The organism is Roseateles aquae (genome assembly GCF_032337115.1).
Lineage (GTDB): Bacteria > Pseudomonadota > Gammaproteobacteria > Burkholderiales > Burkholderiaceae_C > Roseateles_C > Roseateles_C aquae.
Genome location: NZ_JAVXZY010000004.1, coordinates 1 through 110,882 on the forward strand (window position 1 = coordinate 1; position 110,882 = coordinate 110,882).

Annotated in this window: 117 protein-coding genes and 2 tRNA genes (1 of these 119 running past the window's edge); 44 read left to right on the forward strand and 75 right to left on the reverse strand. The window is 64.8% G+C overall.

The genetic code is table 11. From position 1 onward, the window contains the following. Window positions 1–429: 429 nt before the first annotated feature. On the reverse strand, window positions 430–2,208 hold the full coding sequence (gene ptsP / locus RQP53_RS10960) for a phosphoenolpyruvate--protein phosphotransferase (protein ID WP_315650357.1): 1,779 nt from the start codon (window positions 2,206–2,208) through the stop codon (window positions 430–432). Between the two features lie 147 nt (window positions 2,209–2,355). Between ptsP and RQP53_RS10965 the strand changes: the two genes are divergently transcribed. Further along, window positions 2,356–3,213: a GNAT family N-acetyltransferase gene (locus RQP53_RS10965; RefSeq protein ID WP_315650358.1), complete on the forward strand. Its 858-nt coding sequence runs from the start codon at window positions 2,356–2,358 to the stop codon at window positions 3,211–3,213. A gap of 11 nt (window positions 3,214–3,224) precedes the next feature. On the opposite strand, the gene RQP53_RS10970 is transcribed toward RQP53_RS10965, so the two are convergent. Genes RQP53_RS10970 through RQP53_RS10980 form a run of 3 tightly spaced genes read right to left on the reverse strand, consistent with a single transcriptional unit; the run spans window position 3,225 to window position 4,464 of the window. Then, window positions 3,225–3,494 (reverse strand): HPr family phosphocarrier protein, encoded by a 270-nt coding sequence (locus RQP53_RS10970; RefSeq protein WP_315650359.1) that lies wholly within the window; start codon window positions 3,492–3,494, stop codon window positions 3,225–3,227. A 14-nt stretch (window positions 3,495–3,508) separates the two neighbouring features. Next, a complete protein-coding gene (locus RQP53_RS10975) occupies window positions 3,509–3,922 on the reverse strand; it encodes a PTS sugar transporter subunit IIA (RefSeq protein WP_315650360.1) in 414 nt (137 codons plus the stop codon). A 23-nt stretch (window positions 3,923–3,945) separates the two neighbouring features. Further along, window positions 3,946–4,464 carry a hypothetical protein gene (locus tag RQP53_RS10980; RefSeq protein WP_315650361.1) on the reverse strand — a complete coding sequence of 173 codons (519 nt, stop codon included), beginning with the start codon at window positions 4,462–4,464 and terminating at the stop codon, window positions 3,946–3,948. A gap of 53 nt (window positions 4,465–4,517) precedes the next feature. Between RQP53_RS10980 and RQP53_RS10985 the strand changes: the two genes are divergently transcribed. The 6 genes from RQP53_RS10985 to RQP53_RS11010 all read left to right on the forward strand — a co-directional run bounded on the left by RQP53_RS10985 (window position 4,518) and on the right by RQP53_RS11010 (window position 10,010). Further along, window positions 4,518–5,777: a CaiB/BaiF CoA transferase family protein gene (locus RQP53_RS10985; RefSeq protein WP_315650362.1), complete on the forward strand. Its 1,260-nt coding sequence runs from the start codon at window positions 4,518–4,520 to the stop codon at window positions 5,775–5,777. After that, window positions 5,774–6,478, forward strand: coding sequence for an alpha/beta fold hydrolase (locus RQP53_RS10990; RefSeq protein ID WP_315650363.1), 705 nt, complete (start codon window positions 5,774–5,776; stop codon window positions 6,476–6,478). Before RQP53_RS10985 ends, RQP53_RS10990 begins: the two co-directional genes overlap by 4 nt. Window positions 6,479–6,675: 197 nt before the next feature. Continuing rightward, complete coding sequence (locus RQP53_RS10995) at window positions 6,676–7,881, forward strand: sensor histidine kinase family protein (RefSeq protein ID WP_315650364.1); 1,206 nt, start codon at window positions 6,676–6,678, stop codon at window positions 7,879–7,881. Window positions 7,882–7,958: 77 nt separating this feature from the next. Beyond that, window positions 7,959–8,471, forward strand: a complete 513-nt coding sequence (locus tag RQP53_RS11000) for a TlpA disulfide reductase family protein (RefSeq protein ID WP_315650365.1) — start codon at window positions 7,959–7,961, stop codon at window positions 8,469–8,471. An 85-nt stretch (window positions 8,472–8,556) separates the two neighbouring features. Further along, entirely contained in the window at window positions 8,557–9,330 is a 774-nt protein-coding gene (locus RQP53_RS11005; RefSeq protein ID WP_315650366.1) for a substrate-binding periplasmic protein, read from the forward strand. A 167-nt stretch (window positions 9,331–9,497) separates the two neighbouring features. Next, the gene (locus tag RQP53_RS11010; protein WP_315650367.1) at window positions 9,498–10,010 is read left to right on the forward strand and encodes a DinB family protein; all 513 of its coding nucleotides are present in this window, start codon (window positions 9,498–9,500) and stop codon (window positions 10,008–10,010) included. Window positions 10,011–10,088: 78 nt separating this feature from the next. Here the strand turns inward: RQP53_RS11010 and lipA are convergent, their stop codons facing one another. Together lipA and lipB are read right to left on the reverse strand one after the other, a co-directional pair. Then, complete coding sequence (gene lipA, locus RQP53_RS11015; protein WP_315650368.1) at window positions 10,089–11,087, reverse strand: lipoyl synthase; 999 nt, start codon at window positions 11,085–11,087, stop codon at window positions 10,089–10,091. A gap of 13 nt (window positions 11,088–11,100) precedes the next feature. Further along, window positions 11,101–11,769 carry a lipoyl(octanoyl) transferase LipB gene (gene lipB / locus RQP53_RS11020; RefSeq protein WP_315650369.1) on the reverse strand — a complete coding sequence of 223 codons (669 nt, stop codon included), beginning with the start codon at window positions 11,767–11,769 and terminating at the stop codon, window positions 11,101–11,103. Window positions 11,770–11,924: 155 nt separating this feature from the next. Here lipB and RQP53_RS11025 point away from each other — a divergent pair, with 155 nt between their 5' ends. Further along, window positions 11,925–12,617 carry a tetratricopeptide repeat protein gene (locus RQP53_RS11025; protein WP_315650370.1) on the forward strand — a complete coding sequence of 231 codons (693 nt, stop codon included), beginning with the start codon at window positions 11,925–11,927 and terminating at the stop codon, window positions 12,615–12,617. A gap of 15 nt (window positions 12,618–12,632) precedes the next feature. Here the strand turns inward: RQP53_RS11025 and RQP53_RS11030 are convergent, their stop codons facing one another. From RQP53_RS11030 to fba, 8 genes are all read right to left on the reverse strand, one after another. Beyond that, on the reverse strand, window positions 12,633–12,917 hold the full coding sequence (locus RQP53_RS11030; RefSeq protein WP_315650371.1) for a DUF493 family protein: 285 nt from the start codon (window positions 12,915–12,917) through the stop codon (window positions 12,633–12,635). A gap of 33 nt (window positions 12,918–12,950) precedes the next feature. Further along, on the reverse strand, window positions 12,951–13,826 hold the full coding sequence (locus RQP53_RS11035) for a D-amino acid aminotransferase (protein WP_315650372.1): 876 nt from the start codon (window positions 13,824–13,826) through the stop codon (window positions 12,951–12,953). 49 nt (window positions 13,827–13,875) lie between these two features. Next, window positions 13,876–15,024 carry a D-alanyl-D-alanine carboxypeptidase family protein gene (locus RQP53_RS11040; RefSeq protein WP_315650373.1) on the reverse strand — a complete coding sequence of 383 codons (1,149 nt, stop codon included), beginning with the start codon at window positions 15,022–15,024 and terminating at the stop codon, window positions 13,876–13,878. A gap of 47 nt (window positions 15,025–15,071) precedes the next feature. Next, complete coding sequence (locus RQP53_RS11045) at window positions 15,072–15,701, reverse strand: alpha/beta hydrolase (RefSeq protein WP_315650374.1); 630 nt, start codon at window positions 15,699–15,701, stop codon at window positions 15,072–15,074. A 5-nt stretch (window positions 15,702–15,706) separates the two neighbouring features. Next, entirely contained in the window at window positions 15,707–16,033 is a 327-nt protein-coding gene (locus RQP53_RS11050) for a (2Fe-2S) ferredoxin domain-containing protein (RefSeq protein ID WP_315650375.1), read from the reverse strand. A 48-nt stretch (window positions 16,034–16,081) separates the two neighbouring features. Next, window positions 16,082–17,173, reverse strand: a complete 1,092-nt coding sequence (locus RQP53_RS11055) for a VanZ family protein (protein WP_315650376.1) — start codon at window positions 17,171–17,173, stop codon at window positions 16,082–16,084. A gap of 57 nt (window positions 17,174–17,230) precedes the next feature. Next, complete coding sequence (locus RQP53_RS11060) at window positions 17,231–17,659, reverse strand: CopD family protein (protein ID WP_315650377.1); 429 nt, start codon at window positions 17,657–17,659, stop codon at window positions 17,231–17,233. A gap of 143 nt (window positions 17,660–17,802) precedes the next feature. Further along, on the reverse strand, window positions 17,803–18,867 hold the full coding sequence (fba, locus tag RQP53_RS11065; RefSeq protein ID WP_315650378.1) for a class II fructose-bisphosphate aldolase: 1,065 nt from the start codon (window positions 18,865–18,867) through the stop codon (window positions 17,803–17,805). 340 nt (window positions 18,868–19,207) lie between these two features. Here fba and RQP53_RS11070 point away from each other — a divergent pair, with 340 nt between their 5' ends. After that, complete coding sequence (locus tag RQP53_RS11070; RefSeq protein ID WP_315650379.1) at window positions 19,208–20,227, forward strand: STAS-like domain-containing protein; 1,020 nt, start codon at window positions 19,208–19,210, stop codon at window positions 20,225–20,227. A 33-nt stretch (window positions 20,228–20,260) separates the two neighbouring features. Here the strand turns inward: RQP53_RS11070 and pyk are convergent, their stop codons facing one another. From pyk to def, 9 genes are all read right to left on the reverse strand, one after another. Next, complete coding sequence (gene pyk / locus RQP53_RS11075; protein WP_315650380.1) at window positions 20,261–21,691, reverse strand: pyruvate kinase; 1,431 nt, start codon at window positions 21,689–21,691, stop codon at window positions 20,261–20,263. A gap of 129 nt (window positions 21,692–21,820) precedes the next feature. Continuing rightward, window positions 21,821–24,133 carry an NADP-dependent malic enzyme gene (locus RQP53_RS11080; RefSeq protein ID WP_315650381.1) on the reverse strand — a complete coding sequence of 771 codons (2,313 nt, stop codon included), beginning with the start codon at window positions 24,131–24,133 and terminating at the stop codon, window positions 21,821–21,823. A 382-nt stretch (window positions 24,134–24,515) separates the two neighbouring features. Further along, window positions 24,516–25,709 carry a phosphoglycerate kinase gene (locus RQP53_RS11085; RefSeq protein ID WP_315650382.1) on the reverse strand — a complete coding sequence of 398 codons (1,194 nt, stop codon included), beginning with the start codon at window positions 25,707–25,709 and terminating at the stop codon, window positions 24,516–24,518. Window positions 25,710–25,815: 106 nt separating this feature from the next. Next, window positions 25,816–26,145: an AzlD domain-containing protein gene (locus tag RQP53_RS11090; protein ID WP_315650383.1), complete on the reverse strand. Its 330-nt coding sequence runs from the start codon at window positions 26,143–26,145 to the stop codon at window positions 25,816–25,818. Continuing rightward, window positions 26,142–26,879 carry an AzlC family ABC transporter permease gene (locus RQP53_RS11095; RefSeq protein ID WP_315650384.1) on the reverse strand — a complete coding sequence of 246 codons (738 nt, stop codon included), beginning with the start codon at window positions 26,877–26,879 and terminating at the stop codon, window positions 26,142–26,144. Before RQP53_RS11095 ends, RQP53_RS11090 begins: the two co-directional genes overlap by 4 nt. Window positions 26,880–26,973: 94 nt before the next feature. After that, entirely contained in the window at window positions 26,974–27,741 is a 768-nt protein-coding gene (locus tag RQP53_RS11100; RefSeq protein ID WP_315650385.1) for a head GIN domain-containing protein, read from the reverse strand. A gap of 149 nt (window positions 27,742–27,890) precedes the next feature. Further along, on the reverse strand, window positions 27,891–28,355 hold the full coding sequence (locus RQP53_RS24755; RefSeq protein WP_434064080.1) for a hypothetical protein: 465 nt from the start codon (window positions 28,353–28,355) through the stop codon (window positions 27,891–27,893). A gap of 37 nt (window positions 28,356–28,392) precedes the next feature. Next, on the reverse strand, window positions 28,393–29,346 hold the full coding sequence (gene fmt, locus RQP53_RS11110) for a methionyl-tRNA formyltransferase (protein WP_315650386.1): 954 nt from the start codon (window positions 29,344–29,346) through the stop codon (window positions 28,393–28,395). 5 nt (window positions 29,347–29,351) lie between these two features. Further along, window positions 29,352–29,867: a peptide deformylase gene (gene def, locus RQP53_RS11115; protein WP_315650387.1), complete on the reverse strand. Its 516-nt coding sequence runs from the start codon at window positions 29,865–29,867 to the stop codon at window positions 29,352–29,354. A 253-nt stretch (window positions 29,868–30,120) separates the two neighbouring features. Here def and RQP53_RS11120 point away from each other — a divergent pair, with 253 nt between their 5' ends. The 3 genes from RQP53_RS11120 (at window position 30,121) to RQP53_RS11130 (ending at window position 33,010) form a co-directional block, all read left to right on the forward strand. After that, window positions 30,121–31,317: a LysM peptidoglycan-binding domain-containing protein gene (locus RQP53_RS11120; RefSeq protein ID WP_315650388.1), complete on the forward strand. Its 1,197-nt coding sequence runs from the start codon at window positions 30,121–30,123 to the stop codon at window positions 31,315–31,317. A gap of 12 nt (window positions 31,318–31,329) precedes the next feature. Continuing rightward, complete coding sequence (gene dprA, locus RQP53_RS11125; RefSeq protein WP_315650389.1) at window positions 31,330–32,469, forward strand: DNA-processing protein DprA; 1,140 nt, start codon at window positions 31,330–31,332, stop codon at window positions 32,467–32,469. Window positions 32,470–32,557: 88 nt separating this feature from the next. Then, the gene (locus RQP53_RS11130) at window positions 32,558–33,010 is read left to right on the forward strand and encodes a Smg family protein (RefSeq protein ID WP_315650390.1); all 453 of its coding nucleotides are present in this window, start codon (window positions 32,558–32,560) and stop codon (window positions 33,008–33,010) included. Between the two features lie 160 nt (window positions 33,011–33,170). Here RQP53_RS11130 and RQP53_RS11135 read toward each other — a convergent pair whose 3' ends face one another. From RQP53_RS11135 to yajC, 4 genes are all read right to left on the reverse strand, one after another. Continuing rightward, window positions 33,171–35,642 carry a DUF1631 family protein gene (locus tag RQP53_RS11135; protein WP_315650391.1) on the reverse strand — a complete coding sequence of 824 codons (2,472 nt, stop codon included), beginning with the start codon at window positions 35,640–35,642 and terminating at the stop codon, window positions 33,171–33,173. A gap of 39 nt (window positions 35,643–35,681) precedes the next feature. Then, on the reverse strand, window positions 35,682–36,716 hold the full coding sequence (gene secF, locus RQP53_RS11140) for a protein translocase subunit SecF (protein WP_315650392.1): 1,035 nt from the start codon (window positions 36,714–36,716) through the stop codon (window positions 35,682–35,684). Window positions 36,717–36,734: 18 nt separating this feature from the next. Then, the gene (gene secD, locus RQP53_RS11145; protein WP_315650393.1) at window positions 36,735–38,639 is read right to left on the reverse strand and encodes a protein translocase subunit SecD; all 1,905 of its coding nucleotides are present in this window, start codon (window positions 38,637–38,639) and stop codon (window positions 36,735–36,737) included. A 140-nt stretch (window positions 38,640–38,779) separates the two neighbouring features. Beyond that, window positions 38,780–39,106 carry a preprotein translocase subunit YajC gene (gene yajC / locus RQP53_RS11150; protein ID WP_315650394.1) on the reverse strand — a complete coding sequence of 109 codons (327 nt, stop codon included), beginning with the start codon at window positions 39,104–39,106 and terminating at the stop codon, window positions 38,780–38,782. Between the two features lie 192 nt (window positions 39,107–39,298). Between yajC and RQP53_RS11155 the strand changes: the two genes are divergently transcribed. From RQP53_RS11155 to RQP53_RS11180, 6 genes are all read left to right on the forward strand, one after another. Then, window positions 39,299–40,219: a dihydrodipicolinate synthase family protein gene (locus tag RQP53_RS11155; protein WP_315650395.1), complete on the forward strand. Its 921-nt coding sequence runs from the start codon at window positions 39,299–39,301 to the stop codon at window positions 40,217–40,219. 127 nt (window positions 40,220–40,346) lie between these two features. Beyond that, a complete protein-coding gene (locus RQP53_RS11160) occupies window positions 40,347–40,994 on the forward strand; it encodes a GntR family transcriptional regulator (protein ID WP_434064083.1) in 648 nt (215 codons plus the stop codon). 9 nt (window positions 40,995–41,003) lie between these two features. Next, entirely contained in the window at window positions 41,004–41,951 is a 948-nt protein-coding gene (locus RQP53_RS11165; protein WP_315650396.1) for a proline racemase family protein, read from the forward strand. Then, complete coding sequence (locus RQP53_RS11170; RefSeq protein WP_315650397.1) at window positions 41,951–43,087, forward strand: NAD(P)/FAD-dependent oxidoreductase; 1,137 nt, start codon at window positions 41,951–41,953, stop codon at window positions 43,085–43,087. The genes RQP53_RS11165 and RQP53_RS11170 overlap by 1 nt, the downstream gene beginning before the upstream one ends. Further along, on the forward strand, window positions 43,084–43,341 hold the full coding sequence (locus RQP53_RS11175; protein ID WP_315650398.1) for a (2Fe-2S)-binding protein: 258 nt from the start codon (window positions 43,084–43,086) through the stop codon (window positions 43,339–43,341). Before RQP53_RS11170 ends, RQP53_RS11175 begins: the two co-directional genes overlap by 4 nt. Beyond that, window positions 43,338–44,615, forward strand: a complete 1,278-nt coding sequence (locus RQP53_RS11180) for an FAD-dependent oxidoreductase (protein WP_315650399.1) — start codon at window positions 43,338–43,340, stop codon at window positions 44,613–44,615. The genes RQP53_RS11175 and RQP53_RS11180 overlap by 4 nt, the downstream gene beginning before the upstream one ends. On the opposite strand, the gene RQP53_RS11185 is transcribed toward RQP53_RS11180, so the two are convergent. Further along, entirely contained in the window at window positions 44,607–45,608 is a 1,002-nt protein-coding gene (locus RQP53_RS11185; protein ID WP_315650400.1) for a DHHA1 domain-containing protein, read from the reverse strand. The genes RQP53_RS11180 and RQP53_RS11185 overlap by 9 nt on opposite strands. Window positions 45,609–45,912: 304 nt before the next feature. Between RQP53_RS11185 and RQP53_RS11190 the strand changes: the two genes are divergently transcribed. Next, window positions 45,913–46,674, forward strand: a complete 762-nt coding sequence (locus RQP53_RS11190) for a TSUP family transporter (protein WP_315650401.1) — start codon at window positions 45,913–45,915, stop codon at window positions 46,672–46,674. On the opposite strand, the gene RQP53_RS11195 is transcribed toward RQP53_RS11190, so the two are convergent. From RQP53_RS11195 to RQP53_RS11205, 3 genes are all read right to left on the reverse strand, one after another. Beyond that, on the reverse strand, window positions 46,644–47,378 hold the full coding sequence (locus tag RQP53_RS11195) for an ABC transporter ATP-binding protein (RefSeq protein ID WP_315650402.1): 735 nt from the start codon (window positions 47,376–47,378) through the stop codon (window positions 46,644–46,646). The two genes, RQP53_RS11190 and RQP53_RS11195, sit on opposite strands and share 31 nt — an antisense overlap. A gap of 1 nt (window position 47,379) precedes the next feature. Then, a complete protein-coding gene (locus tag RQP53_RS11200) occupies window positions 47,380–49,158 on the reverse strand; it encodes a branched-chain amino acid ABC transporter ATP-binding protein/permease (RefSeq protein WP_315650403.1) in 1,779 nt (592 codons plus the stop codon). Between the two features lie 98 nt (window positions 49,159–49,256). Further along, complete coding sequence (locus RQP53_RS11205; RefSeq protein ID WP_315650404.1) at window positions 49,257–50,282, reverse strand: branched-chain amino acid ABC transporter permease; 1,026 nt, start codon at window positions 50,280–50,282, stop codon at window positions 49,257–49,259. Between the two features lie 225 nt (window positions 50,283–50,507). On the opposite strand from RQP53_RS11205, the gene RQP53_RS11210 reads away from it, so the two are divergent. Then, window positions 50,508–51,266, forward strand: coding sequence for an enoyl-CoA hydratase/isomerase family protein (locus RQP53_RS11210; RefSeq protein WP_315650405.1), 759 nt, complete (start codon window positions 50,508–50,510; stop codon window positions 51,264–51,266). 176 nt (window positions 51,267–51,442) lie between these two features. Continuing rightward, window positions 51,443–51,682 carry a hypothetical protein gene (locus RQP53_RS11215; RefSeq protein ID WP_315650406.1) on the forward strand — a complete coding sequence of 80 codons (240 nt, stop codon included), beginning with the start codon at window positions 51,443–51,445 and terminating at the stop codon, window positions 51,680–51,682. A 117-nt stretch (window positions 51,683–51,799) separates the two neighbouring features. Here the strand turns inward: RQP53_RS11215 and RQP53_RS11220 are convergent, their stop codons facing one another. After that, on the reverse strand, window positions 51,800–52,360 hold the full coding sequence (locus RQP53_RS11220) for a thymidine kinase (protein WP_315650407.1): 561 nt from the start codon (window positions 52,358–52,360) through the stop codon (window positions 51,800–51,802). Between the two features lie 281 nt (window positions 52,361–52,641). On the opposite strand from RQP53_RS11220, the gene RQP53_RS11225 reads away from it, so the two are divergent. Then, window positions 52,642–52,854, forward strand: coding sequence for a hypothetical protein (locus RQP53_RS11225; protein ID WP_315650408.1), 213 nt, complete (start codon window positions 52,642–52,644; stop codon window positions 52,852–52,854). A 154-nt stretch (window positions 52,855–53,008) separates the two neighbouring features. On the opposite strand, the gene RQP53_RS11230 is transcribed toward RQP53_RS11225, so the two are convergent. From RQP53_RS11230 to RQP53_RS11240, 3 genes are all read right to left on the reverse strand, one after another. Beyond that, on the reverse strand, window positions 53,009–53,941 hold the full coding sequence (locus RQP53_RS11230; RefSeq protein WP_315650409.1) for a ProQ/FinO family protein: 933 nt from the start codon (window positions 53,939–53,941) through the stop codon (window positions 53,009–53,011). Between the two features lie 98 nt (window positions 53,942–54,039). After that, complete coding sequence (locus RQP53_RS11235; RefSeq protein WP_315650410.1) at window positions 54,040–55,485, reverse strand: SH3 domain-containing protein; 1,446 nt, start codon at window positions 55,483–55,485, stop codon at window positions 54,040–54,042. Further along, a complete protein-coding gene (locus RQP53_RS11240) occupies window positions 55,482–56,762 on the reverse strand; it encodes an SPFH domain-containing protein (RefSeq protein WP_315650411.1) in 1,281 nt (426 codons plus the stop codon). The genes RQP53_RS11235 and RQP53_RS11240 overlap by 4 nt, the downstream gene beginning before the upstream one ends. Window positions 56,763–56,926: 164 nt before the next feature. On the opposite strand from RQP53_RS11240, the gene RQP53_RS11245 reads away from it, so the two are divergent. From RQP53_RS11245 to RQP53_RS11330, 18 genes are all read left to right on the forward strand, one after another. Further along, window positions 56,927–57,640 (forward strand): response regulator transcription factor, encoded by a 714-nt coding sequence (locus RQP53_RS11245; protein ID WP_315650412.1) that lies wholly within the window; start codon window positions 56,927–56,929, stop codon window positions 57,638–57,640. Continuing rightward, window positions 57,637–59,769 carry a sensor histidine kinase gene (locus tag RQP53_RS11250; RefSeq protein ID WP_315650413.1) on the forward strand — a complete coding sequence of 711 codons (2,133 nt, stop codon included), beginning with the start codon at window positions 57,637–57,639 and terminating at the stop codon, window positions 59,767–59,769. The genes RQP53_RS11245 and RQP53_RS11250 overlap by 4 nt, the downstream gene beginning before the upstream one ends. Before the next feature lie 405 nt (window positions 59,770–60,174). Continuing rightward, complete coding sequence (locus RQP53_RS11255; protein ID WP_315650414.1) at window positions 60,175–60,381, forward strand: thiazolylpeptide-type bacteriocin; 207 nt, start codon at window positions 60,175–60,177, stop codon at window positions 60,379–60,381. Window positions 60,382–60,481: 100 nt separating this feature from the next. Then, window positions 60,482–61,264: an ABC transporter ATP-binding protein gene (locus RQP53_RS11260; RefSeq protein ID WP_315650415.1), complete on the forward strand. Its 783-nt coding sequence runs from the start codon at window positions 60,482–60,484 to the stop codon at window positions 61,262–61,264. Continuing rightward, window positions 61,264–62,016 (forward strand): ABC transporter permease, encoded by a 753-nt coding sequence (locus RQP53_RS11265; protein WP_315650416.1) that lies wholly within the window; start codon window positions 61,264–61,266, stop codon window positions 62,014–62,016. The genes RQP53_RS11260 and RQP53_RS11265 overlap by 1 nt, the downstream gene beginning before the upstream one ends. A 37-nt stretch (window positions 62,017–62,053) precedes the next feature. After that, window positions 62,054–65,911, forward strand: a complete 3,858-nt coding sequence (locus tag RQP53_RS11270) for a lantibiotic dehydratase (protein WP_315650417.1) — start codon at window positions 62,054–62,056, stop codon at window positions 65,909–65,911. After that, window positions 65,908–67,767 (forward strand): hypothetical protein, encoded by a 1,860-nt coding sequence (locus tag RQP53_RS11275; protein ID WP_315650418.1) that lies wholly within the window; start codon window positions 65,908–65,910, stop codon window positions 67,765–67,767. The genes RQP53_RS11270 and RQP53_RS11275 overlap by 4 nt, the downstream gene beginning before the upstream one ends. Continuing rightward, entirely contained in the window at window positions 67,764–69,767 is a 2,004-nt protein-coding gene (locus RQP53_RS11280; protein WP_315650419.1) for a TOMM precursor leader peptide-binding protein, read from the forward strand. The genes RQP53_RS11275 and RQP53_RS11280 overlap by 4 nt, the downstream gene beginning before the upstream one ends. A gap of 25 nt (window positions 69,768–69,792) precedes the next feature. Next, a complete protein-coding gene (locus RQP53_RS11285; RefSeq protein WP_315650420.1) occupies window positions 69,793–71,271 on the forward strand; it encodes a nitroreductase family protein in 1,479 nt (492 codons plus the stop codon). Next, complete coding sequence (locus RQP53_RS11290) at window positions 71,268–72,308, forward strand: thiopeptide-type bacteriocin biosynthesis protein (RefSeq protein ID WP_315650421.1); 1,041 nt, start codon at window positions 71,268–71,270, stop codon at window positions 72,306–72,308. The genes RQP53_RS11285 and RQP53_RS11290 overlap by 4 nt, the downstream gene beginning before the upstream one ends. Next, window positions 72,308–73,474, forward strand: a complete 1,167-nt coding sequence (locus tag RQP53_RS11295) for an ABC transporter permease (protein WP_315650422.1) — start codon at window positions 72,308–72,310, stop codon at window positions 73,472–73,474. The genes RQP53_RS11290 and RQP53_RS11295 overlap by 1 nt, the downstream gene beginning before the upstream one ends. Window positions 73,475–73,506: 32 nt before the next feature. Beyond that, entirely contained in the window at window positions 73,507–74,691 is a 1,185-nt protein-coding gene (locus RQP53_RS11300) for an ATP-grasp domain-containing protein (RefSeq protein ID WP_315650423.1), read from the forward strand. Window positions 74,692–74,698: 7 nt separating this feature from the next. Then, window positions 74,699–75,898, forward strand: a complete 1,200-nt coding sequence (locus RQP53_RS11305; RefSeq protein ID WP_315650424.1) for an ABC transporter permease — start codon at window positions 74,699–74,701, stop codon at window positions 75,896–75,898. Further along, the gene (locus RQP53_RS11310) at window positions 75,895–76,950 is read left to right on the forward strand and encodes an efflux RND transporter periplasmic adaptor subunit (protein ID WP_315650425.1); all 1,056 of its coding nucleotides are present in this window, start codon (window positions 75,895–75,897) and stop codon (window positions 76,948–76,950) included. Before RQP53_RS11305 ends, RQP53_RS11310 begins: the two co-directional genes overlap by 4 nt. 30 nt (window positions 76,951–76,980) lie before the next feature. Then, entirely contained in the window at window positions 76,981–77,700 is a 720-nt protein-coding gene (locus RQP53_RS11315) for an ABC transporter ATP-binding protein (protein WP_315650426.1), read from the forward strand. Then, the gene (moeB, locus tag RQP53_RS11320; RefSeq protein WP_315650427.1) at window positions 77,693–79,546 is read left to right on the forward strand and encodes a molybdopterin-synthase adenylyltransferase MoeB; all 1,854 of its coding nucleotides are present in this window, start codon (window positions 77,693–77,695) and stop codon (window positions 79,544–79,546) included. Before RQP53_RS11315 ends, moeB begins: the two co-directional genes overlap by 8 nt. 22 nt (window positions 79,547–79,568) lie before the next feature. Beyond that, window positions 79,569–80,837 carry a YcaO-like family protein gene (locus RQP53_RS11325; protein ID WP_315650428.1) on the forward strand — a complete coding sequence of 423 codons (1,269 nt, stop codon included), beginning with the start codon at window positions 79,569–79,571 and terminating at the stop codon, window positions 80,835–80,837. Then, window positions 80,834–82,171 carry a TfuA-like protein gene (locus RQP53_RS11330; RefSeq protein ID WP_315650429.1) on the forward strand — a complete coding sequence of 446 codons (1,338 nt, stop codon included), beginning with the start codon at window positions 80,834–80,836 and terminating at the stop codon, window positions 82,169–82,171. Before RQP53_RS11325 ends, RQP53_RS11330 begins: the two co-directional genes overlap by 4 nt. A gap of 8 nt (window positions 82,172–82,179) precedes the next feature. Here the strand turns inward: RQP53_RS11330 and RQP53_RS11335 are convergent, their stop codons facing one another. Then, window positions 82,180–82,578: a DUF2141 domain-containing protein gene (locus tag RQP53_RS11335; RefSeq protein WP_315650430.1), complete on the reverse strand. Its 399-nt coding sequence runs from the start codon at window positions 82,576–82,578 to the stop codon at window positions 82,180–82,182. A gap of 251 nt (window positions 82,579–82,829) precedes the next feature. On the opposite strand from RQP53_RS11335, the gene RQP53_RS11340 reads away from it, so the two are divergent. From RQP53_RS11340 to RQP53_RS11350, 3 genes are all read left to right on the forward strand, one after another. Beyond that, window positions 82,830–83,600, forward strand: a complete 771-nt coding sequence (locus RQP53_RS11340; RefSeq protein ID WP_315650431.1) for an acyl-homoserine-lactone synthase — start codon at window positions 82,830–82,832, stop codon at window positions 83,598–83,600. An 18-nt stretch (window positions 83,601–83,618) separates the two neighbouring features. Further along, complete coding sequence (locus RQP53_RS11345; RefSeq protein ID WP_315650432.1) at window positions 83,619–83,894, forward strand: MoaD/ThiS family protein; 276 nt, start codon at window positions 83,619–83,621, stop codon at window positions 83,892–83,894. Between the two features lie 449 nt (window positions 83,895–84,343). Next, entirely contained in the window at window positions 84,344–84,712 is a 369-nt protein-coding gene (locus RQP53_RS11350; protein WP_315650433.1) for a DUF4902 domain-containing protein, read from the forward strand. Between the two features lie 54 nt (window positions 84,713–84,766). Here RQP53_RS11350 and RQP53_RS11355 read toward each other — a convergent pair whose 3' ends face one another. The 38 genes from RQP53_RS11355 to rpsL form a co-directional block, all read right to left on the reverse strand. Next, complete coding sequence (locus RQP53_RS11355) at window positions 84,767–85,480, reverse strand: autoinducer binding domain-containing protein (RefSeq protein WP_315650434.1); 714 nt, start codon at window positions 85,478–85,480, stop codon at window positions 84,767–84,769. Between the two features lie 209 nt (window positions 85,481–85,689). Next, window positions 85,690–85,766: transfer RNA gene (locus RQP53_RS11360), tRNA-Met, on the reverse strand. A 105-nt stretch (window positions 85,767–85,871) separates the two neighbouring features. After that, window positions 85,872–85,948, reverse strand: a tRNA-Met gene (locus RQP53_RS11365). Window positions 85,949–85,986: 38 nt separating this feature from the next. Then, on the reverse strand, window positions 85,987–87,903 hold the full coding sequence (gene dsbD, locus RQP53_RS11370) for a protein-disulfide reductase DsbD (protein WP_315650435.1): 1,917 nt from the start codon (window positions 87,901–87,903) through the stop codon (window positions 85,987–85,989). 268 nt (window positions 87,904–88,171) lie between these two features. Continuing rightward, the gene (gene rplQ / locus RQP53_RS11375) at window positions 88,172–88,570 is read right to left on the reverse strand and encodes a 50S ribosomal protein L17 (protein ID WP_315650436.1); all 399 of its coding nucleotides are present in this window, start codon (window positions 88,568–88,570) and stop codon (window positions 88,172–88,174) included. 201 nt (window positions 88,571–88,771) lie between these two features. Then, window positions 88,772–89,761 (reverse strand): DNA-directed RNA polymerase subunit alpha, encoded by a 990-nt coding sequence (locus RQP53_RS11380; RefSeq protein WP_285235121.1) that lies wholly within the window; start codon window positions 89,759–89,761, stop codon window positions 88,772–88,774. 139 nt (window positions 89,762–89,900) lie between these two features. Beyond that, a complete protein-coding gene (gene rpsD / locus RQP53_RS11385) occupies window positions 89,901–90,524 on the reverse strand; it encodes a 30S ribosomal protein S4 (RefSeq protein ID WP_315650437.1) in 624 nt (207 codons plus the stop codon). A gap of 219 nt (window positions 90,525–90,743) precedes the next feature. After that, window positions 90,744–91,148 (reverse strand): 30S ribosomal protein S11, encoded by a 405-nt coding sequence (gene rpsK / locus RQP53_RS11390; protein WP_056194196.1) that lies wholly within the window; start codon window positions 91,146–91,148, stop codon window positions 90,744–90,746. Between the two features lie 29 nt (window positions 91,149–91,177). Continuing rightward, window positions 91,178–91,543, reverse strand: a complete 366-nt coding sequence (gene rpsM, locus RQP53_RS11395) for a 30S ribosomal protein S13 (protein WP_315650438.1) — start codon at window positions 91,541–91,543, stop codon at window positions 91,178–91,180. Between the two features lie 34 nt (window positions 91,544–91,577). Beyond that, window positions 91,578–91,691 carry a 50S ribosomal protein L36 gene (gene rpmJ, locus RQP53_RS11400; protein WP_035036301.1) on the reverse strand — a complete coding sequence of 38 codons (114 nt, stop codon included), beginning with the start codon at window positions 91,689–91,691 and terminating at the stop codon, window positions 91,578–91,580. Window positions 91,692–91,750: 59 nt separating this feature from the next. Next, entirely contained in the window at window positions 91,751–91,969 is a 219-nt protein-coding gene (infA, locus tag RQP53_RS11405; protein ID WP_009855680.1) for a translation initiation factor IF-1, read from the reverse strand. Window positions 91,970–92,018: 49 nt separating this feature from the next. After that, window positions 92,019–93,329 (reverse strand): preprotein translocase subunit SecY, encoded by a 1,311-nt coding sequence (gene secY / locus RQP53_RS11410; RefSeq protein ID WP_315650439.1) that lies wholly within the window; start codon window positions 93,327–93,329, stop codon window positions 92,019–92,021. A 20-nt stretch (window positions 93,330–93,349) separates the two neighbouring features. After that, window positions 93,350–93,781, reverse strand: coding sequence for a 50S ribosomal protein L15 (gene rplO, locus RQP53_RS11415; RefSeq protein WP_315650440.1), 432 nt, complete (start codon window positions 93,779–93,781; stop codon window positions 93,350–93,352). Window positions 93,782–93,808: 27 nt separating this feature from the next. Next, a complete protein-coding gene (gene rpmD / locus RQP53_RS11420; RefSeq protein ID WP_137945224.1) occupies window positions 93,809–93,991 on the reverse strand; it encodes a 50S ribosomal protein L30 in 183 nt (60 codons plus the stop codon). A gap of 22 nt (window positions 93,992–94,013) precedes the next feature. Then, the gene (gene rpsE / locus RQP53_RS11425; protein ID WP_315650441.1) at window positions 94,014–94,532 is read right to left on the reverse strand and encodes a 30S ribosomal protein S5; all 519 of its coding nucleotides are present in this window, start codon (window positions 94,530–94,532) and stop codon (window positions 94,014–94,016) included. Between the two features lie 18 nt (window positions 94,533–94,550). Next, the gene (rplR, locus tag RQP53_RS11430; RefSeq protein WP_315650442.1) at window positions 94,551–94,916 is read right to left on the reverse strand and encodes a 50S ribosomal protein L18; all 366 of its coding nucleotides are present in this window, start codon (window positions 94,914–94,916) and stop codon (window positions 94,551–94,553) included. Between the two features lie 11 nt (window positions 94,917–94,927). Beyond that, entirely contained in the window at window positions 94,928–95,461 is a 534-nt protein-coding gene (gene rplF, locus RQP53_RS11435; protein WP_315650443.1) for a 50S ribosomal protein L6, read from the reverse strand. Between the two features lie 19 nt (window positions 95,462–95,480). Next, window positions 95,481–95,876, reverse strand: a complete 396-nt coding sequence (gene rpsH, locus RQP53_RS11440) for a 30S ribosomal protein S8 (protein WP_315650444.1) — start codon at window positions 95,874–95,876, stop codon at window positions 95,481–95,483. A 23-nt stretch (window positions 95,877–95,899) separates the two neighbouring features. Then, on the reverse strand, window positions 95,900–96,205 hold the full coding sequence (rpsN, locus tag RQP53_RS11445) for a 30S ribosomal protein S14 (RefSeq protein WP_315650445.1): 306 nt from the start codon (window positions 96,203–96,205) through the stop codon (window positions 95,900–95,902). A gap of 8 nt (window positions 96,206–96,213) precedes the next feature. Continuing rightward, entirely contained in the window at window positions 96,214–96,753 is a 540-nt protein-coding gene (gene rplE, locus RQP53_RS11450) for a 50S ribosomal protein L5 (RefSeq protein WP_315650446.1), read from the reverse strand. 10 nt (window positions 96,754–96,763) lie between these two features. Then, window positions 96,764–97,081 (reverse strand): 50S ribosomal protein L24, encoded by a 318-nt coding sequence (gene rplX, locus RQP53_RS11455; protein WP_315650447.1) that lies wholly within the window; start codon window positions 97,079–97,081, stop codon window positions 96,764–96,766. Window positions 97,082–97,107: 26 nt separating this feature from the next. After that, on the reverse strand, window positions 97,108–97,476 hold the full coding sequence (gene rplN / locus RQP53_RS11460; RefSeq protein WP_088286487.1) for a 50S ribosomal protein L14: 369 nt from the start codon (window positions 97,474–97,476) through the stop codon (window positions 97,108–97,110). Window positions 97,477–97,816: 340 nt separating this feature from the next. Beyond that, entirely contained in the window at window positions 97,817–98,326 is a 510-nt protein-coding gene (locus tag RQP53_RS11465) for a peroxiredoxin (protein WP_315650448.1), read from the reverse strand. A gap of 171 nt (window positions 98,327–98,497) precedes the next feature. Next, window positions 98,498–98,767, reverse strand: a complete 270-nt coding sequence (gene rpsQ / locus RQP53_RS11470; RefSeq protein ID WP_315650449.1) for a 30S ribosomal protein S17 — start codon at window positions 98,765–98,767, stop codon at window positions 98,498–98,500. Next, the gene (gene rpmC, locus RQP53_RS11475) at window positions 98,767–98,964 is read right to left on the reverse strand and encodes a 50S ribosomal protein L29 (RefSeq protein ID WP_282824718.1); all 198 of its coding nucleotides are present in this window, start codon (window positions 98,962–98,964) and stop codon (window positions 98,767–98,769) included. The genes rpsQ and rpmC overlap by 1 nt, the downstream gene beginning before the upstream one ends. 12 nt (window positions 98,965–98,976) lie before the next feature. Then, complete coding sequence (rplP, locus tag RQP53_RS11480; protein ID WP_285235107.1) at window positions 98,977–99,393, reverse strand: 50S ribosomal protein L16; 417 nt, start codon at window positions 99,391–99,393, stop codon at window positions 98,977–98,979. Between the two features lie 2 nt (window positions 99,394–99,395). Then, a complete protein-coding gene (gene rpsC, locus RQP53_RS11485; RefSeq protein WP_315650450.1) occupies window positions 99,396–100,259 on the reverse strand; it encodes a 30S ribosomal protein S3 in 864 nt (287 codons plus the stop codon). A 16-nt stretch (window positions 100,260–100,275) separates the two neighbouring features. Continuing rightward, complete coding sequence (gene rplV / locus RQP53_RS11490) at window positions 100,276–100,605, reverse strand: 50S ribosomal protein L22 (protein WP_282824724.1); 330 nt, start codon at window positions 100,603–100,605, stop codon at window positions 100,276–100,278. Window positions 100,606–100,616: 11 nt separating this feature from the next. Continuing rightward, a complete protein-coding gene (gene rpsS / locus RQP53_RS11495; RefSeq protein WP_195795806.1) occupies window positions 100,617–100,895 on the reverse strand; it encodes a 30S ribosomal protein S19 in 279 nt (92 codons plus the stop codon). A 10-nt stretch (window positions 100,896–100,905) separates the two neighbouring features. Beyond that, window positions 100,906–101,730 carry a 50S ribosomal protein L2 gene (gene rplB / locus RQP53_RS11500; protein ID WP_315650451.1) on the reverse strand — a complete coding sequence of 275 codons (825 nt, stop codon included), beginning with the start codon at window positions 101,728–101,730 and terminating at the stop codon, window positions 100,906–100,908. Then, on the reverse strand, window positions 101,730–102,044 hold the full coding sequence (gene rplW, locus RQP53_RS11505; RefSeq protein ID WP_285235104.1) for a 50S ribosomal protein L23: 315 nt from the start codon (window positions 102,042–102,044) through the stop codon (window positions 101,730–101,732). The genes rplB and rplW overlap by 1 nt, the downstream gene beginning before the upstream one ends. After that, window positions 102,041–102,661 carry a 50S ribosomal protein L4 gene (gene rplD / locus RQP53_RS11510; protein WP_315650452.1) on the reverse strand — a complete coding sequence of 207 codons (621 nt, stop codon included), beginning with the start codon at window positions 102,659–102,661 and terminating at the stop codon, window positions 102,041–102,043. The genes rplW and rplD overlap by 4 nt, the downstream gene beginning before the upstream one ends. Then, entirely contained in the window at window positions 102,661–103,332 is a 672-nt protein-coding gene (gene rplC, locus RQP53_RS11515) for a 50S ribosomal protein L3 (RefSeq protein ID WP_315650453.1), read from the reverse strand. Before rplC ends, rplD begins: the two co-directional genes overlap by 1 nt. A 314-nt stretch (window positions 103,333–103,646) precedes the next feature. Next, window positions 103,647–103,958 carry a 30S ribosomal protein S10 gene (rpsJ, locus tag RQP53_RS11520; RefSeq protein ID WP_110401797.1) on the reverse strand — a complete coding sequence of 104 codons (312 nt, stop codon included), beginning with the start codon at window positions 103,956–103,958 and terminating at the stop codon, window positions 103,647–103,649. A 103-nt stretch (window positions 103,959–104,061) separates the two neighbouring features. After that, window positions 104,062–105,252 carry an elongation factor Tu gene (tuf, locus tag RQP53_RS11525; RefSeq protein WP_315650454.1) on the reverse strand — a complete coding sequence of 397 codons (1,191 nt, stop codon included), beginning with the start codon at window positions 105,250–105,252 and terminating at the stop codon, window positions 104,062–104,064. 239 nt (window positions 105,253–105,491) lie between these two features. Then, window positions 105,492–107,594, reverse strand: a complete 2,103-nt coding sequence (gene fusA, locus RQP53_RS11530) for an elongation factor G (RefSeq protein WP_315650455.1) — start codon at window positions 107,592–107,594, stop codon at window positions 105,492–105,494. 69 nt (window positions 107,595–107,663) lie between these two features. Next, window positions 107,664–108,134 carry a 30S ribosomal protein S7 gene (gene rpsG, locus RQP53_RS11535; RefSeq protein WP_315650456.1) on the reverse strand — a complete coding sequence of 157 codons (471 nt, stop codon included), beginning with the start codon at window positions 108,132–108,134 and terminating at the stop codon, window positions 107,664–107,666. A gap of 169 nt (window positions 108,135–108,303) precedes the next feature. Next, window positions 108,304–108,678 carry a 30S ribosomal protein S12 gene (gene rpsL / locus RQP53_RS11540; protein WP_315650457.1) on the reverse strand — a complete coding sequence of 125 codons (375 nt, stop codon included), beginning with the start codon at window positions 108,676–108,678 and terminating at the stop codon, window positions 108,304–108,306. Window positions 108,679–109,040: 362 nt separating this feature from the next. On the opposite strand from rpsL, the gene RQP53_RS11545 reads away from it, so the two are divergent. Continuing rightward, window positions 109,041–109,505, forward strand: a complete 465-nt coding sequence (locus tag RQP53_RS11545) for a PIN domain-containing protein (protein WP_315650458.1) — start codon at window positions 109,041–109,043, stop codon at window positions 109,503–109,505. Between the two features lie 104 nt (window positions 109,506–109,609). Here RQP53_RS11545 and rpoC read toward each other — a convergent pair whose 3' ends face one another. Then, window positions 109,610–110,882 carry the final stretch of a DNA-directed RNA polymerase subunit beta' gene (gene rpoC, locus RQP53_RS11550; protein ID WP_315650459.1) on the reverse strand. It continues 2,948 nt past the right edge of the window, so 1,273 of the gene's 4,221 nt are visible here — the last part of the coding sequence; its start codon lies beyond the right edge, outside the window; it ends in the stop codon at window positions 109,610–109,612.

Below are 110,882 nucleotides of genomic sequence, written 5' to 3' on the forward strand. Positions count from 1 at the left end.
TCGCCACCTGCCTTCGTCTTGCGTCGCTGACCGTTGTCAGCGCAGAAGCGGGATTATGACTTGATTTCTTCAATCTCGTCAAGCGTTTCGAACATTTTTTGTTTTCAACGCCATCCGCTTCATCGCTTCACCACCCTCACCAGATCAACCACATCGACTGTTGTCGGCCGTTGCGCTGTTTGTTTGTGTGAGCAGCGAAGCCCTCGACTATAGCAGGAGAATTTCGAGGCGCGCAAGAGTTCGCATGAAATTCATCAAGATGCCGCACTTCTGATTGGACGATGAGGCGCTTCAAGACGCGCACTGCGCGCCTGCGCCAGAGCGCTCTACGTACTTCTTTGCCCCTCAATGCACTTCCACGCGCAGCGCCTCCCGCCTGGGCAGCCAATCAGCCTCGAGGCCTGATGCGAGCGCAGTGGCTCGGTAGGCTCAGTGATGCGTACGCTGCGCGCTGACCAGCACCAGCTCTGCCGCCTTCTCCGGATCTTCGCTGGCCAGCACCGCCGGCAGCGCCATCGCCAGCCGGCTGCTGTCAGCGCGCAGGATGCGCTGCTTGACCGAAGGAATCTGCGACGGATGCATCGAGAAATTGCGCAGGCCCATGGCCAGGAGCAGATCGGTGAAGGCAGCATCGCCGGCCATCTCACCGCAGACGCTGACCGACTTGCCCGCCGCCCGCGCCTGGGCGATGGAGCTGGCGATCAGCTGCAGCACCGCCGGATGCCAGGGGTCGTAGAGATGCGCCACCGATTCGTCGGCGCGGTCGATCGCCAGCGTGTACTGGATCAGGTCGTTGGTCCCGATGGAGACAAAGTCCACATGCCTCAGCAGCAGCGGCAGCATCACCGCCGCCGCCGGGATTTCGATCATCACCCCCAGCTCGACCGGGGTGTAGGCCTGCCCAGCATCGGTCAGCTGCTGCTGCACCCGCTTGATGGCTTCCTGGATCTGTCGAATCTCGTTGAGGTGCGCGACCATGGGAATCAGCAGCCTCAGCTTGCCGAAGGCACTGGCGCGGTAGATGGCACGCAGTTGCTGGCGGAACATGCTGGGTTCGGCCAGGCTCCAGCGAATCGCTCGCAAGCCCATGGCCGGGTTGAGCACATGCTCATGACGCAACTCGCTGGCGCTGAGCCGGTCCAGGGGCTTGTCAGCGCCAACGTCAACAGTCCGGATGGTGACCGGCATGCCGCGCATCGCCTCCACGGCAGCCTTGTAGGCTTCGAACTGTTCCTCTTCACTGGGCAGCTCGCCGCCCCGGTTCATGAACAGGAATTCGCTGCGGAACAGGCCGACACCTGTGGCGCCCGCCTCGACGGCGGCCAGCGCATCGGCCGGCAGCTCGATATTGGCATGCAGCTCGACGCGCTCGCCATCCAGCGTCACCGCCGGCGTGTGGCGCAACCGTGCCAGCCGCGCCCGCTCCAGCTCGCTCTGACGCTGGCGGAAGCGGTATTCCTCCAGCACGATGGGCGAGGGATTGACGATCACCGCGCCAGCATCGCCATCGATGATGACCCAGTCGTCCTGACGAATCAGCCGCGAGGCCTCGCGGGTACCGACGACCGCGGGGATGTCCATGCTGCGCGCCACGATGGCGGTATGCGAGGTCTTGCCGCCGATATCGGTGATGAAGCCGTGGAACACGCTGCGCTTGAACTGCATCATGTCGGCCGGTGCGATATCGGCCGCCACCAGCAGCAGCGGGTCTTCGCCGGCGAAATCGCGTTGCACCACTGCCGCCGCGCCGCCGCCCTTGCGCCCTTGTTGCGCCGCCAGCGCACTCAGGATGCGCTCAACCACCTGCTCCAGATCGGCCTTGCGCTCGCGCAGATAGTCGTCTTCCATCTCGTCGAACTGGCGTGCCAGCACTTCGAGCTGGGCCGACAGCGCCCACTCGGCGTTGTAATGCCGCTCGACGATCCATTGCCGCGTCGCCCCCAACAGCGCCTCATCGTGCAGCAGCATCAGGTGCACATCCAACAAGGCCGCCAGCTCATGCGGGGCATCGCCGGGCAGATCCTGCTTCAAGGCTTCGAACTCGCGCGCCACCTCGTCACGGGCGCGCAAGGCGCGGCGAATCTCGGCATCAATGCCGGCCGGATCGATGAAGTAATGCTCGACGTCGACGCGACTGGACGCCACAAGCACGGCGCGGCCAATGGCGACGCCGCGTGAAACCGGAATGCCGAAGACCTGAAAGCTCATGGGCTGACTGTAGCAGCGTCACCACGGTGTTGGGCCGGTGCCGGCCAGTGGCGCCAACGCGCCGTCACGGCGGCGTCAAGAAGCTGTCACGCCAGCGTCACCCCGTGGGCCGAGCATCCGACCTGTCCAATCACGACGAGGCCACCGATGAGGGATCTTCCGCTGCCGACACTGCCGTTTTCGGAACTTCGTCCGCCCAAGGCGGAACGGAGGTCACTTCCACCAAGCGGCACCACACTGGACATGGCGGGTGCTGCGCGGGTTCGCCTGGACGTGGCCTGGGCGCGCACGGAAGAGGAAGTCCGCCAGGCTCAACGCCTGAGGTACCAAATCTTCGCCGAGGAGATGGGTGCCCGGCTGAGCGTGCCCGAGGGCGCGCCGGCCGGCCATGACGTCGATGGCTTCGATGCCTTCTGCGAGCATTTGCTGGTGCGCACCGTCGACGTGAACGGCCAGCCCGGTGAAGTTATCGGCACCTACCGCGTGCTGACGCCCACTGCCGCCGAACGTGCCGGCGGCCTCTACAGCGAGACTGAATTCGATCTCAGCGGCCTGAGCAGCCTGCGTTCGCGGATGGTTGAGCTGGGTCGCTCCTGCGTGCACCCCGACCACCGCTCCGGCGGCGCCATCATGGCGCTGTGGGGCGCCCTGGCCGAGTTCATGACGCGCAACCAGCTGGACACGATGATTGGCTGCGCCAGCGTCAGCATGGCCGATGGTGGCCACTATGCAGCCAGCCTGTGGAAGCAACTGGCCGAGACCCATCTGGCCAGCGAGGAATGGCGTGTCGAGCCGCGCCTGGCCCTGCCGGTCGATGAGCTGCGCCAGGATCTAGAGGTTGAGGCTCCGCCACTGATCAAGGGCTATCTGCGCTGCGGCGCCCGCATCCTCGGCCGCCCGGCCTGGGATCCGGACTTCAACACCGCCGATCTGCCGATGATGATGCGCATTGCCGATCTGCCGGCCCGCTATCGCCGCCACTTCCTCGGTGGCGCCGCCGAGTAAGACGCTGGCGCTTACTCGCCCTCGCCGAACTTGTCGTTGACCAGGGCGGTGATGGCGTCCTGAGCGGCCTGCTCGTCTTCGCCATCGGTTTCCAGTTCCACCTGCGAGCCAATGCCGGCCGCCAGCATCATCACGCCCATGATGCTCTTGGCATTGACGCGACGCGTGCCGCGGCTCAGGAACACCTCACATTTGAAAGAACCGGCCAGCTTGGTGAGCTTGGCGGAGGCGCGGGCATGCAAGCCCAGCTTGTTGCTGATGGTAAGGTTGGACTTGATCATGTCTGGGGAAAAGGTCAGAGAGGCGGGGGGATCTGGGAGTCGACCGGGTCGTTCAGCACCATGCCCTGCGAACCGCCCTGGCTGGCGCGCAAGACCAGCGCAGCCAACGGCTCTTGCGCGTAGCACAGCGAACGCCACAGCATCGGCACATTGACGCCGCTGAGCGTGCGCACATGGCCAGCGGCATCAAGCAGGCGCTGAGCGGCGTTGCTGGGCGTGGCGCCAAACACATCGGTAAGCACCAGCCAGTCTTGATGGCCGCCTTGGGCCAGCAACAGCCGCGCCGCCTGCTCGACCGCGTCGGCCGACATCTCCGGCGTCACGTCCAGCACCGACAGCTGCGGCGCGCAATTCGGAAACGTGTGCTCAGCCACCGCCTTGAGGGCAGTGGCCAGCGGCGCATGGGCAATGACGAGCAATCCGGGCATGGATGGATTATCGCGGCGTCGGCTCAGGGCGCCAGCTTGATGGCTGTGACAAAACTGGCCCATTGCGCCTCTTCGACACGCGGCCCCATCACCAGCAGTTGATACACCATGGTGCCGCGGTTGAACAGCGCCAGCTTCGCCGTCGAATTGCGCCCTTGCAAGCGTTGCACCGAGGCCTCGGCATTCGGCGTCATGCCGCTCAGCTGCAAGGGCTGGCGCTCCTTCACCTCGGCCTGCAGCTTGCCCGCCAGGCTGCTGCGCATGGCGGCCAAGGCCGGCGCCAGTTGGGCCGGATCGGCGACCTCCGCCCAGGACAGCGAATAACTCAGCCCCGCCGCCTCGCAGCGCGCCAACCCCATGCGTGGCGCCTGCAGTGCGCCTTGGGCACCGCCGTTGCGTGTTTCGACATCGGGCTTGCAGGGGAACAGCAGCGTCAAACCGGCGCCATCGGGGCTGACCTCACGCCAATCCAGCGCCGGGCTGCAGGCCGAAAGCAGCAGGCCGCCCAAGGCCCAGCCAAGCAGAACGCGAACAGTCTTCATGCCCGCATTATCCCGGGGCCTGAGGCGACACAGGCTGGCCCGACAATGCGGCGATGCAATCCCATCCCAGCTCTTCCGCCGGCGCGCTGCCGGCCCAGGCCCTGGCCGGCGTGCGCGTGCTTGATCTATCGCGCGTGCTGGCCGGACCCTGGTGCACCCAGACCCTGGCCGACCTCGGCGCCGAAGTGATCAAGATCGAGCGCCCCGGCGGCGGCGACGACACCCGCGCCTGGGGCCCGCCCTATCTGAAGACCGACGACGGCCGCGACAGCAGCGAGGCCGCCTACTTCCTCGGCGCCAACCGCAACAAGCGCTCGGTGGCGGTCGACATCGCCTGCGCCGAGGGTCAGGCCTTGATACGCAAGCTGGCCGCGCAGGCCGATGTGCTGGTCGAAAACTTCAAGGTCGGCGATCTGGCCCGCTATGGGCTCGATGCCGCCAGCCTGCAGCGCGAGCATCCGCGATTGGTCGTCTGCTCGATCACCGGGTTCGGCCAGACCGGTCCCTACAAGGACCGCGCCGGCTACGACTACGCGATCCAGGGCCTGGGCGGCCTGATGAGCGTGACCGGCGAACGCGACGATCTGCCCGGCGGTGGGCCGCAGAAAGTCGGCGTGGCGGTGGCCGATCTGTTCACCGGCCTCTACGCCACCATCGCCATCCTGGCCGCGCTGCGCCATGCCGAGGCCACCGGCCAGGGTCAGACCATAGACATGGCGCTGCTGGACACCCAGGTCGCCATGCTGGCCAATCTGGGCGCCAACTATCTGTGCACTGGCAAGGCACCGGGCCGCATGGGCAATGCCCACGCCAATATCGTGCCCTATCAGGTCTTCGAAGCTAGCGACGGGCACCTGATCCTGGCCGTCGGCAACGACAAGCAGTTCGCCAAGTTCTGTGAGATTGCCGGCCATCCGGAGTGGGCCAGCGACCCGCGCTTTGCCAACAACGCCAGCCGGGTTCGCCACCGCGAGGCGCTGGTGCCGATGCTGGCCGCCGTGGTGGCCACGCGCCCGCGCCAGACCTGGCTGGATGCACTGGAGGCCGTCAAGGTGCCCTGCGGCGCCATCAACAACCTGGCCGAGGTTTTTGCCGATCCGCAGGTCCAGGCCCGCGAGATGACGGTGGCGATGGACCATCCGCTGAGCGAGCAACTGCGTCTGGTGGCCAGCCCGATGAAGCTCTCGGCCACGCCGGTGCAGTACCGCCGCCCGCCACCGCTGCTGGGCGAGCACACCGCCCAGGTGCTGGCCGAGGCCGGACTCAGCGAGACCGAGATCGCGCGGCTGCGCAGCGTGGGGGTGATCGAATGAGCGACTTCGTTCTTGTTCATGGTGCCTGGCATGGCGCCTGGTGCTGGCGCCGCGTGTTGCCCACCTTGTGGGGCGCCGGCCACCGCGTGTTCACCATCAGCCTGAGCGGCGTGGGCGAACGGGCCCATCTGCTCTCGCCAGACATCCGGCTGCAAACGCATATCGACGATGTCGCCAGTGTCATCGAGGCGGAGGAGCTCGAACAGGCGGTGCTGGTGGGCCACAGCTATGCCGGCATGGTGATCACCGGGGTCGCCGACCGCATGCCGGCGCGCATTGGCCAGCTGGTCTATCTCGATGCGGTGGTGCCCGAGCCGGGTGAATCCTGGTCCAGCCGCCACAGTGCTGCCACCCAGGCCGAGCGCCGCGCGCTGATCGAACGCCATGGCTGCCTGCCGGCGCTGCCGCCCACCGCCTTCGGCTTGCAAGCTGAGGACGCCCGCTGGGTGGAGCGGCGCCAGACCGCTCACCCCGGCGGCGTCTACGACGATCCCTTGCATTTCGACCCGGCGCGCCTCGCCGCGCTGCCACGCAGCTTCATCGATTGCACCGATCCCGCCCTGCCGACCATCGCGGTGGCGCGCCAGCGGGTGCGCGAGCAGCCGGGATGGCAGGTGATGGAGATCGCCACCGGCCACGACGCGATGATCAGCGCGCCGGAGGCACTTTGTGACGCCCTGCTGAGCCTGGCGAAGCAATGATGATCGTCGGCCCGGCCCGTGCGGCAGTTCACGCTGCCGGCGCCGCCATCGGCCGGCCTGGCGTTTTCCCCCGAGGTGAGGGATGGACGCTGGGCGGGGCGGCGCTGACCATGGCAGCCGCCGTGGGCCAGACGCCGCGCCAAACAAAAACATGCCGCCCCCGTTGAGCGGCCGCCCCAGAATCTTTCGCCCACCCGATGTCCAAGCCTGCCGCACCAGAAGCCAAGAATGCCGCCACGGCCCATGCCGCTGCAGCGGTCTCGGGCCGTTTGCCCGGCCAGGAACCGGGCCAGGCGCAGTGGGCTGAGATCGTGCAGCAACTCGGCGCCGAAATCGCCGGCCCGCTGAGCACGGCGATGGAGCGAATTCACAACCTCGTCGTCACCGGCCAGATCGACCGCCAGAGCCTGCGCTCGTTGCGCGAAAGCGTGGCCCAGGCCCGCGAGGCCGGCATGCTTGGGCAGCAGCTGGCCCGGCTGGCCTCGGGGCGCTTGCGCCTGAGCAACGAACGCCTGCACCTGACCCAGATGCTGCGCGGCGTGCTCGCCCACCGCAGCCGCGAGACCCAGGCCCGCGGCATCCAGGTGCGCCAGGTGCTGCAGGCCGTCGAGGTGATGGGCGATGGTTCGCTGCTGTTCGCTCTGCTCAATGCCCTGATGGACTGGGCGCTGGCCAGCACCCATTCCTCGATCGATCTGCGCATCGACCTCAGCCCCTGGCCAACCAAGGCGCGACTGGTCTGCCGCTTTGCCCATCGCTCGCTGGACCTGATGGAAGACCCGCGCGAGATGGAGCCGCCGCCGGCGCTGAACTCGCTGGCCTGGCGCCTGGTCGAGCAGACGGCCTTGACCATGGGCGTGCTGCCGCTGCGCGAGGATGACAGCGGCATCACCGTGCTGACGCTGGAATTCCCCCACACCGTGGGCGACGAACCCGGTCAGGCCAGCGCGCCGAATGCGCCGCTGCCACCGGCACCGTCTGACCCTGAAGACGATGACGATGGCGAACACCTGCCCTCGCAGAACTCCAAGCCGCTGGCCGGCAGCCATGTGCTGATCGTGTCGCCGCGACGCGAGCTGCGCAGCCAGCTGCAGGATGCGGTGCGCCATATGGGCTTGATGATCGACGTCGTCAACACCATGGACGAAGCGGCGCAGTTCTGCCTGGAAGGCCTACCGCACGCCATCATCTTCGAGGCCGCCCAGCGCAACGAAGGCTTCGAGCATCTGCGCGCCGATCTGCTGCGCGAGGTGCCGGAATTCTGCTTCGTTGAGGTGCGCGACGACGAACACCTGACCCAGCTCTCAACCGCCACCGCCGATTCGATGGCCCGCATCTCGAGGCAGCATCTGCACGACGCCCTGCCCTCGGTGCTGCTGTTCGAGCTGTCACGCTCGCTCTGAGGCAGCGCCGGCAGCAGCGGCCGCGCAGCTTTGGCGCCGCTTTGCCATAATCGGCCCGCTGTCCTGAAAGCCCGATGATGAAACTCACCCGACTGCTTGCCCCTGTTGCGATCGCTGCCGTGCTGGCGGGCGGCGCCTGGCTGGCCTATGGCAGCCTCGCGCATCAGGAAAAAGCACCGGCGGTCAGCTATGTGCTGCTGGACGGCGTGAAGCACGACTCCAGCCAGTGGGCAGGCAAGGTGATGCTGGTGAACTTCTGGGCGACCAGCTGCACCACCTGCGTGGCCGAGATGCCGCAGATCATCGCGACGCACCAGAAGTTCAAGGGCCGCGGCTTTGACACCGTGGCCGTGGCCATGAGCTACGACCCTCCGGCCTATGTGGCCAATTTCGCCGAAAGCCGCAAGCTGCCCTTTGGCGTGGCCATCGACAACACCGGCGAGATTGCCAAGCAGTTTGGCCGTGTGCAGCTGACGCCGACGACCGTGGTGATCAACAAACGCGGCGAGATCGTCAAGCGCTATGTCGGCGCACCGGATTTCGCCGCCCTGCATCAGCTGCTCGATCAATTGCTGCAGGAAAGCGCCTGAGCGCAGCGCTGTGATGGTGCAGGCATCCTGCTGCCGCCACCGGCCCGCGCCTCGGCCGCACGGGGCCCTCGCAGGTCTGCTTGCCGTGCTGTCCTTGATGCTGCCCGGCACACTCGCCCTGGCTGCCGAGCCGGGCGCTGACAAGCATTCGCTGGTGCTGGCCGGCGAGGACGATTGGGCCCCGTACAGCGCGGCCGAAAAGCCCGGCGCCGACAGCCAGTCCAGGCCCACCGGTTTCAGCCCCGATCTGGTCCAGGCCGTGCTCGCGAGCCAGGGCATTGCGGTGCAGATCATCACCGTGCCCTTTTCTCGCTGCATGCTCTATGCAAAGACCGGGCAGGTGGTCGGCTGCTTCAACGCCACCATCACCGATGACAACCGCGCTGACTACCTCTGGCACCAACCGGCCATGTTCGAGGAAGAGTTGTCGATCTTCGCGCGCGCCGATGAAGCCGTGCCGCCACGCGAGCTGCGCCTGGCCGATCTGCGCGGCAAGCGGGTGGCCTACACCAATGGCTACACCTATCCCAGCGAGTTCATGCACGACGCCCGCATCCAGAAATTCAGCGCGCTGTCCGACGCCGCGCTGATCCGGATGCTGATCGGCAAGCGGGTCGACTACATCCTGCTCAACCGCACCCCGGGCTGGCTGCGCATTGATGGCACGCCGGAGTTCCAAGGCCGGCTCAAGCGGGTCGGCCTGATTTCGATGGACGGCTTCTGGGTGGCGTTCTCAAAGGAACACCCCGAGGGCGCCCGCCTCGCCCAGGCCTTCAGCCAGGGCCTGGCCCAGATGCGCCGCGACGGTAGCTACCAGCGCCTGCTGGACGATTTCCGCAAGCGGGTGCATTACCGCTGAGCGCCGTCGCTCACAAGCGCGGCAGATATGTCCCTAACAAGGCAACACCGCGCGTGGGTGGTTGCTGCGCAACAGCGCCAGCCATTCGGCTGATTCAAGAGAATCGCTCGGCTTACAGACCGTGCGCCCTTTTGGCGCGTGGTGCAGCCCTTGCAAGGATGAATGCCATGAACAGCACGCTGGTGACCCTATTCGAATACAAGGCCTGGGCGGACGCCGAGCTCCTTGCCGCACTCGCCAGCTTCGACGCAGCGAAGCAACCGGCGCAGTTTGCAGCGATGCTGCAGACGCTGGACCACGCCCATATCGTCGATCGGATCTTTCAGGGCCATCTGAGCGGGAACACGGCAACACCGTTTACCGCCCCCCAGTCGGCCCAGCAACCCGGCCTGGCGCCGCTGCGTGAGGACATTAACGCCTGCGACCACTGGTATCTGCAGTTCGTCCATGCACTGCCGGCCGACGAGCTTGCCCAGCCGCTGCAATTCAGCTTCACCGATGGCCAGCACGGCACGATGACGCGGGAGGAAATGCTGCTGCACGTCATCACCCACAGCGGCTATCACCGTGGCAGCATCGGCCAGATGCTGGAAGACTGCGGGAGTGAATCGCCGCCCGATTCGCTGACAAAGTTCCTGCACCAGCATCAACCCGAACGCCGGCTGCACCGGCCGCGCTGAGGCACGCTCAGCCCACGGCACAGGCCGCTCGCCCTTGAGCAGGGGCGCGACGCAGGTATCTATTCGCCGACTTCGCGCCTACTTCGCCGCGCTGGATGCTGCGAGCACCTCGTGAGCCTGCTGGTCGGCGTGGTAGCTGGAGCGCACCATGGCGCCGACGGCGGCATGGGTGAAGCCCATCTTGTAGGCCTCGGCTTCGAACATCTTGAAGGTGTCCGGGTGCACATAGCGGCGCACCGGCAGGTGGTGACCGGACGGGGCCAGGTATTGCCCGATGGTCAGCATGTCAATGTCGTGGGCACGCATATCGCGCATCACCTGCAGCACTTCTTCGTCGGTCTCGCCCAGGCCGACCATGATGCCGCTCTTGGTCGGCACGCCGGGCACCTCGGCCTTGAAGCGCTTCAGCAGGTTCAGGCTGAATTCGTAGTCGGAACCGGGGCGGGCTTCCTTGTACAGGCGCGGCGCGGTTTCCAGGTTGTGGTTCATCACATCGGGCGGCGCGGCCTTGAGGATGTCCAGCGCGCGGTCCATGCGGCCGCGGAAGTCAGGCACCAGCACCTCGATCTGGGTGCCCGGGCTCAGCTCGCGGACCTTGGTGATGCACTCGGCAAAGTGGCCGGCGCCGCCGTCGCGCAGGTCGTCGCGGTCAACGCTGGTGATGACCACGTACTTCAGCTTCAACGCGGCGATGGTCTGGGCCAGCTTGAGCGGCTCCTCGGTGTCCAGCGGGTCCGGACGGCCATGGCCGACGTCGCAGAAGGGGCAGCGGCGGGTGCACTTGTCGCCCATGATCATGAAGGTCGCCGTGCCCTTGCCGAAGCATTCACCGATATTCGGGCAGGAGGCCTCTTCACAGACGGTGTGCAGCTTCTGCTCGCGCAGGATCTGCTTGATCTCGTAGAAACGGGTGCTGGGCGAACCGGCCTTGACGCGGATCCAGTCCGGCTTCTTCAGCGTTTCTGCCGGCACGATCTTGATCGGGATACGGGCGGTCTTGGCCTGCGATTTCTGCTTGGCGGTGGCGTCATAGGCCTCGCCGGTCTTTGCTTCGTGCGTGATGTTCTCGGTTGCCATGACAGCCCCGTTATCAGCGCGTCAGCTGGGCGGCAAGCCGCTCGGCGAAGCGCTGGGCCACCGTGGGCCAGTCCGTGAAAACACCAAGTGTAGCGAGGTCGACCGTGGCCAGCCCTGCATAGCCGCAAGGGTTGATGCCGTAAAAGGGTTGCAAATCCATCGCCACGTTCAGCGCCACGCCGTGGTAGGTGCAGTGGCGGCTGACCTTGATGCCCAGTGCGGCGATCTTGCCCAGGCCGCGAAACGGATCACCGGGATCGGCCGGCCCTGTCAGCGCGGCATGGGCGCCGGAATCGTTCAGCCGCACATAGATGCCGGGCGCGCCGCTGACCCGATGGCCGGTCACGCCAAACTGCTCCAGCGTCTGAATCACTGCCGCTTCGAGCCGGAACACGTACTCGCGCACATAAATGCCCAGGCGCTGCAGATCGACCAGCGGATAGGCGACCACCTGGCCCGGCCCGTGGTAAGTGACCTGGCCGCCGCGGTTGGTCTGCACGATGGGAATGCCGGCCGGGTTCAGCACATGGTCGGCCTTGCCGGCCAGGCCCTGGGTGTAAACCGGTGCGAATTCGCACAGCCAGAGTTCGTCCGGCGTGTCCGGCCCACGGGCCTCGGTGAAGGCGCGCATGGCCTCCAGGGTGGCCGCATAGTCGACGCGGCCGAGCTGCTTCACAATCATCCGGCAATGGTAGCGCCCACGCCAAGCGCCCCGCCGAGCCAGGGTCATGCGCATGAGGCCAGCGCCGCGCTGTAAGGCCCGGGGGCGGCACGGCGACTCAAGATCCGCTACCCTTTACCACCCCGCCCCGGCACCCGACCAGAAAGCCAAACCCCATGCGCCAGACGACTGCCCTACGCCCTGCCGCCCTTGCCGTGCATGCGGCGCTGGCCGCCCTGCTTTGCAGCGCCCTGGCGCAGGCTGCCCCCGCATCCACAGCCAAGCCATTGGATATCGATGCCGCCATCACTGCCTATGCCGAAGGCCAGCCCGCACTGGCCGCGCAGGCCTTCGCCCGCCTGGCCCGCCAAGGCGATGCGCTGGCCCAGTACAACCTGGCGATGATGCATCTGCGCGGCGAGCTGCCACGCGCCAGTGTGCGCGAGGCCAAGCGGCTGCTGGAACGCGCCGCCGCCGGCAAGCTGATTCGCGCCGAACTGGCGCTGGCGCAGTTCCATGAACAGGGGCTGAGTGGGCGGGTGGACAGCGCCGCCGCCATGCGCTGGTACCGGTTGGCTGCCGAACATGGCAGCGCGGATGCGCAGCTGGCCTTGGGCACCGCCCACTATCTGGGCCGCGGTGCAGCGCTGGACATGAGCGAGGCAGCGCACTGGTACCGCGAGGCGGCCAAGGCCGGCGATGTCGGCGCGCAGTACCTGATTGCCTCGATGTACGAGAGCGGCCTGGGCGTCAGCCAGGACCTGCGCCTGGCGCGCTACTGGTACGACATTGCCGCCCGCAACGGCGACGAGGCCGCGCCGTTCAAGCGCCAGGAGCTGGATGCCAAGCTGACGCCGGCTGACACCTGAACGCTGCTCAGCAATTCAGAGCACGACCTTGACCATCGGGTGCGTGGTCAGCGTGCGATAAAGCTCGTCCAGCTGTTCGCGGCTGGTGGCCGTGACGGTGATGGTCAGGCCCAGGTATTTGCCGCCGCTGCTGGGCCGCTGTTCGACGCTGCTGGCGTCAAAGCCCGGGTCGAACTGCTGCGCCACCATCACAATGGCCTCGACAAAGCCCTCGACCTGCGCCCCCATCACCTTGATGGGAAAGCGCGAGGGGTATTCGATCAGCGATTCTTCGGGCGAAATCGGGCGGTTGATATTCATGGTCTTGGCAGGCTCGCGGCAAGGCGGCCGTTTTCAAATGGATTGCATCAGCTTGGCGCGCTGGTAAGCCTCGTACAGCCGGCCATAGACCGGGCCGGGCTTGCCATGCAGGGCACCGTGGCCGACCGGTTCGTGGTCCAGCGTCGTCACCGCCAGCACCTCCTTGAGCGCCGAGCTGAGGATGATTTCATCAGCGGCGAAGACTTCGGTCTCAGAGATCGGGCGCAGATTGTGCGCGATGCCGACCTCCTCGCAGAGTTCGGCCAGCAGGCTGACGCGCACGCCCTCCAGCACATGCTCGCTCATCGGCGGGCCCAGCAGCGCACCTTCCTTGACGATCCAGACGTTTGACGCCGAGGCCTCGGTCAGCCAGCCGTCGCGAAACAGAATCGTCTCGGCCGCGCCCTGGTCGGCCGAAACCTGGCGCGCCAGCACATTGCCCAACAGCGAGGTGCATTTGATATCGCCGCGTTGCCAGCGGAAATCGCGGGCGCTGATGCAGGCCACGCCGTGGTGGCGCTGCTCGGCGCTGAGCGGCTGCTGCGGCGAGCAGTAGCTGAACACCGTGGGCGCAATATCGGTGGGCATCACATGGTTGCGAGGCGCCACGCCGCGGGTGATCTGCAAATACCAGCCCTGGTCATCGGCACTGCCGCTGGCCACCAGCCGGCGCCCCAGCGCCAGCCACTGCTCACGCGTCAGCGGATTGGCGATGCGCAGCTTGGCCAGATTACGCTCCAGCCGCGCCATGTGTTCGTCAAAGCGGAACAGGCGCCGGCCATAGACGGGGATCAGTTCATAGACCCCGTCACCAAAGATGAAGCCGCGGTCCATTGGCGACACACGCGCTTCGGACAAAGGGCCGAACTCGCCGTTCAGGTAGCAGGTGACATCAGGCAATGCTGTCATGGCCGACTCCTCGGATGAGTTGCCAAGCTTACGCCTGACGAGGACGGAATTACTTGATCCAAAGCCGGATCGCGTCCCAGGCACGACCGAAAATGCCGGCCAGCGGCACCGCTTCCTGCACCACCAGCGGCACCTCGGCCACCGGCACACCGGCGGTCGTCGACACTTTCAGCGTGCCCACGCGCTGACCCTTGCCGAGCGGCGCCACCAGCGGATCGGTGCGCTCGACCTGGGTCTGCAGCTTCGCGCCTTCGCCGCGCGGCACGGCCACGTAGACCGGCCCCTCGGCACCCAGCTTGGCCTCGGGCACGGCGCCCTTCCACACCTTGACCGTCGAGACTGCCTGCCCGCCTTCGAACAGGCGCACGGCGTCAAACGTGCTGTAGCCCCAGTTCAGCAGCTTCTGGCTCTCGTTGGCACGGGCTTCCTTCGAGGCCGTGCCCATCACCACACTGAGCAGCCGGCGCTTGCCGTTGGGGAAGTCGCGCTGGGCGCTCGCAATCAGGCTATAGCCGGCGCCATCGGTGTAGCCGGCCGTCATGCCATCGACGCTGGGATCGCGCGCCAGCAGCAGATTGCGGCTCTGCTGGCGGATCTTGTTGTAGGTGTACTCGCGCTGGGCGTAGTAGGGATAGAACTCGGGGAAGTCCTTGATGATGCGCGTGGCGATCACCGAGAGATCACGCGCACTGCTCTTGTGGCCCGGCTCGGTCTGGCCGGTGACATTGCTGAACTGGGTATTCTTCAGACCCCAGGCCTGGGCCTGGCGGTTCATCATCGCGACGAACTGCTCGACCGTGCCCCCCACGCCCTCGGCCAGCGCCACCGCGGCGTCGTTGCCGGACTGAATGATCATGCCGCGCAGCAACTCATCGACCTTGGGGCGCATGGTCGTGTCGATGAACATCAGCGAGGGCTCGCCCTTGCGCTCGTCCCAAGCGCGCACCGAGATAGTCAACGGCTGATCGAGGCTCAGCCGCTTCTGCTTCAGCGCATCGAAGACGATATAGGCCGTCATCAGCTTGGTCAGCGAGGCCGGATCGCTGGGCGTATCGGCATCGCGCTCGGCCAGCACCTGGTTGGCGCTCAGGTCGACCAAAAGATAGCTGCGCGCCGCGATCTCGGGCGGCTGCGGTGCCTGGGCCAGGGCGGAGACGGTGCTGGCGGCGGCCAGCACAAAAGCGAACAAACGTTGCATGCGCAAATGGGATCTCGGAAGCTCGCAGGAAAAGACCTGTGCCGCGCTCAGGCCGGATGCCAGTGGCGCAGCACGATGTTCTTCAGCAGCGGCAGCTGCCCATGGAAGAAATGGCCGACGCCTGGGACGACGACCACCGGCAGCGCCTGCGGCCGCGCCCAGTCCAGTACCGAGGCCAGCGGCACGACATCATCGACCTCGCCGTGCACCACCAGCGTATCGGCCGGCACCGGCGCGGTATCAAAACGCGAGGTGGCCGGGCCGATCAGGGCCAGGCGCTCGGCACCCTCGCCCTCGGGCAGGCGGCGCGCTGCCTGCGAGGCCACATAGCCACCGAAGGAGAAACCGGCCAGCGTCAGCGGCAGGCCCGGCTCGCGCAGCGCGGCGGCCACGGCCAGCGCGTCGTCGATCTCGCCGCGGCCCTCGTCCCAGCCCCCTTCGGAGCGGCCGATGCCGCGGAAGTTGAAGCGCAGCGCCTTGTAGCCCAGCTGCACAAAGGCACGGGCCAGCGTCTGCACCACCTTGTTGTCCAAGGTGCCGCCCTGGGTCGGGTTGGGATGGCAGATCAGCGCGGTGCCGCGCAAGACCTGACCCTCGGCCAGCGTTGGCCTGTCGATGGCGCATTCCAGCGCGCCGGCAGGGCCAGCGATCAGCAGACGTTCGGTCTGTGCATTCACGATGTTCAGCGCCCCACCGAATCCGGCAGGACCAGTCGCTCGACGACCTGGCCGTTCTTCAGATGGCTGTCGACGATCTCGTCGATATCGCTGTTGTCGACAAAGCTGTACCAGACGGCGTCCGGATAGACCACGGCCACCGGGCCGCCGGCGCAGCGATCCAGGCAGCCCGCCTTGTTGACGCGCACGCCGCCAACGCCAGCCAGCCCGGCCGCCTTGACGCTGGCCTTGCAGTGATCGAACGCGGCCTGCGCACCGTGCTGGGCGCAGCAGTTCTCACCGTTGTCGCGCTGGTTGAGGCAGAAGAAGATGTGACGCTGGAAATAGCTCATGGCGGCGATTGTAGGCAAGGGCTGGGGATTTCCCCGATGGGGGCGGGCTCAATCCTTTTGTGCCACGCCCCAGAACAGCCAGGCCAGTGCCGCAAACGGCCACAGCCAGCCCAGCCACTGCGCCAGGCCGTAGAGATTGATGAAGCGGCCCTGCTCCCAGGCCTGCAGGCTTTGCGCCAGATAGGGGTCGCTGGGCGCCTGGCTGACCACGGCAATCAGCGCCGTCATCGCCACCAGGCCGAAGGCCGCATTGGCCCGCCGCGGCAACAGGCAGGCCAGCAAGGCAAGACCTGACCCCAGCCCCAAGCCGGGCAGCGTGGCCTCGGTGACCCAGGCCCAGGCATGCTGAGGGCCAAAGTTCAGCGCCGTCGACCAGGCCGTGCCGATCACGCCCAGCAGCAGCGCACCGAACACCAGCAGCACACGCCGCTTGCCCGGCCGCGCCACCGACAGGGCCAGCAGGCAGGGTGCCAGCAGGCCGAGCGCAATCGTCGTCGCCTCCAGGCCCAGGCTCAAGGGCAAGTCCTGGATCTCGGCGGCCTCGGGCAGCGCCCAGGGCGTGCCGTCCAGAACCGCGGCGCTGAGTTCGCGCAGTCTTGGCAGCAACTGCCCGAGCCCGAGCGGCACCGGCGCCGGAAACAGCAGACCCACCGGCCACAGCGCCAGCAGCGCGAGCGCCCCGGCCGATTGCGGCGCGAACCAGCGCTCACGCCAGCCATGCCAGCGCTGCAAACCGCCGATCTGATGCAGCAGCAGGCCAAGCAGGCAGCCCGCCCACGCCCCGGCACAATTGAGCAGCCAATCGGCCAGCGAAGGCACCCGCCCGGGCAGCATGTACTGCAGGCATTCCAACGCATAAGACAGCAGGGGCAGCCCGCCCAGGCCGAGCAGCAGTCCCCAGCGGCGCGGATGACCGCTGCGCACCACGGCCGCAAAACACAAGAGCCCGAGCGGCGCATAGCCCAGCGCATTGGCCCAGATGTCAAACGACAGCCAGTAGCGCGGCCAGGGCAGGCTGAACACGGCCTGCCAAGGCAGACTGGGCGGTAGCCGCCAGGGCCAGAAGGGATACAGGCTGGCGTAGACGACCAGCAGCGCATAGACCAGCGCCAGCCAGGTCGCCGAGCTGCGGCGCGACAACTCAGCGCTCCCGCTGGGCGAGACGCTGAATGATGAGGTCAGCAGCCGGCATGAGCTTCAAAACGGCTTGACGACCACCAGCACGACGATGGTCGCGAACAGCAGCACCGAGACCTCGTTGAAGATGCGGAACCAGCGATGGCTGCGCCGATTGGTCAGCAGTTCGAACTTGCGCAGCATAGCGCGGCACATATGGTGATAGCCGATCGCCGCGACCACCATGGCCAGCTTGGCGTGCAGCCAGCCATTGCCCGGCCCGCGGCCAACGCCGTAGTACAGCCACAGCACCAGACCCAGGGCGAGCGCCGGCAGCATCAAAAGGCTCATGAACTTGTAGAGCTTGTGCCCCATCAGCAGCAGACGCTCCCGCTCGGCATGGCTTTCCGCCGGCACCATGGCCAGATTGACGAAGATCCGCGGCATGTAGAACAGGCCGGCAAACCAGGCGGCGACGAAGACGATGTGAAAGGCTTTGATCCAGAGCATGGCGGCATTATGGAGGGCAGATGGGACGCGGCCTTGCGCTCGCGCAGACGAAAAAAAACCCACGGGCCTGGCGACCCGTGGGTTGGAACGCAGTCAATGCGCTTTCTCGTGGAGTAAACCTCTTCAAAAATCCTGTCGGCCGCCTATTGCACGACCTGATTCAGCTCGCCGCGGGCATAGGCGGCGGCGACATCAACCAGGCTGCGCGCCTTGATCTTGCCGGCCTGGCCTTCGCAGCCGAATTCCATATAGCGCTGCTTGCAGATCAGCTTGGCGGCTTCGCGGGCCGGCTTCAGCCATTCGCGGGCATCGAACTTGTCCGGGTTCTCGTGCAGGAACTTGCGCACGGCGCCAGTCATCGCCAGGCGGATATCGGTGTCGATATTGATCTTGCGCACGCCATGCTTGATGGCTTCTTGGATCTCCTCGACCGGCACGCCGAAGGTCTCCTTCATCTTGCCGCCGTACTGGTTGATGATGGCCAGCAGCTCTTGGGGCACGCTGGACGAGCCGTGCATGACCAGATGGGTGTTGGGGATGCGGGCGTGGATTTCCTTGACACGGCTGATCGCCAGGATGTCGCCGGTGGGCTTGCGCGAGAACTTGTAGGCGCCGTGGCTGGTGCCGATGGCAATGGCCAACGCGTCCAGCTGCGTGGCCTTGACAAAGGTGGCAGCCTCTTCCGGGTCGGTCAGCATCTGGCTGTGGTCCAGCTTGCCGACGGCGCCGATGCCGTCTTCTTCACCGGCGTCGCCGGTTTCCAGATTGCCCAGACAGCCCAGCTCACCTTCAACGGTGACGCCCACCTTGTGCGCCATCTCGACGACGCGACGGGTCACATCGACGTTGTAGTCGAACGAGGACGGCGTCTTGCCGTCATCCATCAGCGAACCGTCCATCATCACCGAGCCAAAGCCCAGGTCGATCGCGCCCTGGCAGACCTTGGGGCTGGTGCCATGATCCTGGTGCATGACCAGCGGGATGTGCGGATACATCTCGGCAGCAGCCTGGATCAGGTGCTTGATGAAGGGCTCACCGGCGTACTTGCGGGCACCAGCGCTGGCCTGCAGGATCACCGGAGCGCCGACCTCATCGGCCGCGGCCATGACGGCCTGCACCTGTTCCAGGTTGTTGACGTTGAAAGCCGGGATGCCGTAGCCGTGTTCGGCGGCATGGTCCAGCAACTGGCGCATCGAGACGAGAGCCATGAGAGTGATCTCCGAGGAAGTGAAAAATCCTGCTGACGCACACCGGCTGCGAGCCCTCGTCGGGACAAGCCGCCCCCAGCCCATGCTAGCGATGTAACCGCGCCGTAACTCAACAGATTCTAGCGGCGTGACGCGTCGCCGCGATGTCGTCCACACTTGCCGAATCGGCATAACCCCACGAACGAGGGCAGGCACGGCGTGGTCGGCACCGACCATTCGCCCCATGGGCAAGCTCGCTTGCACCCCTCGCGCGGCCCAATTAGGCTGTGGTTTATCCTGCAGCTGTGCGTTTTTGCCGTTTTTGGCGCGGGCCATACTGACGGTCCACCCGGGAGAACCCATGACCCGTCTTGCCATCGATCACCTGACGCTGTGGATCTCTGCCGCTGCTCGTGAACATTCCCTGGACCTGCCCGCCCATGTCGAGGAACGCACCGGCGCCAGCCACCGCTCGGTGCTGGCCGCCCTGCGCCGCCTGGTCGACGCGCAATGGCTGACGCGCAGCGGCAGCAGCCGCCGGCCCGTCTACGGCCCCGGGCTGCTGCGCCAGGTGGTGCGCTCCTACACGCTTTATGGGCTGCAGGAAGACCTGCCCTGGCAGCGAGACTTCGCGCCCAACTTCGAGCTGCCCAAGCATGTGGCCCGCATGGTCCAGCATGGCTTTACCGAGCTGGTCAACAACGCCGCCGATCACAGCGGCGGCAGCAGCGTCACCGTCTCGCTGCGCCAGACGCCCAGCCATGTGCAATTGCTGGTGTCTGACGATGGCTGCGGCGTCTTCAACAAGATCTGCGAGGCCTTCGACATTGCCGACGCCCAGCACGCCATGCTGGAACTCTCCAAGGGACGGCTGACCAGCCAGCCCGAGATGCACACCGGCCGCGGTCTGTTCTTCAGCTCGCAACTGGCCGACGTGTTCGACATCCATGCCAATGGCACGGCCTTCCAGCGCCGCGCCTGGGAGTCGACCGGCTGGCAGCGCGGCCGGCCGATGCCACGCCAGGGCAGCTCGATCTATATGTCGATCGCGTTGGACACCACGCGCACGCTGGATCAGGTGATGGAAGCCTGGAGCATTGACGGCAGCGGCATCGAATTCGACCAGACCACCATCAATCTGCGCCTGTTGGCCGGCCCCGGCCAGCCGCTGGATTCACGCGCCCAGGCACGCCGGGTCGCCGCCCGCCTGCCCACCTTCAAGCGCGCCGAGGTGAGCTTTGCCGGCGTCGAAGATGTCGGCCACGGCTTTGCCGACGAGCTGTTTCGCGTCTTTGCCCGCGCCCATCCCGAGGTCGAGCTGGTGCCCACGCACACCACACCGCGGATCGCCGCGCTGATCAAGAGCGCGCAGAACGGCTGAGCCCACCGGGCGCCGCGGTGAGCGCCCCTGGCTTCAGTCGACGCGGCAGACCTTCAGCATATTGGTGCCACCAGGGTAGCCCATCGGCTCGCCGCAGGTGATGGCATAGGTGTCGCCGGGCATCAGCACGCCCTTCTCGACCAGAATCTTCTCAGCCGCCTTCAGCGCCGTGTCACGATCGTCGAGCTTGGGCATCAAGAGCGGCGTGACGTTGCGATACAGCGCCATCTTGCGCTGCGACTGCGGCGTCGTGGTCAGCGCAAAGATCGGCACCTGGATGCGGTGGCGACTCATCCACAGAGCGGTCGAGCCCGATTCGGTCAGCGCCAGAATGGCCTTGCAACCCAGGTGGTAGGCGGTGAACAGCGCGCCCATGGCAATCGACTGGTCGATCCGCGCGAACTGGCGGCCGGCGAAATCGGTGTCGAGCGTGACGAACTCGGCGCGCTCGGCTTCCAGCGCGATGGCGGCCATCTGTTCGATGGTCTCGACCGGGTATTTGCCGGCGGCAGTTTCGGCGCTGAGCATCACGGCGTCGGTGCCGTCGAGCACGGCATTGGCCACGTCGGACACCTCGGCACGCGTCGGCACCGGGTTGACGATCATCGACTCCATCATCTGGGTCGCGGTGATCGCCACCTTGTCCAGCTCGCGGGCCAGCTTGATCATGCGTTTCTGCAGCGCCGGCACCGCCGCATTGCCGACTTCCACGGCCAGATCGCCGCGGGCGACCATGATGCCGTCGCTGGCCTTCAGGATCGCTTCCAGGTGCGGGATCGCCTCATAGCGCTCGATCTTGGCGATCATGCCGGGCTTGTGCCGCCACGGTTCGCCGGCCACATTGGCCAGCTGGCGGGCCATTTCCATGTCGGTGGCGTTCTTGGGGAAGCTCACCGCCAGGTATTCGCACTGGAAGGACATCGCCGTCTTGATGTCTTCCATGTCCTTGGCGGTCAACGCCGGCGCGGTCAGCCCGCCGCCCTGCTTGTTGATGCCCTTGTTATTGGACAGCTCGCCGCCCACCTTGACGATGGTGTGAACCTGCGAGCCGCGCACCGCCTCGACGGTCAGCACCAAGAGGCCGTCATTGAGCAGCAGCGTGTCGCCCGGTTTCACATCGCGCGGCAGCTCCTTGTAATCGAGGCTCGCGACTTCCTCGTTGCCGAGCTCGGTGCGGTCGGCATCAAGAATGAACTTGTTGCCATTGATCAGCTCGATCTTGCCGTTCTCGAACTTGCCGACGCGGATCTTCGGGCCTTGCAGGTCGGCCATGATGGCAACCTGCTTGCCGGCCGCGCTGGCCACCTCACGCACCAGGCGTGCCCGGTCGATATGGTCCTGCGCCTTGCCGTGGGAGAAGTTGAGCCGCACGACATCGACGCCGGCGCGAATCATGCGCTCAAGCACCTCCGGCGAGGACGATGCGGGACCCAGGGTGGCGACGATCTTGGTGGCTCGGGACATAGGCAGCTCGCTGAAATCCAGTTACAGGCAGACGATTATGAGCCTCATTTAGAGGCGCGCACCGGTTTCAGCGAGTTACCAAACTGCGCTGCGCGCTGTCGGGCTGCCACGCAGCCCAACAAGCATCGCTCAGCCCTTGGCCGCCAGCACATCGGCCACCGCCAGCGCGGTCATGTTGACGATGCGGCGCACCGTCGCCGACGGAGTCAGGATGTGCACCGGCGCCGCCGCGCCGAGCAGGATGGGGCCGACGGTGACACCCTGGCCGGCGGTGATCTTCAGCACATTGAAGAGGATGTTGGCGGCGTCCAGCGTCGGCAGCACCAGCAGATTGGCCGCGCCCTTCAGCGTGCTGCCGGGCAGGAAGCTCTCGCGCACCGATTCGCTCAGCGCCGCGTCGCCGTGCATCTCGCCATCGCATTCCACATCCGGCGCATGCTGGGTGAACAGCTCGCGGGCGCGGCGCATCTTGACGGCCGACGGCCGCTTGCTGGAGCCGAACATCGAGTGCGACAAGAAGGCCACCTTGGGCGGCAGGCCGAAGCGGCGCACCTCGTCCGCCGCCATCGCGGCAATCTCGGCCAGCTGCTCGGCATCGGGTGCGTCGTTGACGAAGGTGTCGGTGATGAACAGCGTGTGCTGCTCCAGCATCAGCGCGTTCATCGTCGCGAACTCGCGCGCGCCGGGCTTCAGGCCGATCAGGTCGGACACATGCTCCAGATGCGAATCGAAGCGGCCGACCATGCCGCAGATCATCGCGTCGGCATCGCCGAGCTTGATGGCCAGCGCGCCGATGGTGGTGGCCGAGCGGCGCACCGCCGCCTTGGCCATTTCCGGCGTCACGCCGCGGCGGCCCATCACCTGGTGGTAGGCCTCCCAGTACTGGCGGAAGCGGCTGTCGTTATCCGGGTCGATGATCTGCACATCCTCGCCGATGCGCAGGCGCAGGCCGGCACGCTTGATGCGCATCTCGATCACCTCGGGGCGGCCGATCAGCGTCGGGTGGCAGATGCCTTCATCAAGCGCGACCTGCACCGCACGCAGCACGCGCTCGTCCTCACCCTCGGCGTAGATCACGCGCGCCGGGTTGGCCTTGGCGGCCGAGAACACCGGGCGCATAAACATGCCGGTCTGGTAGACGAAGCGCTCCAGCGACTGCCGGTAGGCGGCCAGATCCTTGATCGGCCGCTCGGCCACGCCGGACTCCTCGGCCGCACGCGCCACCGCTGGCGCGATGCGCAGGATCAGCCGCGCGTCAAAGGGCTTAGGGATCAGGTAGTCCGGGCCGAAGGCCAACTCCTGGCCGGCGTAGGCGGCGGCCACCTCGTCGCTGGTCTCTGCCTTGGCCAGCGCGGCGATCTCGCGCACACAGGCCAGCTTCATCGCCTCGGTGATCTTGGTCGCGCCGCAATCGAGCGCGCCGCGGAAGATGTAGGGGAAACAGAGGACGTTGTTGACCTGGTTCGGGTAGTCCGAACGGCCGGTGGCGATGATGCAGTCCGGCCGCACTTCCTTGGCCAGCTCCGGGCGGATCTCGGGCTCGGGATTGGCCAGCGCCAGGATGATGGGGCTGGCCGCCATGGTCTTGACCATCTCAGCGCTGAGCACGCCGGCGGCCGAGCAGCCGAGGAAGACATCGGCGCCATCGACCACATCGGCCAGCGTGCGCGCGGCCGTCACCTGGCAGTAGCGCTGCTTGCTCTCGTCGAGCTTGCCCGCCTGCGCATCGGCGCGCTCGCTCTGGATCACGCCCTTGGAGTCGCAGACGAACACGTTCTCGCGCTTGACGCCCAGGCCCACCATCACGTCCAGGCAGGCAATCGCGGCGGCGCCGGCGCCGGAGACGGCCACCTTGACGCTGGCAATGTCCTTGCCGACCAGTTCCAAACCGTTCAAGAGCGCGGCACTGGAGATGATGGCCGTGCCATGCTGGTCGTCGTGGAAGACGGGGATGTTCATCCGCTCGCGCAGCTTCTTCTCGATGTAGAAGCACTCGGGCGCCTTGATGTCTTCCAGATTGACGCCGCCCAGCGTCGGCTCCATCGCCGCGATGATGTCGACCAGCTTGTCCGGGTCGCGCTCGGCCAGCTCGATGTCGAACACATCAATGCCGGCGAACTTCTTGAACAGGCAGCCCTTGCCCTCCATCACCGGCTTGCCGGCCAGCGGGCCGATGTCGCCCAGGCCCAGCACCGCCGTGCCGTTGGTGATCACGCCGACCAGATTGGCACGCGAGGTGTAGTCGGCCGCCAGCGCCGGGTCTTCCTCGATCGCCAGGCAGGCATAGGCGACGCCGGGCGAATAGGCCAGCGACAGATCGCGTTGATTGGACAGCGCCTTGGTCGGCGTGACGGCGATCTTGCCGCGTGTCGGGCTGCGGTGGTATTCCAGCGCCGCATCACGCAAGGCGGCTTCCGCCGGCGACAAAGGCTTGTTGGCCATCCAGGTCTCCTGAGTATTCGTTGGGTCGGCCAGCTTAAACCCGGGAACATGACGGTTTCATCACCGCCCGATGCCGACTGCTTTGCCCCTCATGCACAAATCGCAAATCGGTAGCCTGCGGCTTTCGCGCTCGGGCAAGCGTGCCTACGTCAAGGCACTCGGAACCGACCACAGAGACACAGAGACACAGAGACACGGAGAAATGCAAGCTGCAGCCAGCCTGACTCGACTTCCTCCGTGTCTCCGTGTCTTCGTGTCTCTGTTGTCTGTTCTCGGGCCAACAGCCCCCGCTACCCCCAAAACCACACACTTCCCCCCCGACCACCGGATCATGAAAAAGGCCCGGCAGTGCCGGGCCTTGCTGCGTGAGCGGGGAAGCGGATCAGCCGGCCGCGCGCTTGGCCAGGATCTCAAAGGCCGGCAGGGTCTTGCCTTCCAGGATTTCCAAGAAGGCACCGCCGCCGGTGGAGATGTAGCCCACATCCTTCTCGATGCCGTACTTGGCAATCGCCGCCAGGGTGTCGCCACCACCGGCAATGCTGAAGGCGCTGGAGGCGGCAATCGCGCGGGCGATGGTCTCGGTGCCATGGGCAAAGGCGTCGAACTCGAACACGCCGACCGGGCCGTTCCAGACGATGGTGCCGGCGGCCTTGAGCTGCTCGGCCAGCTGAGCGGCGGTCTGCGGGCCAATGTCCAGGATCAGGTCGTCGTCAGCCACCTCGCTGGCCGGCTTGACGGTGGCTTCGGCGTCAGCGGCAAAGCGCTTGGCCACCACCACATCGACCGGAATCGGCACGGCGGCGCCGCGCGCCTTCATCGCGTCGATCACGGCCTGAGCCTCGGCCACCAGATCCGGCTCGGCCAGCGACTTGCCGATCTTCAGGCCAGCCGCCAGCATGAAGGTGTTGGCAATGCCGCCGCCAACGATCAGGCCATCCACCTTTTCCGACAACGCCTTCAGGATGGTCAGCTTGGTCGACACCTTGGAACCGGCCACGATGGCAAACAAGGGGCGCTTGGGCGCACTCAGTGCCTTGCTGATCGCATCGATCTCCGCGGCCAGCAACGGGCCGGCGCAGGCGATCTTGGCGAATTGCGCGATGCCATAGGTCGTGCCCTCGGCGCGGTGCGCGGTGCCAAAAGCGTCGTTGACGTAGATGTCGCAGAGCGCGGCCATTTTCCTGGCCAGTTCTTCGTTGTTCTTCTTCTCGCCCTTGTTGACGCGGCAGTTTTCGAGCAGCACCAGCTGGCCCGGTGCGACGTCAACGCCGTCCACCCAGTTGGCCAGCAGCGGCACATCGCGGCCCATCAGTTCGCCCAGGCGCTTGGCGATCGGCGCCAGCGAGTCCTCGGGCTTGAACTCACCCTCGGTCGGGCGACCCAGGTGCGAGGTGACCATCACCGCCGCGCCAGCCTTCAGGGCCAGCTCGATCGCGGGAATGGACGCGCGGATGCGGGTGTCTTCGGTGATATTGCCGGCATCGTCCTGAGGGACGTTCAGATCGGCGCGAATGAAAACTCGTTGGCCGGCGACCTTGCCGGCGGCCACGAGGTCAGAAAAACGCAGGACGTTCATGGAGGCTCACAGTTTGGATTGGAATTCGGGGGCTGCCGCGGCAGCGCAAGCCCTCTAGCTTACCAAGCGCCTCGCGGTGACCCGCTTTTATCCGGGTACGGCCGCCTTACCAGCCCAGGCCGACGCGCAAGACCAGCATCACCGCCGTGCCGCTGACGATGGTGCCCAGGATGCCGCGCTTCCAGAAAAAGTAGGCGCTGCCGACAGCCACCGCGAAAAGACGCGCATCCTGCCAGCTATGAATCAGCGCCCCCTTGCTCATCACGATCTCGGGCGCGATCACCGCCGCCAGTGCCGCCAGCGGCGCATAGCGCAGGCCCTGCTTGGCCCAGTCCGGCATCGGCAACTCGCGCCGGGGCAGCAGAAAGAAGCTGCGCGTCAACACGGTGATCAACGCCAGGCCCGCAATGCCAAGCACCGTTTCCCAAGTGCTCATGCCGCCTCCTTGTTGCTGCGGCTGGCGTCCGGCAGGCGGTGATCCATCAACAGTCCCACAGCCACTGCCGCCGCGATCGCCACGACGATGTTCAGGCGCAGCGGCAGCGCATAGGCGGCCACGGCGGCGCAGGCGGCCACACCGGCCGAAATCCAGCTCTTGCGGTCGGACAGCAGCGAATAGGTCAGCCCCAGCAGCGCGAGCACGCCGGCAAAACCCAGCCCCCATTCGGTCGGCACGCGGTCGGCCAGAAAGATGCCAGCCACCGAAGGAATCTGCCAGGCCGCCCAGTTCAGACAGACCCCGCCCCAGTAATAGGGCAGCTGCTGTTCGCGCTCCTGCTCAGGCGCAGGAAAGCGGCGCATGAAGGCAACGTAGTTCAGGTCGGCGGCAAAGTAGCCAAAACGCAGCCGCTGCCACAGGGGCAGGTGGCCGATATAGAGCCGCCATTGCGCGCTGAAGATGACGAAACGGAGGTTGACGCAAAAGGCCGTGGCCCACAGCACCCACAGCGGGGCGCCGCTGGCAATCAGTGGCAACGCGGCCAGCTGCGAGCTGCCGGCAAAGACGATCAGGCTCATCAGCAGCGCCAGCCCCGCCGACAAGCCGCTCTTGACCATGGCCACGCCGGTGACCAGGCCCCAGGCTGAGATGCCCAGCGTGATGCCCAGCATTTCGCGGGCGCCACGGCGGAATTCAGGATGACGCCAGCGCGCCAGCACAAAGGACTGCATGGCCGGCATTGTCACCGCAGCGCTGGCGCCGCGCTGACGCGGCCCGGGCGGCGTGCGGCCTGCGCGCAGCCGGCCGCTTCATGTACCCAATGGCTCAGTTGTTGAGCTTGTGCACCCGGCCGCTGCCCGCAGTGGACATATGCAGCTCCGGATTGCCCAGATAGCTGACGTCGCCCGACCCGGCGATCGAAATGTCCAGCTTTTTGCTGGCCTGCACGACAACATCGCCGCTGCCGGCAATGCGCACCTTGGCATCGTCAACGACCAGGCCCTTGGCCTTGATATCGCCGCTGCCGGCCACCGAAACGTTCAGGTTCGCCGCATTGCCGCTGGCAACGATATCGCCGCTGCCGGAGACGCTGAAGCCGACGCGCTCGGCCTTCAGGTCGACAAAGTTGATGTCGCCGGAACCGGCGATGCTGGCCTTGAGCTCGCTGGTCTGCATCGCCTCGACCTTGGCCGAGCCCGAACCAGCAATCGACAGGCCGCGCAGCGCGCCCATATCGATGCTGATTTGCGGCGTCGTCGAGCTGCTGATGTAGTAGCCGCGCCGGGTAGCGATTTCCAGCGTGCGGCCCTTGGCGGATTCGACGACCTTGGTTTCCAGATAGGGCAGCACGTTCTTGTCGGCCTTGATCTCGAGCTTGCCATTGCCGCCTTGGCGTACGACCAGTTTGAAGTCGCCGGCCAGAGAAATGGCGTCGTAGCTGCCGGGCTCGCGCTGTTCGGTCGTCACCTCGCCATCGCCACGTATCCGTTCACCCGAACCCCAGTTGAAGGACCAGGCATTCGCCGTGCCGCTGGCCATAACGGCCGACATGGACAAGAGACTAACGGCAAACAGACGGCGGGATGTGTTCATGAGCGCGCTCCGTGTGGTGGGTTTGCAAGCGTGTTGCGGTGAGCGCATCTTGCGTCGCGGCCCGAAGCGGCTCCAGCCGGCTTCGACGAAATGCCGCACGGCGGGCATCAATTGCGCGCTGCCCGTGGCGAACGGACTTCGGCCAGCGTTCAGTGAGCCGCGGGCTTGGCGTCTTTGGAGCCTTCCTTGGCGCCGGACTTGTCGGCGGATTTGTCCACGGCCTTGTCGCCGGGCTTGCCTGGGCTCTTGCCAGTGCCCTTCTCCGCTGTCTTCTCGGCTGGTTTGGCGTCGCTGTGCTTGTCCTCGGCGGGCTCTTCGGGCTTGGCCGCGCCGGGCCTCGGCACCACCGGCGTGATGCCTTCGAGCTTGTTCTCGCGCATGTACTCGTCCATCTCCTTCCAGCCGGTGAAGACAGCCGCCTTCTGGGCCTTGGGATTGAGCGTGTAGCAGTCCTCGATGGCACGCGAGGCATGGCGGCAGGCGCTGCCCACGGCCTTGCCCTCGGCCTCCTTGGCCGCGGCGATTTTGGCCGGGTCGTCAATGCCCAGCTGCTCGCAGCCGCTGAGCAGGGCCAGTGGGCAGACGAGCAGGGACAGGCGCAGCAAATGCTTCATGTCTGCAGTATCGGCTGCCTGACGCCGTGCTTGAGGCTCAGCGCAGCCGCTCGCCGGCTTGCAGCGGCCGCGCTTGCAGGAAGGCACTCGCCGGCAGGCGCTTGCCGCCGGCGCGTTGCAGTTCCAGCAGGCGCAGCGCGCCGCTGCCGCAGGCAATCAGCGGGCCGCTGGCATCGACGCCCAGCACCGTGCCCGGCGCGGCGTCGCTTGTTGTCGGCACTGCCTCGGCGCGCCAGATCTTCAGCGTTTCCTCGCCCAGCTGGGCGGCGCCGCCAGGGAAGGGATCGAAAGCGCGCAGCCGGCGCGCGATCTGCTCGGCGCTTTGCGACCAATCGATCGCGCTCTCGGCCTTTTCGATCTTGTGGGCGTAGCAGACCCCTTCCTCAGGCTGCACCTGCGGATGGAAACCACCGCAGGCGGCCAGCTCCAGCGCCTCGACGATCAGCCGCCCGCCCAGCGTGGCGAGCTTGTCGTGCAGGCTGGCCGTGGTGTCGGTGGCGGCAATCGGCAGGCGCTCGATCAGCAACATGTCGCCGGTGTCCAGGCCCGCATCCATCTGCATGATGGTGATGCCGGTCTCTGCATCACCGGCCTCGATGGCGCGATGGATCGGTGCCGCGCCGCGCCAGCGTGGCAGCAGCGAGGCATGGATGTTCAGGCAGCCCAGGCGCGGCAGGTCCAGCACCCACTGCGGCAAGATCAGGCCGTAGGCGGCCACCACCATCACATCGGCGTGCGCCGCCAGCAAGGCTTCGCGAGCGGCCGCGGCCTCATCTGGGTACTTGCCGTCCAGGCGCAAACTGCGCGGCTGCGCCACCTGGATGCCGTGCTGCAGCGCCAGCTGCTTGACCGGCGAGGCCTGCAGTTTCATGCCGCGGCCGGCCGGGCGATCCGGCTGGCTCAGCACCAGCGGCACCTCGATGCCGGCCGCCAGCATTGCGGCCAGCGCCTCGGCGGCGAATTCCGGCGTGCCGGCAAATACGGCGCGCATGCCCATCAGCGGCGGCCCTGCTCGTCGCGGGTCTTCTTGATCATCTTGGTCTTGATGCGATCGCGCTTCAAGGGACTCAGGTATTCGACAAAGACCTTGCCCATCAGATGATCCATCTCGTGCTGCACGCAGACGGCCAGCAGCCCCTCGGCCTCGAATTCATGCGGCTGGCCGTCGCGACCCAGCGCGCGCACCTTGACCCATTTGTGGCGCTGCACCTTGTCGTAAATGGCCGGCACGGACAGGCAGCCCTCCTCGCCTTCGCTCAGCTCGGCGCTGGTTTCGATCAGCTCGGGGTTGATCAGCACGCGCGGCGTGTCGCGGTCTTCTGAGGTGTCGATGACGACGACGCGCTCATGCACATCGACCTGGGTCGCAGCCAGGCCAACGCCTTCGGCCGCGTACATGGTTTCCAGCATGTCGTCGACCAGGGTGCGGATACGCTCATCGACCTCGGCCACCGGCTTGGCCACGGTGTGCAGACGGGGGTCGGGGTAGCGCAGGATGTTCAGTTTCGCCATGGGATTCCAGTGCCGCGCTGTGGAATCGTTACAACGCGGCTTTGTAAGTGCATGCAAGAGCGACGAGGCGCCCGGCGGTTTCATTGCGACGCCCCCCGAATGGGGGCAGAATCGTCGCACGCCTTGCGGATTTTCGCCGATCTTGGCTCCTGCTTGTCTCGTGGTGCTTTTTGCGGCCCGGCAAGCCCCCTCGTTCGCCAACAAACACAGCGCCATGCAACCGTCTGTCACGGCAAGGCGCGGGAGAAACTTGATGAGTTCATGGCCGATGCGCAGCCCCAGCCTGCCCAAGCTGCTGTCCAGCAGCGTGATGGCCGCAAGTGCGCTGGCATGCCTGCTGCCAGGCCCGAGCAGTGCCAGCGGGGTCCCGCCGGTCAGCGCAGAACAACGTGAAACCGCCGAGCGCGTCGCCCAGGCCGGTGTGCCGCTGAGCGAGTTGGCCGCCGACGCGCCAGACAGCCACACCGTCAAGCCAGGCGACACGCTGTGGGCCATTTCCGGCCTGTTCCTGAAGAGCCCCTGGCGCTGGCCCGAGCTGTGGGGCATGAATCGCGAGCAGATCAACAACCCGCATCTGATCTATCCCGGCCAGGTGCTGGTGCTGGTGAAGAGCAACGGCCGCGCCAGCCTGCAACTGGCCCAGCAGGTCGGCAGCGCAGGTACCGCCGGCCTGCCCAGCTACAAGATGGGCCCCAAGGTGCGCGCCACCCGGGTCGACGATTCACCGATCTCGTCGATCCCGCAACACCTGATCGAGCCTTTCCTGAATGAGGCCGTGGTCTTCAATGCCGACGATCTGGCGCTGGCGCCGCGCATCGTGGCGGCACAGGACGGCCGCGTGCTGTTGACCCAGGGCGATCTGGCCTACGCACGCGGCGATTTCAGCCAGGCCACCGACTACCGCATCTTCCGCCGCGCCGTGCCGCTGCGCGATCCGTCGACCGGCCAGGTGCTGGGCTACGAGGCGCGCTATGTGGGCACCGCCAGTTTGAAGCGCCAGGGCGAGCAGCGCCAGCTGGCCGGCGGCAAGACCGAGACCGTGCCGGCGACGCTGACGATCAAGTCGGTCCATGAAGAGGTCAATGCCGGCGATCGCCTGTCGCCGGTGCTGCAGCGCGATTTCACCCGCTATGTGCCGCATGCGCCGGCCGGCGAGATGCGCGGCCAGATCGTCTCCGTCTATGGCGATGCCCTGACCGCCGGCCAGAACCAGGTGGTGGCACTGAACCGCGGCGCCGCCGACGGGCTGGAGCGTGGCCATGTGCTGGCGCTGTGGCAATCGGGCCGCACGATCAAGGACAGCACCGCAGCCAAGCCTGATATGTTGCAGCTGCCTGATGAACGCCATGGCACGCTGTTCGTTTTCCAGGTCTATCAGCGCGTGTCCTACGCGCTGATCGTCGCGGCACAGGCGCCGGTCCGCGCCGGCGACCGCTTCACCCAGCCCTGAGGCAGCTCGGCCATGGGCCAGGCCAGCGAAGCGGATGAGCTTTCGGCCTGGTTGCGGCTGGCCTTGAGCCCGGGGCTGAGCCGTGCGGCCGCACGCCGCCTGCTCGCCGGCCTGGGCTCTCCGCAGGCCGTGCTGGCCGCCGGCCCTGCGGCTTGGCGCCACTACCTGAACGACAAGCAGATCCAGGCCCTGGCCGCGCCGGAAGCGGACTGGCCGCAGCGCCGTGATGCAGCTCTCACCTGGCTGCAGGCCACCGAGCACAGCACTCCCAGGCAGCTGCTGACACTGGCCGATCTCGACTACCCACGCGGCCTGCTGGAGACCGCCGACCCACCACTGCTGCTCTTTGTGCAGGGCCGGCGCAAACTGCTGGCGGCCGACATGCTGGCCGTGGTCGGCAGCCGCAATCCCAGCCCGCAAGGCAGCGACAACGCCGAAGCCTTCGGTGAGGCCCTCAGTGCCAGCGGGCTTTGCGTGGTGTCAGGTCTTGCCCTGGGCATTGACGCGGCCGCCCACCGCGGCGCGCTGAAGGCCGCTGGCAGCACCATCGCCGTGCTGGGCACCGGCATCGACAGCATCTACCCGCGGCGCAACGCCGCGCTCGGGGCAGCCATTGCCGAGCGAGGCCTGCTGATCAGCGAATACGCGCCCGGCGCACCGGCGCTGCCGTCCAATTTTCCGGTGCGCAACCGCATCATTGCGGGCCTGGGCCGAGGCTGCCTGGTCGTCGAGGCGGCCCTGCAATCGGGATCGCTGATCACCGCCCGGCTCGCTGCAGAGGCCGGCCGCGAGGTGATGGCGATTCCGGGCTCCATCCATTCGCCGCTGAGCCATGGCTGCCATGCCCTGCTGCGCGAAGGCGCGACCCTGGTGGAGACAGTTCAGGATGTGCTGGATGCCATTGGCAGGCCGGCCCCTGTCGCGAGCAAGCCGGTGGCGAAGGCGCGTGCCGAGCCGGCACCGATAGGCACTGCCGATCCAATCAACAGTTTGCTGGACTGCATGGGCCATGATCCGGTCAGCCTCGATGCCCTGATCGCCCGCGGCGGCTGGCAGGTGGCTCAACTCAATGCGCTGCTGCTGGAGTTGGAATTGCAGCAGCGGGTGGCGCGGCTGCCGGGGGGCCTGTTTCAGCGTCGCGGCCAGGGCTGAAATGCCCTGGCAACTGCGCCGAGCAATGCCCTTGCCACCCCTTTGTTCCCGGATTTCGGGCTTTGGGGGCCTGGGTTATAGTGCCTGCATGTTCGACGTGCTGGTCTACCTTTACGAAACCTACTGGCGCCCGGACGCCTGTCCGGATCATGCCCAGCTGACTCGCAAATTGTCGGCCGTCGGCTTCGAGAACGACGAAATTCAGGAGGCCTTGTCCTGGCTTGATGGCCTGGCCGCCGCGGCGCAGTCCTACAAGGGCGAGCAGGGCCAGAAGAGTTTGCGCGTCTATTCGCGGGACGAACTCGAACACCTGGGTGAAGCCTCGGTCGGCTTCGTCAGCTTCCTGGAATCCGCCGGCGTACTGCCGCCGCCGATGCGCGAAATGGTCATCGACCGCGCCATGGCCATCCCCGGCGCCCCGATGGACCTGGAAGACCTGAAGATCATCGTGCTGATGGTGTTCTGGAGTCTCGGCGAAGAACCCGACGCGCTGATCCTCGACGAACTCTTCGTCGCCCCGGAAGACCGGCTGATCCACTGAGCGCAAGCGCTGGCGGCGCCGCAACGCCAGCCACACACTCCGAAGAAGGCGTGCTCCGCAGGAGCACCGCCGCCCACTCCAGCAGAATGCGAGGATCCGGCTCCGCCGGTCCTACGCATTGCCCCCTTGAGGGGGAGGCGCGCAGCGCCTCGGGGGTGGGCTAATTCAGCAGTCGCGAAGGATCCACATCCAGCTTGGCCAAGGCATTGCGCGTGGCCTTGACGGTGAGTGCCTCGTCCTGCGCCGGCAGCAACAGGCCGGCTTGCAGGAAGGCGGCCAAGCGGCTTTGCTGGAACAGCACGCCGCGGCCCTTGGACGAGACGAACAGCACCAGATGGTGGCGCAGGCCGCGCCAGGCCAGCTGCACCGGCTCGACCCGGCCGCGATAGTCCAGCATGTACCAGGAGCCGACCTGCAACTCCTTGGCCCAGGCCAGCATCGCCGGCGTCGGCGCCGAGCCGCCCTCGGCGACCACCTCCATGCCGTCGCTCTCGTGGCTGGAAAGATCTCGCACCAGCGCCTCGTTGAGCTCGCCGCTCTCCGAATCAGGCAGCATCGCTTCCAGCGTTTCGAGCTGGCCCATCAAATCATCAAGCCGCTCGCGCGGAATCACCGCCGCCTTGGCGGTGAAGGCCGCGGCCAGCGAGTTGTTCAGCGCGCGAATGTGCTCATCCTGCTTGGTCGACGACAGGCCGGCATGGCCCATGCCCTCGCGCAGCATCTTCAGCAAGGGCGGCAGCCGGCGAATCACCTCGGCGCGCTCCTCGCGCGACACCTTGGCACTGGCCGACCAGATCAGATCGGCGGCAGCCCGTTTCATCTGCTTGGTCTGATCCGACTGGGCGCCGCTGCGCACCGCGGTGACCGCCAGCACATCGGCCCAGATCTGGAACAGGAACTGGCGCACGCCGTCCTGCACCGGCACCTCGCTGAGCATCTTGCGCAGCTCGATGGTGTACTGGATGGCCAGGGTCTCGCGCTGTTCGATCTGCTGAGCCAGCGACACGCCCTTGCGGCTGGCGCTGTTTTCCTGCTCGAAGTAGTGGCTGAGGAATTTCTCGAATTCGGTCAGCACGGTCTGAAAGACACGCCGCCCGGTATCCGGATAGGCCTCGACCACCTGCACCACCCGCTTGATCTCACGCTCCAGCGCCTCGCTGACATCACCGCCCGAGGCCGAATTGAAGCCCATCACGCAGGCGCCCATGCGGTCGATCAGGCGGCGCGCCGGGTGGTCGTTGGTGGCGAAAAAATCGGGCTCGCTGACGGCCACGCGCAGCACCGGCATCTGCAGCCGGGCGAACCAGACGCGTATCGTTGCCGGGATGCGCTCCTCGGTCAGGATGGCCTGGAACAGCAGGGCCACGACCTCGATGGTGGCGCGCTCGGCCGGCGTGTCGGCGGCCTGCTTGAGCACCTGCTTGAAGGCCTGGTTGCGGGCCTTGACTTCCTCCAGTTGCTGCGGTGCCGGCGAGCCGGTGGAGTGCACCGCCTGCGCCTTCTTCGCCAGCGCTTCCTGCGCGTGGCTGATGGCGGCATGCAGCCGCGCTGACATCGTCACCGGCCCGGCGGCCTGGGCCTCATGTTCAGCCTCCTTGCGGGCGGCCAGTTCGCTGGTCTTGCCACTGAGCTGTGCCGGCGTGCGCTTGAGCTGCGGCGCCATCGAGGGCACCTGACGACCCAGCACGCGTTGCAGCTGGGCCAGCACCTGATCGGCCTGGCTGCGCACCGCGCTTTGCACCGAGGCCACCATGCCCGAGGCGGCACTGCCGCCGGCCTGCTGACCCTGGGCCAGCGCGCCAGGCGCCGAAGGCAGGTCCAGCGGCAAATCTATATCCATGGCGCCGGGCGCGGCAGGCGGCCCGCCGAGCGGCAGATCGATGTCCATCGGCTGCGCCTGCGAGCTGGGCGTCGGGCTGGCCGTCAAGGGCGCAGCCATGCTGAGGCCTGCACGCTGGGTCGTACCCGGATTGACCGGGGCGCGACGAATGAAGGGTCGCAGATCGATCTCGGGCATCACCTGCTGGGCAATCAGCCAGCGGTTGGTCTCGTGATAGGCGGCACCGAGCAGCTGGGCGAATTCGTCCTGCAGCGGGCCTTGCAGCATCTGCCATTCGCTCTGGCCCAGGCCCACGCCATACCAGGCTTCCAGCGCCAGCCGCGCCACCACATGGGAGCGCAGCAGATCCTGCTGCGGCAGATCGTCCTGGCGTTCCAGCATCTGCATGCGGGTACGCAGATCGGTGAACTCCCAGGTGGCACTGTCCAGCATGGCCAGCGACAAGCGGGAGCCCGAAATCTCACGTTCGATGGTGATGTCGTCGACCAGGGACAGGTCGGCGGTGCGGCCCAGTGGCATGGCCGCTGCGCGACTGTCGCCGACGCCATGGGCGGCCGCCTGCCGCAGGGCCTGGGCGAAGGCGGCGAACCACTGGCCGCCGTGGCGGTTCCAGACTTCGACGCCATCGCGGCGCGCCACCGCCACCGCGTACTCGGCCGGCATCAGCAGCAGCTGCGCGGCGGCCTCATTGAGCACGGCGGCCATGTGCGCGAGACCCCGCACCAGGGCCTCCGTATAGACGCGCCGCGCTTGCGATGCCAGGGCTGCGTTGCGGGCGTCAGGGGCAGTCATGTAGAGCGCTAGAACTCGGTGCTTTCAATGCAGAGGACTCTACACCACCGCTCCGGCGTTCGGATCGTCCGGATCTTCCTTGTTCAAGGGAACCTTGACCAGGTCTTCGCGCTTCACACCCAGCCACATGGCGATCGCCGCGGCCACGAAGACCGAGGAGTAGATACCGAACAAAATGCCGATGGTCAGCGCCACGGCAAAGTAGTGCAGCGTCTGGCCGCCAAAGATCAGCATCGACAGCACCATCAGCTGCGTGCAGCCGTGGGTGATGATGGTGCGGCTCATCGTCGACGTGATCGCGTGGTCGATCACCTCGTGGGTGTTCAGCTTGCGGTACTTGCGGAAGGCCTCGCGCACCCGGTCGAAGATCACCACTGATTCGTTCACCGAGTAGCCCAGCACGGCCAGCACGGCGGCCAGCACCGACAGCGAGAACTCCCACTGGAAGTAGGCGAAGAAGCCCAGGATGATGACGACGTCGTGCAGGTTGGCGATGATGCCGGCGACGGCAAACTTCCACTCGAAACGGAAGGCCAGGTAGACCATGATGCCGATCACCGTCACCAGCAGGGCCTTGGCCGCATCTTCGGCCAGCTCGGCACCGACCGAGGGGCCGACCACTTCGCTGCGCGACAGCGTCACCGGATTGGCACCGGCCGCAGTGGCGCAGACCTGCTTGCTGATCGCCTCGCCCTTCTCGCTGATCTGCTGCACCCGGGTCACCGTGCCGCTTTCGGCGCTGCACAGCTCGGTGAAGACGCGGTCAACGACCTCGGTCTGCTTCAGCGTCTTGTGCACCGGCAGGCGGATCATCACATCGCGCGAGCTGCCGAACTTGCTGACCTGGATCTCGCCAAAGCCCATCTTCTCGACGGTCTCGCGGGTCTTGACCAGGTCAGCGGCCTGCGCATAGGCAACTTCAACGACGGTGCCGCCGGTGAACTCGATCGAGTAATGCAGGCCCTTGGTGAACAGAAAGAACACCGCGGCGGCGAAGGTCAGGAAGGAGATCGCGTTGAAGATCAACGCGTGCTTCATGAACGGGATGTCCCGTTTGATGCGGAAGAGTTCCATATCGTTTTCCTAGCGGCCTCAGGCCTTCAGGTCGGAGGCAGGGGCGGCGGTCTCGGCGACGGCGCCAGCTTCAGCGGCAGGCTTCCAGATCTGCCCGACGGACAGTGCCTTGAGCTTCTTCTGACGGCCGTACCAGAGGTTGACCAGCGCCCGCGAGAACATCACCGACGAGAACATCGAGGTCAGGATGCCCAGGCAGTGGACGACGGCAAAGCCGCGCACCGGGCCGGAGCCAAAGGCCAACAGCGCCACACCGGCGATCAGCGTGGTGACGTTGGAGTCCAGAATCGTCGCGAAGGCGCGCTCATAGCCGGCATGGATGGCCGCCTGTGGCGAAGCGCCCGCACGCAGCTCTTCGCGCACCCGCTCGTTGATCAGCACATTCGAGTCGATGGCCATGCCCAGCACCAGCGCGATGGCGGCCATGCCGGGCAGCGACAGCGTCGCCTGCAGCATCGACAGCACCGCCACCAGCATCAGCAGATTGAAGGCCAGCGCCAGCGAGGAGAACACGCCGAACAGCATGTAGTAGACGCACATGAACACCGCGACGGCGGCAAAGCCCCACATCACGCTGTTGATGCCCTTGTCGATGTTTTCCTTGCCCAGGCTGGGGCCGATGGTGCGTTCCTCGATCACTTCCATCGGCGCAGCCAGCGAGCCGGCGCGCAGCAGCAGCGCGGTATCGGCCGCTTCCTGGGCCGACATCGAACCCGAGATCTGGAAGCGATTGCCCAGCTCGCCGCGAATCACCGGCGCCGTCACGACCTCGCCCTTGCCCTTTTCGAACAAGAGGATGGCCATGCGCTTGCCGACGTTCTCGCGCGAGACGTCCTTCATGATGCGAGCACCCTTGGCATCCACCGTCAGATGCACGGCGGGTTGTTGGTGATCATCAAAACCGGGCTGCGCGTCGTTCAGGTTGTCACCAGTGATGATGACCTGGCGCTTGACAATCAGCGGCACGCCTCCACGCTCGGTGAAGCGCTCGGTGCCGAAGGGCACGGCGGCGCTGCCGGCCAGCGCGGCCTGGGCCTCGGCGCTGTCGTCGACCATGCGCAGCTCCAGCGTCGCGGTGCGGCCGATGATGTCCTTGGCCTTGGCGGTGTCCTGCACGCCGGGCAGCTGCACGACGACACGATCCTGGCCCTGCTGCTGAATCACCGGCTCGAAGGTGCCGAGCTCGTTGATACGGTTGTGCAGCGTGGTGATGTTCTGCTTCAGCGCCGCATCCTGCACGGCGATCATCGCCTTGGGCTTGAGCGCGCCGCTGAGCTGCAGGTCTTCGCCGCTTTGCAGCGGGGTCCATTGCACATCGGGCAGCTGATCGCTCAGCAGGGCGGCGGCCTTGGTCCGGGTCTCGGCATCGCGGAAATTGACGACGACGTTGTTGCCATCGCGGCTGATGCCGGCGTGGCGGACGTTCTTGTCGCGCAGCATCGTACGCACATCGCCGGTCAGCGCCTCGGCCTTCTTGGTCAGCGCCGACTTCATGTCGACCTGCAGCAGGAAGTGAACGCCGCCGCGCAGGTCCAGGCCCAGATACATCGGGAAGGCATGTAGCGACTTCAGCCATTGCGGCGAGCGCGACACCAGGTTCAGCGCCACCACATAGGACGGATCGGCCGGATCGCTGTTGAGCGCCTTGCTGATCACGTCCTTGGCCTTGATCTGCACATCGGTATCGCTGAAGCGGGCGCGCACCGAAGTGCCTTCCAGTTCGACGAAATCGGCGTCCAGATTGGCCGCCTTCAACGCCTGCTGGATGCGCGGTACCAGGGTGTCGTCGACCTTGACGGTGACCTTGCCGCTGGCGACCTGCACGGCCGGGGCCTCGCCGAAAAAGGTCGGCAAGGTGTAGATCGTCCCGATCAGCAGCGCGATGATGAGGATCGCGTACTTCCACAAGGGATAACGGTTCATGAGGACATCCTCTGCGGCCGGCGGCAAGGCCGGCTCCTGGACTGAAAAAGCCTGGGCAGGCATGCCCGGCGCTTGCGCGCCGGACCAGGCCCGGAAAAGCCGAACGCCGGACGGTGCCGGCGCTCAAGCGGGGTCAGGTCTTACTTGATCGTGCCCTTGGGCAGCACCTGCACGATGGCTGCGCGCTGCACCTGGATCTCGACGCCATGGGCCACTTCCAGATGGGCGAAGCTCTCGCCCAGCTTGCTGACCTTGCCCAGCACGCCGCCGTTGGTGACGACCTCATCACCCTTGGCCAGCGCATCAATCATGGCCTTGTGTTCCTTCTGGCGCTTCATCTGCGGACGAATCATCACGAAGTAGAGCACCACGAACATCAGCACCAGCGGCAGCATGCTCAGCAGGCTGTTTTCGCCACCCGCGGCGGCCGGCGCGGCGGCTTGGGCAAAAGCGTTGGAAATAAACACGTCAATATCCCTTTGGAATGGCCCGGCGTCACGCAGGCTTGCGCAACACCCGGGCGGAAGAACCGCGGATTGTAAGCGGGGCCTCTGTTCATAGATGCCCGCGCTTGCCCGAACAGCCGGATGTGGGGTTGACATCCGGCCCTTCAATGCATATTCTGCAAATATATTAACAAACGAACTCCGCGAGATCCCATGACCGAGACCTCCCTGCCGCGCTGGACCGGCATCTTCCCCGCCGTCACCAGCAAGTTCACATCCAACGAAGACCTGGACATTGCCGCGATGGAGCGGCACTTTGAATTCCTGATCAGCCATGGTGTCGATGGCCTGGTGACCTGTGGCTCACTGGGCGAGGCCAGCACGCTGACGCTGGAAGAAAAGCTGGAAGTCGCCAAGACGGCGCTGCGCGTGGCCAATGGCCGCGTGCCGGTGCTGGCCAATGTGTCCGAGCTGAGCACCCGCGAGGCGCTGCGCTATGTGGACGGCTGCAACAGGCTGGGCGTGCAGGGCCTGATGCTGATGCCGGCGGTGGTCTATGCCGCCGACACCCGCGAGGCCATGGCCAATGTGCGCACCATCGCCAATGCGGCGCAGCTGCCGACCATGGTCTACAACAACCCGGTGTCCTACCGTGTCGACCTGAAGCCGGAAGACTTCCAGGAGCTGGCCGACTGCCGCTGGCTGGTCGCCATCAAGGAGTCGACCGACAACATCCGCCGCGTCACCGATCTGCGCAATGCGCTGGGCACGCGCTACCAGCTCTTCATCGGCGTCGACGATCTCAGCTTCGAAGCGCTGGCCTTGGGCTGCGACGGCCTGCTGGCCGGCCTGTGCACCGCCTTCCCGGCCGAAACGGTGGCGATCTACAAGCTGATGCAGGCCAAGCGCTACGACGAAGCGCTGAAGATCTACCAATGGTTCATGCCGCTGCTGCACCTCGATGTGTCGGCCAAGCTGGTGCAGAACATCAAGCTGGCAGAGACGATGGTCGGCGTCGGCAACGAATTCGTTCGCCGGCCGCGGATGCCGCTGGTCGGCGCCGAGCGCGAGCGGGTAGCCACCATCATCCAGCGCGGCATCGACAGCCGGCCGGACCTGAGCGGCCTGTTCTGAGCAGGATGGCGCAGCGGACCGGGTGAAAGCAGGGATGGGCTCAGGCGCGCACAGCTGCGATGATGTGCAGATGACAGCCAAGCACCACCTCAAGCTCGCCCCGGCCACCGATGCGCCGAATGCCGAACTGACCGACCCGGCTGACAAGCGCCGCGTGGCAGACATGGCCTATGACGCGATCGAATCGATGATCGCCACCCTGGTGCTCAAGCCGGGTGCTCCGATCGTTGAAGCCGAACTGATCGAGCGTACCGGCCTGGGCCGAACGCCGACCCGCGAGGCGCTGATGCGCCTGGTCGCCAACGGCCTGATCGTCCAGCTGCCGCGCCGCGGCCTGCTGGTGTCCGACATCCAGCTGGCCGAGCACCTCGATCTGCTCGAAGCCCGGCGCACGCTGGAACGCCTGATTGCTCAGACCTCGGCGCGACGCGCCACACCGCCGCAGCGCGAGGCCTTGCAGCATTGCGCCGCCGATATGGCCGCCGCCGCCAAGCGCGGCGACCTGCCCGGCTATATGCAGGCCGACCAGGCACTCGACCATGTCAACCACCAGGCCTGCCGCAATACTGCGGCGGTGGCCGCGGTGATTCCGATGGTGATCCAGTGCCGGCGCTTCTGGTATGCCTATCAACACCAGGGCGACATCGCCGAGGGTGCCCGCTGCCATGTGCTGCTGGCCGACGCCATCGCGCGCGGCCAGGCTGACGAGGCCGGCGCCGCCAGCGACCGCCTGATGGACTATCTGCGCCAGTTCGCGCAGCAGGTCATCGCCTGAACCCTTTTCATGACCACGCCGACACGCATCATCGATTCCCACACCGGCGGCGAGCCGACCCGCATCATCGTCAGAGGCGGCCCCGCGCTCGGCGACGGCTCCATGGCCGAGCGCCTGCAGCGGCTGCGCAGCGAGCACGACCACTGGCGCAGCGCCCTGGTCAACGAGCCGCGCGGTTCCGATGTGATGGTCGGCGCCCTGCTCTGCGAGCCCGAGCGGGCCGGCAGCGCGGCCGGCGTGATCTTCTTCAACAACGTCGGCTATCTGGGCATGTGTGGTCACGGCAGCATCGGCCTGGTGGCCACGCTGGCCTATCTGGGTCGCATCGGCGTCGGCACGCACCGCATCGAAACACCGGTCGGCGACATCAGCGCGCAGCTGCATGAGGACGGCCGGGTCAGCATCCACAATGTGCCGGCGTGGCGCCACCGTGCTCAGGTCGCCGTCACACTGGACGGCCGCACTTACCACGGCGATGTGGCCTGGGGCGGCAACTGGTTCTTCCTTTGCGCCGACCACGGCCTGACGCTGACGCTGGAACACGCCGAGGCGCTGACCGATTTTTCCTGGCGCCTGCGTCAGGCCCTGGCCGCCCAGGGCATCTGCGGCGCTGACGGTGGCGAAATCGACCATATCGAACTGACCGGCCCCGCCCTGCAGCCGGGCAACCATGGCCGCAACTTCGTGCTCTGCCCTGGCAAGGCCTACGACCGCTCGCCCTGCGGCACCGGCACCAGCGCCAAGGTCGCCTGCCTAGCGGCCGATGGCAAGCTCACGCCGGGCGAGCTCTGGCAGCAGGAAAGCGTGATCGGCAGCTGCTTCACGGCCAGCTACAGCGCCGGGACTGAGGGTCAGGTCTTGCCCACCATCACCGGCCGGGCCCATATCAATCTGGATGCCCAGCTGATTGTTGATGCCGATGACCCCTTCGCCTGGGGCATCACGTCCAAGCGCTGATGCTGCCGCGCTCCCGACAGGCTGACGTGCTGATCGTCGGCGCCGGCATCGTGGGCGCCGCCTGCGCACGCGAGTTCGCCGCACAAGGCCTCACGGTGACGGTGATCGAGCGCGGCGCCATCGGCGGCGGCGCCACCGCTGCGTCGATGGGCCATCTGCTGGTCGTCGATGCCGAGGGCAGTGCCGACGACACCGAATTCCAGCTCTCGCACCGCTCGATGCAGCTGTGGCAGGACTGGCTGGATCAGCAGCCCCAGCGCGCCGCCAGCGTCGAGCACCATCGCCTCGGCACACTGTGGTTGGCCGCTGACGAGGAGGAATTGCAGCTGGCCGCCCGCAAGGCTGCCTGGCTGCAAGGCCGCGGCCTGCAGGGCCGGCTGATTGACGCCGCCGAGCTGCAGCGCCTTGAGCCGCACTTGCGCCCCGGCCTCAGTGGTGCCCTGCATGTGCCAGCCGATGCCCGCGTCTACCCGCCCAAAGTGGCGGCCCAATGGCTGCAGGAGGCCGGTGCCACCGTGCTGCGCGGCGAGGTGACAGCGATCGAACCCCATGGCGGCCTGCGCCTGCGCGATGGGCGGCGGCTCTGGGGCGCAATGACGGTGCTCTGCGGCGGGCTGGACAGCCGCCGATTCGCCCCGCCCGGCGCGCTGCTGGCCAAGAAAGGCCACCTGGCCATCACCCAGCGCCACGCCGAGCTGGTGCGCCATCAACTGGTCGAGCTCGGCTATATCAAGAAGGCCCATCTGGTCGATGCCGACACGGTGTCCTTCAACGTTCAGCCCCGCCCCGGCGGGCAGCTGCTGATTGGCTCCTCGCGGCAAATCGGCAAGGAAGACATGGCCGTCGAGCTGCCGATGCTGGGCGAGATGCTGCGCTGCGCGACCGGCTATCTGCCGGTGCTGGAGCAGCTGAGCCTGTTGCGTTGCTGGACCGGCCTGCGCCCGGCCAGCGCCGATGGCCAGCCCTTGATTGGTGCCCATCCAGCGCTGCGCCACTGCTGGCTGGCCTGCGGGCACGAAGGCCTGGGAATCACCACCTCGCTGGCCAGTGCCGAGCTGCTGGCCGATCTGGCGCTGGGCCGCGAAGTGCGGCTCGATGCCGCGCCCTATTCACCCGCGCGATTTCAATCCCCATGAAGCTGGCCGCCCCGACGATAACGATGGAAATCAACGGCCAGCCCCAGACCGTCGCCGTGGGCTGCAGCGTCGCTGCGGCGCTGGCCCAGGCCGGCTTCTTGGCCACGCGCCGCTCAAGCAGCGGCACGCCGCGAGCCGCCTTCTGCGGCATGGGCCAATGCCAGGAATGCCGGGTGTGCATCGATGGGCTGCCGGACCGACTGGCCTGCATGACGCCGGTGGCTGAAGGCATGCGCGTGGAGTGCCAGCCATGAGCGCAGCGCTGCAGGCGCAGGCTCTGGTCGTCGGCGCCGGCCCGGCCGGCATCGCCGCGGTGCAGCGGTTGATCGCTGCCGGCCGTCGCACGATCTGGATCGACAACCAGGCCCGCCCCGGCGGCCAGATCTGGCGCGGCGGGCCGGAGCGTAAGGCGAGCGCCCAGGCACAAGCCTGGGCCGCCTCAGCCGCGCGCTGGCAGGACAGCCCCTTGCTGACCCGGCTGCACAGCCACGCGGTACTGGCAGCCGAAAGCCCCACCGCCTTGCTGTTGGAAGACATGCGCAGCGGCCAGCCCTGTCGCGTGGCTGGCGAGCAGCTCTTGTTGGCCTGCGGCGCACGCGAACGCCTGTTGCCCTTTCCGGGCTGGACCCTGCCTGGCGTCACCGGCGCCGGCGGGCTGCAGGCCTTGGTAAAGGGTGGCTGGCCAGTGGCCGGCCGAAGGGTCGTGCTGGCCGGCAGCGGCCCGCTGCTGCTGGCCTCGGCCGACACGCTGCGCGCCGCAGGTGCCGAAGTCGTGCTGATCGCCGAACAAGCCAACAAATCCAGCCTGGCACGCTTTGCCACGGCGCTGCCGGCCGGCAAGCTGGCGCAAGCCGCCAGCCTGCGCTGGCGACTGCGCCAGAGTCGCTATCAGGCGGGCCTGTGGCCGGTGCGCGCGCTGGGCGAACAGCGCCTGGAGGCGGTGGTGCTCAGCGATGGGCACAGCGAATCAACGATCACTTGCGACGCGCTGGGTGTCGGCTTCGGCCTGCTGCCCAATACCGAGCTGGCCGAGCTGCTGGGTTGCCGTATCGAAGCCGGCGCGATTGCCGTCGATGCCCAGCAGCGCACCTCGCTGCCCGGCGTTTTTGCCGCTGGTGAATGCTGCGGCATTGGCGGTGTCGACAAGGCCCTGCTCGAAGGCGAGCTGGCGGCCCGCGCGATGCTCGGCCAGCCACTGGACGATTTGCGGGCTCAGCAACGTCGCCAGCAGCGCTTTGCCCGCGCGCTGGCGCAGCACTTTGCCTTGCGGCCCGAGCTGCTGAAGCTGGCCGAGGCCAAGACCCTGGTCTGCCGCTGTGAGGATGTGAGCCTGGGCGAGCTCAAGGCCTGGCCCGATTGGCGCGAGGCCAAGCTGCAGACCCGCTGCGGCATGGGCGCCTGCCAGGGCCGCATTTGTGGGCCGATCACCGAGCAGCTGCTGGTCTGGCCCAGTCGTGGCCTGCGCGAGCCGCTGCAGCCCGCGCCGCTGCGCTGCCTGCTCGGCAGTACTGAGCAAGGCTCAGCGTAGGGCCGCGTAGGCGCTGTCGCTGACCTCAGCGCCCTGCGCCACATGGCGCGAGAAGGCATCGATGAAGGGTTCCAGCTGATCCAGCGGCAGCCTGTCGATACCAGCTGCGGCCACTCGCCCGCCACCACCCAGATAACGACTGCACAACGCCTCGGCATTGATGCCGGCGCTGGTGCGCAGGCTGACCAGGTAGTCGCCATCGCTGCGCCGCGTCACCACCGCGATGGCGCGAGCCTGGCCCTGGCTCATCAGCCGGTTGGCCAGGGAACCGCACAGCCGCCGCGCCCAGGTCTCACCGGGCAGCAGATAGAGCTCGGCGCCATGGCCACGCCACAGCGCCTGCAACTGGCCAAGCCGGCGCTCATCGTCGACAAAGCCCTGCTCCAGCTTTTGATAGATCTCGGCCCGGGCGACGAAATCGAAGGGGTTCTCGTAGCCGTGCAGCACCTGGTAGAGCCGCTCCGGCGGCACCAGCAGATCGCTGACCGCCTCGCCATAGGCGTTGTAGTTCAGCAGCTGGCCCAGCCGTGCCAGCGCGCTCGTCTGCGCCTCGTCCAGGCCCTGCTGCTGGGCCAGCTCGCGGCCCACGCGCTGCAGGTTGTCGCCAAAGGCCGCAGTGATGGCCCAGAGCCGGTAGCGGCCCTGCAGGCGCTGGTCGACCAGCAGGCTGGTGCACAGCTCCGGCGATTCATCGATCGTCAGGCGCAGTCGCGGATGGTGAAAGCGCTGGTGGGCGGCATGGTGGTCGATGTAGTCGACCTCGGCGCCGCCATGCAGCAGGCGGCGCAGCGGCTCGGCATTGCGGTCCAGGCTGATGTCCAGCACGGTGACCCGCGCCTCGGCCTGCGTCGGCACCCGCTGCAGCAGCGCGATATCACGCTTGACGCCGGTGACACGGTGCGCCTGGCGCGGCTCGGCCATACGCAGCTGGTGCAGCGCGCAAATGCCGTCGGCATCGCCATTGAACACATCGAAAGCGGAGATATCAGACATCGGCCACAAACTCATCGGATCACCCGTACGGTTGACAACCATAACGCAATGGCGCGGCACCGCCGCAGACCCGCCCCGGCTCGACGCCGGCCTTTGTAGTTTCGGCCAGCTTTCGAGAGACGCACACCCCCAAAGGTAGGAGACGGCGTAAATCTCTGCTGCCACTAGCGCGCTGATGGAGCGGCAGTGCCAGGCCATGATGCGACGACTCCGCCGCCGGCGTGGTATCAGTTGCCGCCAGGCGCCGCCACCGCGCGGCGGCTGTCCGACGATTGCAGCGCGAGCGCGTGATAGCGTCGCGCCCATGGCCTTTTTGCTGTTCTTTCTCTGTGTCGCGCTGTCAACCTGGATCCAGGGCCTGAGCGGCTTCGCCTTCAGCCTGGTGTTGCTGGGCCTGTCCAGCCTGCTGCAACTGGCGCCGGTGGCAGAGGTGGCCAATGCGGCAACCCTGCTCAGCCTGGTCAACGGCCTGCTGTACTTTCGCCTGCAGGGCTTTGAGCCCAACCGACCGGCCCTGCGCGCCGTGCTGCCGGCCGGCCTGCTGATGGTGCCGGTGGGCGTCTGGCTGCTCGGCTGGCTGGGCAGCGTGACCGTGCTGGCGCTGCGCGGCTTGCTGGGGGCGGCCATCATCGTCAGCGCCCTGCTCTTGCTGGCGGCACGTCCGGCAGCTTCGCAGCCTTCGCGTCTGAGTTGCTGGATGGCTGGCGCCGCGTCCGGCCTGATGGGGGGCCTGTTCTCCGCGGCCGGCCCGCCGCTGGTGTTCCTGTTCTACCGCCAGGCCCTGCCGGCTCGGCAGATCCAGCACACGCTGTTGACCCTGTTTGCCTGCAGCGCCGCGGCCCGCGCTGTGGTGGTGCTGCTAGGCGGCCAGTACAGCCTGCAGTCGCTCTGGCTGTTCGCCAGTGCGCTGCCCGCGGTCTACATCGTCAATCGTTTACAGCAGCGCTATGTGTTGCCGCTGCGCCGCGAACAACTGCAGCGCCTGGTTGCCGCGCTGCTGGTCGGCACCGGCGCCAGCCTGCTGTGGCCCTTGCTTCAGTCTTTTTTCTTGGCCGCGCCGAGATAGGTCTCGACGACACGGGCATCTCCGGCCAACTCGCCCGCCGGCCCCTGCAGTGCGATCTCGCCGGTTTCCAGCACATAGCCGTAATCTGCCACTTCCAGCGCCGCGCGAGCGTTCTGCTCGATCAGCAGGATGCTGACGCCGGTCTGGCGCAGTTGGGTGACGATGCGGAAGATCTCCTTGACGATCAAGGGCGCGAGGCCCAGGCTGGGCTCGTCCAGCATCAGCACCTTCGGCCTGGCCATCAGGGCGCGGCCCACGGCCAGCATCTGCCGCTCGCCGCCCGACAGGGTGCCGGCCTGCTGCGCGCGCCGCTCCTTCAGCCGCGGGAACAGCGTGTAGACCTGCTCCAGCCCATCACGCCAATCGCGCTGACCCAGCCGCATCGGCCGAAAGCCGCCCAGCACCAGGTTGTCTTCGACGCTCATCGTCGTGAACAGCTCGCGCCGCTCGGGCACCAGGGCCAGGCCGCGCATCACCCGCTCTTCCAGGCTCAGCCGGGAGATGTCTTCACCATCGAGCAAGACCTGACCCCGTGAAGGCAGCACGCCCATCAGCGCGTTCAGCGTCGTGCTCTTGCCGGCGCCGTTGGGGCCGATCACGGTCACCACCGCGCCTTGCGGCAATTCCAGACTCAGCCCGCTGAGCACCTCGGCACGGCCGTAGCCAGCATGCAGATCGCTCACTTGCAGAAGATTCGATGCCATATCAGTGCTCGGTACCCAGGTAGGCGGCGCGGACCTCGGGGCTGGCCTGCACCTGCTCCGGCGTGCCCTCGATCAGCTTGGTGCCGAACTCCATCACGACGATGCGGTCGGTCAGGCCCATCACGAATTCCATATCGTGCTCCACCAGCAGGATGGACAGCCCGCTGGCCTTGAGCTGGCGCAGCACCTCGGCCAGCGCTTGCTTTTCCTTGTGCCGCAGGCCGGCCGCGGGTTCGTCCAACAGCAGCAGCGCCGGATCGGTGCACAGCGCGCGGGCGATTTCCATCAGCCGCTGCGGCCCCAGCGCCAGATTGCCGGCCAGCTCGTGCATCTGCGCCTGCATGCCGATGCGCGTCAGCTGCGCCTCGGCCTCGGCGAACAGGCGCTTTTCCTCGTCGCGATCCAGCCGCAGCATGGCGCTGAGCGTGCCGCTGCGGCTGCGCAGATAGCCGCCGAGCGCGACGTTTTCCAGCACCGTCATGTCGGCAATCATCTTGACGTGCTGAAAGGTGCGCGACATGCCGCGCCGGGCGATCTCGCGCGAGCTCAGGCCGCCAACCGGCTGGCCGCGAAAGCTGACCGCACCGCGGCTCAAGCCCAAGACGCCGGAGATCAGATTGAAGGTGGTCGACTTGCCGGCGCCATTGGGCCCGATCAGACCGACGATCTCGCCGGCACGGATCTGGAAGCTGACATCGTTGACGGCCAGCAGGCCGCCAAACTGCTTGCGCACCTTGTCCACGTCCAGCAGCAGCGCGCCGGGCGCGGGCTTGTCGCGCGACGGCAGAGCCGCTGCTCCGGCCCAGTCACGCGCGCGCGGCTGCGCCGGGAACCAGCGCGCCAGGCCACCCTGCAGCGCCGGCCACAGCCCCTTGGGCGCGTACTTGAGCATCAGCACCATCACCACGCCCAGCACGATGATCTCGAAATTGCCATTGCTGCCCAGCAGCTGCGGCAGCAGCTCCTTCAGCTGGTCCTCGATGATCTTGAACACACCGGCACCAACAAAGGCGCCCCAGACCGAGCCCACGCCGCCGACCACCGCCATGAACAGGTATTCGATGCCCATCTTCAGCGCGAAGGGGCTGGGATTGACGGTGCGCTGGAAATGCGCAAACAGCCAGCCGGACACCGAGGCCAACAGCGCCGCGACGACGAAGATGATCAGCTTGTAGCGAAAGGTCGAAACGCCCATGGCCTCGGCCATCACCGCGCCGCCGCCCAACGCACGGATCGCCCGGCCGGGCCGCGAGTCCAGCAGATTGCGCACGCCCCAGGCACCCAGCAGCGCGCAGGCCCAGATCAGGTAGTAGATCGCCCGGCCATCGGCCAGGCTGATGCCGAACAGGCTCAGCGCCGGCAGGCCGAGAATGCCGTCGTACTTGCCGAGGAACTCGCTGTTGGCGATGGAAAAGTTCAGGCTCAAGGCCCAGGCTATGGTTGCCAGCGGCAGGTAGTGGCCGGACATGCGCAGCGTCAGCCAGGCCAGCAGCAGCGCGATCAGCAGCGTCAGCGCCAGACCGACGAACAGGCCCAACCAGGGCGACAGGCCATAGCGGGTCGACAGAATCGCCGTCGTGTAGGCGCCCACGCCAACGAAAGCGGCCTGCCCGAAGGAGGTCAGACCACCGACCCCGGTCAGCAGCACCAGGCCCAGCGACACCAGCGCAAACATGCCGATGTAGTTGGCCTGGGTGATCCAGAACTCGGGCACCGGCAGCAGCGGCAGCAGCAGCAAGGCCGTCAAGCCGAACAGGGTCAGTCGTTGTCTCAATTGCATGGTTCCAGCTTCTCCATGCCGCACGACGAGGGCGCGGGCATCTATCGGGGGGGGCGGCAGCCGCTTCAAGCGCGCTGGCTGCGGCTATTCAATGCTTGTCAATGCTCTTCCTGGTGCGGATCACGCAGCGAGCGCCACAGCAGCACCGGCAGGATGGAGGTGAAGACGATCACCTCCTTGAAAGCGCTGGCCCAGAAGGAACTGAAGGACTCCAGCAGGCCGACCAGCACCGCGCCCAGCGCGGCGCCGGGATAGCTGGCGAGGCCGGCGAACACCGCGCCGACAAAGCCTTTCAAGCCAATCAGAAAGCCGCTGTCGTAGAAGATTGTGGTCGTCGGGCTGATCAGCAGACCGGACAGTGCGCCGATAAATGCCGCCATCGTGAAGGCCAGCTGGCCCGCACCAGTGCTGGAGATGCCCATCAGCCGCGCCCCCAGCCGGTTCACCGCGGTGGCACGCAGGGCCTTGCCGTAGAGGCTGCGCTCGAAGAACAGCCACAGCAGCACGATCAGCGCGATCGAGGCGCCGACGATGATCAGTGACTGCCCGGACAGCATCAGCGGCCCGGCGTTGAAGCTGGCCTCCCAGAAGCTGGGGTTGCGCGAGCCCTCGGCGCCAAAGAAGGCCAGGCCCAGCCCGGTCAAGGCGAAATGCACGCCCACCGACACGATCAGCAGCACCAGCACCGTCGCATCGGCCAGCGACTGGTAGGCCAGGCGGTAGATCAGCCCGCCCATCGGCGTGACGATGGCCAGCGTCAGCAAGGCCTGGCCGATCAAGGGCAGCTGCTGCGGCGCCAGCCACAGCGCCAGGAGGCCGATCAGCGCCGGCAGCGCGGCGGCCAGCAGCGGCTTGCGCAGGCCCTGGCCGGCGCGCCAGGCCGCCCAGCCATCCAGCAGCAGCACGGCCGCCGTCATGGCGAGCAGAAAGTGCACGGTGAGCGGCGTCTTGCCCAGTTGCAGCGTCGCCATCGTCAGCGCGCCAAAGGCAACGAACTCGCCCTGCGGGATGAAGATCACCCGGGTCACGGCAAAGACCAGCACCGTGGCCAGCGCCAGCAGCGCATAGATGGCCCCGTTGGTGATGCCGTCCAGCATCAAGATGCCTGCAATCGAAAGATCCATCCGCGCGTCACCCCTGCTCTTGTCTGCGGCCCACTCTACTCACAAAGCCTGAACCGGCCCTTGCGTGCGACACCGCATTGACAAGCGCAGAAAACGCATTCGACCGATCGGTCGAAATTGCGCCTGCCTGCGTTTGCCTGGGGCAGACCGGGCCTCGGGAACGCCCGCGCAAGCAGCATGCAGGCGGCCGTCTGATGCGCGGCTGGCGCACAGTAGACTTGACTCATGCCCGAGCTCACCCCTGCCCTCACTCTGGATGGCCCGCTGGCCCGCATCCGCTTGCGTCGCCCCAAGCTGGCCAACCGGCTGGAGCTGATCGATCTGCAAACGCTGCAGCAGCATCTGCAGACCGTCAATGCCGAGCCCGCCGTGCGCGTGCTGCTGCTGGAGGCCGAGGGTCGCCATTTCTGCAGCGGCTTCAATATCGATGCGGTTCCCGGCGTCGATGCCGGCGCGCTGTTCGAGCAGCTGACCAACGCCTGGGAAGAGGCACGCCCGGTGACGGTGGCAGCCATCCAGGGCGGTGTTTATGGCGGCGCCACCGACCTCGCCCTGGCCTGCGACTTCCGCCTCGGCGTGCCCAGCTGCGAGATGTTCGTGCCGGCGGCGCGGCTGGGCCTGCACTTCTACCGCGGCGGCATGGAGCGCTATGTGAACCGGCTGGGCGTGGCGGTGGCCAAACGCGTGCTGCTGGCCTGCGAGACCCTGGACGCACGGCAAATGCACGACTGCGGCTTTCTTGACCGCCTGCTCGCTGACGGCGCTGCCCTGCAAGCCGAGACGGAGGCCTTCTGCCAGCGGCTCTGCGGCTTTGCGCCGCTGGCGCTGGCCGGCATGAAACAGCATCTGAACGCGATCGCCAGCGGCCGGCTCGACCTGGCCCAGTTGCAGGCCGATATCGCGCGATCCAATGCTTCCGCCGATCTGGCCGAAGGCGTACGCGCCTGGCAAGAGAAGCGCACGCCGCAGTTCAAAGGTCAATGATCCCCCGTTTGGGTGGCTGGCGTTGTCCCTCTGTAGTCTGGGCTCTCTATGGTGGAAAATACGCCCCTCGGCGCATTCAGTCCCCGAATAGAGGAAAATAGGGGTCTGGACTTACGCCCTCGTGGCGTTTTGTCGGCGTTCCGTCAGCGTTTTCACTTTTACAGATCAGGACCAGCGTGGCCAAGGACAGTACCAAAACCACCATCGAAGCCGATGGTTTGCGCTACCGCTCAAAAGCTCCCGGCTCGCCTTTTGCAGCCACGTCTTCTTTTGGTGCGGCAACCATGTCGTGCTTCTTGTGCGGCAAGCACCGCCCCCGCGCGATGCTGAAGTCCAAGAAGCTGCTGGGCAAGTCTCAGCCAGTTTGCGCGCCGTCCTGCAAGGAACTGGAAGAGCAGCTGTCCAAGAAGGACTGAGGCCGGTGTCAGGCCTGCAGGCCTCACCCCTCGCCTCTCGTTTCGCCCCTCATTTCGCCCTCGGCGTTCAATCCTGCGATTGATCGCCGTGTTGGCGAACACCGCTGCGGCCCGTACTCAGGCCTGCCTGAAACAGCGCCCGCAGACCGCCCGATAGCGGGCATTGCCACCAATCTCGACCTGCGCGCCCTCGGTGACCTTGCGGTTGCCGGCGTCGACGCGCATATTCATCGTGGCCTTGCGACCGCAGTCGCAAATCGTCTTCATCTCGTCCATCTCGTCGGCCAGCGCCAAGAGCGTGGCCGAACCGCTGAACAGCTCGCCGCGAAAATCGGTGCGCAGGCCATAACAGATGGCCGGCACATTGCGGGTATGGGCGATCTCATGCAAGGCCCAGACTTGCGCCTTGCTGAGGAATTGCGCCTCGTCGACCAGGATGCAGGCAATGCCCGGATCGGCGTCGAGCAGCTGACGGAAATCCGTCTCGCCATCAAACACCTCGGCAGGCCGTTGCGGGCCCAGGCGCGAGGTGACGTTGCCACGCCCGTAGCGATCGTCGACCGCAGCCGTGAAGATGCGCACGCGGTGGCCGCGCTCCTCGTAGTTGTAGGCCACCTGAAGCAAGGCGGTGGACTTGCCGGCATTCATCGCGGCATAGCGAAAAAATAGTTTGGCCATTCAAGCTCTCAGTGCGCGGTGTGTCTGGTGCCGCTGCGGGCAACCAGTATCGCCTTGGCAGTGCCAGACGCGTGAATGGCGGGCGCCGGATTCCCGCCTTGCCCACCCCAGACTTTCATCACCCCGCGTTCCAGGGGGAGTGCAAGCCCTAATCGGGCAAGCGAGCAGAACAACTGTCACAAGCCCGGCCTAATATGAGATCGGTGGAGTGAGTTTTCTCGTGCACGCAAGGCCAATCCGGCCGTTCCGTGGGCACGCCCAACCAGGGGTAACACACAACAATGAGCAAAGACACCTATACCGCGGTCAGCGACGACGGCCTGCGTTACGAGTCCAAGCTGGGGGGATCACCATTTCTAGGCAGCGGTCACACCCGCTCCTGCTTCCGCTGCGGCAAGCACCGCCCGGCCAGCGCCCTGCAATCCAAGCGCGTGCTCGGCCGCAACGAGATGGTCTGCAAGCCGAGCTGCGGCACACCCAAGGCAGAAACCTGAAGCGAGCGCCGCGAGAAGGCGGCTAGCCCGCTGCAGAGTGGCTCATGCGCTCAGCGCTTGAGCCAGCTGTTGCTGGGCGGTCCGGACTCATGCGCTGATTGACGCCAAGCAACTGCTTGACGCCAACACTACGGTCAAGGCTTGACCGGGGCCTTCACTCGGCGTTCTTGTCGCCAGTCGCCGGCGCAGCATCGGCTTGCACCGTTGCTGCGGCCGGCGCCGCCTCGGCCCGCTGCTGCGGGCGTGGCCCGCGTGCCTGAGCGGCGTTCGTGCCCTGGCCACCGCGACCAGCACCTCGGCCGCCCTCCGGCCGCCGCCCTTGCCCGGTCTCCTGCCGCGCACCACCTTGGCCTTGCGGCCGGCCGCCACGTCCACGCTCGTCTCGGCGGCCATCACCACGAGGGCCTCGTGCATCGCCGCGGCGCGCCTCGGCAGGGCCTGGGCCACGACGGCCCTCCTGGCGCTGCGGCATCTGCGCACGCTGCTGCTGCCAGACTTCGCGCTCGGCGCGGGCCTGAGCCAGCAAACCGTCCAGCGCTTCAGGCGCCACACCCTTGAGGGCGCAGAAATTGCTCAGCGTCAGCGTCGTCGTTTCAAAGGCCCGCAGCAGCTCGGCGCGGCTGCGCAGCTCGGCTTCCTCGGCCGCCTGGCGCTCCTGCGTCTTGGCGCGACGGCGCGTCAGCTCCTCGCGCGCCAGCTCGCGATGCTCCTCGCTCAGCTCACCAGCCGGCTGACCATCCAAATCGAAACGCTGCGTCGATTTGCTTACCGCGATCAGGTAGGAGGTCGCGCCGGTGTGCCGGCGCAAAAAGGCCGACAGCAGCTGCTTGCTGAACACGCCGGGCGCACGCGCCTGAATATCCGCTTGAATGCGCAGCTTCAGCGGCTTGGCCGGGCCAGCGAAAAGCGCCGGAAAACGCTTCTTCAGCTCTTGCGCGCATTCGGCCGGCGTTTGCACCGCCACGCTGGCTGCCGCCTCAGCGGCGGGCGGCGTTGCGACCGCGGGCTGCGCCTCCGCTGCCCCCTCAGGCAGAACCTCGGCGGGGCTGGCTTCGTGAGGCAGCGGCGACGTATTGGAATCGGACATGGAAGCGCGTAGGAATCGAATCAAAACCCCGATTGTGCCAATGAAGCGCCGGCCGCCCGATTGTTTCTGCACATCGGCCCTCCTCGCCTGTGCAGTGCTCAGCGCAGACTCAAGGTCTGACGACGCCATGCCGGATCAGCCCAGCGCTGGAACACGGGCAGCAAATCCGGGCTGGCGGCCTGCTTCTCGACGCTCAGATCGGCGCGTTTGATCGTCTCGAAGCTGCGCTTGAAACGGCTGCCACTGCGCGATTCCCGCACCAGCAGCAGGCGCTCACCGCCTGGCACCCAGCCGGCAAACTCGGCATAGCCCAGGCCCGGACCCTCGCTGGACGGCGGCAGCACATCGAGGTGCCAGCCCGCTGCGGTCTGCTGCATCAGCCACAGCTCGCGCCAGCCGGCCAGCGGCTGCACGGCCAAGGCGACGGCGCGGCCATCGGGGCTGAACTGTGCCGAGTTGACCCAGATGGCACCATAGCTGCAGGCGCTCAGCAGGGCAGCGCCCGGCACGCGCGCGCTGCTGTCGGTCAAGGCGAGGCAATGCTGGCCAGGTTTGGCGGGATCGGCCGGCAGTTCGGTGAGCTGCAAGCGGCTGTTGCTGGCCCCAGCGGCCGATTCGGCGGCCCAGCGCGAGGCCGCGACACGCAGCGCCGCCTCGCTGTAGTCGGCCCGATCGGCGTCGGCCAGTTCGGCCTTGTTCAGTGCCGTCAGCGCTTGCAGCGCGCGGCGCGCGGCCTCCGGTGCGCTGGCTTGCAGATCGCCGCGGATCTGGAACTGCTGCGCCAGCTCGGCCCAGAGACCCGCACGGCGCAGGCGAACGCGGTTGCGCTGCGTTTCGCTCACGGGCTGCAGATCCAGCTGATCAAGCAGCTCGGCCCGCGCCTGCAGCTGCGCCAGGCGCTCGTGCGGGCGCAAGGTGTCGGCCAGGCAGTCCGGGCGGCTCAAACCCAGCGCAGCACGCGCTCGCTGGGCGGCAGTGGCGCTCGGCATGGCCAGCACGCGGCGAAAGGCCTCACCGTCGTAACAAACACGCATCACGCCGTCCTGGCTCAGCGACTGCAGCTGCACGCCATAACCGGCGGCCACCTCGAGCTGCGCCGCCAGCTGAAGCTCGGCTGGCGTGCTGCCACTGCCCTGCGTGCGACTGGCGCGCTGCGCCAGTCGGTCGGCGATCTGGCCCAAGGCATCGAAGGGCTCGGCCGTCAATGCCGCGGCGGGCACTGCTTTCAAATAGGCCGCGGCATAGGCCAGGCCCAGAGCCTCGGCGCCCGGCTGCTCGCGCAGGAAACGCAGCACCGCCAGCAGTTCGGGCGCGGCCTCGGCCTGCAGCGAGACCGGGCGCAAGCCCGCGGCCAGCACATAGCCGCCGCGCTCGCGGCGGTAGTCCCAGACCTCGACATGGTCCTGCCGCAGGCCACGCAACTCCAGCGACTCGCCCTGCGCCAGTTGCACCAGCACTGCTGAAGATTCACGCGGCGCCGCACGCAGTGCGAGTTGATCCTGGGCCACGATGGCCAGGGCCAAGGGCACAGCCAGCAGGCTCATTGCTGTGCCTCCTCGGCCTTTTCAGCCTTGGCCGGCTCGACCGGCGCCGCTTGCTTGCCGAGCAAGCCGGCCGCAATGAAGCCCCCATCCGCCGAGGGTGGCGCGATGATGACCTGGATCTTGTCGGACAGCTTGTCGGCCAGTGCCTTCTGGATCAGCAGCGGATGCTTGCTGATCAAGGCGCCGTCACGGGCCATCTGCTCGCTGCTGGCCTGGGCCAGGCGCTGCACGCGGTAGACCTCGGCATCGGCCAGCTTCTGGCGCGAATCGGCCTCGCCGCTGGCCTCGATCCGGCGCGCCTGGGCGCTGCCCTCGGCGGTGCGAATGCGCGACTGCTTGTCGGCTTCGGCCTCCAGCGCACGCCGCTCGATCTGACGTTGCTTGAACGGCAGCACATGCTTCATCGCCTCTTCCTGCGCCCGGGCGGCGATGATCTGTTCCTGGGCCGAGGCTTCGGCCGCCTTGGCACGGCGCACGCCTTCGGCCTCAGCTTCGAGCGCGGTCTGGCGCACCTGCTTCTCCTTCAGCTCCAGCGTGAAACGCATCTTCTCGCTGCGCAACTCCTCGGCCAGCAAACCCTCCAGGCCATGGCGATAGTCGGCTGGCAGATCGACATTGCCCATCTGCACGGCGCGCACCAGCACGCCTTCCGTGGCCAGGCGCTTCTTCAGCTCGGTTTCAATCTCGGCCTGGATCTCGGCCCGCTTGCTGGAAAAGATCTCGCGCACCGTGTAGCGGGCCATCACCCGATAGACCAAGCCCTGTACGGCCGGTTCCACCAACTCGCGGTCCACCTCCTGCGGCAGGGCGCGTGCCATCAGCGCACTGGGCTCCAGCGCATAGCGCACGCGCAGATCTACGCCCAAGGACAGGCCCTCCAAGGACTGGAATGGCGCCGCGCCGTCGGCCTTGGCCGCGTCGCGGGCCTGGTAGCTCTGATCACGCAATGAATAGCGATGCAGCTGATGCAAGCCAGGCAGCACCAGCACCGATCCCTGCTGAAAGGCCTGGCGGCTGCCGGTCAGCTGATTGCTGCGTATGCCCAGCTCGCCAGCTTCCAGGCCTTGAACGGGCGAATGTTCAAACAGCGCCCAAGCGAGCAAGGTCGTGGACCCGATCAAGAGCAGCGGCACCGAGGCACGCTTAAGCTGAGTGGGCCAGCGAGCTTCTGACTGAGGCGCAGCCCCTTCGTCGTCAGCAGCGACCGTGCGCTGGCGCATCGACCGGATCATGGCGCTCAAGCGCGCCGAAAGACGGTTGAGCCTGGGGGTGTTCACGTCAAATTCTCCTTGCAGATCAGGCCTCGAGCGGCGTGCAGCCATTCTTCGTGGCCCTGCCCGGAGGGCTCAAGGCGAACGCCACCCCACTGCGCTCACAGCGCGGAAGAAAGCTTCACAGCCAGGCGCTGTCAGCATGTCGATGCGCTCGTGATAATCGCGCCATGAGTCTCCCGCCTGCACCGCGCTCCCAGCGATCACAAAGAGTGGCCATCATTGAGGACGACGCGCCGACCAGCGGCCAACTGCGCGACTGGATCGCCGCGGCACGGCCCGATCTGCAGATTGACCAATGGTTTGATCGCGACAGCGCCGAGGCCGCCCTGCAGCGCGAGCAGTACGCCTTGGTGGTGCTGGACATCGAGCTGGGCCGCGAACGCCACGCCGGCGTGGCCCTGATCAACAGCATCAACAAGCAGGGCCGCGGCACGCCAGTGCTGGTCGTCTCGGCGATGCCGGCCGCGGTCTATCGCAGCATCATGAAGGCGCTGGACGCCTGGGACTATCTGCAGAAGACCAGTTTCAGCGAGGCCGATTTCGTCGAGACCTTTCTCGACATCCTGCGCAACAGCAAGGCGGCACCTGCGCAAGAAACCAGCCTGTCGCTGGATCCGCTGCGCCAGACGCTGCCCAGCTGGCGCGGCCAGCGCATCAATCTGCCGCTGACGGCACAGCGCATCCTGGCCACCTTGCACGAGCGCCGCGGCCAGGTGGTGTCTTACGACGACTTGTTCTTGGTCATCAAGAGCGGGCGCAACCGGGACAATGTGCGCAAGCATGTCAGCACCATTCGCGAGGCGCTGCGCGAGGTCGACCCGGGCTTTGACGGCATCGAGAACGTGCCAATGCGCGGCTTCCGCTGGACGCTCACGGCATGAGCCAAGGCCAGGCCAGGGCTGCCTGGCGTGGGGCGCTGCGTGAACGCTGGCGGCTGCGCCCGCCGCTGCGGCTGCGGCTGTTCTTCCGCGCCGCGTTTGCGCTGCTCAGCCTGGCCAGCGTGGCGCTGGCGCTGTCGATGCTGCGCGAAGAGAAGCAACTGGCGCTGCGCAGCTATGCCGATGGCCTGCACAAGAACCTGGCCCAGATCAGCGCCCGGTTGCGCCATCCTAGTGGCCAGCTCGCCCTGCTCAATCCGCAGCTGGGCCAGCAGGCGCTGCAGCCGGCCAACGGCCTGGCGCCGCTGTTGCTGCCCTTTGGCGCGATCGACTTTGATGACCGCGGCAAGGCCCAACAAGCGGTCGAGATGGCCGGCTGCGCGGTTCAGTATCCGCATGGCCAGCTCTGCGTGGCCGTTGGCAACAACCCGCTGGCGGGCGGCTTTGTCTATGTGGTCGGGCAATTCGAGAGCGGCCCGCTGCAGCCCCGGCTGGGCGGCTCACTCGATTGGCCGCGCGCGCACCGCGCTCGCATCGAGCTCGATATGCGCGATCAGCGCTATGTCTGGATCGCCCCTTTCGAGGGCTCGCCGGCAGAAGACGGCAAGCCTCAGGCCGGGCGGCTGACCGGCTTTGCCCTCCCCGCCAGCGGCGCTACGCCGTCCCGTCCCTTGCGTGATTTCCGCGGCTGGCTGTGGCAGGACGCCCGCTGTCTGGCGGCTGCGGAGGCTGAAGGCACTGGCACTGAGCGCTGCCGAAGGCGCAGCTTCTTCTCGGTGCGGCTGCCGGTCACGCTGCTGCAGGACGAGATCTTGTCCCGCCAGCCTGGCCATTGGCCGCCACGCGACCTGGCGCAGATGCGGTTGCGGCTGCAGATTCTTGCGCCGGGAGCGGGCGCACCGCTGTTCGACAGCGGCAACCCGGATGCGGTGGCGCCCTTCGCTCTCAGCGAGTTGCGCGCACTGCTTTTGCCCGGAGAACAGCTCGGCCTGCGCCGTCTCGATGCCAAGCAAGACTTGTTAAGGCTGCAGGGCGAGCCCCCCGGTTCGGCCTCGGCGCCCGTCTGGTTGACTCGGCTGATCGACCGTTTGCCGCCTGAAGCCGCATCACCCTCGCTGCGTGCGACCGAATGGATAGACACGGCTTTCGGGCGTTATGAGATTGCGGTTCAGGGTAGCCAGGACAGTATCAACGCGTCGCTGGCGGCTGTCGCGCTGCGCAACGGCGCTTATGTGCTGACCATGCTGGTCGCCATCTTGCTGACCTGGTTGGCCATCGAGTTGAGCATGATGCGCCGCATCGCCCTGCTGACGCGCCGTGCCGCCGCGTTGCGGCTGGGCGTGCGTGGCATGCAGGACGGTGACGGCCCGCTGGCCATCGACCTGGCTGATCTGCGTGGCCGCGACGAGCTGGGCCTGCTGGGCGGTGTGCTCGATGATTTGCTCAAGCGCGTCAATGAAGACCTGCGCCGCGCCCAGATCCGTGCCGAGCAGGAGAAGGACCAATGGCATGCAGTCGGCCACGAGATCATGTCGCCGCTGCAGTCGCTGATGGCCCTGCATGGTGACGCCTCCGACCCCAGCCACCGCTATATCTCGAGAATGCAACAGGCCGTGCGGGTGCTGTACGGCAGCGCCTCACCGTCAGAGGCGTTTCAGGCCACCCAACTGCAGCTGGGCAGTCTGGATCTGAATGAGTTCCTCTCCCATGTCGCGGTCAATGCCCCGGCAGAGGGCATTGCGGACGTGAGCTATCGAGGTTCCGGCGAGCCGGCTCTGGCGCTGGTCGACGAGTTCGCGCTGGAGGATGTGCTGACGCATCTGCTGCGCAATGCGCAGCGCCATCGCGAACCAGGCAGCGCGATCCAGCTGACGCTGATGGCCGAAGGCGAAAGCTGGTGCATCGCCGTCTTCAATCGAGGCCATGCGATCCCCGAAGATTTGCTCGAACGCATCTTCGAATACGGCGTCCACGGCGCCGGACACGGCGAAGGCCAGCGCGGCCAGGGCCTCTTTGTGGCCAAGACCTATATGGCCAAGATGGGCGGCACGATCAGCGCGCACAACGGTGATGGCGGTGTCTTGCTGCGCCTGCAGCTGCCGCGTAGCCTTGCCCAAGCCAACAGCCGATAAGTCCTTGCACTTTCATGTGGCGCCCTGCCACATGCCCCTGCTTCACCGCGCCAAAGCCCGGTTTTGCAGACTTTGACAGGCAGCGACTCGCGCGTTGCAGCTTCTGACAGTAGTGGCCGGGAGGCCATTTCCAGACCATTGCATCCATTGAAATTCAAGACGCAGGAGTGCAAGGCAGGACGGTCGATTCACCAGCAGCAGCGCAGGTTTTGCAAGCAGATGCATCTGCGAACAAGCCAGCAACGCCGCCGCTGATTGGCCCGCTCTCACGCTCACAGCCTCACACCGAGGAACCGAGCAGCCAGGCACACCGCGCGTCATGAGTCTCAAAGTGGTGCTTCTCCATCCGGCTCCGCGCAACACCCCAAGGATGGTTTTCTTACTTTCTATCTAAAGAGGTTTCTCATGACTTTCAAAGACAAGACCGCCGACGTCAGCTTCAACGACATCGATCTGGACAACGTTGATGTGGACGGCCTCGAGGTTGTCAGCCTGAAGGACGCCCTGGCTCTGCCCGAGACCGGCGCCTCCAGCGGCATCAGCTCGACCAACTCCTGCTCGAGCTGCGGCTCCTCGTCGACTTGTGGCAGCTGCGGCTCCAACACCAAGTAAGACCAGGGCCACTGCGCGGACGCCTGCTGCACTGGGCAGGCGGCCGCTCTCAGGTCAGCCTCGGCTGACCCCTGAATACCCCAACGTTTGGAGACCGCTCGTGCGCGATACCCCAACCAGCAAGACCATTCGGCAGCTCAGCGCCGACCGGGACCAGACCCCCGCCATCGCCGTGCGCGGCGTCGTCAAGAGCTATGACGATGTGCGCGCCCTGCGCGGCATCAGCGTCGAGATCCGGCGCGGCGACACGGTTGCTCTGATCGGCCCGAACGGTGCCGGCAAGTCAACCTTTGTAGAAATCCTGATGGGCCTGCGTCGCCCCGACGCGGGCGAAGTCCACGTCCTGGGCCATGACGTGCTGGCCAACCCCAAGGCCCATGTCGACCGCATCGGCGTGCAGTTGCAGGAGTCGCGGCTGTTCCCCAAGCTGAGCGTCCGCGAGTACTTCAATTTCTTCTCGCAGGTCTTCCCGCGCCACGTCGACATCGCCGCGCTGTGCGAGCGTATGAGCCTGACGCCCTGCTTTGACAAACGCATCGGCGAACTCTCCGGCGGGCAGCGTCAGCGAGTGGCGCTGGCCCTTGCGCTGATCAACGACCCGGACATCGTCATTCTGGACGAGCCCACCGTTGGCCTCGACCCCATCGTTCGCCGTGAGTTCTGGCGCCTGATCCGCCAGCTCGGTGACGAGGGCAAGACGGTGCTGTTCACCACGCACTACATGGACGAGGCGCAGGCGCTCGCCGACACGGTGCTGATGATCTCCAACGGCCGCCTGGTCGCCCAGGGCAGCGCCCAACACATCATCGACACAGCCCACAGCGGCAATCTCGACGATGCCTACACCCACTTCGCCACCCAAATCAGCCTGGAGGCCGCGTGATGAATGCCGCTCTCAAAGCCTATTTCGTACTCGACTTCAATCTGGTGTTCCGCGAGCGGATGGTGCTGTTCTTCACCTTCCTGCTGCCGGCCTTCATGTACGCCTTCTTCGGCATGATGTTTGGCGACGCCAGCTACGGCGGTGGGGCGGTCAGCTTCTATGACGAGTACACCGCCAGCTTCATCGGTCTGATCCTGCTCAACGTCGCTTTGATGAACGTCGGGCCGGTGCTGGTGATCTACAAGGAGATGGGCTTCTTCCGCCGCCTGCTGGTCACGCCGCTGGACATGTCGGCCGTCTGGCTATCGGCGATCACACGCTCCTTCGTGATCTTCATGATCGGCTTCGTCGAGATGGTCATCGTCGGCTGGCTGATGTTCCACCAACTGCCGCAGACCTCCTTGGTCGAGCTGTTCACCGCCATCCTGGTCAGCGCCTTCTCGCTGTTCTCCTTCGGCTTCATGCTGGGCGCGTTCTTCAAGAGTTCCAACGCGGCCTTCAACGCCGGCATCTTCATCTTCCAGCCCATGCTGCTGCTCTCCGGCGCCAGCATCCCTTTGGACCGTTTCCCTCCCTTCGTCACCCAGCTGGCCCAGGTCGTGCCGATGACCCACGTCGTCGATGTACTGCGGCTGGCCTGGCGCGGCGAGTACTTCAGCCCTGCCGGCCTCACACCCACCGTGCTGCTGCTGCTGCTGGGCACTGCCTGCGCCCTGGTTGCCCGCCGCGCGTTCCGCTGGTCTTCGATGTAAGCCGTCTCGTCCACCCGCACACCTACGAGAAAAGAACATGCACAACACCATGCAGCTTGAAACCCAACACGGCGAAGTGCTGCTGCACCCTCGCTACGTGATGCGGGTCGCCGGCGAGCCAGCAGCGCTGCTGCGCCAGCTCGAAACCGGAGCGACCAGCCAGGCACTGAACGAGCAGCGCGAACTCGCCGCCTCCTTGCGCAGCCGCGCCGATCAGCTGTGCACCAGCCTGGAACGCCTGATCTCGGCTTGCGAGGACAAGGTGCTGAGCCGCAATGCGCTCAACCTCAAGCGCGCGCTGTTCAATCTGCGGCACTCGAAACCCGAGCTGATCGAGGGTCTCAGGCAGAGCCTGTCGGGCGAGCAGATCGATGCGCTGCACACCTTCAATGCCGACCTGGCGCGATTCGCCGCGATGGATCAACAGATCCAGCAGGCCTACGAGCAGGAACTGGCCGAAGGCAGCAAGCGGTTGCCCAAGCTGTGGCAGCAGACCAATCTTCAGAATGCCATCAGCTATTCGAATCCCGATCTCTTCCACGATTTCCAGGCGCTCACTGCCGCCGATGGCAAGCCCCTGAATGCCAAGGCGCGCCGCAAGCTGGAGGACACGCTGGCTCAATACATCGCGCGCTGCTCGTCCAAGACCAGCCCGCTGTCGAGCTTTACCGTGCTGCACGTCGGCCGCTGGCAGGAGGGCAGCGACTCCTGGCAGCTGGACTATCAGTCACGTCTGGACAAGCGTGTGCAGCTCAAAGGTGCGCTGCTGCGCCAGATCATGGCGCCGCTGCTGTCCAGCTACAAGCTGTCCAGCCAGCTCTTTGCGCTCTGTCTCAACCCGAGCGCGCAATTCAAGGATGGCCGGCTGCGCTTCCGCACCATCAATCAGGGCAATACCGCCAGTGGCCGCTTCTGGGGCACCGGCGAGGCCATTGCGGAGCTCAACGTCAATGGCGTGATTACCTGCATTCACCACGTCTTCGCTCAGCGCGGCTTCGAGCCGATGCGTTCGGCAGACCTGATTGTTGCCATCCGCGCCCTGGCCCCGAAGCTGCAGGCCGATGTGCTGGAGACCTTCATCGCCAAGCTCTACGAACTGCAGCTGCTGCTGCCGGATACGCAGGGCTATGAGCAGACCGATGCGCTGGACTGGGCCGAACGACTGCTGCAGGAACTGCCCGGCGAGGAAGGTATTCAAGGTCGCCGCGTGTTAGGCGAGCTGCGGGTCGCACTGCAGGACTTTTGCGACGCCAATGCGCCGCTGCGCGCAGAGCTCGTGACGCTGGTACGCGACAAGGTGGTCGAGCTGCGCGAGGCGCTGGGTGCCACCGAGCATTCGGCGATGTCTTATCCCAACTTCTTCGAGAACTGCTATCTCAAGGAACTGGAAGGCGCGCTGAGCCCCGGCTTGCTGCAGCCCTTTGCCGACGACCTGGGCCTGCTGCTCAAGTTGTCGCCGGTGGTCAGCTTCACGCAGCAGGCGCGCTGCAATATGGCTGACTTCTTCCTGGCCACCCATGGCGCCAAGGGCGTCTGCACCGATGTGCTGGGCTTCATCGATCGCTTCGACGAGGTCTACGGCCTGGGCAGCATGAGCCACGTCATTGACAAGAGCAAGCTCGCTCCCGAGTCCGAGATCAGCAGCGGCTATATGCGCGCCAAGGCTGCGTACGAGAACTATCTGGAGCCGCTGCTGCGTAGTGGTGAGGACGTCCAGCTCGATCCTGCGATCCTTGCCGAGATTGCCGACACCCTGCCAGCCCAGGTTCGCCAGCGCGGCGCCTCACAGAGCTATCTGGGCCAGCTGGCACTCAACGAGGGCCGCCCCAAGTTCGTGCTCAACCAGATCTTCGGCGGCCGCGGCGCGCTGATGTCGCGCTTCATGGAGGTGCTCAGCGGCAAGGACCTGCAGGAGGTTCGCGACTACCTGCAAAGCAGCAGCGAGAGCGGTTTGTATGCCGAGCTGCCGGGTGTGTTTGGCTTCAATGCCAACCATCATCCGCGCATGGCCGATCACGAGGTCGTGATTCCGCCGTTCGCGCCGAACTGGGAGGACAGCCACAAGTTCGACATCAACACGCTGCGCCTGGTCTATGACGCCAAAGAGCATATGGTGCGCTTCCAGACCGAGGACGGTCGCGAACTCGACCTCTGGTACCAGGGCTTCCTGATGCCGGTGCTGCTGCCTCGCATTCAGCGCGTGCTTGCGCTGGCCTATACCGAAGGCATCAACAACTTCACACTCAGCACGCTGATGAAGCGGGGCATGATCGACACGCAGGGCGTCACCCGCGTCCCGCGCATCAGCCTCGGTGATGTCGTGCTGGCCCGCCGCACAGCCATCATGCCGCTGGCCCTGCAGCCCGACGCTGATTTGTCGGCGCCGGACTTCTTCATCGCCGTACAGCGCTGGCGCGAGCAGCACCAGCTGCCCAACGAGGTCTTCATCCGCGTCGTGCCGGTCGCCGCCGAGGCAGGCGGCAATGGCGGCAGCGGCGGCCAGTCCAGCATCAACTGGAACGAGTTCGACTTCAAGGACATGAAGCCCTTCTACGTCAAGCTCGACAGCCCGCGCCTGGTTCGCCTGCTGCAGCGCATGATGAAGCGCAACAGCTTCTCCTTGGTGCTCAGCGAGGTGCTGCCGGCGCTGGATGACCAGCACGTTCGCATGGCCGGCGAGGCTCATGTGGCCGAGCTGCAGTTCGAGATCAGCACCCTCCCGCCGCGGCTCAGCGCCAGCCAGTCGCAAGCCAGCTGGCACGCTGTCCGCATTGCCTACTTCGACGACGACCGGCGCGCCTTGCTGCTTGGCCCGGTGCAGGATTGCCTGGACATGCTGGCCCAGCGCTACCAGCTGCGCGACGTCATGCTGATGCCGCACTGGAAGCACGGCCCGCACATCGACCTGGTCGTCCATTGCGAAGCCACGCTGCTGGAGGCGCAGGTGCTGCCGGCCTTGCGGGCGGTGCTGGAACCCTGGCTGGAGGCGCACCCCAGCACGACCGAGCTCGATCCCGCCGCCTATGAAGCGCTGTCGCACAAGATCGCCCTGACGGAACTCGAACCCGGGCCCTATCTGCCGCTGCTGCAGAACAACACGGTCACCCTGGCGCCGTACCAACCCAGCCGCGCCCTGAAGCTTGCCGAATTCGCCCGCAACAAGGAGCGCTTCCTCAGCGGCAGCCTGGACCTGACGCTGCGCCTGCTGCGCGAGAAGCCGGCCGATGCGGATGCCTTCATGCTGACCCTGCTGGCGATGATGGGCCTGGCCGCTCAGAGCTACGAGGCGGGTGGTTTCTCGCGCGGCTATGTGTCCTTCCGCTCACACGCCGAGTACTACTTCGCCGCGTACGACAAGGGCAACACGCTGCGCCAGCGCTTCGACGGGCTGGACCACAGGCTGGGGGCGCGCGTGGACGAGGTGCTCAGTGCGGTACTGGCCGGGCGTATCGCCGACTGCGGCTTGCCCGAAGCGCACCGCGCCGTGCTCGACGACTGGCTGACCCATATTGCCCAGACCGCTGCGGACAACCAGCGCGTTGTGCGCAACAACTACCAGGTGCTGCTCGCCGACGAGACTTTTGAGCGCCTGGCCGAGGAGGTCTCCGCCGAGACCCCCACGGCCTATCAGGACCAGATGCGCCAACGCCAGACCAGCGAGATCGGCCGCGCCTTCCAACAGGACGAAGGGCTGCGGGTGATGAACTCACCACAGTTCATGGCCTACCGAACGACGGTCAACTTCTTCTACTTCCTGCTGCCCATCCTGGGTGTTTCACCAACGCAGAAGTTCTGCCTCTGCCATCTGCTCGCCAATAGCGCTGAACGTCAGCTCGGCATCAGCTGGCGCGAAATCATGGGCCTGAGCCGCCAGGCCGACGAGGTGCAAGCATGAGCGCCGTTCTTGACAGCAAGGCCCAGGTGTCCACACCTGCCGCCCAGGTGCAACGCCTGCGCTTGAAGAACCATGTGTTCTTCCGCCCCACCCCGAAAGGCGTGTTGTTCGACGCCGGCAAGCAGTCTTTTGTCTTGCAGGGCAAGGGCGTCTACAGCTTCGTCGAACGGGTCATCGCGTTGATGGACGCTGGCCACAGCCTGGAGCAGATCGAACGCAATCTGCCCGTCAAACTGTTCGCGCTGTACCAACAGCTGATGCAGGCCTTGCTGAGCCATGGCATGTTGATCGACGACAGCGCTGATGCCCTGCTGCTGGAGGCCGCCGGTGAGCCTGATGCGCTGCGCGAGTTCATCAAGTACCTGCAGGACAAGCTGCCGCCATCGCTGTACCGCCCTGCCTTGCAACGCTGGCGCGAGTCCTCGGTCTTGCTGGTCGGCGATGGCTATGCCTTGAAGGCGGCAGCGAAGGCATTGGCCAACAGCGGCGTGGGTCAGCTGCAAGTCATGGTGAGCGAGGAGAAAGGTCGCGTCAGCGCCGCCGAGATCCGCGCCAGCCTTGCCGCCAGCGGCGTGCGCGGACAGCGCCACAGCGTTCGTCATGGTCTGCCCGCGGCCGCCGACCTGCAGGCCCAGGCCCTGCTGTTGCTGGCCAGCGATGCCGACGACGGCGAAGCCCAGGCGCTCTACTGCGATGCGCTGGCCGGCACCGCTGGCACGCCCTGCCTGATTGGCGCGCGCCTGGCCGGCCAGGCCTTTGTGCTGCCTCTGGCCGAGCCGGGTCAACCCGGCCTGCAGGACCTGCTTCAGTGGCTACCGCCCAACGCCGCCGAGGCCCACAGCCCGGCCAGCCTGGCACTGATGGGCAGCGTGGCCGCTCAACATGCGCTGCGCTATGTCTTCAATATCGAGCTCGACGGCCTGCGCCGCCAAGCCCACCGCATCAACCCCTATCTGGAGTTGAGCCAGCACCCGATCCTGGCCGCCCCCTTGCTGCAGCGCCGTGAACCATTGGCTCGTGATGCGCAGCATTTCATCAGCCAGCTGCAGGCTCCGGCGGATCGGCCGCTGAGCCGCTACGAGGCGCTGCGCGTCGACCTGGCCCCCTGGTTCGATGCCGTCACTGGCGTGCTGCGCGCCCCCAGTGGGCGCCCGGTCGGCCAGCTGCCGCTTTATCACGACGCCATCGAGTTGCGCTTTCCACGACTCGCGCAGCGCCCCAGCGAACTGCTGCTCGGCTGGGGGCTGAACGCCGAACAGGCCGGCATGCGTGCCTTGGCCGGTGCGCTGACCCGCCAGGCACAAATCGGCCAATCCGCCAGCGTTGCCGCGCGCACCTGCTGCGCCTTTGACGAACAGGACTGGCAGCGTCAGGCCCTGGCCCTGGCCCTGGTCCAGAGTGCTGACTTCGTCGAGCAGCGGCACTGCGCCTGGCTCGATTGCGCCAGCAGCGGCGACGGCACGCTGCAGCTGCTGCAGCGGCTGCTGAAGTTCCTGCGCCCCGAGCCGGCTCGCTTCCTGCTGCACTGGCATCCCGGCGCCGCCGCCTGCCTGGCCGAGTGCTTCCTCGGCGATGAACTGATCGCCAGCGCCGTGGCATGCACGCCGCTGCTGGCCATGCAGGAAGCCATGGGCCGCGCCTGCAGCGACGCGCAGCTGAAGGAATGGGCCCCGCCGCGGCCGGCCGCCAATGCACTGCCTCCAGCCATGCCGGCCCAGTGGCAAACGCCCCCGGCACGCCTGGATGCCCGCATCGACGGCGGACCGGCAGCGAGCTTCACCCTGCGCAGCGATCTCGCCTTGCCTGCCGGCGTGTTCTGCGGTCACGCCACACTGGACATCGGGAGCCGCGCATGAGCGACGCCCTCATCAGCCCCGTCAGCACACGGATCAGCGCCATCCTGCATGACGGCAGCAGCCCGACGCTGCTGCGCCATGTCCGCGCACTGCTGCCGTCAGCACGTACTCAGGCGCTCGACGCCAGCACCTTGCAATGCGCAGCCGGCGATACGCTGCTGGTCGTCTTTGACTGGCAGCACCTGCCGCAGGCATTGGCCGTGCAAGACCTGGCCCTGCAGCGCCAAGCGCGGGTGCTGTTCTTGGGGCTGGAGCCCGGCAGCGCCTGCTTTGGCCCCCTGGTCGAGCCAGCCGCGCAGTCAGGCTGCCTGGCCTGCATGCAGACCTGGACCTACAACAATCTGCGCCAGGACGAGCACTGGTCGTCAAGCCCCACGCAGGCCGTCACGCCGGGAACTCCGCGGCTATCCAGTGAACCGCTGAGCCCCGCCGCGGTGCAAGTGTTTGAGCGCCTGCTGGCGCGCAGCATCGACGGCATTGATGACAGCTCCGACACAAAGCAGAACCTGCGCGGCAGCACGCTGCGACTGCAGTGGGACAGTCTGACCAGCCGCCGACATCGCTTTATTGCCCATCCGGATTGCGAGCATTGCAGCACGCTGCCGGGCGACAGCGCCACGCTGGCCGAACTGTGCTTTCAACCCAGGCTGAAGGCGCGAGCCGAAGACACGCGGATCGCCAATCCCCGACTCAGCGTGAGCGGGCTGCGCGAGCACTTTGTCGATCACCGCAGCGGTCTGATCAAACATGTCTTCCAGGACATCAGTTCGCAGCTGATGCCCCTGTACGCCGCCGAGATGCCCATCGTGGGTGCCAGCACCACCGAGGTCGGCTACGGCCGCGCCGAGAGCCGCGAGAAGTCCGAGATGGTGGCCATGCTGGAGGTGCTGGAACGCTTCGCCGGTCACAGCCCGCGCCGCACCGCGACCACCGTGCGTGGCAGCTACGCGCAGCTGCTTGGCGAGTTCCCTGGCCAGGTGCTCGACCCGCAGGACTTCGTGCTGCACGAGCCCTGGCAGCAGGAGCTGCCAGGCTATGAGATGGAACCCTACAGCCCTGAGCTCGAGTACGACTGGTGCTGGGGCTACTCGATGGCTCGCCGGCAGGCCGTTCTGGTACCGCAGCAGTTCGCCTACTACTGGCTGAGCAATCGGCCCGGCCGCCCCATCAACCGCTTCGTCTACGACTCCTCGTCAGGATGCGCCATGGGAGCCTGCATCGAGGAGGCCGCGCTCTACGGGCTGTATGAGGTGCTGGAGCGCGATGCCTATCTGAGCAGCTGGTACGGCCGCTTCACGCCACGCCAGATCCGCCTGGGCAGCATCGCCGATGAACGCGTGCAGGCGCTGATCGCGCGCAGCGAAGCCGAGGGATTTGAAATCCATCTGTTCGATATGCGCCTGGACGTCGACCTTCCCCTGGTCTGGGCCATGATCGTCGACCCGCGCCAAGACGCTCCAGTGAAATCCTATTGCGCCTCGGGAGCCCACTCCAGCTGGGAGCAGGCCATCTTCAGTGCGCTGGTGGAGGTGACCACCTCGATGGGCGTCTACCAGCGCAGCATGCCGGCGCAGCGCGCCCGTGCCGAGGCCATGTTTGCGAACAGCCAGCTGGTACAGGCCATGCCTGACCATGTGCTGCTCTACAGCCTGCCTGAGAGCTATCAGCGCCTGCAGTTCCTGTTCGGCGGGGAGCAGGTCGAACTGGCGCAGTGCCACAGCGAGCCCGGTGAGCGCGACCTGAGCGCCGAATTGCTGCGCAAGGTCCAGCAGACGCTGCGGGTTGCCAAGGACGTCATCGTCGTCAACCAGACATTTGCGGACATGGAACGCCATGGCCTGCATTGCGTCAAGGTCCTGGCGCCTGGACTGACACCGGTGACTTTCGGACACCAGCATCGCCGCGTCAGCCTGGAACGGCTCAACGCCGCCGCCCGTGCCCGCGCCCTGCCTGCCCTGAGCGCTGCGCAGATCAACCCTGATCCGCACAACTTCCCCTGACCTCTAGACGAGCAAGGCCACCATCATGAATCAGTCCGAAGCTTGGCTGCTGGGTTCCTACCGACGGCTTGACGTGCTGCAAGTGCCGGCCTTCCGCAGCGCCCGCGCGATTGCCGGGGTCCATGCGCCGCGGCACAGCGAATCCGTACGCCTGCTGCCGCTGAGCACCGACCTGCCGCAGGAGCTGCAGCCCCTGGCCGACTTCGTCGCCGGCCGGGCGGCGCCAGCCCTGCCCCCGCTCACCGCCCTGTCACTGCTGCTGCGCTACCTGGCCTCACCGCAACGCTATGAGCCGCAAAACACCTACGGGGTTCATCGCGTCGTTCCTTCGGCGCGCTGCCTCTATCCCTGCCGGCTGATGCTGCTGGCGCGCCAGCACGGCACCGTGCAGCTCTACCACTACCACGGTGAGCACCACGCCCTGCAAGCCTGCGGCGAGCGCAGCGATCTGGCCGCGCTGCTGGGCGAGCACGATCTCGCGCTGATCGGCATCGCCCAGTTCTGGGCCATGGCCGACAAGTACGGCGAGTTCGCGCCTTTCGCCAGCGCGCTGGAAGCAGGCATGGCACAGGCTCAGCTGAACCACCTGTGTGCTGCACTGAACTGGTCGGCCGATTCTCTGGAGGCCAGCGAAACCAGCATGCGCCAGGCGGCGACGCTGTGCCAGGGCGATCATGAGGCCGTGCTCTATGGCTTGCGCTGCAAGGTTGATGAGCTGAGCAAGGCGCTGTCCGCACTGCAGCCCGCGCCCGGACCGACGCTGCTGGCTGCCAGCCACAGCAGCGACACGCTTGACCAGCGCTTCGCCAAGCTGAAGCCCTTGTGCCAGCTCTTGTCGACCCCGCCGAGCAGCGAGCCGGCCGTTCCCCAACAAGACAACGCCGCTGATCACGACGACTCGCCGCTGCCTCCACCCGAGATCGGCCTGCTGCAAACCATGCGGCGACGCAACTCGGGCAATGACGCCACGGGCATGGCGCCGCGCCTGAACAGCCTGCCTGGCGATAGTCTTGGCCGCATGCTCAGCCTCTGGCGCGCACTGCAACGGCGCCGGCTGGCACTGCCCGGCGAAGCCAGTTTGCGTGTTGCTGTCGCCTGGCTGGACGCCCGTAGCGCGCCCATAGGGCTGTACGACGGTGAGGCCATGCCGCTGCGACATTGCGACGATCCGCACCGCTTCGTCGAGCAGCTGCAGGATTCGCTGCCGTACGAAGGCATGCGCTACAACATGGCCGGACTGAAGCTCAACTTCATGCTCTGCGCCGACCTGGTCGATGCCGCCGAGCAGCATGGTGAAGCCGCATTGCGCCGGCTCTACCTGGCGGCCGGTGCGCAAGCGCAGGACTTCAGCCTGGCCGCCGCCGCCCATGGCCTGTTTGCACGCCCCGTACGGATGCTGCGCGAGCAGGCGCTGGAGACGGGCTACGCACTGCCCGGCCAACTGGTCTATCAAGTGCTGTGCGGGCTGAACCGCAGCACCAACACCTCCTGGGAGCTGATGTGAGCACGAACGCCCTGAAATCGCCCGTTGTCGCAACGCCGCGTGTCGCCAAGGACTGGTTGGCCATGCATATCTATCTGTCTGACCCGGCGCTCAACAATGCCTTTCTTTGCGAATGGATGCACCCACGCATCCAGGCACTGCTTCAGCAAAACCTGGCCGAAGCCTGGTTCTTTGTCCGCTACTGGGAAGGCGGCCCGCATCTGCGCGTACGAGTCAAGGGCCTGAGCGCAAGTACGCGTGCCAGCCTGCTCGACGAGACCCGCGAGGCTGCGCAGCGCTGGCTTTCGCCGACACCGCCCAGTCGAGAGGCCTACTACGGTGCCCACGGATTCGACGGCGCACCAGTGGACAAGGAACTGCTGCCCTGGCATGGCGAGGGTGCTGTCAATGTCGAGGACTACGAACCTGAGTGGGTGCGCTATGGCGGCGCTGAAGCGATGCTCATCAACGAGCGCCTGTTCGAACGATCCAGCCAGCTCTGCGTTGCCTTGATCAAGGCCAGCGGCGACGACATCGTCAAGCGCCTGGGCCTGAGCCTGGGAATGATGGCCGCGATCGCGCAAAGCATCTCGGCCGATGTCGCCAGGATGGCCGAATTCTTCGAGCACTACGCCGACTACTGGTCGCGCTATTCCAGCCAGACACGGACGCTGGCCGACCAGCTCGATCAGAACCAGCAGATCAGTGCCGCTGAGCTTCAGCGCCTGCGCGAGCAACTGCGCGAGGACAGCAATTCGCGCAGCCCGCAGGCGTTGATGCGATCTGCCTGCCAGCAAGCCATCCGTGGCTTGGGCGGCTTGCATGAGCAGGGCCGCCTGATCCTGCCCTTCGACGCTCAGCCCACCCGCAATGCCGGCGCTCACCAAGCCGCGATCTACAACATCATCAGCTCGCAACTGCACATGATGAACAACCGACTGGGCCTGGTGCCTGCGCAGGAGATATTCCTCGCCAAGCGGCTGTCCACGGCACTGCGCGCACTGCATGCCGAATCCGCAAGCGCCGCAATCGAACAGCTTGCCGAGGAGGTGCTGTGATGAAGGCCGAACTGCTGCTTGCCTGGGAGCACCTGCGCTTCCATCGCCTTCGCAGCGCGCTGCTGCTGATCAGCATCGCACTGGCCTTCGCTGCCTACGGCGTGCTGGGCACACTGCGCTTTTCACTGAACAGCGGTGACGACGGCGTCTCGCAAACCCGGCTGATCGTCACGCATCAGGCAGGTCTGATGGAACCGCTGCCGCTGGCGCACCTGGCTCGCATCCGCGCTCTGCCTGGTGTTGCCGACGTTGGCCACGCCACTTGGATGGGCGCCTACTTCCAGGACCAACGCCAGATGCTGATGCTGTTCGCCGTCGACCCCGCCGTTTGGATTCATCAGCATCCCGACATGAGCATCGGTGCCGGTGCCCAACAGGCCTTCCTGAGCCAGCGCAACAGCATCCTGGTCAGCGAAGCTCTGGCCAGCAAATTTGGCTGGCGGGTCGGCGATATCGTCCCGCTGGGCAGCATCCTGTTTTCACCTCGCAACGGCGAGGCGGCCTGGCCGTTCCGCGTCGCCGGCGTATTCACCAGCAGCGACGACGGTGGCGGGCGCAACTACATCATCAGCCACTACGAGTATCTGAACGAGGGCCGCGAGTTCTGGCAGAACACTGTTGGCACCTTCATGGTCACGGCGTCGCCAGGCCATCAGATACAGACACTGGCCGGGCTGATCGACGCCGAATTCGCCAGCAGCGATGCGCCGACTTCCAGCAACACCGATCAGGCCTTTCATGCCGAGTTCTTTGCCCAGTTCGGCAATGTGGCGCTGATGATCAAGGCCATCATCGCTGCCGCCTTTGCGTCCCTGGTGTTGGTCGTCAGCAGCACGATGGCGCTGGCAGTACGACAGAGCACTCGCGATATCGGCGTACTCAAGGTGCTCGGCTATTCGCATCTGCGCGTGCTGCGGCTGATTCTGCTGCAGACAGCCGGATTGATTCTGCTCGGCGCGACAGCAGGCTTGGGTATCGCTGCGGCGGTGAATGCCGCCGTGACTCGCAGCCTCCCGCAGTTCATGCCCGATGTCGTGATGCCGATGCCGGTTCTCGGCGAGGCCGTGCTGATCATCGTCGGCATGGGCCTGCTGATCGCCGCGCTGCCGGCAGCGCTGGCCTTGCGCATACGTCCCATACAAGCCTTTGCCATCGAGCAGGGCTGAGCCCCCGCCATTCGCCCCAGGAGACAGCCACCATGAAAAGCATCGCATTCATCGGCGCCAGTGAGGCGCATCTCGATCGAGCTCGCGCACTCGGCTACCGGATTCATCTGGTGCAACAAGCAAAGAACATCTCGACGCGCCTGCTCGCTCTCGCCGACGACGCCCTGCTGTGCGACTACGAAGACCCCACCAACGACGCCAAGGTGCTGGCCTACTTGCGCGCCAGTGATGCCCTGAGGCCGATCTGCTTCAAAGACGAAGGCCTGCTACCCATAGGCCGCTACATGGACCAGCTCCATGGCAGCACCTCATACTCAGCGCTGGCCCAGGCGTTCACGGACAAGGTGAAGATGCGTGAGCTGCTGGCGGGCACCGCGCTGGACAACGTCGCCTTCCAAGCGATCGCCCATCCGCACGACCTGACCCTGGCGGCGCGCCGGCTCGGCTTTCCCTTCATCGCCAAGCCGCGCTTCGGGGTCGGCAGCCAGGGCATCAAGCTGGTGCGCACGGCCGGCGAACTGGAGCAGCTGCAACTCGACGATCCCTACATCGCCGAGCAGTACATCGACGGCGAAGAGTTCTCCGTCGAGAGCTTCTCCGATGGCGGTCGCCACACCATCCATGCGATCACCCACAAGCTGCTCTTCCCCGGCAACGGCTCCCAGTTCGTAGAGCGCGGCCATCAGATCAGCCTTGACTACAACAGCGGCGAGCAGGCGCAAGGCATCCATGCCGCGGTGCAGCTTTTCCTCGATCGCATTGGCATGCGGGACGGGGTCTCCCATACCGAGCTCAAGGTCTGCAACGGACAGGTGCACATCATCGAATCGCACAACCGCGCTGGCGGAGACTCGATTCCAAACCTGGTACTGCTGAGTACCGGCGTGGACTTGTTCGAGCTGCAGATTCGCCAGGCCGCCGGCGATGCCGTCGACACCGAGGCCAGGCCGCTACGCTGCAATGCGGGCGTGCTGTTCTTCGACTTCAAGCCCGGGCAGATGCGCTACATCGCCGGCGTGGAACGGGCGCTGCTGCACCCACAGGTCAAGAACCTGTACCTGCCGAAGATGAACGGTGCCGAACTGAAGCAGCCTCGTTCCTCGTTCTCGCGCAACGGCTATGTGGTCGGTACAGCGCCGACAGACAGCTCTGTGATCGCATTGCTGCAGGGCGTGGAGAGCTCGCTGCTGGTTCGTTATGAAGACACCAAGAACTGAGGCGCCCATGTCTACCAATGCGCCCCGACTTACCGGCCAGCTCAGCGCCCTCTTGCGCGTCTCCGTTTCCAGCCTGTGGCAGAGCAAATGGTCCAGCTTGACCATCATCAGCTGCGTGATGCTCGTCGTTCTGGTGTTGATGGGCTTTCTCGCCATGGCCGCCGGCTACGAAAACAGCCATCGCAACAGCGGCGCAGCAGACCTTGCGGTGCTGATGGCCGAGGAAGCTCGCTCGGAGTCCAGCAGCCGCATCAACCGCGATCAGCTGTCCCTGCTGGAGGGCGCGCCCGGCATTGCCCACGACCTCAACGGCACCCAGCTCTCTGCCGAGTTCTGCATGACCGTTGCCGCACAGAGGCGCGCCGGTGAGCAAAGGCTGAACATCAGCCTGCGCGGCTTGCAGGCACAGGGCCGCGCCCTGCGGCAGGGCTTCCGCCTCGTCGGCGGGCGGATGTTTGAAAGCGGGCGCAACGAGTTGATCGTCGGTCGCGCCCTGGCCACGCAGATTCCGACGCTGGCGATCGGTCAGACGACCAGGCTGGCCGGGCGCGACTGGTTGATCGTCGGTCATTTCTCGCTCGACAGTCAGGTCTTCGAAGCCGAGGCCTGGGGCGATATCACCGCGGTGCAGTCGGCCTACGGTCGAGCCAATCAGTACCAGTCGATACGCCTTCGCTTGCAGGGGCCTGACAGCACCGCCGCCCTGGCAAAGCTGCAAGAGTTCAACAGCCAGGATCAGCGCCTCAAGCTGAACGTACAGACAGAGCGCCAGTTCTACCAGCGCCAAAGCGAGGGCACCAGCAATCTGATGGTCTACCTGGGCTGGCCTTTGGCCATGGTGCTGGCCGTCGGCACCCTGGCCGGCACCTTCAACACCATGTTGATCGCCGTCCAGGCCCGCCGCCACAGCCTGCGCGTGCTAGCGCTGCTGGGTTTCCAACCTGGTGCGGTGTTCGCAGCCGTGCTGTTCGAGGCCCTGTCGCTTGCGCTGATCGGTGGCTTGCTTGGCATTGCCTTGTCACTCTTGATCTTCAACGGCCTGCAAGACAGCACCGTCGGCGCCGGCTTCATCAGCAGCCACTTCAACTGGCGAGTTGACCTCGCCAGCATGTCGAAGGCGCTGACCATGGCGCTGCTGCTGGGGCTTCTCGGCGGCCTCGCACCGGCCTGGCGCTGCCTGACCCCAACCCAAGGAACACCCTCATGAAGACCAACACCGCCAGCTCGAATGATCGCGCGGAACTGCTGCGCCGATTGGCATCGCCGGCAACCGCCACCGGCCCGGCCGAAGCGGCATCACCCGCAGGGCAAATGCTCGCCTGGCCAAGACTGCCCCGTTGGGCATGGCTGCTGATTGGCGCCCAGGCTGCGGTGCTGGCCGGCATGGCGATTCGCCAGCCAGCCCGGATCGCCGACGCTTCTGTGGTGCCAACGGCGCAGGCCACACCAGCGCCAGCGCCGGTAGCGGCTGCGACCAAGCCAACGCCAGGGGCCAGACTGGAGGCGTCGGGCTTCGTCACTGCGACACGAATGGCCACGGTATCCGCGCGCACCATGGGGCAAATCAGCGAACTGCTCGTTGAAGAGGGTGCACGTGTCGAGAAAGGGCAGGTGCTGGCCCGCATCAGCAGCGACCACGCACAGATGGAATTGCGACTGGCCGAGGCTCAACAACAGGCAGCCCTGGCGCGCATCCAGAGTGCCGAGGCCGAGCAGCGCGAGGCACAGCGCAACTTGCAGCGCGAGATCTCGCTACAGGATCAGCAGTTCTCTAGCGAGGCGCGCGTCAGCAAGGCGCGCACCAGTGCCGAGACGGCCTTGGCCGCCGTGCAAAGCGCGCGTGCTGACGCCGCTTTGGTGGATCTGCAAGTACAGCGTCAACGTCAGCTGCTCGACGACTACGTCGTTCGCGCGCCGTTCGCAGGCGTTGTGCTGGCGCGCAACGCGCAAGCTGGTGAGATCGTCGCACCAAGCGGCGCCGGCGGTGGCTACACACGCACCGGCATCTGCACCATCGTCGACATGAAGTCGCTGGAGATCGTTGTTGATGTCAACGAGGAAATGATCACCCGCGTCCAACCAGACCAACAGGTCACGGCCGAGCTTTACTCGCACAAGGGCTGGCGCTTTCCCGGCCGCGTGCTGCGTGTGATGCCTAGCGCGGATCGCGCCAAGGCCACGGTGCGTGCCCGTATCCAGCTGCTGACGGACGACCCGCGCATCCTGCCGGATATGGCCGTGAAGGTGGCTTTTCTTTGATCCCAACGCCTTAGAGAACAGGAAGCAACCATGGACACTCCCACCCCTCTGTTCCGACTGCGCCAAGTGCACAAGCGCTACAGGCGCGAAAGCGAGACCGTCACCATCTTCGACGGTCTGAGCATGGACATTCCTGCCGGCGACTTCCTTGCCATCATGGGCCCATCGGGCTCAGGCAAGACCACGATGCTCAATCTGCTCGGCGGCATCGACCGGATTGAGAGCGGCGAGCTGTGGTTCAAGCATCAGCGGCTGGATCAACTTGGCGAAGCCCAGCTGTCGCAATGGCGCGCCGAGAACATCGGTTTTGTCTTCCAGCACTACAACCTCTTGCCCATGCTCAATGTGGCGCGCAATGTTGAACTGCCGTTGATGCTGGGCAACTTCAGTGCAGCGCAACGGCGCGAGCGCGTCCAAACCGCGTTGGAGCTGGTCGGCTTGGCGAGCTTCATGCAGCGCCTGCCCAGCCAGCTGTCTGGCGGGCAGCAGCAGCGCGTGGCCATCGCCCGCGCCATCGTTGCCAACAGTGAGCTGATTCTTTGCGACGAGCCCACCGGCAATCTGGACCGCCAGGCCTCGGGTGAAATCCTCGAGACCCTGCAGCTGCTGAATCAGGAGTTCGGCAAGACCATTGTCATGGTGACCCACGACCCGCGCGCCGCAGCTGTCGCTCGCCGGCACTGCTGCCTGGACAAGGGTCAGTTCGTCGACCAGGCGGCGCCGGCGCTGCAGGATGCACTCCATGGCTGAAGCACTGCGGCTCTCGCCGGCACTGCGCCAGCAACTGCGCGAACTCGCGCTGGATGCCTATCCGCACGAGGCCTGCGCCGCCCTGCTCGGCCCTGTCGGTGCACTGGGAGTCAGCCAGGTGCTGCCACTGCCGAACAGTGCCACCGACAGCAAACAGTGTTTCGCGATCGCCGCCGATGAACTCTTGCGCGCCAGCCGCCTGGCACGCGCGCAAGGCTTGGAACTGAACGGCTTTTTTCACAGCCACCCCGAGGGCGATGCGCGCCCCTCGCTGGCCGATTTGACCCAAGGCCCCTCCTGGGCCGGCTACCTGCAGCTGATCATGGCCATCGATGCCAGCGGTCGGCATGAGTTGCGCGCTTACCAAACGGCCAGCGATTGCTGGCACGAGCAAGCCATTCACGGAGATTCACCCATGGCCACCGTCATCATCCCTACCCCGCTGCGCAGCTATGCGCAAGGTCAAGCTCAAGTACAGGCAGAGGGCCAGACAGTGGCCGAAGTGCTGCAAGCCCTGGTGCAGCATTGCTCGGCACTGCAGCAGCAGCTGTTCAACGACGAGGGCCAGCTGCGACGCTTCATCAATCTGTTCATCAATGACGAGGACGTGCGCCTTCATGAGGGGCTGCACACCGCCGTGCAGGCAGGTGACCGCCTGGAGATTCTGCCGGCCATCGCTGGCGGCATCAGCTTCCCTGAATGGCGTGGTCAGCTGCAGCAGACGCTGCCGCAGGTCGACGTCGGTGAGCTGTTGGCTGCACGTAGCAGCGGGCAAGCGCCGGTGCTGATCGACGTGCGTACCGATGAGGAATGGGCCCAGGGCCATATCCCGGATGCCCTCCATCTGGATCGCGGCTTTCTCGAAGTAAAGGTCGAGAGCCTGGTGCCTGACAAGCAGACGCCGCTGCTGGTCTGCTGCGAGTCTGGCACTCGATCGTTGTTCGCGGCCCTGGCCCTGCAGACGCTGGGCTATGCACGCGTGGCCAATCTGCGCGGCGGGCTCAAGGCATGGAAGGAGCTGGGCCAGCCGCTGATTCAGCCGCGCCTCTTGAGGCAGGACCAGCGCCGCCGCTATCTCCGCCACCTGGCCATTCCAGAGGTCGGCGAAGCTGGCCAGCTCAAGCTGCTTTCGGCCAGGGTATTGATGATTGGCGCTGGCGGTCTGGGCTGTCCGGCGGCCCTCTACCTGGCCGCAGCTGGCGTCGGCCGCCTCGGCATTGTCGACAATGATGTCGTCGACGAATCCAATTTGCAGCGGCAAGTCTTGCATAGCCACGAGCGCGTCGGCATGGCCAAGACCACCAGTGCACGCCTGGCCATCGAGGCGCTGAATCCCGACGTCGAAGTGATTGAGCACCAGCAGCGTCTGCTGGCTGCCGACGCCCTGGCGCTGCTGCAGGACTACGATCTGGTCATCGACGGCTCTGACAATTTCGCCACCCGCTACCTGATCAACGACGCCTGTGTGCAGCTCGGCAAGCCCTTTGTGCACGGCTCCGTGTTCCGCTTCGAAGGACAGGTCAGCGTGTTCTGGCCGGGACACGGCCCGTGCTATCGCTGCCTGCATCCAGAGCCGCCGCCACCGGCCCTGGCACCCTCTTGTGCCGAGGCCGGCGTGCTGGGCGTGCTGCCCGGCGTGATCGGGCTGCTGCAAGCGACGGAGGCGATCAAGCTGCTGCTCGGTCAGGGCGAGGCCCTGCTGGGTCGCAGCCTGCGCTACGACGCGCTGGCCGCGCGCTTTCGCGAGCTGCGCTACGCGGTCGACCCGCATTGCAGCTGCCAGGCCAGCGGCGCCGGCTTCAGCGCCTTGATCGACATGGACGCCGCGGTCTGCGCACTGGGCTGACGGAAACTGACGGAGCAAGGTCATGCAAGTCTTCGATCAAGACCTCGCGCAAGCCAAGTGCCACCAGGGCGGCACTCACCGGGCTTGCAGTCCAGCACAAACACTGGCGCGCTACCAACCTCTGATGCGGCAGTTGGGCATCACGCGCTTGGCCAACATCACCGGCCTGGACACCATTGGCCTGCCGGTCTGGGTGGCCATGAGGCCGAACGCACGCGGTCTGGCCACATCACAGGGCAAAGGCTTGAACAGCGACTGTGCCAAGGTATCGGCGTTGATGGAGTCGATAGAAACCTGGCATGCGGAACACATCGAATTGCCATTGCGCCAGGACTCCCTGGCCAATCTGTCCCGCCACGCGCCTGTCATCGACATCGCTGGCCTGCCTGTCTATGCCGACTCCCAGCTGCGGCCCGACATGCCGCTGACCTGGGTGCAGGGCTGGGATCTGCTGCAGCAACAAGCCTGTTGGCTGCCTTTGGACTGCGTGTCGACCAACTATGTCCAGCCCGCCCGGGGCGCACAATCTGCCAGCTTCGTGCAGTCGAGCAACGGCTTGTCGAGCGGCAACCATCTGCTCGAGGCGATCAGCCATGGCTTGGCCGAGTTGATTGAGCGTGACGCCGTGGCCCTGTCTGGCCACGCCATGCGGGCGGCAGAACCGGCATTGCGTATCGATCCCGCCAGCGTTGCCGACGCCGACTGCCGACAGCTGCTGACCATGCTCGAACGTGCCGGGCAATTGGTCGCGCTCTACGACATTCGCAGCGACCTTGGCATCCCCGTCTGCGGCTGCACCATCGTTGACGACCGCCAGGCCTTGCAGCGCTGGCGAACCCTGCCGGCATTCAACGGCTACGGGTGCCATCTTTCGCCGCAAATCGCGCTGCTGCGCGCGATCAGTGAAGCCGTTCAGAGCCGGCTCACTCATATCAGCGGCAGCCGTGACGACATCTTCCCCAGCGACTACATGCGCGGCGGCAATCCCGACGATTTGCTCAGCTATCAACAGCGCATCGGCAGCAGTGCAGTGACGCTGGACTTTGCCGCCATCCCCTCGCTCGTCCAACCCAGCTTCGAAGCAGACATCGAGCTCATGCTGCAGGCATTGCGCCGTGTTGGCCTGAAACAGGCAGTCGTTGTCGATCTGAGCCGCGCTGAACTGGGCGTGCCCGTGGTCAAGGTGGTGGTTCCCGGGCTGGCCGCGCCAACTCCGATGTTGCGCGGCCGCAGCATCCGCGCACAAAGCCGTTCTCTTGCTCAGCTGTGGCAAATGAAGGAGGCCGCATGAACACCTTTGTCTTCCTGGGCCCAAGTCTGCCGCTTGCCCAGGCGCAGGCCATCTTCCCCGAGGCCCACTATCTGCCGCCGGTGGCCATGGGGGATTTGTATGCGCTGGTGCAGGCCCGTGCTCGTGCCGGTGATCGCATCGCCATGATCGACGGGCTGTTTGAACAAGTTCCCGCCGTCTGGCACAAGGAGGTTCTGTTTGCGCTGGAGCGCGGCATGCATGTCTATGGCGCGTCCAGCATGGGTGCCTTGCGCGCAGCCGAATTGGCCCCCTTCGGCATGAAGGGCGTCGGGCGCATCTACTCGGCTTTTGCCAGCGGTGAGTTGGAAGACGACGATGAGGTGGTCGTTGCGCATGCCACTGCGGAGCAGGGCTTCCGCTCGCTGTCGCAGGCGATGGTCAGCCTGCGCTTCGGCCTGCAAGCGCTGCAGATGCAGGGCGTGCTGGGTGCTGCAGACGCGGCCACTCTGATCGCCATGTCAAAGGCGCTGCACTACAGCGAGCGCAGCTGGGTTGGCGTGCTTGACCACGCACGCCGACTCGGACTTCCCGAGCAGCTTGTCGAGGCCCTGAAGAACCAAGCCCGCCAACCCGACGCCAAGGCATTGGATGCCACCGAACTGCTACGCCAGCTGGCAGCAGCTGACACGCCAGAGCCCCCCTTCCAGGCCGATTTCACCTTGGAAAGAAACGCCTTCTGGCAGGCCCTGGAGCACAGCCAGGCGGCGCGCCTGCAGCAGCACAGCAGCCAATCCGGCGAACAGGATGTGCTGGCCCATGTTCGCGCGCTGCATCCTCGCCGCAGGGATGTGCGCCAGTATGCGCTGCTCATGCGCATGGCCGCGGAGCTGGGCCGGGACCTCCACATCGAGCCCGCACAGCTGCAGGCCGCCGCGCGGCGACTCGCCCAAGAGTTGGGGCTGTCCGACCGCCAGGCGCTAGTTCGCTGGCGTGAGCAGCACTCCGTCGACGAGCGTCTTTGGTTGCAACTGCTTGACCTCGAGGCCCGTATTGAGGCCTTGCAGCAAGCCTATGGCACACAGCTCGACGGCTTCGAGCGTCTCGTCATCAAGCGCCAAGGCATTTACGCCGATGCCGCAGCCACGGTCGAAAAATCGCGCAAGCTGTTGGATCAGCGCGGTATCGTCAAGCCGACCCTCGCTGACGCGGCGGTCGATGCCGATACCTTGCAAGCCTGGTACGAGGCCAAGCTCGGGCCACTGCGCCAGACGCCTGAGTCGCATGCCCAAGCGCTGGGTTTTGAATCGATGCGCGACTGGATTGGCGAGTTGATTCGCGCACAGATGCTCGAGCAAGCCGAGACCGTCGATTGATCCCAGGCTCAGCGCATATAGCGGATGCGCAGCGCAAACTTGCCCCCGGCTTTGAGTTCCTGGGCCGCGGCCTTGAACGGGGGCGGCCCGGCTCGCCCAATGGCATCGTTGCCAAAGACGAAACCTTCCAGAACCCGTCCGTCCGGCGACATGCGCAGGCGTCCATCGCCATCTTCGTCATGAAAGGCTGCGAAGGCATAGTTGCCGGCAGCCACCCCGCGAAAGACAAAGGTCGCGCTGCCCGCTTGTGACTTGACCACTTCCGACAGCTTGCAGCTGTTTGGAAAACGTTCGCTCTCGGCGCACAGCACGGCGCGCACAACGCCAGCGTCGTTGCGCAGTCCACTGACCCGGTATTCGAACTCTCCGCTGCCCGTTGCCGCCACGGACGCTTGGGTCAGACCCAACGCCAGCAGGCCTGTGACCAGAAATGCCTTTTTCATGCCATCACCTCGATGTGCTTCGCACGTTGTCCGCGGCCCCCCGTGGGCCGACGTTGCAAAAAGTCTAGATGGGGAGGCTGCGTCTGCGCAGGGGGCTTGCAGACTTTGACAGGTGGGTGGCGCTGACTTGCAGACTTTGACAGTTGAGACCAAAGGGCCGAATCCCGAACATTGCATCCATCGACCCAACGGTCTTCAACCCCACGGAGAAGCGAATGAACTTTGTCAGCGCACGGGCTTGTGAACTGTCCCCCGCTCTCTACGACTCGCTGGCGGGCTACCGCTACCAGGTCTTCGTCGAGCGCCTCGGCTGGGACCTCAAGACCGCACCGGGCTATGAGCAGGATCAGTTCGACCACGACGACACCGTCCACGTTGTTGCACGCAACGACGAAGGCGATATCGTCGGATGTGGTCGGCTTCTGCCCACGACCGAAAGCTATCTGCTGGAAAGCGTCTTTCCCGAGTTGCTGAACGGGCTGCCGGTCCCTCGCAGTGAACAGATCTGGGAACTCTCTCGCTTTGCTGCGATGGAGGTTAAGGCCGACGCCGATGGCATGAATGCGCGTCGCCATTTCATGGCAGAACGCGTGCTGCTGGAAGCATTGCGTTTCTGTGCCGCCCGCGGCGTGACCCACCTGCTGGCTGTTTCGACCCTGGCCGTCGAGCGACTGATGCAGCGCGCAGGGGTCGACGTCCATCGTATCGGCCCGCCCTCGATGATCGGCGGCCAACCGGTGCTGGCCTTCGTGATTGCCGTCAATGAGCGCTCGCTCAATGCGCTGGCCGCTTTCGAAGCCGCCGCCCAAGGACTGGGTGCCAAGCCACTGCCAGTGCGCACGCCGCACATGAGTGACGCGTTGCAGAGCCTGATTGCACTGGCTCAACAGCCCTGGGCCCAGCCCTCTCACGCCCTTGTGCAGGGTCACACCCCGACAAACACTGACGCTCAACATCTTGACGAGGTGGCGCTGCAACTGCATTGACCCTTGCGCAGCCGAGCCATGACGATACAGATCGAGATTCCCGCCATCATGCGTCGCTTTGCGGCGCAGCAGCAGAGCGTTGGCGTCGAGGCCGCTGATCTGGACACCGCCTTGCGCGAGTTGGTGAGCAAGCATCCACGGATGCGGGCGCACCTCTTCGATGCCCACGGTGACCTGCGTCGCATCGTGAACGTCTTTGTCAACGGCAATCATGTGCGCTGGCACGAGCGCGCAAACACCAAGCTAGAGCCGGGTGATTCGCTTTGCCTGGTGCCGCTTTTCGCCGGAGGGTGAACCCAAATGCAGCTTGACAAGAGACGTGCATGGGCGGGCGGCCGGTCTGCCAGCTTCGGCACCACAGCCGGTGCCGCTGGCGCCAAGGCCAGGCTCGATCTGCACCGAAACATGCGGCAAAGACCCGTAAAGCCGGTGCGCATTGCAGCTCGACGGGCCTATTCCCAGGCATCGCCAAGACCTGCGCATCCGCAGAATGACCCAGATTGGCAAGGAGGAAGCACCTACCCCATCCACGCGGCGCTGGCTATATCCCTTATGCTCACAGCCGATTTCCGTGTCCTATGTCCGCTTAGCCGAGAAACAGGCTTGGGCGGATATCTCATTCGCGCCTGCGCGTTGATGGCGGATGTGAGAACGTCTCTGGCAGCTAGCCGACCGCGCACAGCGCGAACTACCGCGATGCGTCGCCAATTGATTCAGGACACAGACCACGGAGGACTACACCCATGTTTGATGCCTATGTAAGGCTGAGCATCGATGACTTGCAAAAGTTGGTACCAACACATCTGCACTCGGAGATTGAGGATTTGGTCGACGATGCCGATCCCGACGCCTCGATCCAAGGATTCACCGAGTGGACGGCAGCGAGCACGCGCACCCTGTCCTTCGGCTGGGATTGGTGCTTTGAGCCGAGCAGTGAGCAGCTGCTGGGCCAATGGGGCAGCTTGCGCACGAACCTGATGGTGATCGACGAGAGCGGCGGAGACATGGGCATTGAATGCACACGTCTGTGCATCGCTCGGCTGATGACTCACATCCGTTGGGAATACACGATTGCCAAGGTGCTTGGCCTTCGTCTGCAGCTGCAGCACTAAGTTCCAGCCAAGCGGCTTCGCTCGTGCATGGCCAGTGCTGCGCTGCATGTCGCTTTACCAGATCAGTCCGAGCATTGCCGCACGCACGGCGGCGCTGGTCTTGTTGCACGCACCAAGCTTGGCCACCACGCTGTTGACGTGAAAGTTCACCGTTCGCTCGGAGATGTTCAGGATGTCGGCGATTTCGGCTGAAGTCTTGCCTTCGGCCGTCCACCGCAGCACATCGATCTCGCGGTCGGAAAGCTCGATTTTGGGTTGCTCCAACTCAGGGTCGGAGCAGCAGGCCTTCATCGAGACATGGCTCGTATGCACCAGCCATTGCATCCGTGGCTCGGTGTGTTCCAGCTCTGCTGCGGTAATCGCTTGCTCCGAGCGGGCCAGCACCAGCATGCTGTATGTACCTTCTGGGTCACGCCGTGACTGCGCCCAACCGTGGCGCAATCCGTAGTAGCGGGCCTCCTGCCATAGCTGCGGCGTCTCAGCGAAAAATTCGTCCGTCCACAGCACGGGATTGGAGGAGCGCATGCCGTGCGCGATCGTTGGATCGATCTGCATATAGCCCTGCTCGTGATAGCGCTGCTGCCATTCCGGCGCGTAGTTCGAGAAGTAGGTCGTACGCGGTTTGGTGATCGGCAGCGGCATCCGTAGGCCATGTGCGCAATACTCGAAGCCGAGCGTGCGCGCTTCCTCGGCAATCCGGGCGAAACTCTCCTCTGGAGTGCTGGCTGCAAGGACCTTCTCCAATTGGTCAGTCTGCCAGGGTTTCATTGCGCCACCTCAAGTCCGATTTGCAGGCAAGACCGGCTCGACGCTGATCCCCCGCCGTTTGTGCGAGGCCGCAGGCTAGCATTTCCACAGTGAAATGAAGTGCTCGCATGCCCACCCCTGTAAGACTTTGCAGGGTTGAAATTGCGTCGGAAAAGAAAAAACGCCTAGTGGCTAGGCACTAGGCGTTTTGCTTGCCCTGACGGGCCAAGTGGTTGCGGGGGCAGGATTTGAACCTACGACCTTTGGGTTATGAGCCCAACGAGCTACCAGACTGCTCCACCCCGCGACTGATCGGTACGGCGGTCAGAAACAAAAGCCGCCCGAGACGGCGGCTGTGTCGCTATTTCTGACCATGTGCGCCCTGCTTCTGATGAGCAGCACGCTGAATTTCTGGTTGCGGGGGCAGGATTTGAACCTACGACCTTTGGGTTATGAGCCCAACGAGCTACCAGACTGCTCCACCCCGCGACTGAAGCTAGCAGTATAGCGCACTTTTCGGGTTTTCCTCAAATTCCGGCGGCTTCGAGCGAAGAAAGAAAGCGCTGAGCGTCCTGAAAGCCGATCACACGCTTGCCGTCGAGCTCTTCGCCGGCCGCATTGAAGAAGATCGTGCCCGGCGGGCCGAAGAGCTTGAAGCGCTTCAGCAGTTCGCGGTCTTCAGCGGAATTGGCCGTCACATCGGCCTTCAACAGCAGCGCCTTGGCCAGGCGCTGACGCACCTGCGGATCGCTGAAGGTGAAATGCTCCATCTCCTTGCAGGATTTGCACCAGTCGGCATAGAAGTCCAACATCACTGGGCGCCCTGCGCTGCGCAGCGCCGCATCCAGTTCGGCAACGCTGTGCACAGCCTGGAAGTTCAGCGCGCCGGCCTTGTCATCCTTGCCGCCCGCCGGCACGGTGGTGGCAGCCGCTTGTGCCGTCGTGACCACGCCGCTCAGCGGCTTGAGCGGATCGGTACCGCCGGCCGCTGCGCCCAGCCATTGCAGCAGGCCAAAGGCCAGCGCCGCAAAGGCCAGCGTCTTGCGCAGCCAGGCGCGCGGGCCGGCCACCACATGCCAGGGTTTGAGCAGCCCCAGCGCGAGCGAGGTGCCGACGAGCAGCGCGCCAAGCAAGGCCTGATGCAATGCTTCGGCCAGCAGCGGCTGCACCGTCCACAAGGCCACGGCCAGCAGCAACATGCCGAAGAAGTGCTTGACGCCATCCATCCACGGGCCGGCGCGCGGCAGCAAGGTGCCGGCCGACAGGCCCAGCAGCAGCAAAGGTACGCTCATGCCGTTGGCCAGAGCGTAGAGGGCCGAGCCACCAAGCACCACGTCGTGCGTCTTGCTCAAGTACAGCAAGGCACTGGCCAGCACGCCGGTCACGCAGGGGCTGACCAACAAGGCCGACACCGCCCCCATCAGGAAGACGGCAGCAAAACGGCCGCCTTCGAGCTTCTGCGAAGCATCGTTGAGGCGGTTCGCGATGCCGCTGGGCAGGCGCAGTTCGTAGGCACCGAACATGGACAGCGAGAACAGCACCAGGGCCAGGCCAAACACCGTCAGCACGCCGGGCGACTGGAAGTAGGCCGCCAAGCCCTCTCCGGCCAGGCCCGCAGCCACGCCGAGCGCGGTATAGACCAAGGCCATGCCTTGTGAGTAGGCCAAGGCCAACAGAAAGCCTCGTTGGCGCGACACCTGCCCGCCGCCGCCCACGATGATGGACGCCAGGATGGGCACCATGGGCAGTACGCAGGGGGTCAGCGACAAGCCCACGCCACCAATGAAGAACAGGCCGACCACCAGCCAGAAACGGCCGGACTGCAGCACGTCGTCAAGCCGGTTGCCGCTGTTGGTCGGCGGGCTGGCTTCAGCCGCGGCCGTGGGGCTGGCCTCTGGCTTGCTCAGCGCCAGCGGCGTGATCGCCTTGGACATCGCCGCGCCTTCGCCGGCCTCGGCATTGCCGAAGCTGCCCAGGCCCTCACCGGCAGGCAGCAGCGCGACGCTGCCGTCACCACCAAAGCCAGTCAGGCTGACGCGCAGCGCCCGCGTCATCGGCGGGTAGCACAGGCCCTTGTCCGCGCAGCCCTGGCCGGTCACACGCAATTCGAGCGGTGCACTGCCTTGCTTGACGGCCACCTTGACCGCGAGGCCCTCGCGGTAGATCTCGACCTGCTTCTGGAAGGTTTCGTCGAATTTCTTCTTGCCGTCCGGGATCTGCACATCGCCTAACTCGCCTGCAGCCAACTCGAACTTGTACTGCTCCCGGTACATGTAATAGCCAGGCGCAATCGCGAAGCGGACCTCGACAGTCTTGCCGTCGAGGGCTCGGGCCGCCAACTTGAAGGCCTGCTCGGGCTCGAGAAAATCATCGGCCCGGACACCCGGCAATGCCAAGAGCAGAACGATGGCCAGGCAGCACCTGGTAATGAATGAGTGAAGCATCTGAAGCGCTTTGCTTGTGCATGTGCCAGGCAAGGCCCCGGCAGAGGTGACATGAGCGGCAGCAACTGCGAGCTGCCCCATTGATGGTTCCATAGCTGGCAAACCCAGCCGTAACCGACCTGAAAGGGCGAGAGCTTAGCCGGAAAGCTGCCCCTGGCCATTAGCCATTGGGCAATAGCCACTTGCCATCGCCTCCACGAGACCTCGGCAGAGAACTCAGGACGAAAAAAAAGCCAGCAGATGCTGGCTTCTTATCGCAGTTGCTCGATTACTCGGCAGCGGCTTCGGTGCTGGCTTCAGCGCCGGCTTCGGCACGGTCAACCAGTTCCACATAGGCCATCGGCGCATTGTCGCCAACGCGGAAGCCCATCTTCAGGATGCGGGTGTAGCCGCCCGGACGGGTCTGGAAACGCGGACCCAGTTCGTTGAACAGCTTGCTGACGATGTCGCGATCGCGCAGGCGGTCAAAAGCCAGACGGCGGTTGGCCAGCGTGGGTTCCTTGGCCAGGGTGATCAGCGGCTCGACGACGCGACGCAGTTCCTTGGCCTTGGGCACGGTGGTCTTGATGGCTTCGTGCTGCAGCAGCGAGACTGCCATATTGCGCAGCATTGCCTTGCGGTGTTCGCTGGTACGGTTCAGCTTACGGAGGCCGTTACGGTGACGCATGGTGCTTTCCTTTCCTACTATGTAATACCAGCAGCCGGATCAGGTACTGCCGGGGCACCGAGCGGGGTTTGTCAACACCCCACCCTTTTCAAAATACTCTCAGCCCGTCTTCCCCAGTGGAGCTTCAGGGACCGGCTCTGCCGGCCCGAGAAGCTCGCCCCCTGACGGGGGCGCGCGTCAGCGCGTAGGGGGAGAGCGTGATCAGCGCTTATCCAAGCCTTGCGGCGGCCAGTTCTCCAGGCGTGCGCCCAGAGTCAGGCCACGCGAAGCCAGCACTTCCTTGATTTCGTTGAGCGACTTGCGACCCAGGTTCGGGGTCTTCAGCAGCTCGGTCTCGGTGCGCTGGATCAGGTCGCCGATGTAATAGATGTTTTCGGCCTTCAGGCAGTTGGCCGAACGCACGGTCAGTTCGAGCTCATCGACAGGGCGCAGCAGGATCGGATCGAAGCTGCTGGAGCGCTGTGCCGGCTGGTCAAAGGCGTCGACCAGGTCGGTGCCTTGCAGCTGAGCGAACACGGCCAGTTGTTCAACCAGGATCTTAGCCGACGCACGGATCGCTTCCTCGGGCGAGATAGCGCCGTTGGTTTCGATTTCCATGACCAGCTTGTCCAGATCGGTACGCTGCTCAACGCGAGCGTTTTCGACGGCGTAGCTGACGCGACGGACCGGCGAGAACGAAGCGTCCAAGACGATACGACCAATGCTCTTGGTCGGCTCGTCGCCATAGCGGCGCATCGTGCCGGGCACATAGCCGCGGCCCTTCTCGACCTTGATCTGCATGTCCAGCTTGCCGCCTTGCGACAGATGGGCAATCACGTGGTCCGGGTTGATGATCTCGACGTCATGCGGAGTCTGGATGTCGGCTGCCGTGACCGGGCCTTCACCTTCCTTGCGCAGGACCAGGGTCACTTCCTCACGGTTGTGCAGACGGAACACCACGCCCTTCAGGTTGAGCATGATGTGAACGACGTCTTCCTGCACGCCATCGATGGCCGAGTACTCGTGCAGCACCCCAGCGATCGTGACTTCCGTCGGCGCATAACCCACCATCGAGGACAGCAACACACGGCGCAGGGCGTTGCCCAGGGTGTGGCCATAGCCGCGTTCGAACGGCTCCAGAGTGACCTTGGCGCGGTGACCGCCCAGGGGCTCCACATTGATGGATTTGGGTTTGAGCAGATTGGTTTGCATGAGGTCTTTCTTTCAATACCCTCGGTTCGTTACACCGATAAGGCTGATGGACCAGCCGGGCCGGCCGCTTGCGGCTTGAACCCGGACGAGGAAAAGCCGAGCAGGCTCCCAAGAGAGCCGCTCGGCCAGTACGGGTCGATTAGCGCGAGTACAACTCAACGATCAGCGATTCGTTGATTTCGGCACCGAATTCATCACGGTCCGGAGCCTTCTTGAACACGCCTTCCAGCTTGGTGCCGTCCACTTGCACCCAGGCCGGCAGACCGATGGAATCGGCCAGCTTGAAAGCGTCGATGATACGCAGCTGCTTCTTGGCCTTTTCGCGCACAGCGACGACGTCGCCGGCCTTGACCAGGTAGGAAGCGATGTTGACGACTTCACCGTTCACGGTGATGCCCTTGTGCGAGACCAGCTGACGAGCTTCAGCGCGGGTCGAGCCGAAGCCCATGCGGTAGACGACGTTGTCCAGACGCGATTCCAGCAGCGTCAGCAGGTTGACGCCGGTCGAACCCTTGCGGCGCTCGGCTTCAGCGAAATAGCGGCGGAACTGACGCTCCAGCACGCCGTACATGCGCTTGACCTTTTGCTTTTCACGCAGTTGCAGACCGAAGTCCGAGGTGCGCTGGCCGGAAGTGCGACCATGCTGACCAGGCTTGGAATCAAACTTGGCCTTGTCGCTGATGGCGCGGCGGGCGCTCTTCAGGAACAGGTCGGTGCCTTCACGGCGGGAAAGTTTGGCCTTGGGGCCGAGATAACGTGCCACTTTGCGTGTCCTTGTTCAATCTGACGCAGGTTTGCCACGATGGGCAGCGAAACTTGCGCGAGTCCGGCCGTGTTTTTATAGGCTCGAACGGTGGTCTTAGGAGGCTTGAAGTGCATCAAAAACGATGCACGATGGGCCTCAGCAAAACAGCCGGCGCGGCACTTTCGTGCCCGCCGGCGCGGAAATCAAACCGCGATTATCGCACCAAAGACCGAAATCTTAGATACGACGACGCTTTTGAGGACGGCAACCGTTGTGCGGCACCGGCGTCACGTCAGAGATCGAGTTGATGCGGATGCCCAGTGCGGCCAGAGCGCGCACCGAAGACTCGCGACCCGGGCCGGGGCCCTTGATCTTGACGTCGAGGTTCTTGATACCTTGTTCTTGAGCAGCACGGCCGGCCACTTCAGCAGCCACCTGGGCAGCGAAGGGGGTCGACTTGCGCGAGCCCTTGAAACCTTGGCCGCCGGACGAAGCCCAGGACAGGGCGCCGCCTTGACGGTCAGTGATCGTGATGATCGTGTTGTTGAACGAGGCGTGAACGTGAGCGATACCGTCGGCAACGTTCTTGCGAACCTTCTTGCGAACGCGCTGTGCAGCCGAGTTATTGGGTGCTTTTGCCATGATGAGCTTTCTTCAGTCCTTGCGCCAGATCACTTCTTGCCGGTGGCAGCGGACTTGCGCGGACCCTTGCGGGTACGGGCATTGGTACGCGTACGCTGGCCGCGCATCGGCAGGCCACGGCGATGACGGAAACCACGGTAGCAACCGAGGTCCATCAGACGCTTGATGTTGATCGACATCTCACGGCGCAGATCGCCCTCGATGGTCATCTTGCCCACTTCATCACGGATCTTTTCCAGATCAGCGTCAGTGAGGTCCTTGACCTTCTTGTCGAACGGGATACCGCAAGTCGTGCAGATCTTCTGAGCGGTCGTACGGCCAATGCCGTAGATCGAAGTCAGACCGATCTCAGTGTGCTTTTGCGGCGGAATGTTGATACCAGCAATACGTGCCATGTGCGTCCTCTAATTCGCTCGTGTCGTGCAGCAATCAGCCTTGGCGCTGCTTGTGGCGCGGATCGGTACAGATCACACGCACCACGCCCTTGCGACGGATGATCTTGCAATTGCGGCACATCTTCTTGACGGATGCCGAAACTTTCATGGTCTGCTCCTTGACCTACTCTATATCGCTCAAACAGCGCGTCCGGGGAAAAAACTAGCTCACTTCGCCCGGAAAACGATGCGAGCACGACTCAAATCGTACGGTGTCAGTTCAACGGTCACCTTGTCGCCAGGCAGGATGCGGATGTAGTGCATGCGCATCTTGCCGGAGATGTGACCGAGAACGACGTGGCCGTTCTCCAGCTTCACACGAAACGTGGCATTAGGAAGATTCTCAAGAATCTCGCCTTGCATCTGAATGACGTCGTCTTTCGCCATGCCTTCGTTTCTGAATTAGTTGGAACGGTTAAACAGTGGTTCAGCTGAATCAGCTGGCCTTGAAATTTGCCTTCTTCAGCAGCGACTCGTACTGCTGGCTCATCACATAAGACTGCACCTGGGCCCAGAAGTCCATGGTCACCACCACGATGATCAGCAGGGAAGTGCCGCCAAAGTAGAAGGGAACGTTGTACTTCAGTGTCAGGAACTCCGGCAGCAAACACACACCAGTGATGTAGATGGCGCCGGCCATCGTCAAACGCGACAAGATCTTGTCGATGTGCTTCGCCGTCTGGTCGCCAGGACGAATCCCGGGAATGAAGGCGCCGCTCTTCTTCAGGTTGTCTGCAGTCTCACGGCTGTTGAACACCAGGGCCGTGTAGAAGAAGCAGAAGAACACGATGGCAGCAGCGTAGAGCAGCACGTAAATCGGCTGTCCAGGACGCAGCATGTCCGCGATGTCCTTCAACCAGCGCAGGCTGTCACCGGTTGCAAACCAGCTCACGAGCGTGGTCGGCAACAGAATGATCGACGAAGCGAAGATCGGCGGGATCACGCCCGACATGTTCAGCTTCAGCGGCAGGTGCGAAGACTGCCCGCCGTAGACCTTGTTGCCGACTTGTCGCTTGGCGTAGTTCACCAAGATCTTGCGCTGACCGCGCTCGACGAAGACGACCAGATAGGTCACGGCAGCAACAATCGCCACCACCACCAGGCAGGAGATGATGCTCATCGCACCGGTGCGCACCAACTCCAGCAAGCCACCAATGGCGCCAGGCAAACCTGCAGCGATACCGCCGAAGATCAGGATCGAGATCCCGTTGCCCAGACCGCGCTCGGTAATTTGCTCACCCAGCCACATCAGGAACATGGTGCCGGCCACGAGGCTGGTCACTGCCGTCAGGCGGAAACCAAAACCAGGTTGCAACACCAGACCCGGCGAGCTTTCCAGCGCCAGAGCAATGCTCAGCGATTGGAACAGCGCCAGACCCACCGTGCCATAACGGGTGTACTGAGTGATCCGACGGCGACCGGACTCGCCTTCCTTCTTCAGCGCTTCCAGGCTCGGCACCACATACGTCATCAACTGCAGGACGATGGAAGCCGAGATGTAGGGCGTGATGCCCAGCGCGAAGACGGTGAAGCGCGACAGCGCACCGCCCGAGAACATGTTGAACAGGCTCAGGATGCCGCCCTCCTGGCCCTTGAAGAACTGCTGCAGCTGGGCCGGATCGATACCGGGCACGGGGATATGCGCCCCGATGCGGTAAACGACCAGCGCCAGCAACAGGAACACAAGCCGACGATTCAGATCGCCGAACTTGCCGCTCTTGGCCAGTTGAGTTGGGTTGGTAGCCACTGTTGCCTTGTTCCCGAAACTTAGGCGACCGAGCCGCCAGCGGCTTCGATGGCAGCCTTGGCACCGGCCGTCGCGGCCACGCCCTTGAGCGCGACCTTGCGGCTGATGGCGCCGGACAGGATGACCTTGACCGACTTCGCCAGTTGCGACACCAGGCCAACGGCCTTCAGCGTCGACACGTCGATTTCGTCACCGGCCAGCTTGTCCAGATCGCTCAGAGTGATCTCAGCGTTGAACGGCAGGCTTTGCGACTTGAAACCGCGCTTCGGCAGACGACGTTGCAGGGGCATCTGGCCGCCTTCAAAGCCGACCTTGTGATAGCCACCGGCACGCGACTTTTGACCCTTGTGGCCACGACCTGCGGTCTTGCCCAGTCCCGAGCCAATGCCACGGCCCACGCGACGCTTGGCGTGCTTGGCACCAGCGGCGGGCTTGATGGTATTGAGTTGCATCTTGTGTTCCTCAGTTCGTGATGGCGCTTACAGCACCTGCACGAGGTAGGCGATCTTGTTGATCATGCCGCGCACTGCCGGCGTGTCTTCCAACACGCTGGTGCTGTTCAGCTTGCGCAGGCCCAGACCAACCACGGTGGCACGGTGCGAAGCACGGGTGCCGATCGGGCTGCGAACCAGCTTGACCGTCAGAGTTTTCTTGTCAGACATGTGTCTCTCCAGTACTGCCGAATCAGCCGAGGATGTCTTCGACCGACTTGCCGCGCTTGGCAGCGACTTCAGCAGCCGTCGTCGAACGCTTCAGGGCGTCCAGCGTGGCGCGAACCATGTTGTACGGGTTGGTCGAACCGTGGCTCTTGGTCACGATATCGGTCACGCCCATCACTTCGAACACAGCACGCATCGGGCCGCCAGCGATCACGCCGGTACCGGCAGGAGCCGGCGCCATGATCACGTGCGCAGCGCCGTGCTCACCCACCACGTTGTGATGGATGGTGCCGTTCTTCAGAGCGACCTTGACCATATTGCGGCGAGCCGATTCCATGGCCTTTTGCACGGCGACCGGAACTTCCTTCGCCTTGCCCTTGCCCATGCCGATACGGCCATCACCGTCACCGACCACCGTCAGTGCTGCGAAGGACAGCGTACGGCCGCCCTTGACCACCTTGGTGACGCGGTTGACCGCAATCATCTTTTCACGCAGGCCGTCGTCGTTGCCTTCAGTCTGCGCACGAGGTTGAAACTTTGCCATTTCGAAATCCTTTTTGCGTCAGAACTGCAGGCCGGCTTCGCGAGCTGCTTCGGCCAGAGCCTTGACACGGCCGTGATAGGCGAAACCTGCACGGTCGAATGCCACCTTCTCGATGCCAGCGGCCTTCGCCTTCTCGGCGATGCGCTTGCCGATCAGGGTCGCGGCGGCAACATTGCCACCCTTGCCTTCGGCGCCCAGCTGAGCACGGACTTCCTTCTCGGCAGTCGATGCGCTGGCCAGCACTTGCGTACCGTCGTCGGAGATGACGCTGGCGTAGATGTGCAGGTTGGAGCGGAAAACCGTCAGGCGAGCGACGCGTTGCACGGCGATACGTGCACGGGTTTGGCGCGAACGACGGATGCGCTGTTCTTTCTTGGTCAACATGGCGCTGCTCCTTACTTCTTCTTGGTCTCTTTGAGGGAGACCTTTTCGTCGGCATAGCGGATGCCCTTGCCCTTGTAGGGCTCGGGGGGACGGATGGCGCGCACTTCAGCGGCGATCTGACCCACCACTTGGCGGTCAGCACCCTTGATCAGGATTTCGGTCTGGGTCGGGCACTCAACCTTGATACCAGCCGGCATATCCTTCACGACGGGGTGCGAGAAGCCGATTTGCAGGTTCAGCTTCTGGCCTTGAGCCTGAGCGCGGAAACCCACACCCACCAGGCTCAGCTTGCGCTCGAAACCCTTGCTGACGCCATTGACCATATTGGCCACCAGCGCACGCATCGTGCCGCTCAACGCATCAGCATCAGCCGATTCGTTGACCGGAGCAAACGTCAGCTTGCCGCCTTCGTTCTTGACGCTGACCAGAGCATTGGCCGGACGAACCAGCGTACCCAGGGCACCCTTCACGCTGATCTGCTCAGCGGAGATCGTCACGTCCACACCTTGCGGGACGGCGACCGGCATTTTTCCTACGCGGGACATTGTCTGTCTCTCCTTGCGCTTAGGCGACGTAGCAGAGCACTTCGCCGCCGATACCGGCTTGACGTGCCTTGCGGTCAGTCATCACGCCCTTCGGCGTTGTGACAATCGCCACACCCAGGCCATTCATGACCTGAGGAATGTCGTGGCGGCCCTTGTAGATGCGCAGGCCGGGACGGCTCACGCGCTCAATGCGCTCGATCACCGGACGGCCGGCGTAATACTTCAGCGCAATCTCGAGTTCGGGGCGGGCGGCTTCACCGCGCACCGCGAAACCGTCGATATAGCCCTCGTCCTTGAGGACCTTGGCGATCGCGACCTTCAACTTCGAGGAAGGCATCACGACGCTGGCTTTCTCAACGCTCTGGGCGTTGCGAATGCGAGTCAGCATATCGGCGATAGGATCACTCATGCTCATACGAAATCTCCTAAACCTGCCGATTACCAGCTGGCCTTGACGACACCGGGGATGTCGCCCTTGAAGGCCAGCTCACGAATCTTGTTACGGGCCAGGCCGAACTTGCGGAAGGTACCGCGCGGACGACCGGTCAACTCGCAGCGGTTACGCAGGCGAGTCGGGTATGCATTGCGAGGCAGCTGTTGCAGCTCCAGGCGGGCGGCGTAGCGCTCTTCTTCCGACTTCTGGAAGTCGTTGATGATGGCCTTCAGTTCCGCATACTTCTTGGCGTACTTGGCGACCAGTTGTTCGCGCTTCAGCTCACGTTGCTTAATCGAGAGTTTTGCCACAGGTCACCTCAGTTCTTGAACGGGAACTTGAATGCGGCCAGCAGGGCCTTGCACTCGTCATCCGACTTGGCTGTAGTCGTGATGCTGATGTTCAGACCACGCAGTGCATCGACCTTGTCGTACTCGATTTCCGGGAAGATGATCTGTTCTTTGACGCCGATGTTGTAGTTGCCACGACCATCGAAAGAACGACCCGAGATACCGCGGAAGTCACGAACGCGCGGCAGCGCGATCGTCACGAAACGGTCCAGGAATTCGTACATCTGAACGCCACGCAGGGTGACCATGCAGCCGATTGGCACACCGTCACGGATCTTGAAGCCTGCAATAGCCTTCTTGGACTTGGTGATCACGGGCTTCTGGCCGGCAATCTTGGTCAGGTCGCCAACGGCGTGATCCATGACCTTTTTGTCTGCCACAGCTTCACTGACACCCATGTTCAGGGTGATCTTGGTGATGCGGGGCACTTCCATGATCGACTTGTAGCCAAACTTCTCAATGAGGCCTGGCACAACCTTTTCGCGGTAAATCGCTTGCAAACGAGCCATGTCGGACCTCTTAAGCCTTGATCTCTTCGCCGGTCGACTTGTAGACGCGCACCTTCTTGCCATCGTCGAGGAGCTTGATGCCCACGCGATCGGCCTTGCCGGATGCAGCGTTGAAAATCGCCACGTTGGATTGATGGATAGGCATCGTCTTGTCGACCACACCGCCGGTGGTGCCCTTCATGGGGTTGGGCTTGACGTGCTTCTTAACGACATTCACACCGTCCACAACGATGTGATCGGCATCAACGCGCAGCGACACAGTGCCGCGCTTGCCTTTGTCGCGGCCGGTCAGCACGATGACCTCGTCGCCTTTACGAATCTTGTTCATGGCAATACCTTTGACTTGACGAGGCCTTAGAGGACCTCAGGCGCCAGCGACACGATCTTCATGAAGCGCTCGGTACGCAGTTCACGAGTCACCGGGCCAAAGATGCGGGTGCCGATCGGCTCCAGCTTGGCGTTCAGCAACACGGCGGCGTTACCGTCGAACTTCACCAAAGAACCGTCTTGGCGGCGCACGCCCTTGGCAGTGCGAACCACCACAGCGCTGTAGACCTCGCCCTTCTTGACGCGGCCACGCGGTGCAGCTTCTTTGATGCTGACCTTGATGATGTCGCCAATGCCGGCATAACGGCGCTTGGAACCACCAAGCACCTTGATGCACATGACGGACTTGGCGCCAGTGTTGTCCGCGACATCAAGTCGCGATTGCATTTGAATCATGTCTGTCCCCAACTTTTCCCGCATCACCTGCTGCGACCATCGCAGCACACTCAGCGGTCAGTCTTGGGCCCGTGGGCCGTTCGCTTGTCGCGCTGCAGCGTGTGCTTTGCAACTCGCGCCCGGTGGTTGAGGGCGAATCCGAGGCCATAACGCACCACCAGGTGCGCCTGACGTTCGGCGAAGCTTTGGATTATGCTGGAATTGACCCCAGCAAGTCAAGCCGTGCTTGAAATGTTTTTGTCATCCGGCTGGGTCGCGCCCTGCCGGCGTCGAGAGCGCTTGCTCTTGGCGCGCAGCAGGGGCGATCAGAAGGCACCCAGAAGCGGCGCCTAGACGGCGCTCAGCCCTGCTGAGCCTGGCGCAGCATCGTCGCTGCGTCGCTCACTTCAAACTTGCCGGGCTCTTCGATGTTGAGCGTCTTGACCACGCCATCAACGACGAGCGCCGAGTAGCGCTGCGAGCGCACGCCCATGCCACGAGCGGTCAGATCCAGTGTCAGACCGGTGGCGCGGGTGAAGTCGGCGCTGCCGTCCGCCATCATGCGAACCTTGCCCGCGGTCTTGAGTTCGCGACCCCAGGCGCCCATGACGAACGCGTCATTGACAGACACGCACCAAATCTCATCAACACCAGCGGCCTTGAGCGCCTCGGCCTGGGCGATGTAGCCCGGCACATGTTGCGCCGAGCACGTCGGCGTGAACGCGCCAGGCAAGGCGAACAGCGCAATCGTCTTGCCGGCAACAAGTTGCTCGACCTCGAAACTGTTGGGGCCGAGCGTGCAGCCCTCGCCTTCGACTTCGATGAATTCCTTCAGCTGAGCTGCGGGCAGGCGATCGCCAACTTTCAACATCATGTGCTCCTGGTGTGGTGGTGTGGGGTGCCAGCATCTCGCGGCAGACGCGCAGGCTCGGCACCGGAAATGAAAAACGGCCGGCCGCCAGTATTCCAGCGAACCGACCGTTAGCCGCAGCCGGGACACAAGACCCCAGACTGCGCAGGCTTTCTAGCCTCAGCGAATGGCTTAAACCACTTCTGCCTTTTCAACCAGGCGGGTCACGACCCAGCTCTTGGTCTTGGACAGCGGGCGGCCTTCAGCGATCTCGACCACATCACCCATCTTGTACTCGCCCTTTTCGTCATGGGCGTGGTACTTGCGGGAACGGGCCACGATCTTGCCGTAGAGCTCGTGCTTGGCGCGACGCTCGACCAGGACCGTGACGGTCTTGGCGCGCTTGTCGCTCACCACGCGACCGACCAGGGTGCGCGTGTTCTTTTCTTGAGCTTGCGTCATTACACGGCTCCCTTCTTCTTCTCGGCCAAGACGGTCTTGACGCGAGCGATGTCGCGACGGGTCTTGCCCAGCACCGAGTGGTTCGTCAGCTGTTGGGTAGCCTTTTGCATGCGCAGGCCGAAATGGGCCTTGAGCAGATCGGTCACTTCCTTTTCCAAGGCAGCGACGTCCTTGCCACGCAGTTCAGATGCTTTCATGGTGTTCTCCAATCAGGCGCCGACCATGCGCGCGACGAAGGTGCAACGCAGCGGCAGCTTTGCAGCAGCCAGCGTGAACGCTTCGCGAGCCAGGGCTTCCGGCACACCGTTGATCTCATAGAGCACCTTGCCCGGCTGAATTTCAGCGACGTAGTACTCCGGGTTGCCCTTACCGTTACCCATACGGACTTCGGCAGGCTTTTGCGAGATCGGCTTGTCCGGGAAGATGCGGATGAAGATACGACCACCGCGCTTGATGTGGCGCGAAATCGCACGACGTGCAGCTTCGATCTGGCGAGCCGTCAGACGGCCGCGCTCGGTAGCCTTCAGGCCGAAGTCACCGAAAGACACGGCAGCGCCGCGGGTAGCAACACCAGTGTTACGACCCTTTTGCTCCTTGCGGTATTTGCGACGAGCAGGTTGCAGCATGTTTATTCTCCTTTGGCCTCGCCGGCAACAGGCGCAGCGGGCTTGCGGACCACGCGCTTGGCAGCGGGCTTGGCTGCGTCGCCAGCGGCGGCGTCAGCGGGCTTATCTGCACCATCACGCGGGCCACGGTCGCTGCCCGGACGGCCACGGCCACCAGGAGCGCCCGGACGGGCGTTACGACGAGGACGACGGTCGTCTTCAGCGCCAGCAGGCGTGTTGATCACCGGAGCGTCACCATTGGCCAGGCGGTCACCGCGGTAGACCCAGACCTTGACACCAATGACGCCGTACGTCGTCTTGGCTTCGGAGAAGCCATAGTCGATGTCAGCGCGCAGGGTGTGCAGAGGCACGCGGCCTTCGCGATACCACTCGGTACGAGCGATTTCAATGCCGTTCAGGCGGCCTGCGGACATGATCTTGATGCCCTGGGCGCCCAGACGCATCGCGTTCTGCATCGCACGCTTCATGGCGCGACGGAACATGATGCGCTTTTCCAGCTGCTGGGTGATCGAGTCGGCGATCAGCTGAGCATCGATTTCAGGCTTGCGCACTTCTTCGATGTTCACGGCCACCGGCACGCCCAGACGCTTGGTCAGTTCGGCCTTCAGGTTTTCGATGTCCTCGCCCTTCTTGCCGATCACCACACCCGGACGTGCCGAGAAGATGGTGATACGGGCGTTCTTCGCGGGGCGCTCGATCAGAATGCGCGACACGGCGGCATTCTTCAGCTTGGCCTTCAGGTATTCACGAACTTGCAGATCTTCGGCCAGCATCGTGGCGAAGTTCTGGTTGTTCGCGTACCAGCGCGAAGCCCAGTTACGGGTGACAGGCAGGCGGAAGCCGGTCGGATGAATTTTCTGTCCCATAGTCTTCCTTCAGCCTTCAGTTGCCGACCGACACGAAGATGTGGCAGGTGGGCTTGCTGATGCGATTGCCGCGGCCCTTGGCACGAGCGGAGAAACGCTTCAGCGTGGCACCTTGTTCCACATAGATCGAGGTGACCTTCAGTTCATCAATGTCAGCGCCGTCGTTGTGCTCGGCGTTGGCGATGGCGCTTTCCAGCGCCTTCTTGATGATCAGGGCGGCCTTCTTCTGGGTGAATTCCAGGATGTTCAGCGCTTGGTCCACCTTCTTGCCGCGGATCAGGTCCGCCACCAGGCGGCCCTTGTCACACGAGAGGCGAACGCCACGAACGATTGCTTTGGTTTCCATCGTTGGCATCCTTACTTCTTCCCGGCCTTCTTGTCGGCCGGATGGCCTTTGAAGGTGCGGGTCAGTGCGAATTCGCCCAGCTTGTGGCCGACCATCTGGTCAGACACATAAACCGGCACGTGCTGCTTGCCGTTGTGCACAGCGATCGTCAGACCGATGAACTCGGGCAGGATCGTCGAGCGGCGCGACCAGGTCTTGATGGGCTTCTTGTCCTTGTTGGCAACTGCCTTGTCGACCTTGGCCAACAGGTGAGCGTCAACGAACGGGCCCTTCTTCAGTGAACGAGTCATGGCCTACCCTTTACTTCTTGCGACGCGAGACGATGAAAGTCTGCGTGCGCTTGTTGTTACGAGTGCGGTAGCCCTTCGTGAGGGTGTTCCACGGCGACACAGGCGCCTGGCCTTCACCGGTACGACCTTCACCACCACCGTGCGGGTGATCGACCGGGTTCATGGCAGTACCACGAACGGTCGGGCGGATACCCTTCCAACGGATCGCACCGGCCTTGCCGTACTGGCGCAGGCTGTGCTCTTCGTTGCTGACCTCGCCAATGGTGGCGCGGCAGTCGATGTGGATCTTGCGCACTTCACCCGAACGCAGACGAACCTGAGCGTAGGTGCCTTCACGCGCCATCAGCACAGCGGAAGCGCCGGCCGAACGTGCGATCTGAGCACCCTTGGCAGGCAGCATCTCGATGCAGTGGATCGTCGAACCCACCGGGATGTTGCGGATCGGCAGGGTGTTGCCGGCCTTGATCGGGGCTTCTGCGCCGCTCAAGATCGTCGAACCCACTTCCAGACCGCGCGGAGCGATGATGTAGCGACGCTCGCCGTCGGCATAGCACACCAGAGCGATGTGGGCCGTACGGTTGGGGTCGTACTCGATGCGCTCGACCTTCGCCGGGATCGCATCCTTGTTGCGCTTGAAGTCGACGACGCGGTAGTGGTGCTTGTGACCACCGCCCTTGTGGCGCATCGTGATGTGACCGTTGTTGTTACGGCCCGACTTTTGCTTTTGCGGTTCCAGCAGCGAAGCTTCCGGAGCGCCCTTGTGCAGGTGCTTGTGCACCACCTTCACCACGGCACGGCGGCCAGGCGAGGTCGGCTTGACTTTAACGACGGCCATTACGCAGCCTCCCCGGAGAAGTTGAGCTCTTGGCCCGCCTTCAGAGCGACATACGCCTTCTTGACGTGGTCGCGACGGCCGGCACGGCCGCCAAAGCGCTTGGCCTTGCCCTTCACGTTCACCACATTGACCGACTCAACTTCGACCTTGAACATCAGTTCAACGGCGGCCTTGATTTCGGGCTTGGTGGCGTCGCGCAGGACCTTGAACAACACTTGGTTGTGCTTTTCAGCAACCGCCGTGGCCTTTTCGGACACGATGGGAGCCAGCAGCACCGAGGCCAGACGGCCTTCAGAATATTTCACAGCGCTCATGCCAGCATCTCCTTGAGTTGCTCCATCGCAGCCTTGGTCACAAGAACCTTCTTGTAATAGACCAGCGACAGCGGATCGGCATAACGCGGCTCAACGATCAGCACGTTGGCCAGGTTGCGCGAAGCCAGCAACAGGTTGTCGTCGACGTTGTCGGCGATCAGCAGCACGGAGTCCAGGCCCATGGCCTTGAACTTGGCAGCCAGCAGCTTGGTCTTGGGGGCTTCGACCGAGATCGAGTCCACCACGGCCAGGCGGCCTTCACGAGCCAGCTGCGAGAAGATCGCGGCCATACCGGCGCGGTACATCTTCTTGTTCAGCTTGTGCGTGAAATTTTCGTCGGGCATGTTCGGGAAAATCCGACCACCCCCACGCCACAGCGGCGAGGACGTCATACCAGCACGCGCACGACCCGTACCCTTTTGACGGAACGGCTTCTTCGTCGAGTGATGGACTTGTTCACGGTCCTTCTGAGCGCGGGTACCTTGACGGGCGTTAGCCTGATAGGCCACGACCACCTGGTGCACCAGGGCTTCGTTGTAATCGCGAGCAAACACGGTGTCAGGAGCGTCCACCTTGGACGTAGCCTGACCCTGCTCGTTCAGGAGCTCGAGCTGCATCAGTTGGCTCCCTTCTTGAGCTTGACCTTGACAGCGGGACGCACGACCACGTGGCCGTTCTTGGCGCCCGGCACCGCACCGCGGACCAGCAGCAGTTGACGGGCTTCGTCAACGCGCACGATGTCCAGGTTTTGCGTCGTCACGGTCTCGTCACCCAGGTGACCCGACATCTTCTTGCCCGGGAACACGCGGCCAGGATCCTGCGCCATCGAGATGGAGCCAGGAACATTGTGCGAACGGCTGTTACCGTGCGAGGCGCGTTGCGAACCGAAGTTGTGACGCTTGATGGTGCCTTCAAAGCCCTTACCGATGGAAGTGCCTTGCACGTCGACCAGCTGACCCACTGCGAACAGCGACACGGGCACTTGCGCGCCGGCCTTGTACTCAGCAGCCACTTCGGCGGCAACACGGAATTCCTTCAGGACTTCACCGGCTTCGACACCCGCCTTGGCGAGGTGGCCGGCTTCCGGCTTGGTGACGCGCGATGCTTTGCGCGTACCGAACGCCACTTGAATGGCGCTGTAGCCGTCGGTCTCTTCGGTCTTGACCTGGGTCACGCGGTTGTTGGACACGTCCAGCACCGTCACAGGGATGGCGTCGCCATCGTCCGTGAAGATGCGCATCATGCCCACCTTGCGGCCCAGCAATCCGAGACGATTGCTTAGACTCATGGTTTTTCTCCAGCCCCTCAGGCTTGCGCCCTTTGGAGCCATTTACACACACCCGACATCGATTGGCCGGGCTGACTAGATGCAGCGCCTTCACCCACTATCCTGGAGAAACCCCAGAAGCGGCGCGCAAAGACGATGCGCCAAAGCCGCGAGGAAAAGACCACGCGGCAAAAGCTGGCGAGTATAGCGTGAACCCTAGCTCAACCGCAAGCGTCGTCACGCTGCGGTCAAGAAAAAAGGGCAATCTTACGATCGCCCCTCTTTGTCTCTCGCCGATACCGCGAAACGCGGCACCCGCCAGTGACGGCTGCGTTTTACTGCAGCTTGATTTCCACGTCGACGCCGGCAGGCAGGTCGAGCTTCATCAGAGCGTCGACAGTCTTGTCGGTGGGGTCAACGATGTCCATCAGACGCTGGTGCGTACGGATTTCGAACTGGTCGCGCGAGGTCTTGTTGACGTGCGGCGAGCGCAGGATGTCGAAACGCTGCATGCGGGTCGGCAGGGGCACCGGGCCCTTGACGATCGCGCCGGTGCGCTTGGCGGTTTCAACGATTTCCTGAGCCGACTGGTCGATCAGCTTGTAATCGAAAGCCTTCAGACGAATGCGGATCTTTTGCTTTTGCATGACGATTCCTTCAAAGAACGTGCGGCAGGGCCTTGTATGCCCGCGCCGCGTTTGGTGTTGATCCGGCTCGCCGAGGCGAAACCGGATCGGTCACGCAAAAGAATTACTCGAGGATGGTCGCAACCACGCCCGAACCGACGGTACGGCCACCTTCGCGGATAGCGAAGCGCAGACCGGTTTCCATGGCGATCGGAGCGATCAGCTTCACGGTGATGCCGACGTTGTCGCCAGGCATGACCATTTCCTTGTCCTTCGGCAGCTCAACGGCACCGGTCACGTCCGTGGTACGGAAGTAGAACTGGGGACGGTAGTTGTTGAAGAACGGGGTGTGACGGCCGCCTTCTTCCTTGCTCAGCACATAGATCTCAGCAGTGAAGTGGGTGTGCGGCTTGATCGTGCCGGGCTTGGCCAGCACTTGGCCGCGCTCGACGTCTTCACGCTTGGTGCCGCGCAGCAGGATACCGACGTTGTCGCCAGCTTGACCTTGGTCCAGCAGCTTGCGGAACATTTCCACGCCAGTGACGGTGGTCTTCTGCACGTCGCGGATACCGACGATTTCGATTTCTTCGCCGACCTTGATGATGCCGCGCTCAACGCGACCGGTCACCACCGTGCCACGGCCCGAGATCGAGAACACGTCTTCCACCGGCAGCAGGAAGGCGCCGTCAACGGCACGGTCCGGCTGGGGGATGTAGGTGTCCAGGGCTTCGGCCAGGCGCATGATGGCTTGCTCGCCCAGATCGCCGGTATCGCCTTCCAGAGCCAGCTTGGCCGAACCCTTGATGATCGGGGTGTCGTCGCCAGGGAAGTCGTACTTGGACAGCAGCTCGCGCACTTCCATTTCGACCAGTTCCAGCAGCTCGGCGTCATCCACCATGTCGCACTTGTTCAGGAACACGATGATGTACTTCACGCCCACTTGGCGAGCCAGCAGGATGTGCTCGCGGGTCTGGGGCATCGGGCCGTCAGCGGCCGAGCACACCAGAATAGCGCCGTCCATCTGAGCAGCGCCGGTGATCATGTTCTTCACATAGTCAGCGTGGCCCGGGCAGTCAACGTGAGCGTAGTGGCGGTTGGCCGTTTCGTACTCAACGTGTGCGGTGTTGATCGTGATGCCACGAGCCTTTTCTTCAGGCGCCGCATCGATCTGGTCGTAGGCCTTGGCCTCGCCGCCGAACTTCTTCGACAGCACGGTAGCGATTGCAGCCGTCAGCGTGGTCTTGCCATGGTCAACGTGACCAATCGTGCCCACGTTCACGTGCGGCTTGGTACGTTCGAATTTACCTTTTGCCATTTCAATTCTCCAAAAAGAGCATTCATCCAGTCTGATGGTTTAGCGTTTCCGCCGAGGTCTTGAGCCCTGCCGGCTGGCAAGCAGGAGACACTCGACGAAGACGATTCAAACCCGCTCCGCCCTGACTCTTGGCGGACGCCCGAAGGGCCGTCCACCCAGCAGAGCCCGAGGATCCGGCTTCGCCGGTCCTACGGGCTCGCCCCCTTGAGGGGGCCGCCGCAGGCGGTAGGGGGTGGTTCTTACTTACCGCGCGCAGTGATGATCGCGTCAGCCACGTTCTTCGGAGCTTCAGCGTAGTGCTTGAACTCCATCGTGTACGTGGCGCGACCTTGCGACATCGAACGCAGCGTGGTCGAGTAGCCGAACATTTCCGACAGCGGCACTTCGGCCTTGATGACCTTGCCACCGCCGACCATGTCGTCCATGCCCTGGACCATGCCGCGACGGCTGGACAGATCGCCCATCACCGAACCGGCGTAGTCTTCCGGGGTCTCGACTTCCACGGCCATCATCGGCTCCAGGATCACCGGCGAAGCCTTGCGGCAGCCTTCCTTGAAGCCCATCGAAGCGGCCATCTTGAAGGCGTTTTCGTTCGAGTCAACTTCGTGGTAGGAACCGAAGGTCAGCGTGACCTTGACGTCCACAACCGGATAGCCGGCCAGCACGCCGTTCGGCAGGCTGTCGATCACACCCTTTTCAACGGCGGGGATGAACTCGCGAGGAACCACACCGCCCTTGATGGCGTCAACGAACTCGAAGCCCTTGCCCGGCTCTTGCGGCTCGACGGTCAGCACGACGTGACCATACTGGCCCTTACCGCCCGACTGACGCACGAACTTGCCTTCGACATCGGTCGCGGTCTTGCGAATGGTTTCGCGGTAGGCCACTTGCGGCTTGCCGACGTTGGCTTCCACGCCGAACTCGCGCTTCATGCGGTCGACAATAATTTCCAGGTGCAGCTCGCCCATGCCGGAAATGATGGTCTGGCCAGACTCTTCGTCGGTGCGCAGACGGAAGGACGGGTCTTCCTGAGCCAGACGGCCCAGAGCAATACCCATCTTTTCCTGGTCGGCCTTGGTCTTGGGCTCGACAGCCTGCGAAATCACCGGCTCCGGGAAGACCATCTTTTCCAGCGTGATCACCGATTCCGGATCGCACAGGGTTTCACCGGTCGTGACGTCCTTCAGACCCACGCAAGCAGCGATGTCACCGGCCAGAATTTCCTTGATTTCTTCACGCTGGTTGGCGTGCATCTGCAGGATACGGCCGATACGCTCCTTCTTGCCACGGATCGGGTTGTAGACGGTAGCGCCCGACTGCAGCACGCCCGAGTACACACGAACGAAGGTCAGCTGACCGACGTACGGGTCGGTCATCAGCTTGAAAGCCAGCGCAGCGAACTTTTCCGAGTCGTCGGCCTTGCGGACCACCGGCTGGTCGTCTTCATCAGTACCCGGGACCGGCGGAATGTCGATCGGCGAGGGCATGAAGTCGATCACGGCGTCCAGCATGCGCTGCACACCCTTGTTCTTGAACGCGGTACCGCACAGCATCGGCTGGATTTCGCCAGCGATGGTACGGGTGCGAATGGCCAGCTTGATCTCGTCTTCGGTCAGGTCGCCCGACTCGAGGTACTTGTTCATCAGCTCTTCGCTGGCTTCGGCCGCAGCCTCAACCATCTTCTCGCGCCACTCTTGAGCCACATCGGCCAGATCGGCCGGGATCTCTTCGTAGCTGAACTTCATGCCTTGGGATGCTTCGTCCCAAATGATGGCCTTCATCTTCAGCAGGTCGATGACGCCCTTGAAGTTTTCTTCAGCACCGATAGGCACCACGATAGGCACCGGATTGGCCTTCAGGCGAGTCTTCATCTGGTCAACGACCTTGAAGAAGTTCGCGCCGGTACGGTCCATCTTGTTCACGAAGGCAAGACGGGGCACCTTGTACTTGTTGGCCTGGCGCCAGACGGTTTCCGACTGGGGCTGCACGCCACCCACGGCGCAATAGACCATGCAGGCGCCGTCCAGAACGCGCATGGAACGCTCCACCTCAATGGTGAAGTCCACGTGGCCGGGGGTGTCGATGATGTTGATGCGGTGCTCAGGCAGGGACAGGTCCATGCCCTTCCAGAAGCAGGTGGTCGCAGCCGAGGTGATGGTGATACCACGCTCTTGCTCTTGCTCCATCCAGTCCATGGTGGCGGCGCCATCATGCACTTCACCGATCTTGTGGTTCACGCCCGTGTAAAACAGGATACGTTCGGTCGTGGTGGTCTTGCCGGCATCGATGTGCGCAGAGATACCGATATTGCGGTAGCGCTCGATGGGGGTCTTGCGGGCCATGATGTCACTCCAAATGCAGTGAGCCGCCATCGGGCTGGTAGAAACCCGAGGCGGCTGAAGAGGGGTAGTTTAGAAGCGGAAGTGCGAGAAGGCCTTGTTGGCTTCAGCCATACGGTGCACTTCATCACGCTTCTTCATCGCGCCGCCGCGGCCTTCAGCGGCCTCCAGCAGCTCGTTGGCGAGGCGTTGTGCCATCGACTTTTCACCACGCTTGCGGGCCGATTCCTTCAGCCAACGCATGGCCAGAGCCATACGGCGGACGGGGCGAACTTCCACGGGAACTTGGTAGTTCGCACCGCCAACGCGGCGTGACTTCACTTCGACCATGGGCTTCACGTTGTTCAAGGCGACGATGAACACTTCCAGCGGGTCCTTGCCGACCTTCTTCTCGATTTGCTCGAGAGCACCGTAGATGATGCGTTCTGCGACGGCCTTCTTGCCCGATTCCATGACAACGTTCATGAACTTGGACAGATCGACATTGCCGAACTTGGGATCAGGCAGGATCTCGCGCTTGGGTACTTCGCGACGACGTGGCATGGGATTCTTCCTCTTGCTTCAGTTGGCGAGGGTCAACATGACCTTCACCGTTGAACAACCACCGGACATCAGGGGTCATTCACTTACTCGGCTGCTGCACACCACGGCGGTGGCACGAGCCGCAACATATCCGGCATCAGCTTAGTGCTGAGCCATGACAATTCTTTGCTTACTTCTTCGGACGCTTCGCGCCGTACTTCGAACGCGATTGCTTGCGATCCTTCACGCCTTGCAGGTCCAGAGAACCGCGCACGATGTGGTAGCGAACGCCAGGCAAGTCCTTCACACGGCCGCCGCGCACGAGCACGACGCTGTGTTCTTGCAGGTTGTGGCCTTCACCGCCGATGTACGAGATGACCTCGAAACCGTTGGTCAGACGCACCTTGGCGACCTTACGCAGAGCCGAGTTAGGCTTCTTCGGAGTGGTCGTGTAGACGCGGGTGCAGACACCACGGCGCTGAGGGCAGGCCTGCATGGCCGGCGACTTGGATTTCGTGACCTCGGTCTCACGACCATGGCGCACGAGCTGGTTGATGGTTGGCATAAGTAACTTGTTCCCGTTTGAAGTCACATTCCTCCGGCAGCGTGGGGCCACGGTGGCCACCTATCCGTTCTCGCCGCCTGCCGCTAACGCTTCTCGCCTGAAAAGCCAAAAGCACACAGCGCTGAACGCTGTGCGCAAGACTTACGGGCTGAAGGGCGCGACTGAACGCAGCAAGATCTGCCGAAGAGCCTGCGATTGTAGTTCAGCTGCTGTGGATAACACAAGTGGCGGCACGTCGCGGCGCATCCTGGCGCATGGCGGCGGGGTATGCTCGCCGACGCGAGGGCGCCTGCTCGCCCTTCAGCCCCTCCCGCTGACCTCGTTCCACCACCACCTCGCCTCCCGTACCGCCGGTTCTGAGCATGCCCGATACCCTCTCGCCCGCGATCGAAGCGCCAATCGCCGTCATCGATACCCAGGTGGTGATGGACTGGCTGGTGTTTGCCGAACCGAGCATCCGGCCACTGACGGCGGCGATTGAATCGGGCGCGCTGCGTTGGGTCGGCACGGCGCCGATGCAGGCCGAGCTGCTGCATGTGCTGGGGCGGGGTGTGGCCGCGGAGCGCCGGCCCGATCTGGAGTTGATCGACCGCAGTTTCGCGCGCTATTGCCAGCAACACACGGCCGAGCCGCCCCCTGTGCAGCGCCTGCTCTGCCGCGATCCGGATGACCAGATGTTCATTGACCTGGCCGTGGCGGTGCGTGCGCGCTGGCTGATCTCGCGTGACCGTGCCGTCTTGGCGCTCGCCAAGCGTGCACGTGCCTTTGAGTTGCAGATTCTGACGCCCGCGGCCTGGATGACACAGCAGCCTGCCGGGCTCAGCTGAACACTGCGCGTCCCGCAGGCGAACCCATTCCAATTGCCACGACAAAGGAAAAGGGCCGCTGACCCGGAGGTCAGCGGCCCTTGTCAGCCAGCGGCTGGCGTCGATTACTCGGCGCTGCCCTCGGCCGGTGCGTCGATGCTGGCCAGCTGAGCGGCGGCCAGTTCTTCGGCTTCTTGCATCGCGATCGAACGGCGCTCGGCATCGTCCATCTCTTCCTTGGCGCGGCGGGCTTCGTGGAAAGCCATGCCGGTACCAGCAGGAATCAGACGGCCAACGATGACGTTTTCCTTCAGGCCACGCAGCTCGTCGCGCTTGCCCATGATGGCAGCCTCGGTCAGCACGCGGGTGGTTTCCTGGAAGGAAGCCGCGGAGATGAAGGAGTCGGTCGACAGCGAAGCCTTGGTGATGCCCAGCAGCACGTCGGCGTGCGTGGCGATCAGCTTGCCTTCGTTGCGCAGGCGGTCGTTGGTGTCCAGCAGTTCCGAGCGCTCGACCTGCTCGCCGACGATGTAGCTCGAATCACCGGAGTTGGTGATCTGCACACGACGCAGCATCTGGCGGACGATCACTTCAATGTGCTTGTCATTGATCTTCACGCCCTGCAGACGATAGACGTCCTGCACTTCGTCAACGATGTAGCGGGCCAGCTCTTCGATACCCAGCAGGCGCAGGATGTCTTGCGGGTCGGCCGGGCCGTCCACAATCAATTCGCCGCGGTTGACCACCTGGCCTTCGTGGACCAGGATGTTCTTTTCCTTGGGCACCAGCTCTTCGTGCTTCTTGCCATCGGGGTCGGTGATCTCGAGGCGCACCTTGCCCTTGGTTTCCTTGCCGAAGGAGACCGTACCGGTCTGCTCGGCCAGCACACCGGCATCCTTGGGCGAACGGGCTTCGAACAGCTCGGCCACACGCGGCAGACCGCCGGTAATGTCGCGAGTCTTCTGGCCTTCGACCGGGATACGCGCCAGCACTTCACCAGGGGCGAGGTCTTGACCGTCGCGGATCTGGATCAGCGAGCCGACCTGGAAGCCGATCGTCACCGAGTGGTCGGTGCCAGGGATCTTGACTTCGTTGCCGTTGGCGTCGAGCAGCTTGACCTGCGGACGAACCACCTTGGCGGCGCCACGACGCTTCGGATCGATCACCACCAGGGTGGACAGACCGGTCACTTCGTCGACCTGCTTGGCCACGGTGACGCCTTCTTCGACGTTCTCGAACTTCGCCTGACCGGCGAACTCGGTAATGATCGGGCGGGTCAGCGGATCCCAGTTGGCCAAGATGGTGCCAGCCTTGATGGTCTGGTCCGCCTTGATGCTCAGGATCGCGCCGTACGGCACCTTGTGACGTTCACGCTCGCGGCCGTGCTGGTCGGAGATG

Coding starts and splice junctions, on each gene's coding strand:
- ptsP (WP_315650357.1), bottom strand. CDS start 2,208: ATGAGCTTTCAGGTCTTCGGCATTCCGGTTTCACGCGGCGTCGCCATT.
- RQP53_RS10965 (WP_315650358.1), top strand. CDS start 2,356: ATGAGGGATCTTCCGCTGCCGACACTGCCGTTTTCGGAACTTCGTCCG.
- RQP53_RS10970 (WP_315650359.1), bottom strand. CDS start 3,494: ATGATCAAGTCCAACCTTACCATCAGCAACAAGCTGGGCTTGCATGCC.
- RQP53_RS10975 (WP_315650360.1), bottom strand. CDS start 3,922: ATGCCCGGATTGCTCGTCATTGCCCATGCGCCGCTGGCCACTGCCCTC.
- RQP53_RS10980 (WP_315650361.1), bottom strand. CDS start 4,464: ATGAAGACTGTTCGCGTTCTGCTTGGCTGGGCCTTGGGCGGCCTGCTG.
- RQP53_RS10985 (WP_315650362.1), top strand. CDS start 4,518: ATGCAATCCCATCCCAGCTCTTCCGCCGGCGCGCTGCCGGCCCAGGCC.
- RQP53_RS10990 (WP_315650363.1), top strand. CDS start 5,774: ATGAGCGACTTCGTTCTTGTTCATGGTGCCTGGCATGGCGCCTGGTGC.
- RQP53_RS10995 (WP_315650364.1), top strand. CDS start 6,676: ATGTCCAAGCCTGCCGCACCAGAAGCCAAGAATGCCGCCACGGCCCAT.
- RQP53_RS11000 (WP_315650365.1), top strand. CDS start 7,959: ATGAAACTCACCCGACTGCTTGCCCCTGTTGCGATCGCTGCCGTGCTG.
- RQP53_RS11010 (WP_315650367.1), top strand. CDS start 9,498: ATGAACAGCACGCTGGTGACCCTATTCGAATACAAGGCCTGGGCGGAC.
- lipA (WP_315650368.1), bottom strand. CDS start 11,087: ATGGCAACCGAGAACATCACGCACGAAGCAAAGACCGGCGAGGCCTAT.
- lipB (WP_315650369.1), bottom strand. CDS start 11,769: ATGATTGTGAAGCAGCTCGGCCGCGTCGACTATGCGGCCACCCTGGAG.
- RQP53_RS11025 (WP_315650370.1), top strand. CDS start 11,925: ATGCGCCAGACGACTGCCCTACGCCCTGCCGCCCTTGCCGTGCATGCG.
- RQP53_RS11030 (WP_315650371.1), bottom strand. CDS start 12,917: ATGAATATCAACCGCCCGATTTCGCCCGAAGAATCGCTGATCGAATAC.
- RQP53_RS11035 (WP_315650372.1), bottom strand. CDS start 13,826: ATGACAGCATTGCCTGATGTCACCTGCTACCTGAACGGCGAGTTCGGC.
- RQP53_RS11040 (WP_315650373.1), bottom strand. CDS start 15,024: ATGCAACGTTTGTTCGCTTTTGTGCTGGCCGCCGCCAGCACCGTCTCC.
- RQP53_RS11050 (WP_315650375.1), bottom strand. CDS start 16,033: ATGAGCTATTTCCAGCGTCACATCTTCTTCTGCCTCAACCAGCGCGAC.
- RQP53_RS11060 (WP_315650377.1), bottom strand. CDS start 17,659: ATGCTCTGGATCAAAGCCTTTCACATCGTCTTCGTCGCCGCCTGGTTT.
- fba (WP_315650378.1), bottom strand. CDS start 18,867: ATGGCTCTCGTCTCGATGCGCCAGTTGCTGGACCATGCCGCCGAACAC.
- RQP53_RS11070 (WP_315650379.1), top strand. CDS start 19,208: ATGACCCGTCTTGCCATCGATCACCTGACGCTGTGGATCTCTGCCGCT.
- pyk (WP_315650380.1), bottom strand. CDS start 21,691: ATGTCCCGAGCCACCAAGATCGTCGCCACCCTGGGTCCCGCATCGTCC.
- RQP53_RS11080 (WP_315650381.1), bottom strand. CDS start 24,133: ATGGCCAACAAGCCTTTGTCGCCGGCGGAAGCCGCCTTGCGTGATGCG.
- RQP53_RS11085 (WP_315650382.1), bottom strand. CDS start 25,709: ATGAACGTCCTGCGTTTTTCTGACCTCGTGGCCGCCGGCAAGGTCGCC.
- RQP53_RS11090 (WP_315650383.1), bottom strand. CDS start 26,145: ATGAGCACTTGGGAAACGGTGCTTGGCATTGCGGGCCTGGCGTTGATC.
- RQP53_RS11095 (WP_315650384.1), bottom strand. CDS start 26,879: ATGCAGTCCTTTGTGCTGGCGCGCTGGCGTCATCCTGAATTCCGCCGT.
- RQP53_RS11100 (WP_315650385.1), bottom strand. CDS start 27,741: ATGAACACATCCCGCCGTCTGTTTGCCGTTAGTCTCTTGTCCATGTCG.
- RQP53_RS24755 (WP_434064080.1), bottom strand. CDS start 28,355: ATGAAGCATTTGCTGCGCCTGTCCCTGCTCGTCTGCCCACTGGCCCTG.
- fmt (WP_315650386.1), bottom strand. CDS start 29,346: ATGCGCGCCGTATTTGCCGGCACGCCGGAATTCGCCGCCGAGGCGCTG.
- def (WP_315650387.1), bottom strand. CDS start 29,867: ATGGCGAAACTGAACATCCTGCGCTACCCCGACCCCCGTCTGCACACC.
- RQP53_RS11120 (WP_315650388.1), top strand. CDS start 30,121: ATGAGTTCATGGCCGATGCGCAGCCCCAGCCTGCCCAAGCTGCTGTCC.
- dprA (WP_315650389.1), top strand. CDS start 31,330: ATGGGCCAGGCCAGCGAAGCGGATGAGCTTTCGGCCTGGTTGCGGCTG.
- RQP53_RS11130 (WP_315650390.1), top strand. CDS start 32,558: ATGTTCGACGTGCTGGTCTACCTTTACGAAACCTACTGGCGCCCGGAC.
- RQP53_RS11135 (WP_315650391.1), bottom strand. CDS start 35,642: ATGACTGCCCCTGACGCCCGCAACGCAGCCCTGGCATCGCAAGCGCGG.
- secF (WP_315650392.1), bottom strand. CDS start 36,716: ATGGAACTCTTCCGCATCAAACGGGACATCCCGTTCATGAAGCACGCG.
- secD (WP_315650393.1), bottom strand. CDS start 38,639: ATGAACCGTTATCCCTTGTGGAAGTACGCGATCCTCATCATCGCGCTG.
- RQP53_RS11155 (WP_315650395.1), top strand. CDS start 39,299: ATGACCGAGACCTCCCTGCCGCGCTGGACCGGCATCTTCCCCGCCGTC.
- RQP53_RS11165 (WP_315650396.1), top strand. CDS start 41,004: ATGACCACGCCGACACGCATCATCGATTCCCACACCGGCGGCGAGCCG.
- RQP53_RS11170 (WP_315650397.1), top strand. CDS start 41,951: ATGCTGCCGCGCTCCCGACAGGCTGACGTGCTGATCGTCGGCGCCGGC.
- RQP53_RS11175 (WP_315650398.1), top strand. CDS start 43,084: ATGAAGCTGGCCGCCCCGACGATAACGATGGAAATCAACGGCCAGCCC.
- RQP53_RS11180 (WP_315650399.1), top strand. CDS start 43,338: ATGAGCGCAGCGCTGCAGGCGCAGGCTCTGGTCGTCGGCGCCGGCCCG.
- RQP53_RS11185 (WP_315650400.1), bottom strand. CDS start 45,608: ATGTCTGATATCTCCGCTTTCGATGTGTTCAATGGCGATGCCGACGGC.
- RQP53_RS11190 (WP_315650401.1), top strand. CDS start 45,913: ATGGCCTTTTTGCTGTTCTTTCTCTGTGTCGCGCTGTCAACCTGGATC.
- RQP53_RS11195 (WP_315650402.1), bottom strand. CDS start 47,378: ATGGCATCGAATCTTCTGCAAGTGAGCGATCTGCATGCTGGCTACGGC.
- RQP53_RS11200 (WP_315650403.1), bottom strand. CDS start 49,158: ATGCAATTGAGACAACGACTGACCCTGTTCGGCTTGACGGCCTTGCTG.
- RQP53_RS11205 (WP_315650404.1), bottom strand. CDS start 50,282: ATGGATCTTTCGATTGCAGGCATCTTGATGCTGGACGGCATCACCAAC.
- RQP53_RS11210 (WP_315650405.1), top strand. CDS start 50,508: ATGCCCGAGCTCACCCCTGCCCTCACTCTGGATGGCCCGCTGGCCCGC.
- RQP53_RS11220 (WP_315650407.1), bottom strand. CDS start 52,360: ATGGCCAAACTATTTTTTCGCTATGCCGCGATGAATGCCGGCAAGTCC.
- RQP53_RS11225 (WP_315650408.1), top strand. CDS start 52,642: ATGAGCAAAGACACCTATACCGCGGTCAGCGACGACGGCCTGCGTTAC.
- RQP53_RS11230 (WP_315650409.1), bottom strand. CDS start 53,941: ATGTCCGATTCCAATACGTCGCCGCTGCCTCACGAAGCCAGCCCCGCC.
- RQP53_RS11235 (WP_315650410.1), bottom strand. CDS start 55,485: ATGAGCCTGCTGGCTGTGCCCTTGGCCCTGGCCATCGTGGCCCAGGAT.
- RQP53_RS11245 (WP_315650412.1), top strand. CDS start 56,927: ATGAGTCTCCCGCCTGCACCGCGCTCCCAGCGATCACAAAGAGTGGCC.
- RQP53_RS11250 (WP_315650413.1), top strand. CDS start 57,637: ATGAGCCAAGGCCAGGCCAGGGCTGCCTGGCGTGGGGCGCTGCGTGAA.
- RQP53_RS11255 (WP_315650414.1), top strand. CDS start 60,175: ATGACTTTCAAAGACAAGACCGCCGACGTCAGCTTCAACGACATCGAT.
- RQP53_RS11265 (WP_315650416.1), top strand. CDS start 61,264: ATGAATGCCGCTCTCAAAGCCTATTTCGTACTCGACTTCAATCTGGTG.
- RQP53_RS11270 (WP_315650417.1), top strand. CDS start 62,054: ATGCACAACACCATGCAGCTTGAAACCCAACACGGCGAAGTGCTGCTG.
- RQP53_RS11275 (WP_315650418.1), top strand. CDS start 65,908: ATGAGCGCCGTTCTTGACAGCAAGGCCCAGGTGTCCACACCTGCCGCC.
- RQP53_RS11280 (WP_315650419.1), top strand. CDS start 67,764: ATGAGCGACGCCCTCATCAGCCCCGTCAGCACACGGATCAGCGCCATC.
- RQP53_RS11285 (WP_315650420.1), top strand. CDS start 69,793: ATGAATCAGTCCGAAGCTTGGCTGCTGGGTTCCTACCGACGGCTTGAC.
- RQP53_RS11295 (WP_315650422.1), top strand. CDS start 72,308: ATGAAGGCCGAACTGCTGCTTGCCTGGGAGCACCTGCGCTTCCATCGC.
- RQP53_RS11300 (WP_315650423.1), top strand. CDS start 73,507: ATGAAAAGCATCGCATTCATCGGCGCCAGTGAGGCGCATCTCGATCGA.
- RQP53_RS11305 (WP_315650424.1), top strand. CDS start 74,699: ATGTCTACCAATGCGCCCCGACTTACCGGCCAGCTCAGCGCCCTCTTG.
- RQP53_RS11310 (WP_315650425.1), top strand. CDS start 75,895: ATGAAGACCAACACCGCCAGCTCGAATGATCGCGCGGAACTGCTGCGC.
- RQP53_RS11315 (WP_315650426.1), top strand. CDS start 76,981: ATGGACACTCCCACCCCTCTGTTCCGACTGCGCCAAGTGCACAAGCGC.
- moeB (WP_315650427.1), top strand. CDS start 77,693: ATGGCTGAAGCACTGCGGCTCTCGCCGGCACTGCGCCAGCAACTGCGC.
- RQP53_RS11325 (WP_315650428.1), top strand. CDS start 79,569: ATGCAAGTCTTCGATCAAGACCTCGCGCAAGCCAAGTGCCACCAGGGC.
- RQP53_RS11330 (WP_315650429.1), top strand. CDS start 80,834: ATGAACACCTTTGTCTTCCTGGGCCCAAGTCTGCCGCTTGCCCAGGCG.
- RQP53_RS11340 (WP_315650431.1), top strand. CDS start 82,830: ATGAACTTTGTCAGCGCACGGGCTTGTGAACTGTCCCCCGCTCTCTAC.
- RQP53_RS11345 (WP_315650432.1), top strand. CDS start 83,619: ATGACGATACAGATCGAGATTCCCGCCATCATGCGTCGCTTTGCGGCG.
- RQP53_RS11350 (WP_315650433.1), top strand. CDS start 84,344: ATGTTTGATGCCTATGTAAGGCTGAGCATCGATGACTTGCAAAAGTTG.
- RQP53_RS11355 (WP_315650434.1), bottom strand. CDS start 85,480: ATGAAACCCTGGCAGACTGACCAATTGGAGAAGGTCCTTGCAGCCAGC.
- dsbD (WP_315650435.1), bottom strand. CDS start 87,903: ATGCTTCACTCATTCATTACCAGGTGCTGCCTGGCCATCGTTCTGCTC.
- rplQ (WP_315650436.1), bottom strand. CDS start 88,570: ATGCGTCACCGTAACGGCCTCCGTAAGCTGAACCGTACCAGCGAACAC.
- RQP53_RS11380 (WP_285235121.1), bottom strand. CDS start 89,761: ATGCAAACCAATCTGCTCAAACCCAAATCCATCAATGTGGAGCCCCTG.
- rpsK (WP_056194196.1), bottom strand. CDS start 91,148: ATGGCAAAAGCACCCAATAACTCGGCTGCACAGCGCGTTCGCAAGAAG.
- rpsM (WP_315650438.1), bottom strand. CDS start 91,543: ATGGCACGTATTGCTGGTATCAACATTCCGCCGCAAAAGCACACTGAG.
- rpmJ (WP_035036301.1), bottom strand. CDS start 91,691: ATGAAAGTTTCGGCATCCGTCAAGAAGATGTGCCGCAATTGCAAGATC.
- infA (WP_009855680.1), bottom strand. CDS start 91,969: ATGGCGAAAGACGACGTCATTCAGATGCAAGGCGAGATTCTTGAGAAT.
- rplO (WP_315650440.1), bottom strand. CDS start 93,781: ATGCAACTCAATACCATCAAGCCCGCCGCTGGTGCCAAGCACGCCAAG.
- rpmD (WP_137945224.1), bottom strand. CDS start 93,991: ATGTCTGACAAGAAAACTCTGACGGTCAAGCTGGTTCGCAGCCCGATC.
- rpsE (WP_315650441.1), bottom strand. CDS start 94,532: ATGGCAAAGTTTCAACCTCGTGCGCAGACTGAAGGCAACGACGACGGC.
- rplR (WP_315650442.1), bottom strand. CDS start 94,916: ATGTTGACCAAGAAAGAACAGCGCATCCGTCGTTCGCGCCAAACCCGT.
- rplF (WP_315650443.1), bottom strand. CDS start 95,461: ATGTCCCGCGTAGGAAAAATGCCGGTCGCCGTCCCGCAAGGTGTGGAC.
- rpsH (WP_315650444.1), bottom strand. CDS start 95,876: ATGAGCATGAGTGATCCTATCGCCGATATGCTGACTCGCATTCGCAAC.
- rplE (WP_315650446.1), bottom strand. CDS start 96,753: ATGGCTCGTTTGCAAGCGATTTACCGCGAAAAGGTTGTGCCAGGCCTC.
- rplX (WP_315650447.1), bottom strand. CDS start 97,081: ATGAACAAGATTCGTAAAGGCGACGAGGTCATCGTGCTGACCGGCCGC.
- rplN (WP_088286487.1), bottom strand. CDS start 97,476: ATGATTCAAATGCAATCGCGACTTGATGTCGCGGACAACACTGGCGCC.
- RQP53_RS11465 (WP_315650448.1), bottom strand. CDS start 98,326: ATGTTGAAAGTTGGCGATCGCCTGCCCGCAGCTCAGCTGAAGGAATTC.
- rpsQ (WP_315650449.1), bottom strand. CDS start 98,767: ATGACGCAAGCTCAAGAAAAGAACACGCGCACCCTGGTCGGTCGCGTG.
- rpmC (WP_282824718.1), bottom strand. CDS start 98,964: ATGAAAGCATCTGAACTGCGTGGCAAGGACGTCGCTGCCTTGGAAAAG.
- rplP (WP_285235107.1), bottom strand. CDS start 99,393: ATGCTGCAACCTGCTCGTCGCAAATACCGCAAGGAGCAAAAGGGTCGT.
- rpsC (WP_315650450.1), bottom strand. CDS start 100,259: ATGGGACAGAAAATTCATCCGACCGGCTTCCGCCTGCCTGTCACCCGT.
- rplV (WP_282824724.1), bottom strand. CDS start 100,605: ATGGAAACCAAAGCAATCGTTCGTGGCGTTCGCCTCTCGTGTGACAAG.
- rpsS (WP_195795806.1), bottom strand. CDS start 100,895: ATGACTCGTTCACTGAAGAAGGGCCCGTTCGTTGACGCTCACCTGTTG.
- rplB (WP_315650451.1), bottom strand. CDS start 101,730: ATGGCCGTCGTTAAAGTCAAGCCGACCTCGCCTGGCCGCCGTGCCGTG.
- rplW (WP_285235104.1), bottom strand. CDS start 102,044: ATGAGCGCTGTGAAATATTCTGAAGGCCGTCTGGCCTCGGTGCTGCTG.
- rplD (WP_315650452.1), bottom strand. CDS start 102,661: ATGCAGCTCGAGCTCCTGAACGAGCAGGGTCAGGCTACGTCCAAGGTG.
- rplC (WP_315650453.1), bottom strand. CDS start 103,332: ATGAGTCTAAGCAATCGTCTCGGATTGCTGGGCCGCAAGGTGGGCATG.
- rpsJ (WP_110401797.1), bottom strand. CDS start 103,958: ATGCAAAAGCAAAAGATCCGCATTCGTCTGAAGGCTTTCGATTACAAG.
- tuf (WP_315650454.1), bottom strand. CDS start 105,252: ATGGCAAAAGGTAAATTCGAACGTACCAAGCCGCACGTGAACGTGGGC.
- fusA (WP_315650455.1), bottom strand. CDS start 107,594: ATGGCCCGCAAGACCCCCATCGAGCGCTACCGCAATATCGGTATCTCT.
- rpsG (WP_315650456.1), bottom strand. CDS start 108,134: ATGCCACGTCGTCGCGAAGTACCCAAGCGCGAGATCCTGCCTGATCCC.
- rpsL (WP_315650457.1), bottom strand. CDS start 108,678: ATGCCAACCATCAACCAGCTCGTGCGCCATGGTCGTGAGACCGAGGTC.
- RQP53_RS11545 (WP_315650458.1), top strand. CDS start 109,041: ATGCCCGATACCCTCTCGCCCGCGATCGAAGCGCCAATCGCCGTCATC.